The sequence below is a fragment of the Mycobacterium sp. IDUB_19 genome (assembly GCF_055419445.1).
On the sequence record NZ_JBVAXR010000001.1, the window covers coordinates 171305 to 283860 of the forward strand.

Sequence of the window (112556 nt, forward strand, 5' to 3'; positions counted from 1 at the left end):
ATGGATCGGGATATCCTCGCCGCGCGCGTTGAAGATGGATTCGTTGAGCGCGGCGTACCGGGTCGACTCGCTCATCCAGCCGTCGTTCGTCAGATGCTCGGGCATCAGCGTGGGCAGAATGCCGATCATCACGATGCGGGTGCCGCGCGAGCTGGCCTTGGTCTGCGCATCGTTGAGGCTGGTCCGTACCTCCTCTTCCAGATCCAGGCCGGTATGTCCCGGCAGCGGCCGGGGAGGCACATTGAATTCGATGTTGTAGGCGCCTAATTCCTTCTGGTACGCCGGATCAGCGATGGCATCCAGCACGTACCGGTTCGACATGGCGGGCTGATAGTCCGCATCGACGAGGTTGCATTCGATCTCCATGCCGGTCAGCGGCCGGTCGGAGTCGAAGCGCGACTCGGCGAGCATCGTCTCGAAGACGTCGAGACACAGCTGCACCTTGCGCCGGTATTCCCGCCGTTGTGCGCGGTCATACGTGGTGCGTTTGACCTCGTCGCCCACATCGCCGATGCAACAGGGTTGCCGCCGGGAACGCAAGAGCGACGCGACCGATTGCGCCGTCGGGTACGTGTTCGGTCGCAGTGGAATCGAGTCGGTTAGCTGCGGACCTGGTGGGCGGTGCACCATCATGGACGATGGCATGACGTGTCAGGAGTCCACGACGAAGGAGACAGGTGGCCGAGTTCGTCGCAGCTATCGATCAAGGCACCACCAGCACCCGCTGCATGATTTTCGATCATGACGGCGCCGAGGTCGCTCGTCACCAGCTCGAGCACGAGCAGATCCTGCCCCAGGCCGGCTGGGTCGAGCACAATCCGATCGAGATTTGGGAACGCACCTCATCGGTGCTGATGTCGGTGCTGAACACCGCGAAGTTTTCGACGAAAGATATTGCTGCGCTGGGCATTACGAACCAACGCGAGACCACACTGGTGTGGGATCGGCACACCGGGCGGCCCTACTACAACGCGATCGTTTGGCAGGACACCCGCACCGACCGGATCGCGTCGGCGCTGGACCGCGACGGGCGTGGCGACGTGATCCGCCACAAGGCGGGCCTGCCGCCGGCAACCTACTTTTCCGGTGGGAAGCTGCAATGGATCCTGGAGAATGTCGACGGGGTGCGTGCGGCCGCCGAACGCGGCGACGCGCTGTTCGGAACCCCGGACACCTGGGTGTTGTGGAATCTGACCGGCGGCCCGCGGGGCGGGGTGCACGTCACCGACGTGACCAATGCCAGCAGGACCATGCTGATGGACCTGGAAACGCTGGACTGGGATGACGAACTGTTGTCGTTCTTTTCCATCCCGCGCGCGATGCTGCCGGCGATCGCACCGTCGTCGCCCGAGCAGCCCTTTGGCGTCACGTTGAACGACGGGCCCGTGGGCGCCGAGGTGCCGATCACCGGGGTGCTGGGCGACCAGCACGCCGCGATGGTCGGGCAGGTGTGTCTGTCGGCGGGGGAGGCGAAAAACACTTACGGCACCGGCAATTTCCTGCTACTCAATACCGGCGAGACCATCGTGCGGTCCGAGAACGGCCTGCTGACTACGGTCTGTTACCAGTTCGCGGGCGCCAAACCGGTCTACGCGCTGGAGGGGTCGATCGCGGTGACCGGCTCGGCGGTGCAGTGGCTGCGCGATCAGCTGGGCATCATCAGTGGTGCCGCGCAAAGCGAGTCGCTGGCGCGCGAGGTTCCCGACAACGGTGGGGTGTATTTCGTCCCCGCGTTTTCCGGATTGTTCGCCCCCTACTGGCGATCCGATGCGCGTGGTGCGATCGTCGGACTGTCGCGGTACAACACCAATGCACATCTGGCCCGCGCGACGCTGGAGGCGATCTGCTACCAGAGCCGCGATGTGGTGGACGCCATGGAAGCGGATTCCGGTGTGCGCCTTGAGGTGCTGAAGGTCGACGGCGGGATTACCCAGAACGAGCTGTGTATGCAGATTCAGGCCGACGTGCTGGGGGTGGACGTGGTGCGGCCGGTGGTCGCCGAGACCACCGCGCTGGGCGCCGCCTACGCGGCCGGTTTAGCGGTCGGGTTCTGGGCCGATCCGTCCGACCTGCGGGCCAACTGGCAGGAAGACAAACGGTGGACGCCGACGTGGGACGAGGACAAGCGCGCGCAGGGATACGCGGGTTGGCGTAAGGCGGTCCAGCGCACGCTGGATTGGGTCGACGTCTCGTAGCGAAGTGCCCGCCGGTGTATTGCCGGCGGGCACTTCTGCGCAGAAACGGTCAGTCCTCGCCGAGGATGCCGTAGACCTCACGTCGCGCATTGTTCAGGATCTCGATGATGCGCTGCTGCTGCTCGGCGGTGCCGGTGTGCGCGGATTGCGCGACCGCGCCGAACAGCTGGCCGATGGCCGCCCGCAGGTTCATCTGAGCAGGGTCGGCGCCTTCGGCGATCTCGTCCCACGGTGGGGTTTCGACCTTCTCGGCCGCCGCGCGTCCTTCTTCGGTCAGCTCGAAAAGCTTCTTGCTGCCGTCGGTTTCGTTTGCCGTGATCAGACCTTCGTCGTCCAGCAGCTGTAGCGTCGGGTAGACCGACCCGGGGCTGGGCTTCCAGATTCCATTGCTGCGCTCGGCGATCTGCTGGATCATCTCGTAGCCGTGCATGGGCCGTTCGGCCAGTAGTGCCAGGATGGCCGCCCGCACGTCACCGCGCTTGCTGCGACCGGGGCCGCCGCGACGCCGTCCGCCGCGTCGTCCGCCCGGACCGAAGCCGAACCCGGGGCCGAAGCCCGGACCGAAGCCGGGGCCGAAGCCCGGGCCGAAGCGGGGGCCAAAGCCTTGATCGCCCGCCTGGTCGCGGAGGTTTTCGAAGAATTCCCGTCGAGCCTGCCGCTGGGCGCCATGCAGGGCGCGCCGTTGTCCGGGGCCGTGACCGTGGCCGAAGCCGAATCCGAGGCCAGGGTGACCGCCGAACGGTCCGTCGGGGGGAGTGAATGGGTTGCTCATTGTTTGTAGTCCTCAATGTTCTCGGGGTAGCGCACTGTCTGTACGCTTCGGAATATCACGATATATCGGAAACGATCGCGATGCAACGGCCAGTTTCGGCCGAGCGCATATCTCGACGGCCTGACCTGCGTGAACCGGATGCCACGGTGGCTCGTTTGTTTGCGGCGGGGTACGGGTACGGACTGCGTGATGAACGCAAAGAACCCCAACGTGACGTTCGACGGGCATCCCCACCGGGCCACCGAGCCGGCGCAACGCGATAGCGGCTCGGACCGGCCAGCATGGCCGTGGGTGAACTGGGGGCTGGCGCTGTCGACAGTGCCCGCCGCCGCAATCGTCATGCTCTTCGCGCTCGGGGCGGAGATGAGCACCGATGGGTGCACCGGCCGCGGCTGCACGACCCTGGGCCGCGAGGGGATCGATTTCGGCGTTGCGTTTTACGGAGCGCCGGTAGTCGCCTTCGTCGTCATCCTCATCTCGTTTTTCACGGCCAAGCGCCGCGGCGGCATTGCGGTGCCGTTGTTCGGATGGGCGCTGTTGGTCGCCGACGTGGCGTTGATGGCAGCTTCTGTCGCGAACTAGCGGGGTCGGTAACTAGCGTGGCGGCGAGAAGCCACCCGGTTGCTGTCCCTGCGGCATGGCTGGCGGCGGCGCGGGCCAGGCCGGCGGCCCGCCGGCCGCCCATGGGCCGGGCGGTGGTCCCGTCGGGCCCGGCGGCATAACGGGGCGCAGTCGCGCCAGCTCGCGACGGTGTCGTTCGGCCAGGACGGCGGCCAGCACCTGCTCCGGCGGGGCGCCGGGCGGAGGCGGCGGGGCGATCCGCGACACTACATCACCGGCGATTCGGTAAGCCATCTGCAGACGCAACTGGGGGTCGAGTTGTTGTGCCCGGGAGAGGAATTGGCGCGCGACTTCGGCTTGGCCGGCATCGAGGTTCGACAATTGCAGCGACGCCGCCCACCACGCCAGCGACGGTGGCATCGCCGGCGGCGGCCCCAATCGCGGTCCGCGCTCGCTGACGACGACTGTGCCGGCGAAGATATCGCCGACACGCTTGGCCTTGGGCGACAGAATGCTGCAGATGACGGCCGGGCTGCCCGCGAGCATCCAGATCTCCACCACCGACGCCAACGCGCGAAAAAGGGCCTGCCGGAAGCGTTCTGGGCCGCCATCGTCGGACACCACTCGCAGGCCCATGACGATCTTGCCGACCGACCGTCCGCGGGTGGCCGTTTCGAATGCCATCGGATACCCGACCATCACCAGCACGGTGAAGATGATCAGGACGGCCCCGCTCAGCGCGCCGTCGAATTGTGTCAGCGTCGCCGCCCACAGCATCAGCCCGACCAGGTACAAAAGGAAAATCACCGTGATGTCGATCAGCGCGCTCAGGGCGCGCACCGGCAACTGGGCGATCTGCACGTCCAGCACCACCGCATCCCCGGTGACCACCTCCGACATAACCCGAACGGTACAGGTTCGTCGGGTGTGCCCGGCTGCGGTCGGCGACCTCTGAATTGCGATTAGGCTGCGCACGTGGACGTCGACGCATTCGTGCTGACCCATCGCGGTACCTGGGACCGGCTTGACCAGTTGATCAAGAAGCGCAGGTCGTTGACGGGCGCGGAAGTCGACGAACTCGTCGAGCTCTACCAGCGAGTGTCCACGCATCTGTCGATGCTGCGGTCGGCGTCGTCGGATTCGCTGATGATCGGTCGGCTGTCGAGCCTGATCGCGCGGGCCCGGTCCGCGGTGACCGGCGCCCATGCGCCACTGAGCAACACGTTCACCCGGTTCTGGACGGTGTCCTTCCCGGTGACCGCCTACCGTGCGTGGCGGTGGTGGTTGGGCACAGCGGTGGTATTTTTCGCCGTCGTGGTGGTCATCGCCTTCTGGGTGGCGACCAACCCCGAGGTGCAGTCCGCGGTCGGAACACCCAGTGACATCGACCAATTGGTCAATCACGATGTGTCGTCGTACTACAGCGAACACCCCGCGGCGGCGTTCGCACTGCAGGTCTGGGTGAACAACTCCTGGGTCTCGGCCCAGTGCATCGCGTTTTCGGTGCTGCTGGGACTGCCGATTCCGTTCGTGCTGTTCCAAAACGCCGCCAACCTGGGGCTGATTGCGGGCCTGATGTTTCAGGCCGGCAAGGGCGACATCCTGCTGGGTCTGCTGCTTCCGCACGGACTGCTGGAGCTGACCGCGGTGTTCCTCTCCGGGGCAGCGGGAATGCGGCTGGGATGGTCGGTGATATCGCCCGGCGACCGGCCCCGCGGACAAGTGCTCGCCGAACAGGGTCGGGCCGTCGTGTCGGTCGCGGTGGGACTCGTCGGTGTGCTGCTGGTCTCCGGGTTGATCGAAGCATTGGTGACGCCGTCATCGTTGCCGACGTTTGTCCGCGTCGGCATCGGAATCATCGCCGAGGCGGCGTTCCTGTCTTATGTCATCTACTTCGGGCGCCGCGCCGTGAAGGCCGGGGAGACCGGCGATATCGACGATGCTCCCGACCTGATTCCCACTGGCTGAGCAGCGATCTCGACGACTAAAGGCGCCCACTCGCTTTCATCGCCAGATAGCGGTCTGCAAGAGCGGGTGCCAGGTCGGTGGGCGGCGCGTCGACGACTTCCACGCCGATTTGGCGCAGGCGCGTCGCGATCGCGCGGCGGTCGTTGCGGGATCGTTCGGCGGCCGCGGCGTCGTAGACCGCCGCCGCATCCGCACGCCCGGTGGCCATTTGGTCCACTCGCGGGTCAGAGACCGCGGCGACCATCAGATGGTGTTTGGACGACAACTGGGGTAACACCGGCAGCAGTCCCTCGTCCAGGGCGGTGGCGTTGAGGTCGGTCAGCAGCACCACCAGTGACCGCCGCCGGGTCCGCCGCGCTATGGCGGCAACCATTGCCCGCCAATCGGATTCGACAAGCGTCGGTTGCAGCGGGGCCATCGCATCCACAAACTGGGCGAGCAGCTCGGTGCGCGATGCGCCGAACACTGCAGCCCGGCTCACCCGGTCATGGGCGAGGAAGTCGACATGGTCGCCGGCCCGCGACGCGAGTGCGGCCAGCAGCAGAGCGGCATCCATGGACCAGTCCAGTCGGGGCCATCCCGCGGGGTCGGCGGCCGTCGGGTCCACGCCGACACGGCCCGCCGCCATGCGTCCGGTGTCGAGCACAATCACCACCCGCCGGTCGCGTTCGGGCCGCCAGGTGCGGACCATGACATCGGCGCGACGGGCGGAAGCGCGCCAGTCGATCGAGCGCACATCGTCGCCGTCGACATACTCACGCAGCGAGTCGAATTCGGTTCCCTGTCCGCGAATCAGCGTTGGCAGCAGTCCGTCGATCTCGCGTAACTTGGCAAGCCGCGACGGCAGGTGTTTGCGCGACAGGAACGGTGGCAACACCCGGACCTGACCGGTTACCGGCTGCGAGCCCTGCCGTCCCGCCAACCCGAGCGGCCCGATCGATCGGGCGGTGACCACCGCCGCACGCTGGTCGCCGCGGCGGACCGGTCGAAGATGAGTCTGGATCCCTTGACGTTGCCCGGCAGCGATTTTGACGGCATGAATGCGGGGCTCGGCGCGGGCGCTGGGCGGCCAAGCGTCGCGGATCTGACCGCGGAAGCGGCGGGTGCCGTCGTTGTGGATCTCCAGATTCACGTCGACCGGTTGGCCGAGCCGGACGGAGCTGTCCGGTGAACGGACATAACGCAGTCTGCGAGTGCTGGCTGCCAGCGCGATGTCGACAATGACCGCCGCCGCGAGTGCCGCCAGCAGCACCTCGAAAACCTTTGCCGGCCAGGGAGACAGCGCGATCGGCAGGATGCAGATCAGCGCTACCAGGCCGGTGCGTCCGGTCAGGATCACTAGCGGGGCACCGGAACCGACGCCAAAATGCCGTCGAGCACTCCGTCGGGCGTCGCGCCCTCGAGCTCGGCTTCGGGGCGAAGCATCACCCGGTGCCGCAGTGTCGGGCGGGCCATCGCCTTGACGTCGTCGGGAGTGACGTAGTTGCGGCCGGACAGCCACGCCCACGAACGCGCGGTGCCCAGCAGGGCCGTCGCGCCACGCGGTGACACGCCCAGCTGTAGGGCGGGGGAGGAGCGGGTGGCCCCGGCGATATCAACGATGTAACCCAATACCTCGTCGGCGATCAGAACCTGTTGCACCGCTTGGCGACCGGCCGCCAGCTCGGTGGGGCCGGCCACCGGTTTGATCGCGGATAGGTCGCGGGGATCGAAACCGTGTGCGTGCCGGCTGAGGATGGCGATTTCGGAATCACGCGGCGGCAGAGTGACATTCAGCTTGAGCAAGAAGCGGTCGAGTTGAGCTTCCGGCAGCTGGTAGGTGCCCTCGTATTCGATGGGGTTCTGGGTGGCGGCGACGATGAAGGGGTCCGGCAGCAGCCGGGGTTCGCCGTCGACGCTGACCTGACGCTCCTCCATGGCTTCGAGCAGCGCGGCCTGCGTTTTGGGTGGGGTGCGGTTGATTTCGTCTGCCAGTAGGAGATTGGTGAATACCGGACCCGGCCGGAACGCGAATGCGGCGGTGCGCGCGTCGTACACCAATGAACCGGTGACATCGCCGGGCATCAGGTCGGGCGTGAACTGCACCCGCTTGAATTCCAGTTGCAATGCCGCGGCCAGCGCCCGGATGAGCAGCGTCTTCGCCACTCCCGGAACACCTTCCAAAAGCACGTGCCCGCGACACAGCAGCGCGATCACCAGGCCGCTTATCACGCCTTCCTGTCCGACGACGGCCTTGGCGAGCTCCCCGCGCAACGCCAGCAGGGCATCTCGCGCCGAGTCGGCGAGCGGGGATTGTGCGGTAGGGGTTTGTGTCACGAGTTGGTGACCTGCCTTTCGATTTCGTCGAGCGCACGGGCGAGTTGCAGCAAGTCGCTGTCGGTGCCCGGCGGTGGGCCGAACAGTTGGTGGGAAACAAAACCGGCGTCGATCCCGGTGCGCTGGGCGACGGTCATGACCACCGCTTGCGCTTGCGCACCGGTGCCCAACCCGAGCCTGGGCAGTAGCCGCTGCAGTGTCGCGGTGCGCAGTGCCGCCGCGGCGCGATCGCGTGCCCGGCGGGATCGGTACAGCCGTCCACGGCCCTCCACGGTCTCCGACGCGCGTACCACAACGGGCAGGTCCTCGGCCACCAGTGGGCCGGGACGTCGACCCTTCCACAGGGCAACCAGCAGCACGACCACCCACAGCTGCCAGATGATCCAGTTCACGTTGTCGGGAATGAGATCGAAAAGCGATGTCGCGGACGTCTTTTCGCCTTCGATGTGGTGCGGCGCGTACCAGATGAGGCGGGGACGGTCACCCGCGAGGTTCATCGCCAGCGCGGCGTTGCCCGCCTGCGTCAGCGCCGCGTTGGTCATGAAGTCGCTACTGCCGACCGCCGTGATGGTCCGCCCGTTGTCCCGGAAGCGGATCAGCACCCCGTCGTAACAGCGGCTGATGACCCGGCTGTCTTTGACGTCGAAGGTGTCGCTTGGCCCGAATCGCACCGAGCCGGCTCGAGTGGCCTCGCGCAGCGTGCAGTTCGGGCTGCTGTCAAAACTGCTGGCGCCCGAGATGCGCACGCCGGGCAGCAGTGCCTCGCGGGTTCGCGCGGTCGGTTCGACCAGGAGCAAGTCGCCGGGTGCCTTGGCCAATCGCTCCAGCATTTCGTCGGTCAGGTACTGGCTTTCCGCCACCAGGATCAGTGTGTCCGGCCGGGCTGCCTGTTCGACGTCGGCGATGCTGTTGGCCGCGACAACGTCGACACCTCCGTCGCGCAGCAGCGTCGCCAGCGCGTGGGCGCCGTCGGGTCCGGTGGAGCCCGGATCCATGCGAGCACCCGGCCGCGGCGCGGTCAGGTAGGCGCTGATCCAGGCGATCATCCCGAGCGCAACCAGCGTGAGCACCAACCCCCGCCACGACCGCCATCGCCCGGTGGTCGCGAGTGCGGGAGGGGACGCGATCGTGGTCATCACCGCACCTGCGCCCATGAGTCGACCGGGGCGTGATGTCCGGCCGCGGATGCGGCGGCCGGCGCCCGCATCCGCAAGTGGTCGTCGAGGTCGACGATCATCTGGTAGGCAGACTGGGTGCCGGGCACCTCACCGTAGGTGACATCGTTGAACGCCGTTGCCGCCTGCGATAATTCGTCAGTCAAATGCGGCAACACCTCGCCGGCGTCGCGCGCCAGCTCGTTGGCGGTGCGGCCAGGTGCCGGTTTCAGTATGCCGGTCTCTTCGAGCTGGCGGGCGACGGCGCGCAACCGATGACGAATCGCCGCGGTCCAATTGCCTTCCGCCGCATAGCGTTCCGCGGTTTCACGGTGTTGGGCCGCGGTGAGCTGGGCTGTTTCGAATAACTGGTAGTCGCCGCGGCGCCGGCTGCGCATGGTGCGCCGAGCGATGTGAATGGCGACCACCACCGCGATGGCCAGCAGGGTAAGCAGCACCGCGGTGGTCAACCACCCCCCGGGTATCGATGCGGTCTTCTGCAGCAGCCGGTACAACATTTCGTTGATCCAATCGAGGATCTGTTGTGTCGCGGACGCCTTGGTGTACATCGGTTTGCCGAGCTCGATCTCCGCGGCCTGGTGTGCGGCATCGCGGTCGATGTCGATAGAAGGCACTGTCGTCCTCGCTCAGCCCTTGAAAGGCCGGGTCAGCCACAGGTTGTCGGTCGATGCGGCCGCGTACGGTCCGCTCGCCGCGCCGGACTGCAGCACCAGATCGAATGCCTCGGCGCGGATTCGGCGGTCGGTGTAGAGCAGCACGATGACGCCGGCGTTGAACGGCGCCGTGATGATCTGGCCGATCGCCGATCCGATCGACGTGATCGCGGTGCCCAACAACAGGATTCCGGTCGACGGCATTCCGGCCAGCATCACCTGGCCGACAATGCTGAACGGTGCACTGATCACGCCGGAGACAACTCCCGTCACGATGAACGTCAGAACCCGGATGCCCAGCACCCGCCAGAAGCCGTTGCGAAGCAGCGCAAAGGATCTGGTGATCGCGTCGAGGACTGGCAGCCGCTCCAGCACGATCAGCACGGGAGCGAAGAGCACGACCATGTACAGATACACCATCAACGCGATCACGGCGACGATGAGCGGGACACCCAACAGCACCGCTGCGGCCCCGTTACCGATCGCCGCGATCAAAGCGATGATCACCGCCGTCAGCCCGAACAGCCCCGCCACGACGGCAGCTTCCAGCAGCGCCAGGCCGAGCAGGGGAAGCAGCCGCCCACGGATCCTGGCCCATGTTTCGCCGATCGTGATCGGCGAGCCGAATACCGCGCGTCCGACGATGACGGTGAGCATTCCGGACAGCAGCATGCTGCCCAGCCAGGTGACCAGCACGCCGACACCCATCGACCCGAACCACGCGCCGACCACTCCCCAGTTCATTTCTTCTGATCGAGCGCTGGTGAGCCCGCCGAAGGCCGCGACCGGCCCCACTGTCGCGATCAACGAAATGATCTGCATGACCACAACGACGATTGCGGTCAACCCCAACGTGGCCTTCGGGTTGGTGCGGATGTAGCCGACCGCGCCGTTGAAGATGTCACTGAGGCTCAACGGCCGCAGCGGGATGATTCCGGGTTTGATCGCTCCTGGGGCCAGCTGGGGCGAGCCGTACTGCGGGCCGGGCGAGGCGCTGTACCCGGGCGGCGCTCCGTACCCAGGCGGCGGGCCGTAGCCGGGTGGCGGGCCGTACCCGCGCGGCGCTCCGTATCCAGGTGGTGGGCCGTACCCGGGCGGCGCTCCGTAGCCGGGTGGCGGCCCATAGCCAGGTGGGGGACCGTAGCCGGGCGGTGGACCGCCGTAGGCGGGCGGCGTGCCGTAGGCCGGTGGCAAATAGCCGTCGGGTGTCGGCCCTCCTGGTGGGGGGCCAACCGGATAGCCAGGTGGTAGTGCGCTCACCGTGTCCAGCAGCCGTCGTCGTTGGTCATGGGCTCCATCCTGTCGGCGGTCGGGGCTTTTCTCAATCTTCCCCAGTTTCCCGTCCCGCCCCGCTGGCCTGCGCAGTCTTTGCACCGTTCGGGCGCGTAGCGTCTCTGAGCATGGCGGAACTCAAAGCGCGGCTTCGGGCGGACCTGACCGGGGCGATGAAGTCCCAGGATAAGTTGCGGACCGCGACCCTGCGGATGTTGCTGGCTGCGGTCCAGACCGAGGAAGTTTCCGGCAAGCAGGCCAGGGAACTCTCCGATGAAGAAGTGCTGAAGGTGCTGGCCCGGGAAGCCCGCAAGCGCGGTGAGGCCGCCGAGATCTACACGCAGAACGGTCGCGGCGAGCTGGCCGCCACCGAGCACGCCGAGGCGCGGATCATCGACGAGTACCTGCCCACGCCGCTCACCGAAGCCGAGTTGGCTGATGTGGTCGACACGGCCATCGCCCAGGTTGCCGAGGCGATCGGCGAGCGCCCCGGCATGAAGCAGATGGGGCAGGTCATGAAGGCCGCGACCACGATCGCGGCCGGAAAGGCCGACGGCTCCCGGCTCTCGGCAGCGGTCAAAGAGCGGCTTTAGGCGCGCACCGCGGGCCGTTTGCGTCCGTCGGCACCGGGTATTCGGTCTGGTATGACCAAGTTCGGCTACACCTTGATGACCGAGCAGAGCGGTCCCAAAGATCTTGTGCGATATGCGGTTTCGGCTGAGCAGCGCGGGTTCGACTTCGAGGTCTGCAGCGACCACTTCTCCCCGTGGCTGACGTCGCAGGGGCATGCGCCCAACGCCTGGGCGGTGTTGGGCGCGGTGGCACACGCTACCGAGCAGGTGGATCTGTACACCTATGTGACGTGCCCGACGATGCGGTATCACCCTGCGGTCGTCGCCCAACAGGCGGCCACCGTGCAGATTCTCGCCGACGGGCGGTTCACGCTCGGGTTGGGCAGCGGGGAGAATCTCAACGAACACGTCGTCGGCAAGGGCTGGCCGACGATCGAACGGCGCCACGACATGCTGCGCGAAGCCATCAAGATCATCCGCGAACTGTTCGGCGGCCGGTTGGTGAACTGGCGCGGCGACTACTTTCAGGTGGACTCCGCGCGGCTGTGGGACGTGCCCGATGTTCCGGTCGGCCTCGGCGTTGCGATGAGCGGGGAGAAGAGCGTCGAGAAATTCGCGAAGCTCGCCGACCATCTGATTGCGGTGCAGCCCGACAAGGGCCTGGTGGACTCCTGGCATGTCGCCCGGCAGGCCGCCAACGGCGCCGAAGGCGGCCGAGTGATCGGTCAGATACCGGTGTGCTGGGACCCCGACCGTGACGCAGCCATCGAGCGCGCGCATGACCAGTTCCGATGGTTCGGCGGGGGTTGGGCGGTCAACGCCGACTTGCCGACGCCGGCCGGTTTCGCCGGGGCGACGCAGTTCGTGCGTCCCGAAGACGTGGCCGAGAGTATTCCGTGCGGCCCGGATCTTGACGCGATCGTGGCCGCGGTCCGGCCGTACTGGGAAGCCGGCTTCACCGACATCGCGCTGATTCAGATCGGCGGGCAGACGCAAGAACTGTTCCTCAAAGAAGCGGCGGAACCCTTGCTTACGGCGCTGCGGGCGGCATCGCCCTAGCCACGCCGTTCAACCGTGAAGGAGAACTAATGTCAAACGAATTGCAAGGCAAAGTAATCGCCATTCTGGCGGCCGACGGCGTCGAGAAGGTAGAGCTCGAGCAGCCGCGCGCGGCAGTGAAACGAGCCGGTGCCCGGGTCGAAGTCCTCTCGTTGAAGGCGGGCGAAATCCAGGCGCGTGAGCACGATCTCGAACCTGCCGGGCGATTCACGGTCGACCGTGCTGTGGCGGATGCTTCGGTGGAAGAGTTCGACGGCTTGGTACTGCCGGGCGGCACGGTGAATCCCGACAAGCTGAGGATGGACGCGACGGCTGTGGCGTTCGTTCGCGACTTCGTCGGATCGGGAAAGCCGGTCGCCGCCATCTGCCACGGGCCGTGGACGCTGGTGGAGGCCGGTGTGGCGGCCGGGCGGACGCTCACCTCCTATCCGAGCATTCGCACCGACCTGCGCAACGCGGGCGCACGCGTCCTCGACGAGGAAGTTGTCGTGGACGGCAATTTGATCACCAGTCGCTCTCCATCGGACTTACCGGCATTTTGCACCACCTTCATCAAGCAATTGGCACACGCTACAACGAGTTAAGTCGCCGGCGGGGTTGGCGTTTCAACGCGTGGTTTGTGGGAATTACCCACAACATGCTGCCGTGATCACCACGGCGACCACCCGAAAGGCCCACTGTTGACGAGCACGTTCCCGGTCACCGCCGACGTTCTGGCTGTGCCGACGGTGTACCAGCCACAAGACGATTCGCGATTGCTGGTTAGCGCGATGCAATACAGCGGCCTGATCCCAGGTCGTCGAGTCCTGGATCTGTGTACCGGAAGCGGGTACGTCGCGATTGCCGCTGCCGAAATGGGTTGTGCCAGTGTCACGGCATTCGACATCTGTCCGCACGCGGTGCATTCCAGCCGGGGCAACGCGGTCGTCGCGGGAGTCGACATCGACGTCCGGGAAGGCTCGTGGATCGCCGCCCTGAGGTGCGCGCCATTCGAGGTGGTGGTGGCCAACCCGCCCTACGTGCCGACTCCGCCGGAGGACGACATCGACATGGTCTCACCGGGAGTGGGCCCGTCGTGGGCGTGGAATGCCGGTTCCGACGGGCGCCGCGTGCTGGACCCGCTCTGCGCGTCGGCGTCAAATCTGCTGTGCGACGGCGGATCCCTGCTTTTAGTACAGTCGGCGCTGGCCGGCGTCCACCGTTCGCTGGACTGCTTGCGATCGACCGGATTGGACGCTGAAGTTGTTGCCTCCGAACGGGTTCCATTCGGCCCGATCCTGACGAAGCGGGCGGGCTGGCTGGAGGGGATCGGTCTGGTGCGACCCGGCTGCCGGGAAGAGGAGCTGGTCGTGATCCGGGCGGACAAGCCATGACGGGAACGCGGGTGCGTGTCGTACCCAAAGGCCCGATTCTGGTATCGGGCCCGGTGCGCATCGAAATCGACGGCGGCGGTGTCGTCGAGTCCGACCGGTTCATGGTGGCCATCTGCACCTGTGGGCGGAGCAAGGAATACCCGTTATGCGACACCAGCCACCGGCGCTGCCGGCACGTCGAAGGTGTTGGCCCAGAACCTAAATGAGCGGTCGTCGCAACGACGTCTGGTCCTGCTTCCAGGACGTCATGATTTTGTCCGCCAGGCGATCTTCGACCACGGTGAGCGCGCGCATCCCAAAAACGATGTCGCGGTCCAGCTTCGGTTCGCGGGCGACGAGATCGCCTACCACGTCGAGGCGCACCACCTGTTCGTGTACGGCGTCGGCCTCGACGTGTTCGCGGTAGAACGCGACACAGGCCGGGGGTGCGTCCATCCGCTCGAGCGCTTGGGCCATTCGCCGGGAGCCCGGCGACGACGTGATCTCCGTGGCGGCGAAATGCCCGACGGCAGCGCCACGCAGCCATCGGTGCAGGCCGAACAGCGACATCAGGTTGACCACGGCGAGCGCTTCGGCTGGGACGGCGTCGAGGTAGCCCAGATAGGTCGGGTCCAGATCGGCCGCTGTCAACAGATCGGCGAAGAGCTGGTGGTGTGCTCGGTGGCCAAGACCCGCGCCATACTCGTCGAATTCGATCGCCACGAATGCCGCCTTGGCGCCGCCCGTCAGCCGGGGAATAGCCCAGGCATGCGGGTCGCCCTCCTTGAGGTGATACATCGATCGATGCACGAAGTATTCGCGCATCTGCTGCCAGGTGCCGGTGTCGCGCAAGTAGTAGGACGGTCCAGTGCCGTCGACGGGTTCGACGGAAATCGCTTCCATCTCTGCCGTCGCGGTGCGGTCGGGTTGGATCGGGCCGACATCGCGGCGCACGCCCGCCAAAAAGGCACGCTCGAGTTCGGCGCGCAGATGCAGCAGGTCGGGGTTCCACTCCCAGGTGGGATCCACGCCCGCAAAACCCCGGTAGTGCAGCTCGTAACACATGCACAGGGCCAGCTGCAGGTCGAGGCCGTAGGGATCGGAATCTCCTACGGATGCTTTGATGCGCGCCAGGTGATCCCCGGACGGAGGCCCGGTCAACGCGCGATGTACAGCCGTCGACAGCGGTCCGTGTGCTGCCGGCAGGGCGGGTTCAATGCTGATCGACGCGCGGGTCACGTCGTTGGAGATACCACGAACACCGGCGCCGCAAACGGTGTTCGTGGCGTCGGCTTGGCGCTTTCTAGCGGCCGCCGGACCAGTCATCGACCCCGACGGGCGCTGTCGGTAGCCGGAAGGTGATGTCGACGATGGTTCCGGTTGAGCTGCTGTCGATCTCCATCGTGTCACTGATTGCGCGCATCAGGATGAGGCCCCGTCCGCTGTTGCCCGGGTTGATCGCCGGCGGCTTCCAGGAGCCGTGGTCGGTGACGCGGGCGCGGACCTCGCCGTCGACGGTTTTGACTTCGAGCAGTGTTGTCCCGAGGCCGTGCCCGCGGTAGGCGTGCTCGACGCAGTTGGTGCACGCTTCATTGGCGACCAGCACGATGTCGTCGATCAATTCGTGCGCGACGTCGGCGGCTCTGAGCCAATCGGCCAGCCGATGCCGGATGGTGGCCAATTCGTCTGCGATAGCATGGGTTTCGATACGCAGCGGTGCCAGCTGGTGCCGGTATATCACCATCGCCACATCGTCATCGTATCCTGCTGCCGGGGACAGCTCGCGAAGCATCACGTCGGCGACGGAGTCCAGCGGCGACGTCACCGTCTCCAGCAAAACATCTGCGGCGCGGGTTATTCCGTCATCAAGCGACTCATGTTTGCGTTCCACCAGTCCGTCGGTGAACACCATCAGCGTCGAGCCGGACGGCAGCCGCCGGGAGATTTGCGGGCGAGGCTCGTCGCGAAGCACCGCGAGCGGCACCGACCGGCCGTCGCTCAACACCGAGGTGCCCGCAGGTCCGGCGAGCACCGGGGGCATGTGACCGGCGTTGCTGTACTCCAAGACCCCAGTTTCGGTATCCAGGATCGCCAGAAAAACGGTGGTGCAGTAGGCATTCGGAATGAGCGACGCCGCCAGGTCGAGTTGCTCGAGCAACACTGCGGGTTGGGCGCCGTTGATCAACAGCGCGCGCGCCGAGCTGCGCAGCTGACCCATGATCGCGGCGGCCGGCAGACCCCGGCCTACGCAATCGCCGACAACGATGCCGATGCGGTGATCACCGATCGGCAGCACGTCATACCAGTCGCCGCCGATCTCCAGCGGCGGGACGGCGGGTTCGTAGCGTATCGCGAAGCCCGGCGGCGGCTCCATCGGCGGCAGCAACGCGCGCTGCAATGTCAGCGACGTCTCGCGGGCGCTCTCGAATTGGCGCACATGCTGCATGGCCAAACTGAGATGGCCGATCAGCACCGTCACCAAGAGCCGATCCTCAGCGCTGAGCCAGCGTGGTGCCGCAAGCTCCAACCACAGGGCGAGGTCTCCGCTGCCGGAGAGCACCGCGACCAATCCGTGCGCCTTGCCGGGCTTGTTCGGCCGCTCAACGGTTTTGGCCGTCAGCGGAAGCTGGTGGCGTGCGTCCTGAAATGTGTCGCGCAACCAGGGATCCAGTCCGCGCCAAGTCGTTTCGGCCGGCTCGCCAGCCATCTCAACGGTGGGCTCGCCGTCGCCGGCCGGCCAGGTCACGGCGATCACGCGCTGTACGCCGATTGCCGTCCGGCATTCGTCGAGGGTGATCGCCAGTAGCTCGGCGACGCTTTTGGCGACCGCCACGGCGGTGGCCAGACGCAGGACAGCACTCTCCCGGGCGGCGAATGCCCGTTCGGCGGTGACGTCGCGAATCGTCCCCACGTAGACGGCTTGGTCGGTGTCGGTTTCTTTGACGGCATTGATGCTCACCATCACCCAGGCAAGATGCCCGTCCCGATGCCGTATCGGTGTCTCGTACTGGGTGCCACCTTCGCTGCGGACCTTGGATTGGTGTTCTCGCGCAGTCTTCTTGTCGACCAGCCAGGGGTGTGGCCACCGGTAGGGCAAGCCCTCGGTCGGGTAGCCGAGGATCTCGATGAAGGCGTTGTTCATCTCGATGATCGAGCCTTCATGATCGGCGACGAAGAAGCCCTCCTGCAACGAATTCACCAGGGCGGTACGGAATTTGTGACGGTCGGCGAGCCCGTCGGCGCGGGCACGCTGCTCCGCGTAGCGTCTGGTGCCGTCGAGAAATCCGCGAGTCGCGACATCGAGCGGGGCCAGCGTCTGCAGCAGGAATTCCAGTGCGACCGGTGCGTCGATTTGAATGTCCTCGGACAGTTCCAGGATCAGCCGGACGTGGTTCTCGATGATGTCGAGCATGCTGATTTGTTCTTGCAATGCCCGGCGCCCGAGCTCGTGGGCGACGGCCAGGATGTTGTCGTCGCGCGCGTCCAAGTAGGTCCGCAGCGCGGCAATGTATTGAGCGTGAAATTCGTCTGTGTCGGTCATGTCGAGGCTCCCCGGTGTCGCGCGGCGAGCACCATGGCGTCGTCGGTTTCCTTCGCGTGTTTACCCAGAATGTCGTCGGCTATCACGGCGGCCGATGCGGCGAAGTCGATATGGTCCAGGTGATCCTCGGTGACCCCATCGCTGGCTAGGACGATCAAGTCGCCGACCCGCAGTGAAACCACCTGAGCGGGCCTGATTTCCGGGATGCGGTAGCCGACGATGCCGGCGGCAAGGCGGACACTCGATCGGATGTGGACGCCTGTCACATCCTTGGAGACGAGGTGGGCGCTGACATTTCCCACCCCGGTCCAGGTGAGCGTTTTGGCAGCGAAATCCACCCGCGCCAGGGTCATCGCGACTCCTCTGGTCCCGCCCAGCACACGGTGGCAGAGCTGAATCAGGACTTCGAGCCGCTCGCCGGCGGCCCGCGCAACCGCGTCGACGGCGCGCATGGCGGCGGTGGCGGCGGCGGGACCATGACCAAGCCCGTCGATCACACCGAACAGGGCGGCCTCGTCGTGGACGCCGATCGCAATTTTTCGGTCACCGCTGGTGTTCTCACCGGGCAGCGGGCGTCCCGCGTTCGCCCACTCGATCGGCCCTAGTCGCCCATGTTCACGCACGGCCGGGAACCCATTTCCACATTTCGATCACGGTTCCCCTGCCGAGCGCGGATTCCACGATCAGCCGGTCCATCAAGCGGCGCGCACCGGGCAACCCCAGGCCCAACCCGCGACCGGTCGAGTAACCGTCCTCCATCGCCCGCTCGATATCGATGATGCCCGGACCGTCGTCCTCGGCGCGAACCACCAGCGCCTGGCGATTCTCGCGCTCTGCCACCATGACGCGTACGGCGCCGCGACCTGCGTAGCTGGTGATGTTTCGTGCGATTTCGGAGATCGCCGTGGAGATCATGGTGACGTCGGTCAGCGAAAACCCGAGGTCTAGTGCGAGCTGGTGTCCGGCTTTGCGGGCTTCGACGATGTCGTCGGGATTATTGATAGCGACGACGATGTCACATGCCACCGTCGCGCCCGATCATTGGTTTGCCCAGTCCCCGTGAACGATTCAGCAGCGCGAGGCCTTCTTCGAGATCCAGCGCGGTGTTCATGTCGTCGAAGGTCAGTCCCAGTTGGACCATCGCGAACGCGACCTCCGGGGACAAGCCCACGATCACAGTATCGGCGCCGCGCAGCCGGGTCATGTGCGCGATCGTCCGCAGTGATCGGGCCGCGAATGAATCCATCACGTCGATGGCAGTGACGTCGACGATGATGCCCTGCGCACGAAACCTGCTGACCCGCTCCATCAGGTCGTACCGAAGGCGCTCGGTATCGGAGTCGGACAGGGCGGCCTGCACCGTGGCGATCAGGATCGAGCCCTGTTTCAGGATGGGTACTGGCATACGATGCCCGTGTTAGTTGTGCTCACCCCGGCTGCTCGCCGGTGCGCGTGACTTCGTAGCCGAGCAAGCGCTCGGCTTCTTCGATACCACCCTGCAGGTCACCGACGGCGTTCATCTTCGACAGGTCCAGGCCGATCGTCACCAGCGTCAGGGCGATCTCCGAGGACAGGCCGGTGATGATCACGCTCGCACCCATCAGGCCGGACGCGTCGACGGTCTGCACCAGGTGGTTGGCCACGGTCGAGTCGATGGTCGGCACACCGGTGATGTCGATGACGACGACTTTCGCGCGGTTGGCGCGAATGGCTCGCAACAGCTGCTCGGTGACCTGGCGGGCGCGCTGACTGTCCAGCACACCGATGATCGGCAGAATCAGCAGCTGCTCGCGCACCTGCAGCACCGGAGTCGACAGCTCGCGGATCGCCTCCTGCTGCTGGCGGATGATGCGCTCGCGTTCCTGGACGAAGGACACGCCCACGGTGTTGGCGATACGGTTGGCGGCCGGCTCGTAGGCGTCCAGAACGCGGTTGAGCATGTCGAACTCGGTCTGATACTTCTCGAACAGCGAGCGGGCCAGCACGTCGCGCAGCAGCAGCACGATGCCGAGCACCTCGTCGGTCTCCACGCCTCGCGGAATGATGCGCTCGGACAGGTCGCGCGCATAGGCCTGCAGCGCCTCGACGCTACCGGTCTCGAGCACCTCGACGTAGTTGTCGTAGACCGCGGTCGCTTCGGAAAAGAGCTCCTCCGGGGTCATCGCGGTGAGCAGTTGTGCTTCGGTGATGCGGCGCGCCCACTCCTCCCGCAGAACGGTGCGATTTTGCCGCAGATGCTGCACTAGCTGCGGAAGCAGACCTTCACTGGAGATACTTGCGGTGGTGACGGTGCTGCTGGAATCTGACATCTGGCCTCCCGTGTGCCGCGTCGCGCTCCGCAGTGCGCAGGTTCTATGGGGAGACTAGCCTGATTGGACGCGGGGCAGGTGTTGAGGTCTTCTTCTTCTCGCAGTTCGCATGGCAGGTTAGGCTTGCACCACATTTAAGGCCCGGACGAAGGATCGCCATTGTCAGCTCCTGATTCGATTACCACGTTGGTTGCGGACCACGATGGGGTGTCCGTGGTCAGTGTCAGCGGTGAAATCGATTTGGTCACCGCTCCGGCCCTGGAGCAAGCCATCGGTGCGGTCGTCGCGGAAGGGCCGACGGCGCTGGTCATCGACCTCTCCGCGGTGGAGTTTCTCGGCTCGGTTGGGCTGAAGATCCTGGCGGCGACCTTCGAGAAACTCGGCAAGTCCGCGGAGTTCGGCGTGGTCGCGCGTGGTCCGGCGACCCGACGTCCGATTCACCTGACCGGTCTGGACAAGACGTTCCCGTTGTACCCGACGCTCGACGACGCGTTGACCGCCGTGCGAGACGACAAACTCAACCGCTGAGGTCACCGCATCAGCGAAAAGTTGCGCCAGAAGCTCACCAGGCTGTCGGTGCCGCCGAACAGCGTCGTGAAGTTCGTCGAGTCGACCAGGACGATGTCGCCTGCGCGCCGGCCGGTGGGCGGCATCCAGATCAGCGCATTGAACTCGGTGTTGCCTGCGGCGGTGAACGGATGGGGCCGCGTCGGGTCGATGCGTTGACGGCCCAGCACACGTAGGCCCTCGCCTTCGGGCGCCGTCAGCTCGTAGTGCGGCAGGTGCGGGTGAAAGTTGAATGTTGTGACGTTGTTGAGCAGTCGGGGCGTGTCCAGATCCCGGAACCCGGTGAGCGGAGCGATCTGATCGGTGCCGTCGACGACGGCCGGCCTCAGCCCCCACGTGTTGCGGACGGGAACGTCCAGCGCCTTCATCAGGGAGCGGGTGTATTGGCTGAACCGCTGCTGGCGCGGCACCAGCGGGTCGCCGTGGTGCAGGTACTCGATTTGACGCTGCTTCGCATCGTCGGTGAAACCGACGTCGTGATGAGGCGCCAGCAGCAGGCAAGTGCCTTCCCGCTGTAGCCAGGCCGCGATCGCGGAGATCTCGTCCGGTTGGGCCTCTTCCTGTGCGAGTACGTGGTCGAGCCCGAACACCATCAAGGTGTCGGTGTCGGCCAGTACCCGTTCGTCGATGGGCAGGTGGTAGCCGGCCTGGTCGATGCGCTGGAAAACCGCGACCGGATGACCGGTCAGCTCGCCGGCCAGCTCCTGAAAGTGCAACGTCGAGCGGTGGAACAACTCCAGGGTTCCGGCGATGCCCTGCAGGAAGTGCGCCTCGTCCCACTCTGCGGTCTCGTAGTTCGGCCAAGCCACCCGCCGGACTTCGGTCATCGTGGAGAACCGGTTGTCCATCGCGGCGATATCTCGCTGGGCTTCCCACGGATAGCTCCAGGTCCAGTAGATGCTGATGCGACGGTGCCCCGGCGTGTGCTTGCGGGGAACCTGTGTCTGGTTATAGGTGCGTGCGGGCGTATTCATGGTGTCTCCACTAGGTGAGCGCGACCAGGTATCGAAGGCCGTTGAGACCCGGAAGGAAGAAGTAGGCGCCGCCGGTGAGGGTGGTGAAGGCGGGCAGGCCCTTGAGAACTTTGCGGATGGGACGCTTCGGAATCTTGAATTCCATTGTGCCGTCTTGTGTTCCGCAGATCGGGTCGTGTTCGTTGCCCAGCTCGTGGAAGTTGTGGTCGTTGATCCACACGTTTTGCGCGAACTCGAATTGGCGCACCAGGCTGGCGCAGATGATGAACGCCGCGATGCCCCGGTCCGCGCCGTCGTCGTCGGCGCCCTCGGGAAGTGCCTCGCCGTAGGTCGCGCCGCGCCGGATCATCCGGCGCCGGTTCATGTTGACGGCCGTGTCGCGGGGGTTCAGCCGACGCATGTGGCACCCCAAGGGCACGGCGTACCCGAATGGATCCATCTCTTTGTAGTTGAAGTCGTTGTTGCGCAAGGGGTCTGCGCCGAGCTCCGGGTCGTCATGCGTGGGCGCGAGGACCAGCGGCGCGCCACTTCGCCACCTGCCCATCAGCTTCGCGGCGAGAAGGTCTTGCTCGTCGGATGTGCCCGCCTGCTCGTCGAGGTAGCCGCGAAACGCGCCGACGTGCTCCTGCAGGCGGCGGTATGCCATGTAGCTGCCATTGCGCGATAACTCTTCTGGTTGAGGCGCATTCGCGACGACGCCTTCCTCGTCGGGATAGCCCAGGATGAATTCTCCCGCCTTCAGCGGCCCGCCCGAACCCGGTGTGGGTTCTTCGCCGCTTCCCTCGATCACCGGCTGGGACAATCGGTCCCGGAAACCGAAATGATCGTGGGCGTAGTCGAACGGCGGCGTCGCGTTCAAGTCGAGATGTGACAGCACTCGCACCCCGGGGCACCGCGCGACCAGTTCGGCGTGCACCGCAGTGCAGCGGTGATGCTCGGTGTCGTTGCGGGCGAACAGGATTGCGATCGCGTGCAGATCATCGCCGGCCAGGCCGCCAGCCCAATTATCGGGGTGGTTGGAGCCGGTGTCGCCCAAGATGTCGGCGCGCGCCGCCATGCCTTCCCGGAACGCGTCCGGGAAACTGGCCAGCGAATCCTCCGAAACGCCCAGTGCCCGCAGGCCATTCCAGGTAAAGGCAAGCGTGATCCAGCGATCTTGGCTGTCCATCGTCTTGCGGGCGTCCGATGCCGATTGGACTTTGTCCAGCAGTTCGGAAAGCCATGCCCGGCCCCCGGCGGCATCGCCGAACGACAAAAACTCGTAGCGCCCGGTCATCGCGGGCGTCCGTGTCACCAGGATGTGCTGGATATTGTCGAGGTCAAGCATCATTGCATTTGGTCGAGCATGTCGGAGAACGCGGCCTTGAGCCGGAGCGCCTTCTTGATCTCGTCGGCGGTGACGTACGGGTACTCCCCGTATTCGAGAAAGCTGGGGCATTGGTGCTCGCGCACAAACTTGATGAACGCCTCGGGGTTGGTCTGCCAATCATCTGGAAAGCCTTCGAGATTGGTGAAGACGGTGGTGACGCCCGATTGCGAGAACAGCTTGATCGCGTCTTCGGTGTACTTGTCGAAGTCGGTGTCGAAGATCCCCTGGTATTGGAAATGCAGCCCGCCGCCGACATCGAACAAGACCCAGCGCAGATAGTGCAGGCGCAGCGGGGCAAGCAGATCCGGATGTTCGGCGATGGCGGCCTCGATTACCTTGCCGTACTCGCGGATTGCGTCCTCGCGGCCGGGCTTGACCTTGGCGATGATCGAGAACCCATAGCAGGCAGGCGTTCTCGGGAAGACCGGGCCGTACCTGCCGCGCTGAAGTTCGAAATAGCCGTCGGCGGGAATGGCCATCGCCGCGGGTTTGCTCCACTCGTGCTCATTCGCCGGCATCTGACTCTCCCTTTGTTGGTCATTTCATGGGTCGGGTGTCAGCGCACCGCGAGTGTCGCCCACCTCCGTATCGTTGCACCGCCGGAGGGGTTTGGGTATCTATTTCGTGCTCACCGCGCGAACACCTCGCCCGCATTCGGTGCGATGATTACTGGCATGGATGTCGACCACCCGGAAGACGACCAGCGATGGGACCGTGATACCCGCGGCGAGACTGAAATCGAGCGGCTCGACCGCAACTGGAACAGCCTGCTGCAGGAACTGCGCGTGGTGCAGACCGGCGTGCAGCTGCTCACCGGGTTCCTGTTGACGCTCCCATTCCAGCAGCGGTTCGACGTTCTCGATCACGACATGCGGGTGGCGTATCTCGCGACGGTGGGATGTTCGGTGGGCGCAACGGTGCTGCTGATCGCACCGGTCGGTATTCACCGGCTGCTGTTTCGCCGGCACCGCCTGCAGGTGCTGGTGTCGGCCGCACACCGGTGCGCCTACGCCGGCCTGGCGCTGCTCGGGTTGGCGCTGACCGGGGTGACGGTCATCGTCTTTGTCGCGGTGGCCGGGACGACGGCGGGGCTGATCGCGGGGGCATGTGCGCTGGCGATGTTCGCAACCTTTTGGTGGCTCTTGCCGCTATCGCTGCGCACCCACGGCATGTAGTCAGCGGCCGGGCGCCAGCGCCGCGATGCGGGTGGAGCCCAGCTGTTCAAGGAGGTCCTGCGCATCGGCGAAGATCGGTGACGCGCCGGCTGCCGCCAACTCCTCGCGGGAGACGCCGCCGCTCAGCACCCCGATGCACGGGACCCCGGCGGCCTTGGCGGCGTGTGCATCCCAGACGGCGTCGCCGACGAACACCGCGTTCTCGGGCGTCGCCCCCGCCCGGCCCAGCGCCACTTCCACGATGCCCGGATCGGGTTTGGCGGTATCGACGTCGCGCGACGATGTCGTCGCTGCGATCACGTCGTCGCAGTCGAGCACCTTGCGCAGCATCTCGAGTTCGTCGTCGGGGGCCGAACTCGCTAGTACCACCTGCAGGCCCAGATCGGCCACGCGGCGCAACAACTCCCGCGCACCCGGCAGCGGCGCCAGCAGGTGCGAGATCTCGCGGTAATAGCGGCTGTGCGCATCGCTGAGCCGATCCTGCACATCCGCCGGAGCATCACCGGAAAGGGTGCGTACCAACTTCGAGCCGTCCATGCCGATGCAGCGGTGGATCTGCCAGCCTGCGACCGATACGCCCTGGGAGTCAAAGGCTCGCAGCCACGAGTAGACGTGCAGATAGTTGGAATCGACCAAGGTTCCGTCCACGTCGAACAGGACTGCGGGAGCACTCATCGCTGCGGCATACCCGCCAACAGGGCAGCTGACACGGGTCGCAAAAGCCGACTTTGAACCGGATGCACCCTCGCAACGTGAATCGTATTAGCACAGAGCACGTTTCGGGAGGAGCCTGAGATGGATTACCCGGTTGACCATTCACGTACCACGCGTCAGCATGCCGGCGAATCACTGAAAGACACCGCCAACATCCCCGGATTGGCCGCGGTAGCGGGCGCTGTGACCGCCCTGGCTTTTGGCCTGTATGAATCGGCTTCCGGGGACGTCCACATTGGTGCGCTAGCCGCCATTCTGGCGGTCGTCTTCGGTGTTGCGGGCTCAGCCTGGCTGATTGCCGCCCACCGCCGTGTTCGTGAGGCAGAACTGCAGCTTGTAGCGATGTGCTCGAACACCCCGGCGCCTCCGCCGAGCAGTTGATCGTGGTCGCTCGGCTCGGTGAGAGGGCGAATTGGCGGCTCGAATTGTCGGGTGCGCAATTTTCTTCTATTGGACCAGTGTGGGGGGCCCCGGAACGGGGTACCGCCTGTGCCACGGGGGAGTACATCGGACGTGCGTCAACCCGGCCGCTCACCAGGAAGGTATGCCCATGAAGACCGCAAGCGATTACGACGCGCGCCGGGTGACCGACGTCGAGAACCAGGAACCATCCGAACTGCGCCAGCTTGATCCCAATTTGTCGGGATCATCCAAGGCGGTCGTCGACGAGGACCCCGACGATGTGCACTTCTTCGAGCTGCCCGGCGCGGATTTGTCCGGTGAAGAACTGGTCGTGACGGTGATTCCGCAGCGGTCCGACGAGTTCACCTGCTCGAGCTGCTACCTGGTTCAGCACCGGCACCGGATGGTCCTGTCCAGCTCGGGGCTTCCCGTTTGCACCGATTGCGCGTAGCGCGTTTGGAATACAATCGAAGAATGCACGGCATTTTAGTTTTTGACGGCCGGTGTGGGGTGTGCACTCGGGCGGTCAACGCATTGGCTCGGTGGGATCGGTCGGGCATGCTGCGCATCGAACCGATGCAGACCCCCGGGATGGCCGACAGGCTCGGCGTCACCGACGACCGAATGCTGAAATCGGCGTGGTGGCTGGATTCCTCGGGCGCGATCTTGGACGGTGCGCACGCCATGAATGCCGCCCTGGCCGTGGCGCTGGGCACGCGCGTCCCGCTCTGGATCTACCGCATCCCCGGCGTTGGCGTGGTGCAGAACGCCATCTACCACTGGGTGTCGGCACACCGCTATCGTTTCCGCGGTGCGACGCCGCTCTGCGAGGCCGAGCCTGAGCGCTGCGCGTAGTCGCCACCCGAATGGCTTGAGCCGCCTACCCGGATTGCCCGCGCCGCGCGCGTTCCGTGCGGCCTTCGCCGCGGCGTACGCGCTTGCGTATCTGGTCGGCGGCGAGCGCCGGATGCTGCGATTGATACGCCGGTACGGACCGATCATGACGATGCCCATCCTCAGTTTGGGGAATGTGGCGATTGTGTCGGACCCCGAGCTGGTCAAGCAGGTTTTCACCGCCCCGCCCGAGGTCCTGCTCGGTGGGGAAGGCGTGGGACCTGCGGCGGCGATCTACGGGTCCGGATCGATGTTCGTCCAGGAGGAGCCCGAACATCTGCGGCGGCGGAAGCTTCTGACGCCGCCACTGCACGGCGCGGCGCTGAGCAGTTACGTGCCGATCATGGAGGAGTCAGCCCGCGCGGCTATGCGCAGCTGGCCCGTTGACCGTCCGTTCCAGATGCTGGAGGCGGCGCGGTCGCTGATGCTGGACGTGATCGTCAAGGTCATCTTCGGTGTCGACGATCCTGGTGAGGTGCGGCGACTGGGCCGCCCGTTCGAGCGATTGCTGAATCTCGGTGTCTCCGAGCAGTTGACGGTCCGCTACGCGCTGCGGCGGCTGGGCACCCTGCGGGTGTGGCCCGCGCGGGCGCAAGCCAACAGAGAGATCGATGACGTCGTCATGCCGTTGATCGCCCGACGGCGGGCCGATCCCCGTCTCAACGAGCAGCTCGACATTCTGGCATTGCTGATGTCCGCGCGTGGCGATGACGGAGAGCAGTTGTCGGACAACGAGATCCGTGACGATCTGATCACCTTGATGCTGGCCGGCCATGAAACCACCGCCACCACACTGGCCTGGGCCTTCGACCTTCTGCTGCACCATCCCGATGCGCTACGACGGGTGCGGGACGAAGCCATCGGCGGTGGGGAAGACTTCACCACCGCGGTGATCAACGAGACGTTGCGAATACGGCCACCGGCGCCGTTCACGGCACGCGTTGCCGCGCAACCCTTTCCCATCGGCGGCTACTGCGTCGACGCCGGAACGCGGATCGTCGTCCATATCATCGCGATCAACCGCAACCCGCAGACCTACGCGTATCCGAACGAGTTCCGCCCCGAGCGCTTTCTCGGCAACCGGCCGCAAACCTACGCCTGGGTTCCGTTCGGCGGCGGTGTGAAACGCTGTCTGGGCGCGAGCTTTTCGATGCGAGAGCTGGTCACCGTGTTGCACGCATTGCTGCGCGATGGCGAGTTCAGCGCCGTCGACGAGAAGGCGGAGCGGATAGTGCGGCGCTCGATAATGCTTGCGCCCCAGCATGGAACCCGGGTGCGGTATCGCCCCCGTGCACCGCGCGCCGTCTAACCCTGCGCCCATTCCCGTCCGCATACCCGGCAATGCCGGGTCACTGTCGACCACTGCGATTCGCCCTCGACGGGTTGGCGAACCAGGTGGGTGGATAGATCGCCGCAACCCGGACAGGTGCAGGTCGCCACATACGGCTCGACGGGTTGCCGGTTCATCAGGTGCAGGTTCTCCGCCCGTGAGAACGGCACGATCGCCAGACGCTCCGGGCGAGGGGCGGCTTTTGGGTTGTCGAACCACAAAAGACCACAGACCACCATCGCCACTGCCCCGAAAATAGCCCCGATGACCAGCGGGATGTTCCATGGCCAGTTCGGCGGGATAGGGCTCAGCGCGAGAAACAGCATCACGGCGGAGGCCAGGAAACTGATGATCGTGCCGGGCTTGGCGAATCCATAGCCGCCGACCTGCAGCGCCTCCCACACGTCGATCTCCTGCTGCCGTTGTGCGATCTGCAAAAGAGTTGGGTGGCAAGGGAAGTCGTTGTCAACCGAAGAATCGGGGGCTTTGGTCACGCGCTCGCGAGTCCCGCGTTGCCCGGTGTTCGGCCTGACCAATGCCATGCGGGCCAAGCATAATGTGGGGTGGTCATCCCGGCGAGGCGACGACGAGGACCGATGTGCGTCCTAGTTTGCGGTCCGGGCGTCGCGCATTTTCCCGGCGGCTGAGATACGACCTCCGCCGGATTTGCTGAGGCGACGGCGAATTTGGGCGGCTGAGCGCGACGGTCGGATCGGCTGCCGGGGCGAAGCGGGCGCGGGGTTGTCAGTCAGCGCAGCCCCGGCGGGCAGAATTTCGTCCACATCGCGGCGAGCATTGTGCACCGGGCCATGTTTGGCGCGCGGCTCAGCACTCTTAGCCGGACCGCCCGGGATTGCGTATACCGCTGAACTCTGACAGCAAATGTCGTCCTAAACCCGGAGGGCATGGCGAGGATCGGTGCGACGTCGTATAAACGCGGTCGCAGGCCACACTCCGATGATTTCTCAGCGGCCGCTCAGCTATGAATCTGTACCGTCGGGCGCTGTGAGCAACACCGGGCCCGGCACGGTTACTGAGGCGCGAAGTGCCTCGGTCGACGAGTTCTTATGCGCGACTGTCGAGAAGAGCCTCGCGGACTGGATCCGCGAGCTGTGAAGGTGCGGCGTACGGCCACGCAGGCGCCGCCGAGGTTGGCGGCTTTTCAGGGAGTTGAATAGTGACTGCAGTGTTGGATTTTGCATTGCTACCTCCGGAAATCAACTCGGCCCGGATGTATTCGGGTCCGGGTTCAGGACCTTTGCTGGTGGCGGCCTCGGCGTGGAAGTCGCTCGCGGCAGAGTTGCGGTCGACGGCGTTGTCGTACGAGGCGGTGCTCTCGGCGTTGACCGAGCAGGAGTGGCATGGGCCGGCCTCGGCGGCGATGGCGGCCGCGGCTGCCCACTATGTGGTGTGGATGAATACCACGGCAGCACAAGCCGAGCAGACCGCGACCCAGGCCGAGGCCGCGGCGGCGGCCTACGAGACGGCGTTCGCGGTCACGGTGCCCCCGCCGCAGATCGCGATCAATCGTGCGCAACTGGCCGAGCTGCTGGCTACCAATGTGATGGGGCAAAACATTCCGGCAATCGCGGCCACCGAGGCCCAGTACGGCGAGATGTGGGCCCAAGACGCCGCCGCGATGTATGGCTATGCGAGCACCTCGGCGGTGGTCACCGATTTGACCCAGTTCGACCCACCCCAGCAGATCACCGATATCGCCGGGCTGTCGGAGCAGGGCGCAGCGGTGGGCCAGGCCGCCGCTGCCGACGTGGGCACCGGGCAGTCCACGCTCTCGACGCTGATGGACACCGTGCCCGGCAATCTGCAAGACCTGGCCTCGCCGGCCCTGACGTCATCGGCGACGGGCTTTGAACTGAGCGGCTGGAATCCGTTCGCTCCAGGATCGGCAAGTGACACCACCGGGCTCAACGGCGTGCTCAACTCCGTGTTCGGCATGGATAGCGCGTTTGGGCAGTTCGTCAACGCCAACATCTGGAACACCATCTTTGGGTCGGGGTTCTACTTGCCGAGCAACTTCCTGGGCACCGCCTCTGACTTCATCGGCCTGAGCCAAGTCGGCGGAGCTGCCGCCGAAGTCACTACGGGTGTGGCCGACAGCGCGGCCGCAGCAGCCGCGACCGAAGCCGTGGCTGCGGCTGCGGGCAACTCCGTTTCCGCGGCCCTGGGCAACGCCGCCCCGGTCGGACCCCTGTCGGTCCCACCGAGCTGGGTGGACACACCGCAAGCCCGACCGTCCTCGGCGCTGGGCGCCACACCCATGTTTGCCTCACCAGCAGCAGTGGCCGCCGGCATGCCTGGCGTTCCCCTGGCCGGCATGACCGGCAGAGGCTACGGCCGCCAGGTCCCCCAATACGGCTTCAAACCCAGCTTCGTCGCACGCCCACCCGCCGCTGGCTAACACCGCACCGGTGGCACGTCACTTGCGGCCTTTGGAGCCGCCACGAGCGCAGCTACCGTGAGGGAGGAGGCAGCCGGTGATCCCGGCACTGGATTTCGCGCTGCTTCCACCCGAAGTCAACTCCGGTCGCATGTACGCGGGCCCGGGCCCGGGCCCGATGTTGGCCGCCGCGGCCGCCTGGAACAGACTGGCGGCCGAATTATGTTCCACGGCAAAGGGTTACAGTTCAACGCTGGCGGAGTTGAACGGCCACTGGCATGGCCCGACATCGGCCAAGATGACGGCCGCGGCGGTGCCGTACGTGGCATGGCTTAATGCCACCGGGGGCCACGCCGAGCACACCGCGGTACAGGCCGAGGCCGCGGCGGCTGCCTATGAAGCAGCGTTCGCGGCCACCGTGCCTCCAACAGTCGTCGCGGCCAACCGTGCTCGGCTGATGATGCTGATCGCAACGAACGTTCTGGGCCAGAACACTCCCGCGATCGCGGCCACCGAGGCCGAGTACGCCGAAATGTGGGCTCAAGACGCCTCCGCCATGTACGGCTACGCGGCCGCCTCGTCGGTTGCCACCGAACTGATCCCGTTCGACCTGCCCGGCCAGACCACCAGCCCCGGTGGGCTCATCGCCCAGTCCGCCGCGGTGACCCAGGCCGTCGGCACACCCGCCGGTACCCAGCAGGGCGCGCTGTCGCAGATGATGTCCGCGATGCCCAACGCGCCGGGTGGGTGGAACCCGTTTGCACCCGGCTCGGCGAGTGACACCATCGGACTCAACGGCGTCCTCAACGCCATTTTCGGCACTGACACCGCCTTCGGGCAGTTCGCCAACAGCAACATCTTGAACACCATCTTCATCTCGGCCTTCTACATGCCCTCTCGATACCTCGGCAAGTCGACCAGTCTCATGAGCCTCGGTCAACAAGGCGCACCCAGCGCGACCGCCAGCGTGGGGCAGGGTCCAGCGGGCACGACCGTCGCTCTGCCGGGTAGTGCTGGGGCACTGGGGAATTCGGTCTCGGCAGGCTTCGGCCAAGCCGCGGTCGTCGGTCCACTGTCGGTGCCGCCAAGCTGGACGTCGAACGCGCCGGCGCCCAGCTCGCTGGTCCCGCCGACGGGGAAGGCGCCGATCGTGGTGCCAGCGTCAGAGGTAGGGAATTCACCTCCGGTACCCCTGGCCGGCAAGATGGCCGCCGAAGGCGACGGCCGCGCCATTCCGCAGTACGGATTCAAGCCCTCCTTCGTCGCGCGCCCACCCGCCGCCGGATAGCGCGATCTCACCCATGACCCATCCAGCGGGCGGGTGCGTCGTGACGTTCTGGGTTGATCAGCTGCCACCCGGACGGTGACCGGGACCGGTATCGGGCGAGGCCTCGTCGACCGCCTCTGGCTCCGTCTCCGTCGCCTCGGCATCGCGCTCTGCACCGGGATGGCGGCCCGGGCGCTGCGGCAAGACGATCAGCAGCACGATGATGACGGCCGCGATTACCGCCGAGGCCAAAGGTCGGCTCAGGTTCAGGCCGCCGTGGTCGACGGGCTTATCAAGGAAATCGCCGACGGTCGCGCCGAGGGGCCGGGTCAGGATGAAAGCGACCCAGAACAGGGTGACGCGCGAGATGCTCGTCCAGTAATACATGGCAGCGACCCCGACTAACGCAACGCCGAAGACCAGCGCACCACCTTCGTAACCGAGCCCGCCGTCGTCGGCGAGCCAATCGCCGAGGGCGGTGCCCAGAGTCTGCGAAAAGGTGATCGTGGCCCAGTAGAACGCCTCGACCTTCGGCGTCGAGACGGTATTCACCGACACCGTTCCCTGCGACCAATGCCAGAGTCCAAGGGTGGCCAACAGGCAGAACAGCAGCAGAAGCGATCCGCCCGCGTAGCCGATCCCCAGCGAGCGGTCGGCGAAGTCGGCCAACACGGTGCCGAACGTCGTGGAGGCGACGATCGTCAGCCAATAGAGGCTCGCGTGGAAGCGCTTGGCAAGAATCTGCACAACGACAAGTGCGACCAGGGCGAAGCCGAAAAGTGCTACACCGGCCAGATATCCCCAATCCAGCGTCATCGTGACGGTATCGCCGCCGGTCTCGCCGAGCGTCGTGGCTAAGACCTTGATGACCCAAAAGCCAAGAGTGACCGCCGGCACCTTGCTCAACGCATGTTTCGTCATCTCGCTCATGGGTGATCACCTCTCGATAGGTCGGTTGGTGGCCAACTTTTGTGCGGGGGGCAGTCGCGCCGGTGTGTGCCGGTGCTGGCTCCATACTTCCTGAACCGAGTTGAGAGGAAGCTGAGAGCCGGGGACCTCAGTGTTTCCTCAGCGTTCCCGTGCCATGGTGGTCCGATGGGTGACGCGACGGTGTGCAAGGACCACAGCAGGTGAAGGTGCTGGTCGTCGAGGACGAGCCGCGGCTGGCGGCGACGCTGACGATGGGCTTGCGCGCCGAGGGATGTGTGGTGACGACCGCCGACAACGGTCGCGACGGGTTGTGGGAGGCCACTGAGAACCGTTTCGACGCAATCATTTTGGACATCATGCTGCCGGGGTTGAGCGGCTACGAGGTGCTGCGCCGCATGCGCACGGCCGAGGTGTGGACACCGGTGTTGATGCTCACCGCCAAGGACGGCGATTACGAGCAGGCGGACGCGTTCGATTTGGGCGCCGATGACTACCTGACCAAACCGTTCTCATTCATCGTGCTGCTCGCGCGTTTGCGGGCACTGGTTCGCCGCGGGGCGCCGCAGCGGCCGGTCGTGTTGACCGCCGGCACGTTGTCGCTGGATCCGGTGCGGCGCGTCGTGCGGCGCAACGACGACACGATCAGTTTGACGCCGCGCGAGTACGGTCTGCTGCAGTATCTGATCCGCAACAAGGGTGCGGTAGTGAGCAAGGCCGACATCCTGCAAAACGTGTGGGATGCACACTTCGACGGGGACGACAACGTCGTCGAGGTCTATGTCGGTTATCTGCGGCGCAAGATCGATATCCCGTTCGGCACCAACACCATTGAAACAGTCCGCGGCGTCGGCTACCGGCTGGATGCCGAGGACGACGCCGACGCGACCAGCGGAAGCTGAACGACGACGGCAGTGCCGCCGCCGGGACGGTCGTCGACGTGCACGCTGCCGCCGTGTGCGGCCACGATTTCGAACACGATCGCCAGTCCCAGCCCGGTGCCGCCACCGCCACGAGAGCGGTTGGTGTCGAGTCGAACGAACCGCTCGAACACCCTTGCCCGATCGGCGGGCGGGATCCCTGGGCCGTCGTCGGTCACGGTCAGGCACGCTTGACCGTGCTCCGATCGCACCACCACCTCCACCCGGGAATTGGCGTGTCGCGCCGCGTTGTCGAGGAGGTTGCGCAGCACCCGCGACAGCGCGCCGGCGTCAGCTACCAGCCGCGTCGGGGCAAGATCGGCATGCACATCCAGCACCGTCTCGCGCCGCAGTCGGGTCACCTCGGTGCCGGCCAAATCGTCGAGGTCCGTGTCGGCGCGGCGCAGCGCCAAGCCTCGCTCGTCGGCACGGGCCAACAGCAACAGGTCGTCCACCAACGCCTGCATCCGCCGCGCTTCCGGCAACAGCGTGTCTGCCGCAAGCCGATCGTCGAGCAGATCGGGGTGGGCGACACCGACTTCCAGGGCCGAGATCACCGTCGCCAGCGGGCTGCGCAATTCATGGGATGCGTCCGCGATGAATCGACGTTGAGCGGCTTGACCGGATTCGAGACGGGAAAGCATCTGGTTCATTGTGGTGGCCAGCGTGAAGATCTCATCGCGGTGCGAAGGTACGGGCACCCGTTCTGCAAGATCGGAGGCGCTTATATCGGCAACCCGGGTGCGAATCGCCTCTACTGAACGCAGTGACCGTCGCACCAGAAGATAGGTGGCCAGGGCGGCCGCCGCGATCACCAGTGGCGCGGCTGCCGACAGGCCGAGCGTCACCGTCAACACTGTGGTCTCCACATCCTCGGTGCCGGCGCCGACAAGTACGACATAACGCCCCGACGGCGTCTCGAGCGACTGCCCGGATACCCGCACATCGCGTATCCCGACCGCCGCGATCCCGGTCCGCGGGGTACTTCCGATCGTGTCGAGCGGCACCAGCGGCCGCCTGGGCGCGGAACTTGACTCGGACACCGGATGGCCGGCGCTATCGAGTATTTGAACAGCCACGATGCGCTGTCCGGTGGCCAACAGGGGCGGATCGAGATCGGGAGTGGTTTCTGACTGCAACGCCTTGGTGATGTCGTGCAGGCGGCTCACCGCCGCGTCGTCGACCGCCGAAAGCAAAGAGAAGTACAACACCGACAGCAGGATCAGGCCGGCCACCGTGAGCGCTACCAGCATGACCGTGGCCGACACCAATGCCGACCGGGCCGAGATGCTCCAAACGCGCGGGCGTAACAGCCTCAGTGTCCATCCTCCGTACCGCTCGATGTCAGGTCCATTCTGAGGGCTCGCGTCGGCGGCCCACTAGTGGAGCGCCGTCAACAGGTCCGTCAGCCGCTGTGTCTGGGTGGCCGGGTCCGGAGTGCGGGCGCGCAAAGCCGCCAGCGCGCTATCGATCTGCTTGTCCAGGGTGTGCCACGCGTTTTGGTCCAACGGTTTGAGTCGGGGCTCGTCGTCGTCCCAAGCGGTTTCCAGGTCTGTGATCCGGGTCTTGGCGCCGGCCTGGTCGCCGGCCCGCAACTTGGAAAGCGTGTCCTGGGTTATGGATTGGAATTTGGCCACCTCGGCGGGCGGGAAGGCCGAGACGAGTTGCCCGGGCCGGACCGGGGCGGTGATCGCCGGAGCGGCAATCGAATCCGCCTCCTCGTCGCTTTCCGCGGCACCGGAGTGATGGTGGCCGCCCCAGACCAGCAGTGCCCCGGTGACGACTGCGACCGCCGCGTAGTAACCCAGCATCAGCCGCTCGCGCGTGGCAGTCGTGGTGGCGCTCGCAGGGCGGGCTTGGCGGTCGTCGCCGATGACATCGCTGCGGCTGACCATCAGGTACGAGACGGTGGCCAGGATCGCGGCCAAGAAGATCGCGCTGGTGATGGCGGTCCCCCATCCCAAGCCGTGGTTGGTCGGATCGGAGACCAGCCAGTCGCCGAGGTTGGCGCCCAGCGGGCGGGTCAGAATGTAGGCCAGCCAGAAGGACAACACGGGGTTGGCGCCCGCCCGCCAGCCGATCGCAATCGATGCGATCAGGCCCGCCGGCAGCAGCACCGAGGTGCCCGGCCCCCAGCCGGTGAGCTGCAACGTCCAGTCGCCTACGGCAGTGCCCAAGGCGAAGGTGACCAGCACTGCCAGCCAGTAGAACAACTCCCGTGGCGTCGTGACGATGCTGTGGATCGACAGGGTCCGCTCCCGGGCGTACCAGACCGCGAAGACGACGGCCAACATCGCCGCGAACACGGCGGTGCTGAGCGCCAGCGGTAGCCGCAACTTGTCGGTCAGGATGTCGGTGTACAGCGTGCCCGTGATGCTCAGCACCACCACCGCGAGCCAGTACACCATCGGCACGTAGCGCTTGAGGAGCAACTGGAAGCTCAAAATTACGCCCAGGGCGACGGTGAAGATCAGCGCCGTCACGTTAAGGCCAAGGCCCACAGTGGTACTGATCCAGTCGGCGAAGCTCTCGCCGACGGTGGTGCACAGGATCTTGATGATCCAGAACCACAGGGTGACCTCAGGAACCTTGCTGAGCATCACGCGGGGAGTGCGAATGGCTGTGGAATGCGTTGTCTGACTCACAACGCCAGACCGTACGGATTCGTCGCTGAGGCAACGCTGAGAATTCGAGCCACGACAGCCAGCCGTTAATGATGGTCGGGGTGGCGGGATTTGAACCCACGGCCTCTTCGTCCCGAACGAAGCGCGCTACCAAGCTGCGCCACACCCCGCTTGAAGCCACGACAGCGTATCGCACCCGCCCGTCGACTCGCTAAACCGCTGGCTGCGGACTACGCCCAACTGCAGGTGCGCTCGAATTCGACCAGCGCCTCGGCAGGACCGGTGAGTTCGAGCCCCTGCGCACCGACCCACTCGTCGCTGAAATAGGTGTCGGCGTAGCGGTCGCCGCTGTCGGCGATCAGTGTCACCACCGATCCGCTGCGGCCCGCGGCGACCATCTCGGCGAGCAGGCCGAAGGCGCCCCACAGGTTGGTGCCCGTCGACGGCCCCACCCGTCGTCCCAGCACGACGCTGACATGGCGGGCGGCCGCGATCGACGCCGCGTCGGGCACCGCGACCATGCGGTCGACGACGTCGGGCAGAAACGACGGTTCGACGCGAGGCCGGCCGATCCCCTCGATACGGGATGACGCGGACATCACCAGGTCGTAGCGCTGTTCGGCGTAGGCGGGAAAGAATGCGGAGTTCTCCGGGTCGACGACGCACAGCCCGGTGGCGTGCCGCCGGTAGCGGATGTAGCGGCCGATCGTCGCGCTGGTTCCGCCGGTGCCCGCGCCGACCACGATCCACTCCGGGATCGGGTACTTCTCTTCGTCCATCTGCGCGAAGATCGACTCGGCGATGTTGTTGTTGCCGCGCCAGTCGGTGGCGCGTTCGGCGTTGGTGAACTGGTCCATATAGTGGCCGCCGGTCTCTCGGGCGACGCGCTGCGCCTCGGCGTACACCTCGCTGGAGTTCTGCACGAAATGGCAACGGCCGCCTTGTGATTCGATCAGCGCCACCTTGGAGGCGCTGGTGCTCGCCGGGACCACGGCGACGAACGGCAGCCCCAGCAGGGAAGCGAAGTAGGCCTCGGATATCGCCGTCGAACCCGACGACGCCTCGACGACTGTGGTGCCCTCGCCGATCCAGCTGTTACACAAGCCATACAGGAACAACGAGCGCGCCAGCCGGTGCTTGAGGCTGCCGGTGATGTGCGTCGACTCGTCCTTGAGATACAGCGCGATGTCGACGTCGGTGCCCCAGGCCGACGGCAGCGGGTAGCGCAACAGGTGGGTATCCGCGCTGCGACGGGCATCCGCCTCGATCAGCCGGATCGCATTGTCGGTCCAGCTGCGCGAGTGGCTGTGGACCGCGATCCGGGTCCGATCGTTCAACGCAACGATGCCGCGGGCTGCGAGCGGCCCCGGTTGCTGCTGGAGTCACGCCCACCAATCGGAGCGGCGATCAACGTCAGCATGGTCGCTTCGGGCCGGCAGCAGAAGCGCACCGGCGCAAACGGGGAGGTGCCCAGCCCCGCCGAGACATGCAACTGCATGTTGGCGCCCCAGCGTGACGGTCCCTTCGCCCGGGTCCGGTCCAGGCCGCAGTTGGTCACCAGGGCGCCGAAGAACGGCAGGCACAGTTGCCCGCCGTGCGTGTGTCCGGCCATCACCAGCTGGTAGCCGTCGGCGGCGAAGCGATCCAGCACGCGCGGCTCGGGGGAGTGAACCAATCCCAGCCGCAGATTCGCCGCGGGGCTGGCGGGGCCAGCGATCGTCTCGTAGCGGTCGCGGTCGATGTGCGGGTCGTCCACGCCCGCAGCGGCGACGTGCAGCCCGCTCACCTCGAACTCGCGGCGAGTGTGGGTGAGGTCGAGCCAGCCACGCTCGGTGAACGCCGCCCGCAGATCTTGCCAGGGCAGCGGTTCGCCCTGCACTCGGTGCGACGGGTTGGTCAGGTAGTTCAACGGGTTCTTCAGGCGCGGCCCGAAGTAGTCATTGCTGCCGAAGATGAAGACACCCGGCCGTGACAGCAGATCCCCGAGCGCCTGGACGACCGCGGGCACCGCTTTGGGGTGGGCCAGGTTATCGCCGGTGTTGACGACCAGGTCGGGCTCCCAGCCGGCCAGCTCGCGCAGCCAGGCCTGCTTGCGGCGCTGGTTGGGCATCATGTGCAGATCGCTGATATGCAGTACCCGCAGCGGCGTAGAACCCGGTGACAAGACGGGCATGGTTATCTCGCGCAGGACAAAGGCGTTGCGCTCGACGACCGCGGCGTAACCGAGGCCGGCGACGGTCGAACCGACCGCGACAGCGCCGGTGCGGATCAGGGTGGGCAAGACATCAGCCATGTACGCAGCCTAATACCGGTCGCGGACTCAGGAGCGTGTGTCGCGCCTTCGCGCGCCTAGGGAGGCGGCTGCCCGGGCGGCGGCGGAGGCGCCAGCAGCGGAATGGTGATCGGCGGCAGCCCGGGGATCTCCACCACCTGCGAACCGATCGGCAGCGGCGCGCCATCGGGCGGCGGAGGCGGCGGCGGCGGGATGCCGTTGCTGACCTGAATGGTGACGACCGAGCCGGGAATCGTATTGCCGGTGGGCGACGTCCCGACCACCTCGCCCAACTTCGCGCTGCTGTTGACCGAGTTGGTTTGATCGGCGACCTGGAAGCCCGCGTCCTTCAGTCGCGAGCGCGCCGCGTCCACGTCCATGCCGGCCACGCTCGGCACTCGTGAGCCGGGTGCCCCCTCGACGTAGCGGGGATCGGTGGGCGGCAGTTTGACGTCGCCGAAGCTCAGGGCGATCGGCTTCATCGCGGTGAACCAGGTACGCGCCGGCTCGTTACCGCCGTACAGATCGCCCTCGCCGCAGTGGCGCAGCGGGGACGAACACAGGTCCGTCGGCGTTGTGGAGTCGTCGTAGATGTAGTTGGCCGCGGCGTAGTGGCTGGTGAAGCCGATGAACCCGGAGGAGCGGTGGGCCTCGGTGGTGCCGGTCTTACCGGACACCGGCAGGTCCCATCCCGCCGCGCCGGCCGAACCGGCCGCGGTGCCGCCGCCCGTGGCGTCCTTACTCATCGCGTTGGCCAGCGTGTTGGCCAGGCCTTCGGGCACCACCTGATCGCAGGTCTGGGTGGTCACAGCGACTTCGTTGCCGTTGCGGTCGATCAGCTTGTCGATCGGGTTCGGCGGGCACCACACACCGCCGGAGGCCAGCGTGGCGACGACATTCGACAGCTCGAGCGCGTTCACCTCGATCGGCCCAAGGGTGAACGACCCGATGTTCTGCCGCTTGACGAAGTCGGCCAGGCTCTCGTTGCTGTCCGGGTTGTAGTCCCGGGCGGTGCCGGGATCGGCGTAGGACCGCAGCCCGAGCTTGACCGCCATGTCTACCGTGCGCGTCACCCCGACCTGCGAGATCAGCTTGGCGAATGCGGTGTTGGGCGAGGTGGCCAACGCCTCGGTCACATTCATCGACCCGCGGTAGTTGCCGGCGTTGACGACGCACCAGGTGTCCTTGGGGCAGCCCTTGGCCCCACCGCTACCCAGACCCTTGGACTGGAACCGCGGCGGAACGTCGAGGGTGGCGTTGATGCCCATACCCATGTCCAGCGCGGCGGCCGTGGTGAAGATCTTGAACACCGACCCGGCGCCGTCGCCGACGAGGGAGAACGGTTGCGGGCGCATGGTCTGGCCGGCGTCGACGTCGAGGCCGTAGGTGCGGTTGCTGGCCATCGCCATCACCTTGTGCGACGTCTTGCCGGGCTGGATCACGCTCATCACGCTGGAGATGCCGGGCAGGCTCGGACTGGCGAACCTGTCGATGGCCGTCTTGACCGGGATCTGCACGTCCGGGTCCAGGGTGGTGCGGATCAGGTAGCCACCCCGGGCCACCTGTTCCTTGTTGATCCCCGCACGGGACAGGTACTCCTGGACGTAGTCACAGAAGAAGGCGCGGTCGCCGGCCGCGATGCAGCCCCGGGGCAGCTCGTTGGGCTGCGGCAATATCCCCAGCGGCGTCGCCTTGGCGGCGCGCAACGCGTCGGTCTCCTGGGGCAGGTTGTCGATCATCGTGTCCAGGACCAGATTCCGCCGGGCCAGCGCACCGTCGGGGTTGGTGTACGGGTTGAGCGTGCTGGTCGACTGCACCATGCCCGCCAGCAGCGCCGCCTGCTGCCAGTTCAGGTCCGACGCGTTGATACCGAAGTAGGTCTGGGCGGCGTCCTGCACCCCGAACGAACCGTTACCAAAGGAGACAAGGTTGAGGTATCGGGTCAGGATCTCCGGCTTGGTGAAGGTCTTGTCGAGCGTGAGCGCCATCCGGATCTCGCGCAGCTTGCGTGCCGGGGTGGTTTCGACGGCAGCGCGCTTTTCGGCATCGGTCTTGGCGGTGACCAGGAGTTGGTAGTTCTTGATGTATTGCTGCTCGATCGTCGAACCGCCTCGGGTGCCGACGTCGCCGGACGCGTAGCCGGCCAGCCCGGTCAGCGTGCCCTTCCAGTCCACCCCGTTATGCTCGGCGAATCGTTTGTCCTCGATCGAGACGATCGCCAGCTTCATCGTGTTGGCGATCTTGTCGGTGGGCACCTCGAAACGGCGCTGTTCATATAGCCACGCGATGGTGTTGCCCTTCGCGTCGACCATCGTCGAGACGGCGGGCACCTGTCCCTCGAGAAGTTGGGCCGAGCCGTTGGCGACCACTTCGGAGGCGCGGTTGGACATCAGTCCCAGCCCGCCTGCCATGGGAAACATCAGCGCCGTGGCGACCACACTGGCCAACAAACAGCACCCAGCAAGCTTAAGAATCGTGAGAGCTGCCGGCGGACGGTCTGACATGCGTACTACATTAACCGCCCTCTGTCGCCCGACGCGCCGTCGATCCGTAGACCGGATCTAGATCACGTGACCAGCGGCTTTGCTGAGGATTGGGACGGGAAGTTCTCGATCGCGTTACATATCCGCCACCGAAATGGGGTACTCAATCCGATGGCTGCGCCTACGCTCAATGACAAGACGGCACGCCCGTCCCAAAAAAAGCGTTATCAGACTGTTGCGCAATTGGCCCCTGACCACCTAACTTATACAGACGGTGAGATTCAGGTAACACCGATCCGCACAGTGTGGCGTGGGTCGCAACAACGATCTGCCACCCGAGGAGGGCGGTCGTAATTTACGACCGGGAGGAAAGGGAACAGCTCGTGTCAGGAACACGACCGGCAGCACGCCGAACCAACATTGCGGCAGCACAGGGGGTGCTGCACAGTGTGGACGCTGAAGAACGAATTGCCTGGGTGTCGAGAGCGCTATGTAAGACCACTGACCCCGACGAACTCTTTGTTCGGGGCGCCGCCCAGCGTAAGGCAGCGGTGATTTGCCGCCATTGCCCTGTGATGCAGGAATGCGGAGCAGATGCGCTGGACAACAAGGTGGAGTTCGGCGTCTGGGGCGGCATGACCGAGCGGCAACGCCGGGCACTGCTCAAGCAGCACCCCGAGGTGGTGTCTTGGTCCGATTTCTTCGACAAGCGAAGGAACCGCGGCGTCAGCTGATGCTTTGACCGCTGGTGCGCCGGCTCGGCCCGGTGCACTGATAGGCCGAAGCTCACTATTACATTACTGTTACAACGCTGGCTGGATTTGGCGCACGTGCAATAGCGGCTCTGACGCGAACTGGCTTGTGCGCGATGGCAATTCGTTAAAGTAGCTGGGCCTGTGCGCAATCGTCGCGAACGGGCCCAATTTTTGGCGGGTGCTCAGCGGTCCGAAACGTGGGCGTCGCCGACGGCTGTGATCTGATCGGCGAGCGCACGCAAGGCTTCCAGGTCGGATACGTCGAACGGCAGCGATGGAACGCCCACGATCGGCACATTCGGGTTGGCTCCGGTGAATCGGGACAGCAGCCGGATCTCCCGCTTGGCGGTCTGGCCCCGGTCGGCGTGAATTGTGAGCACGGCCGTGGCCAATGAAGCGGCATCGGGGTCGGTGTCAGACTTCAGCGACTCGATACCGTCGATTGCCCGCTCCACCGGCAGCGAGCACAACAGCGGATGGGTGCGGTTCAAGATGAGTCCCGCCAGCGGCATGCTCTCTTGCGACAGCCGGTCGACGAAAAAGGAGGCCTCGCGCAGCGCGTCGGGTTCGGCCGCCGACACCACCACGAACTGGGTTCCCCGTCTTTTCAGCAGCGCGTAGGTGCGGTCCGCCTTCTCGCGGAAACCGCCGAAGGTGGCATCCAGCGATTGGACGAAGGCCGCCGCGTCGCCGAGCATCTGCGAACCCAGGACGGTCGATAGCGCCTTCATCGCCAAACCCATTGCGCCGGTGACCAATCGCCCGATGCCCCGGCCCGGCGCCAGCAGCAACCGCCACAGTCGGCTATCCATGAAGCTGCCCAGCCGCTTCGGCGCATCCAGGAAGTCCAGCGCATTGCGCGACGGGGGGGTGTCCACCACCACCAAGTCCCACCGATCCTGGGCCAGCAGCTGGCCCAGCTTCTCCATCGCCATGTACTCTTGCGTCCCGGCAAGAGAAGTGGCGACCGTCTGATAGAACTGGTTGTCCAAAATCGATTGCGCGCGAGCGGTTCCGGAGTACTGGACCACCATCTCATCGAAGGTGCGACGCATGTCGAGCATCATCGCGTGCAGCTCGCCGGAGACCTCGGGCGCCAGCGGCACCCGCTGCGGAGTATTGCCGAGGTCGTTGACTCCCAGCGCCTGCGCTAGCCGCTTCGCCGGGTCGATTGTCAAAACGCAAACGGTGCGGCCATATTCGGCCGCACGCAATGCCATCGCCGCCGCGGTGGTCGTCTTGCCCACGCCGCCGGCGCCGCAGCACACCACGACGCGGTTGGCCCGGTCGGTCAGGATTTCCGCCATGTCAAGGACTTTCGGTGTAGTACTCATCGAACTCCCTGCTGTGCAAGCGATTCCGACAGTTCATAGAGGCTGCCGAGGTCGACACCATCGGAGATCGCCGGCAACTCCAGCCGCGGCACCTGCAAGGCGCAGAGCTGTTGCGCGGTCTCGGCGCGAGCGGTGATCCGGGTCGCGTGCTGGATGGTCTCGGTCAACAAGCCGGCAAAGTCGTTGTCGCTGAGCTCGATTCCGGCCGCCTTCAAACCGGCACGCACCGAGTCGGCGTCGACGTCGCCCTCCGCGGCCTTCGCCAGGTCGCGGGGCTCCAGATACGCCGGAATGTTGCGGTTCACGATCACACTGCCGATCGGCAGCTGCATCTCGGCAAGCTCCTCGATGGCTTCCATCGTTTCCTGTACCGGCAGCGCTTCCAGCAACGTCACCAAGTGGATCGCGGTCTGGTCGGAGTGCAGCAACTTGACCACGCCCTCGCTCTGCGAGTGCACCGGGCCGCCCTTGGCCAGATCGGACACCGCCTTGGTGACATCCAGGAAGCGTGCGATGCGGCCGGTCGGTGGTGCGTCGACGACTATCGCGTCATACACCGGCAGCCGCTTCTTGTCCGTGCGCACCACCGTCTCCTTGATCTTGCCGGTGAGCAGCACGTCGCGCAGGCCGGGCGCGATCGTCGTAGCGAACTCGATGGCGCCGATGCGGCGCATCGCCCGTCCCGCGATCCCGAGGTTGTAGAACATGTCGAGGTATTCCAGAAACGCGGCCTCGATGTCGATTGCCAGGGCGTTGACCTGACCGCCGCGCTCGGCCGTGGCGATCTTGACCTCTTGATAAGGCAGCGGCGGAACGTCGAAGAGTTGCGCAATCCCTTGGCGACCTTCGACTTCGACGAGAAGGACTTTGCGCCCGCCTGCTGCCAGGGTCAGCGCCAACGCTGCCGCGATCGTCGATTTGCCGGTCCCGCCTTTGCCGGTGACGAAGTGCAAGCGGGCCTTCGACAGGCGGGCCGGCCAGCCGACGGCAGCGTTGCCGCTAGAAGTGGTTGCCACCATCGCATGCTAGCCCGAGCCCGTCGGGGTCCTCGCCAATCGGGTAGCAACATCGGATTGCGGTCTACCGGGCTGGCCATTGTGGCTCGAGCCCGACCGATAAGCTCGCGTCATGAGCCAACCGACCCCATGGGAATACGCCACGGTTCCGCTGCTGACGCACGCGACCAAACAGATCCTCGACCAATGGGGTGCCGACGGTTGGGAACTGGTGGCTGTGCTGCCCGGGCCCACCGGCGAGCAACACGTCGCCTACCTGAAGCGCCCCAAGTAAAAGAGGACTCGGGCGTATGAATGCTTCGGCCCGGCTCGGGCAACTCGGTGTCGCGCTTCCGGAGTTGGTCGCGCCGCTGGCCTCTTATGTCCCCGCGGTGCGGACCGGCAATCTGGTCTACACCTCGGGCCAGCTGCCGATAGCGGACGGCAAGCTGGCGGGCGCCGGCAAGGTGGGCGCCGAGGTGAGCCCCGAAGACGCCAAGGCGATGGCGCGGACCTGCGCGCTCAACGCGCTGGCGGCGGTGAACTCGCTGGTGGGTATCGACGCGGTGACCCGGGTGGTCAAGGTCGTCGGGTTCGTCGCGTCGGCTCCCGGCTTCAACGGCCAGCCCGGCGTCGTCAACGGGGCCTCTGAGCTGCTCGCTGAGGTGTTCGGTGACCAGGGCGCGCATGCGCGCTCGGCGGTAGGCGTTTTCGAGCTGCCCCTGGATGCACCCGTCGAAGTCGAGTTGATCGTGGAGGTCGGCTGACGGCCGTGACCGAGACCGCTGAGCCGTTGACCCATCCCGCATACGGCAGGTTGCGGGCGGTCACCGACACTGCCTCGGTTCTGCTGGCGGACAACCCCGGCTTGATGACGCTGGACGGCACCAACACCTGGGTGTTGCGCGGTCCACGCAGCGACGAGCTGGTCATCGTGGATCCGGGGCCCGACGACGATGAGCACATCGCCCGGATCGCCTCGCTGGGCCGGGTCGCCTTGGTCCTGATCAGTCACCGGCATGGCGACCACGCCGATGGCATCGACAAGCTGGTCGAGCTCACCGGCGCGACCGTGCGCTCGGCGGGCAGCGGGTTCCTGCGCGGCTTCGGCGGTGAGCTGGTCGACGGCGAGGTCATTGATGCCGCCGGCCTGACGATCAAGGTGATGGCGACGCCGGGCCACACCGCGGATTCGCTGTCGTTCCTGCTGGAAGACGCGGTCTTGACGGCTGACAGCGTCCTCGGCCGCGGTACCACCGTCATCGACAACGAGGACGGCAGCCTGACCGACTATCTCGAGTCGCTGCGACGGCTGCGGGGTTTGGGCCGGCGCACGGTGTTGCCCGGGCACGGGCCCGACCTGGCCGACCTGGAATCCGTCGCCGCGGGTTACTTGATGCACCGCCACGAGCGCTTAGAGCAGGTGCGCGCCGCGCTGCGCGATCTGGGCGGCGACGCGACCGCCCGCCAGGTCGTCGAACACGTCTATGTCGACGTCGACGAGAAGCTTTGGGACGCGGCCGAATGGTCCGTGCAGGCGCAATTGGACTATCTGGCGCAGGAGTGAACGCCCGCGCAATGCGCGCGCTTACCTCGCTCGGCGAGCCAGTCTCTCGGAGTCCGAGATCAGCACGCTCTTGCCCTCCAGGCGGATCCACCCGCGGTGGGCGAAATCGGCGAGTGCCTTGTTGACCGTTTCCCGGGAAGCGCCCACCAGCTGGGCGATCTCCTCCTGCGTCAGGTCGTGGGTGACCCGCATCGCGCCACCTTCCTGAGTGCCGAAACGCTGGGCCAGCTGCAGCAGCTGCTTGGCCACCCGGCCGGGCACGTCAGTGAAGATGAGGTCCGCCAGATTGTTGTTGGTGCGACGGAGCCGTCGGGCCAGCACTCGCAACAGTTGCTCGGCAATTTCGGGACGATCGGCGATCCACGCCCGCAGCGCGTCGCGGTCCATCGATACCGCGCGCACCTCGGTGATCGTGGTGGCGCTCGAAGTCCGGGGTCCCGGGTCGAAGATCGACAATTCGCCGAACATGTCCGACGGGCCCATGATCGTCAGCAGATTCTCCCGGCCATCGGGTGATCGGCGACCGATCTTGACCTTCCCCGAGACGATGATGTACAGCCGATCGCCTGGTTCCCCTTCCGCGAAAACGGTGTGTCCACGCGGGAAGTCGACGGGTTGTAATTGCTTGGTCAGTGCGGTGACTGCGCCGGGTTCAACCCCTTGGAAGATTCCTGCCCTTGCCAGGATCTCGTCCACTTTGCCCTTCAGCTTTCCAACGAAGTGATATGGGTGCGGGCCTAGCCCGTGTGACGAGTCTAGAGGTAGGCCAACGTGCCAACGCTACACACGATTGACGTGTCTAGTCCCCTCAAATTGCGGATTGGCGCGTGAATGCGCGTGTATTCGCATCGGGACTGCGCGCGCGGGGGGCTCGGTGAATGCGGTCGCGAGCAGCGATTCGGCGCGATGGCGACCGCTCGGCGGTGAGGCAAGCGCGAGCTGCTGGGCCTGGCGTCGATGCAGGTATTCCAGCGCCTCCGGCATCCCTTCGCGCGCCAGCGTGTGCATATCCATCGCCTGCGCCTGATGCAGAAATTCGTCGACATCGGTCGCCGTGATCGACTCACGGGCGAGCTCCTTTTCGAGCCGCCCGAGACCGAGCGCCGCGAGCATCAGGAGCCCCGGTATGCAGGCCACCAGCAACCACAACACAAGGAGAGTAAACATGCCCAAGGTCTCAGCGAGATCACGAAATCAGTACTCTGTCGTAGGTGACAGTGGCAAGGCCGTCCGGACGCTCGAAATCGACGCCCGCGGTGCCTGTTTCCAAGCCTGATTCCGGACTTGCCCGGCGCTGGTCTTCCGAAACTCGAGTCGGTTTGGTGCGTCGCGCGCGCCGGATGAATCGCACACTGTCACAAGCGTTTCCGGACGCACATTGCGAGCTCGACTTCAGATCACCGCTGGAACTGACGGTGGCCACCATTCTTTCGGCGCAGAGCACAGACAAACGGGTGAACCTGACAACGCCGGCATTATTCGCGCGATACAAATCGGCAGTGGATTATGCACAAGCCGATCGCGACGAGCTGGAAAACCTCATCCGTCCCACTGGCTTCTTCCGCAACAAGGCGAGTTCGCTGATCGGCTTGGGGCAGGCCCTGGTCGAGCGGTTCGGCGGCGAGGTGCCGTCGACCATGGACGAGCTGGTGACGCTGCCGGGGGTCGGGCGCAAAACCGCCAACGTCATCCTGGGGAACGCCTTCGACATCCCCGGGATCACCGTCGACACTCATTTCCAGCGGCTGGTGGCCAGATGGCGCTGGACCGCGGAAAAGGACCCGGTCAAGATCGAGCACGCCGTCGGCGAACTGGTCGAACGCAAGGAATGGACCCTGCTGAGCCATCGAGTGATCTTCCATGGCCGCCGGGTGTGCCACGCGCGTAAACCGGCGTGCGGCGTCTGCGTGCTGGCCAAAGACTGCCCATCGTTCGGCCTGGGCCCCACCGAACCGGCGCTGGCCGCGCCCTTGGTTCAGGGCCCCGAAACCGAGCACCTGCTCTCCCTGGTCGGGCTGTAACACGGCCGGGACGTTGACCCCGAGAATTCGCTGGACCGTCGCGATCTTGGCGGTCGTGGTGGCGCTGACGGCCGCGTTGGTCGCGCAACTGCGCGACGAGTCCCCGACGACCGCGCCGAGCCGGTCGTCGCCCGATCGCGAACACCGCGACGCGGACACGCCGGCCGCGCTGGCCGGGCCGCGGTCGCGGGCGAACCTGCCGCCGTGCCCCGCACCGGCCGATGGTCCGGGCCCCGCGGCCTTGCAGGGTGTGGTGGTCGACTGCGCCGGCGACGGATCGACCGTCGACGTCGCTCGGGCCCTGGCCGGACGTCGGGTGGTCATCAACCTGTGGGCGTATTGGTGCGCGCCGTGCGCGGCCGAATTGCCCGCGATGGCCGAATATCAGCGACGGGTCGGGTCCGACGTTGTAGTGGTGACCGTGCATCAAGACGAGAACGAGACCGCCGCGTTGCTGCGGTTGGCGGAGCTGGGTGTTCGCCTCCCGACCTTGCAGGATGGGCGGCGGCTGATCGCTGCGGCACTCAAGGTCGCAAATGTGGTGCCCGCGACGGTGGTGCTACGACCGGACGGTAGCGTTGCGCAGACGCTGCTGCGGGATTTCGTGAGTGCCGACGAGATCGCGGCCGCGGTCGGAAACGAGGCATGACCGAGCCCGGCGACCCGAAACAGGCTGGGCCGGTGGACCCGACAAGGAGGCGCCGGTGAGTGCTGGGGGTGCCGCCCGCGCACAGGGGACGGTTCCCCTCACGCCCGACGCCTGCCCATCCTGGTTACGTCCGTTGCTGGACAACGTGGGTCAGATGCCGGACGCCTACCGGCGCCGGTTGCCGGCCGACGTGCTGGCGATGGTGACCGCGGCCAGGACAGCATCCGCCCACCGCGACGACCGCGAGGCCGCTGTGCTGGTTCTGTTTTCGGGTTCCGAGTCCGGCGCGGCCGACGGCGGTGTGCCCGACGACGCCGACCTGTTGCTCACCGTGCGGGCCTCGTCGCTGCGGCACCATGCGGGCCAGGCGGCGTTTCCCGGCGGCGCATCCGACCCGGGCGATCGCGGGCCGGTCGCCACCGCGCTGCGAGAAGCCCACGAGGAGACCGGGATCGACGTCACCCGGCTGCACCCTCTTGTGACGATGGAAAAGACATTCATCGCACCGTCGCAGTTCCACGTCGTCCCGGTGCTGGCCTACTCGCCTGATCCCGGACCGGTCGCCGTGGTCAACGAGGCCGAAACGGCGCTAGTATCGCGGGTTCCGGTGCGCGCCTTCATCAATCCGGACAACCGGCTGATGGTCTACCGCGGCGACCTGGGCAACCGTTGGGCCGGCCCGGCGTTTCTGCTGAACCAGATGCTGGTTTGGGGATTCACTGGCCAGGTGATCTCTGCGGTACTCGATGTCGCCGGCTGGGCAGAGCCCTGGGACACCAACGACGTACGTGAACTCGACGACGCCATGGTGCTGGTCGGCGAGCAGGGCGGCGCACGATGAACTCGATGACCCCGTCCCAGTGGCTGGATATCGCCGTTCTCGCCGTCGCGTTCATCGCGGCCATCTCCGGCTGGCGTTCGGGCGCGGTGGGTTCCCTCTTCTCGTTTATCGGCGTGCTGCTGGGCGCGATCGCCGGTGTACTGCTGGCGCCCCACATCGTCAGCCATATCGCCGCGCCGCGCGCCAAGCTATTCGGTGCACTGTTCCTCATTCTCGCGCTCGTCGTCGTCGGTGAGGTCGCCGGCGTCGTGCTGGGCCGGGCCGTTCGCGGCGCAATCCACAGCCGCACAATCCGAACCGTCGACTCGGTCATCGGGGTGGGGGTGCAGCTCGTCGTGGTGCTCACGGCCGCGTGGCTGCTGGCCACGCCGCTCACCCAGTCCAAAGACCAACCCGAGCTGGCGGCCGCGGTACGGGGTTCGCGGGTGCTCGCCGAGGTCAACGACATCGCACCCCCCTGGCTGAAGACGGTCCCCAAACGGCTTTCGGCACTGCTGAACACCTCGGGGCTGCCCGCGGTGCTGGAGCCGTTCAGCCGTACCCCGGTGATCCCCGTCGAGTCACCGGATCCCGCGCTGGCCAGCAATCCGGTGGTGACAGCCGCCGCGCCCAGCGTCGTCAAGGTGCGCAGCCTGGCGCCCAGCTGTCAGAAAGTGTTGGAGGGCACCGGATTTGTCATCGCGCCCGATCGGGTGATGACCAACGCCCACGTGGTAGCCGGGTCCAGCAGCGTCCAGATCTACGCCAGCGGTAATCCGTTGGACGCCACCGTGGTGTCCTATGACCCGTCGGTCGACATCGCGATTCTTGCCATCCCGAACTTGCCGCCGCCGCCACTGGCTTTCAGCGAAGCCGAGGCGAAAACCGGTGCCGACGTTGTGGTTCTGGGCTATCCCGGCGGGGGAAACTTCACCGCCACCCCGGCCAGGATTCGTGAGGCCATCAAGCTCAGCGGCCCGGACATCTACCGGGACCCGGCGCCGGTTACCCGCGACGTCTACACGATCAGAGCCAATGTGGAGCAAGGTAATTCGGGTGGACCGTTGATCGATCTGAGCGGTCACGTGCTCGGCGTGGTGTTCGGCGCTGCCGTCGACGATCCCGACACCGGGTTCGTGTTGACGGCCGGTGAGGTGGCGAGTCAGATGGCCAAGATCGGTGACACCCAACAGGTGGCGACCGGGAACTGCGTCAGCTGATCCCGCGTCAGTGCACCTGCTCGAAAAATCTCATCAGGTGTTTGTTGATTTCTTCGGGAGCTTCTTCGTGGCTGTAATGTCCTGCGCCGGTAATGGATACGTAGCGGCCTTGCGTCGCGTAGCGCTGGCTGTGGTCGACCGGGTCGGCCAGCACGTAAGGATCGGCATCGCCGCGCAGGTGTAGCAGTGGCACGCCGAGCTGTCGGGACATCGATTTCATGAATCGCCGCCCTTCGCCGCGCACTTGGCTGCGTACCGCCCAGCGCTGATATTCCAAGGCGCAATGCGCCGCCCCGGGAATCTGGATCGCCGTGCGCAGGTAACCGATAGTCTGCGAGAAGTCCTCGGAGGCAACCCATTTGGCTGAGCTGCGACTGCTGACGAGGCGCTCGATCTCGGCTCCGTTGTCGCGGGTCAGCAGGCGCTCGGGCCAGAGCGGGACTTGATAGCGCAGCAAGGTCGGCAGCAGCGCTGAGCCCTGATCGCGGCGCGTCAACGTCGATCGGCGCAACGCGGCCGGGTGCGGCGAGCTGATCAGCGCGATGGCGCGCACCAGCCGTGAATGCAGCAGCGCGGTGGTCCAGCACGACAAACCGCCGTCGGCATGGCCGACCAGCGTTGCCGACGAATGGCCCAGCGCACGAATGAGTCCCGCCGTATCGCCGGCGAGCGTCCAGCCGTCGTAACCGCGGGGTGGCTTATCACTGCCGCCATAGCCGCGCAGGTCGACAGCGACCACTCGGGCATCGGTCAGCCCGCGTAGCTGATGACGCCAGGACCACCAAAACGAACCGAAACCGTGCAGCAGCATCACCAGCGGTCGTGCCGCGGCCGCGGCGGGTGCGCCGGGGCCGGTCGGAAGCGCCTCGACGACGTGAAATCGAATGCCGTTGGCGTGCACGTCCAAGTGGCGCCACGGCCCGTCGATGCGGACCACGGACGGATCTGGTGTTGCCATCTACCAACCTGAGGGGTCGGTGGGGTTGGCGTCCTCGGGCTTGGTGTCCTCGGGCTTGGCGTGCTTACCGGGCGCGTCGGTGAGCTGCTTGGTCGCGGCGGCAGCCTTGTCGTGGCCCGGGGTGAGCGCGCTACGCGTCTCCTTGACCGATTCGATGGTCTCGCGCGGTCCGCGGATGCGCCGCACCTTCAAATAGCCGAACAGCGCCAGCACGGCCCCGACCACGACCATGATCGCGAAGACGATCAGGAAGGCCACCCAGCGCCACAGCCAATTGTCGAGCAGCTCGGCAAGGAAGAAGAAGAAAAAGAATGTGGAGTAGAACAGCACCACCAGAGCGGCGATGAAAAAGACGCTGCCGGTGAGGCCCTTCTTGACGTCGCGGACGATTTCGGCCCGGGCCAGCGCCACCTCGGCACGCACCAGGGTCGACGCCTGAGTCGTCGCGTCTTTGATCAGGTCACCGATCGACGGCTCGCCGTGGCTGGCATGCGGGTCGGCCAACGGAATCGTGGTCAGCGTGCTCGGCACACCATTTTTGCGATCCACTTTGCTCACAGACCGGTCCTCTCGGTTCGCTGTCGTCGCGGTTTATGTTGCCATGCGCTGCGATGCCAGACGAGGCCAGCCGAGGTCCGCGAGGCCCGGCAACCAACGGTTCCGGCCCATCGCCGGGCAACCGCTATTCGCACAGCAAGAGGTGTACACGGGTGATCATCTAGACTGGCGCAGCTGTTCTCCGACATCCGGCCCCCGATGGGAGTTACGCATTGCAGACGGCACAGCGGTGCTTTTTGGCGGTGCTGGTGGCCTTGCTCGTGGCTCAGCCGGGTTTGCCTGCAAACGTCGCGGCCGCCGACGACCGGGTCCCGATGGGCGGCGGTGCGGGCATCGTCATCAACGGAGACACGATGTGCACCCTGACGACCATCGGCGGCGATGCCGCCGGTGAGCTGATCGGGTTCACTTCCGCGCACTGCGGTGGCCCGGGCGCTCAGATCGCCGCCGAGGCCGCCGAAGGCAGGGGTGTGCTGGGAACGATGGTTGCCGGCAACGACGCCCTGGACTACGCGGTGATCAAATTCGATCAGGCCAAGGTGGTGCCGGTGGCCAACTACAACGGCTTCGTGATCAACGGCGTCGGTCCGGAACCGGTATTCGGTCAGATCGCGTGCAAGCAGGGCCGTACGACGGGCAATTCGTGCGGCGTCACCTGGGGGCCCGGCCAGGACCCGGGCACGATCGTCATGCAGGTCTGCGGCCGGCCCGGTGACTCCGGGGGGCCGGTGACCGTCGACAACCTGCTGGTCGGGATGATCCACGGCGCGTTCAGCGACAACCTGCCGACCTGCGTGGTCAAGTACATTCCGCTGCACACCCCGGCGGTGGTGGTGTCGTTCAATGCGGTGCTGGCCGACATCAACGCCAAGCACCGGCCCGGCGCGGGCTTCGTCCCGATACCGGCCTGAGTTATTCGGCGTAGCCGGCCTTACTTGGCCGCTCTGATCGCGTCGAACACGCTGGGATCGAGCAGCGTCGATGTATCACCGAGGTCGCGCTTCTCGGCGACATCGCGCAGCAGCCTGCGCATGATCTTGCCGCTGCGGGTCTTGGGCAGCTCCGGCACCACATGGATCTCGCGTGGCTTGGCGATCGGCGAGATCTCCTGTGCGACGTGAGCACGCAGCTCCTCGAGGGTCCCTTGGTGCGCGTCGTCGCTGTCGCACAGGACGACAAATGCGCAAATCGCCTGGCCGGTGGTCTCATCGGTGACTCCGACCACCGCCGCCTCGGCGACACCGTCATGGCCGACGACCGCCGACTCCACCTCGGCGGTGGAGATCCGGTGCCCGGATACGTTCATCACGTCGTCGATGCGGCCCAGCACCCAGATCGCGCCGTCGGCATCGAAACGGGCGCCGTCACCGGCGAAGTAGAAGCCTTGGTCGGCGAATTTAGACCAGTAGGTTTCCCGGTACCGTTCGGGGTCACCCCAAATGCCGCGCAGCATCGATGGCCACGGCTGGTCCAATACCAGGTATCCGCTGACGTTTTTGGCATTGTCGCTGTCGGGCTGCAGCGGATCGCCGTGGTCGTCGACGATCTTGGCCGAGATTCCCGGCAGCGGTGTCATGGCCGAACCGGGTTTGGCCGCGGCGACTCCCGGCAGCGGCGAGATCATCGCGGAACCGGTCTCGGTCTGCCACCACGTGTCTATCACCGGGACGCGATCCGCGCCGAAGACCTCGCGGTACCAGCGCCAGGCTTCCGGATTGATCGGTTCGCCGACCGATCCCAGTAGCCGCAAGCTGGACAGGTCGTGGGCGTCGGGAATCTCGCGGCCCCACTTCATGAACGTCCGGATGAGGGTGGGAGCGGAGTAATAGATTGTGACGCCGTATTTTTCGATGATCTGGAAATGACGGTGCTGGTCCGGGCTAGCGGGTGTGCCCTCGTAGAGAACCTCGGTGACACCGTTGGACAGCGGTCCGTAGACGCCGTAGGTGTGCCCGGTGACCCAACCGATATCGGCGGTGCACCAGAACACGTCGCGTTCGGGCTTGATGTCGAAGGCGTAGTAGTGCGTGTAGGAGCTCTGAGTGAGATAGCCGCCGCTGGTGTGCACGATGCCCTTGGGCTTGCCGGTGGTGCCCGACGTGTAGAGCAGGAACAGCGGCTGCTCGGCATCGAAGGGTTGCGGGCTGTGTTCGGGCGACGCGGAATCCACGACGTCGTGCCACCACACATCGCGGTCGTCGTCCCAGGACACGTCAATTCCGGTGCGGCGCACCACCAGAACCTTCTCGATGGGGCTGTCCCCGTCCGGCCCGGGCGCCACGGCCTCGTCGGCCGCGTCCTTCAGTGGCGCGGGCTTGCCGCGCCGGAACTGCCCGTCGCTGGTGATCAGCACCTTGGCTTGGGCATCGGAGATGCGGGCGCGCAGCGCCTTCGCGGTGAACCCGCCGAATACGACGCTGTGCATGAGGCCCAGCCGCGCGCAGGCCAGCATCGAGATCACGGCTTCCGGGATCAGCGGCATGTAGATGGCGACGCGGTCACCGGCAACCAGGCCGAGATCGGTCAACGCATTGGCCGCTTTGCAGACCTCGGCCTGCAGATCGGAGTAGGTCAGGCTGCGGCTGTCGCCGACCGGCTCGCCCTCCCAGTGAATCGCGACTCGATCGCCGAGGCCGGCCTCGACGTGGCGGTCCACGCAGTTGTAGGCGACGTTGAGCTTGCCGTCGGAAAACCACTTGGCGAACGGCGGCTGCCAGTCCAGCACCTCGGTGAACGGCGTCGCCCACGACAGTCGGTTGGCCTGCTTGGCCCAGAACGCCAGCCGGTCCTGCTCGGCTTCGCGGTAGAGGTCCTCGCGGGCGTTGGCCTGCTCGGCGAATTCCGCCGGCGGCGGGTACGACGATGTGCCTTCGGTGTGTGTGGCGGTCACTTGCTTGTCTCCTGTGTCGAGGGCCGCGGTTCGAGCTCGTCAACCGTCTGAGAGCCTAGCGTCGCCAGTTGAACCTGCGCGCTTCAATCGGGGGTAAACCGAGTCGTCATGCCGCATAATCACGGTTGTGCCGGAACCTCGCGGACAGCGCGCCCGCCGTCTGCTTCTCAGCTTTGCTGCCGCCGCAACGAGTTACGCGGTCGCCGCCGTGCTGGGGCCGCCGGCGGGGGCCGTGCCGGTAGAGAGCGGCGACCAGGCGACACCGTGTTGGGCGGAGCAGGTCGCCGTGACCGCATCCCCGGCGGAAGGCGCCGTCGGCCACCGGGCGCTGACCCTGATGTTCAGCCTTGCCGGCGGCGCGGAGCCGTGCACGCTCACCGGTTACCCCGCGGTCGAGACCAGCGCGGGCGGGCCGGACATTCATGCCAAGCCGACGTTGCGCGGTTACCTGGGCGGGTTGCCGAGCGAGGTCACTGTGCCGCCGACCGTCATCCTGTCCATTTCCACGCAGGGGCAGGCCATCGTGGAGGGCATGGCGATCGACGGCAACGGCAACCCGTGCCCCGGCTACACCGAGCTGCGCGTCAGTCCCCCCGACACCACCATGGTGTTCACTGTGCCCGCGACCATCGATGCGTGCGAATTGCAGGTGCATCCGGTCACGGTCGTTCAGTAGGGCCTGGCTAGGGCCTGGCCCTCTCCAGGCAATAAACGACTGGGGGAGTGGGATAGCTGATTCCCTTGACGTCCGGCGGGCAGTCAGACGTGTCCGTGCTGCCGTCGATGCGCTGCACGACCCGGATTTGTCTGGTCGCGGTGTCACTGCAGCTGCCCGCGCTCATCGTCGGATGGTTGGGGTCGGGACCGACCTGGTAACACAGGCCCTGTTTGAGGTTCAGGGCGAAACACAGGATGGTGGAGTCGTCGGTGTACCGATCGTAGATGGAACCCTCGCGTTTTCCGTCGGGGCACGTCGCCGACGAGCCGCCTTTGGCGGCGAGCTGGTAAGTATTGTCTGGATAGGCGCAGTCGTTGTTCGGAGTTGAACTGAATGACTCTGAGCGATAAGACGTTTGGGTAATACACTCGCCAACCCGAATTGGCGTCTGCTGTTGGCGTGTGGCTAGCCGCGAAACCCCGGCGGCGAGGTTTCCAAAGATCCCGAACGCGAGCACGACCCCGCCGATCGTGATGAGTGCGGTGGACGATTTACTCGCGCGGCGCGGCGGCGCGACCGGGGGCGGATATCCGGGATAGGGCGGGCCCGGATAGTTCATTGGCGGCGGACCCGGATATCGCATCGGCGGCGGCACCGGCGGGTAAGGGTAGGCGGGCGTTCGGGCGCGACTGCGTCTGCGCTCCCATAGGCCGATCAGCAGACAGATCAATCCGATCAAGGGAATGCCCAACGCCACCGTCAGCTCGCCCGCGACATAGGCGGCGCCGCCCGAGGCGAGAACCGTAACCCCCATGGCGAAATCCTAGGTTGTCGACGTCGGACGACGCACTTCACCGGCGGTCCTTTTACGGTTGACGCGGTCGCAGGCCCTAGGGTCGCTGTCATGCGTTGGATGCGGGGCAGGCCGGTTTGGCCGGCTTTTGCTGTCGTCATCGTGCTGACTGTCGCGTCGTTGGCCGGTTGCGGTGGCGGCGCGCTGAGCCCCGATCCGGTCGTGGTGAACGGCGGTGAACCGCCCAACCCGCTGATCCCGACCGGCACCAACGACAGCCTTGGTGGGCGGATCCTGGATCGGCTGTTTGCCGGCCTGGTGTCCTACGACGCCGACGGCAAACCGTCGCCGGAGGTGGCGCAGTCGATCGCGACCACCGACAACATCAACTACCGGATCATTCTCAAACCTGGCTGGAAGTTCACCGACGGGTCGGCGGTGACCGCACATTCATTCGTCGACGCATGGAATTACGGCGCCTTGAGCACCAATGCCCAACTGCAGCAGGACTTCTTCCGCCCGATCGATGGATTCGATGACGTCGCCGGCCCGCCCGCCGACGGAAAGCCGACCACGATGTCCGGGCTGCAGGTGGTCAACGATCTCGAATTCACCGTGCGCCTGCGGGCGCCGACCGTCGACTTTACGTTGCGGCTCGGCCATGGGGCGTTCTATCCGTTGCCGGACAGAGCGTTTCGGGACATGGCGGCATTCGGGCGCAATCCGATCGGCAACGGCCCCTACCGGCTGGCCGACGGCCCCGATGGGCCAGCCTGGGAGCACAACGTGAAGATCGACTTGAAACCGAACCCCGAATATCGCGGCAATCGCAAACCCCACAACAAGGGCCTGAGGTTCGAGTTCTACGGCAACCTGGATACCGCATATGCCGATCTGCTGTCCGGCAATCTCGATGTCCTGGACACGATTCCGTCCAGCGCGTTGACGATTTATCAGCGCGACCTGGGCGGCAACGCCGCCAGCGGGCCCGTCGCGGTGAGCCAATCGCTCGACACGCCATTGCGGCTGCCACATTTCGGCGGTGCGGAGGGCCGGCTGCGCCGGTTGGCATTGTCGGCGGCGATCAATCGCCCGCAGATCTGTCAGCAGATCTTCAACGGCACCCGCAGTCCGGCCCGCGATTTCACCGCCCGATCTTTGCCGGGTTTCGATGCGAATATCCCGGGTAACGACGCATTGGACTTCAATCCCGAACGGGCGCGGCAACTCTGGGCACAAGCCAATGCGATCTCATCATGGAGCGGGCGCTACGCCATCGCCTACAACGCCGACAGCGGCCACCAGGAGTGGGTGGACGCGGTGGCCAACAGCATCAAGAACGTGCTGGGCATCGATGCCGTCGGCGCGCCGCAGCCGACTTTCGCGGGGTTTCGCACCCAGATCACCAACCGCACCATCGACAGCGCGTTCCGCGCCGGCTGGATCGGCGACTACCCGTCGATGATCGAGTTTCTTGCCCCGCTGTATGCCACCGGAGCGGGATCCAATGACGTCGGATATTCCAGCGTTGGGTTCGACGCCGGGCTGGCGGCCGCCGAGGCCGCGCCCAGCCTGCAGCAGGCGGACGTGCTCGTCAACGTTGCACAACGAATCCTGTTGCGCGACATGCCCGCTGTGCCGCTGTGGTATTACATCGCCGTGATCGGGTGGTCGCCGGAGGTCAGCGACGTCAAGGTCACGTGGAACGGGCTGCCCGACTACGAGAACATCGTCAAGGCCTGAGTCATGGGGTGGTACATCGCGCGAAGGATCGCCGTCATGGTGCCCGTCTTCCTGGGCGCCACGTTGCTGATCTACGGCATGGTGTTCCTGCTCCCCGGTGACCCGCTGGCCGCGATCGCCGGGGACCGCCCGCTGACCCCGGCAGTGGCCGCGCAGCTGCGGGCGCGCTACCACCTCGACGATCCCTTCCTGCTGCAGTATCTGCACTACCTGGGTGGCGTCCTGCACGGCGACCTCGGCCGCGCCTATTCCGGGCTGCCGGTCAGTGCCGTTCTGGCACATGCGTTTCCGGTCACGATCCGGCTGGCGCTGATCGCGCTGGTCGTCGAGGCCGTGTTCGGGATCGGGTTCGGCGTGATATCCGGACTGCGCCAGGGTGGGCTATTCGATTCCACGGTGCTGATCACCGGCCTGATCATCATCGCGATCCCGATCTTCGTGCTCGGGTTTCTGGCCCAATTCGTGTTCGGGGTCCGGCTGGGCATCGCGCCGGTCACGGTCGGCGAACGGGCGACGTTCGCGCGCCTGCTGCTGCCCGGAATCGTCTTGGGTTCAGTGTCATTCGCCTACGTGGTGCGGTTGACACGCTCGGCGGTGGCCGCTAATGCGCACGCCGACTATGTCCGTACCGCGACGGCCAAAGGTTTGTCGAGGCCGCGGGTCGTGACCGTGCACATTCTGCGCAACTCGCTGATCCCGGTGGTGACGTTCCTGGGCGCCGACCTGGGTGCGCTGATGGGCGGGGCCATCGTGACCGAAGGCATCTTCAACATTCACGGCGTCGGCGGCGTGCTCTACCAAGCCGTCACCCGGCAGGAGGCGCCGACCGTGGTGTCGATCGTGACGGTGCTGGTGCTGATCTATCTGATCACCAACCTGCTGGTCGACCTGCTCTATGCGGCCCTGGACCCGAGGATCCGCTATGGCTGAACACTCTGGCTTTTGGGGCGAGGCCTGGCGCAGGCTGCACCGCCGTCCGAAGTTCATCGTCGCCGCTGCGCTGATCCTGCTTATCGTTCTCGTCGCGCTGTTTCCGGCGATGTTCACTCATGTCGATCCCAGCTACGCCGATCCCAGCCAAAGCCTGCTCGGCCCCTCGGGGGCGCACTGGTTCGGCACCGACCTGCAGGGCCACGACATCTACGCGCGCACCGTCTATGGGGCGCGGGCCTCGGTGACAGTCGGGTTGGGCGCCACGCTGCTGGTGTTCGTCGTCGGTGGGGCGCTGGGGGCGCTGGCCGGCTTCTACGGGGGCTGGCTCGACGCGGTGGTCTCGCGGACCACCGACGTGTTCTTCGGGCTGCCGCTGCTGCTGGCCGCGATCGTGCTGATGCAGGTTCTGCACCATCGCACGGTCTGGACCGTAATCGCCATCCTGGCCTTGTTCGGTTGGCCACAGGTGGCCAGGATCGCTCGCGGCGCGGTGCTGGAGGTCCGAGCCAGCGACTATGTGCTCGCGGCTAAAGCCTTGGGGTTGAGCCGGTTTCAGACCCTGCTCCGGCACGCACTGCCCAACGCGGTGGGTCCGGTGATCGCGATGTCCACGATCGCGCTGGGGGCATTCATCGTCACCGAGGCCACGCTGTCCTACCTCGGCGTCGGGCTGCCGACCTCGGTGGTGTCCTGGGGCGGTGACATCAACGTCGCGCAGACGCGGCTGCGGGCCGGTTCGCCGATCTTGTTCTATCCCGCCGGCGCACTGGCGATTACGGTGCTGGCATTCATGATGATGGGCGACGCCCTGCGCGATGCCCTGGATCCGGCCTCGCGAGCGTGGCGGGCATGAGCACCATGGAATCGCCGCTGCTGAAAGTCGAGGGCCTGGAAGTCAGGTTCGGCAACCACGCCCCCGTGGTGAGTGGAGTCGATCTGAGCGTCATGCGCGGCCAGACCGTGGCCGTGGTCGGCGAATCAGGATCGGGGAAATCCACCACGGCCGCCGCGATCCTTGGGCTGCTTGCCCCCGGTGGCCGGATCACGGCCGGCCGCATCGCTTTTGACGGGCTCGACATCACCCGCGCTGACCGCCGGCTGTTGCGGTCGATCAGAGGCCGTCGCATCGGCTACGTACCCCAAGACCCGATGACCAACCTCAACCCCGTCTGGAAGGTCGGCTTCCAGATATCAGAAGCGTTGCGGGCCAACACCGAAGGTCGGCCGGCGCGTCAGCGGGCCGTGGAGCTGCTCGCCCAGGCCGGCATGCCGGATCCGGCGAAACAGGCAGCCAAGTACCCGCACCAGTTGTCCGGCGGTATGTGTCAACGTGCGCTGATCGCGATCGGACTGGCGGGACACCCGCAGCTGCTGATCGCCGATGAGCCGACGTCCGCGCTGGACGTCACGGTGCAGCGGCAGGTACTCGACCATTTGCAGCGCCTCACCCACGAACTGGGCACCGCGCTGTTGCTGATCACTCACGATCTGGCGCTCGCCGCCGAACGCGCAGCGGCAGTGGTCGTCATCCACCGGGGAATGGTGGTGGAATTCGGTGCTGCACAATCGATCCTGCGTGACCCGCAACACGAGTACACCCGGCGGCTGGTGGCCGCGGCTCCGTCGCTGGCGGTCCGGAGTTCGGCACCCACACGTCCGCAGGCCACCACAGGCACCGACGACATTCTCGTGGCCTGCCAGCTGACCAAGGTTTACCGGGAGTCACGCGGGGCGCCGTGGCGGCGGGCACAGTTGCGCGCCGTCGACGCCGTGTCATTTCGGCTGCGCCGGTCCAGCACGCTGGCCATCGTCGGGGAGTCGGGTTCGGGCAAATCTACGGTAGCCCGCATGGCATTGGGTCTGCTCCAACCTGCTTCGGGCACAGTCGTTTTCGATGGCACCCAGATCTCCGACGGCTTGAGCCGGGACGCAATGATGGCCTTTCGCCGCCGGGTACAGCCGGTGTTCCAGAACCCGTACAGCAGCCTGGATCCCATGTACTCGGTGTTTCGCGCCATCGAGGAACCGTTGCGGATCCACCGGGTCGGTGACCGGAAGCAACGCGAGCAGGCGGTGCGCGAGCTCGTCGACCAGGTGGCGTTGCCGTCGTCGGTGCTCGGCAGGTTGCCACGCGAGCTTTCGGGCGGCCAACGCCAACGGGTCGCGATCGCGCGGGCGTTGGCACTGCGCCCCGAGGTGCTGGTGTGCGATGAGGCGGTATCGGCGCTCGACGTACTTGTGCAGGCACAGATCCTGGAGCTGCTGGCCACGCTGCAGGCCGAGCTGGGCCTGGCCTACCTGTTCATCAGCCACGACCTGGCGGTGATCCGGCAGATCGCCGACGACGTCCTGGTGATGCGCGCCGGGCGGATCGTGGAAGAGGCGGCCACCGAGGAGCTGTTCACCAGGCCCGGCCACGAGTACACGCGTCAATTGCTGGAGGCCATTCCCGGCGCGTCCCCGCCTCCGAGATAGGTTGGCAACCTGTGACGGCAGACCCGCTGGCCCCGCTGATGGAGCTCCCCGGCGTCGCCGAGGCCAGTGACCGGGCCCGCGACGCGTTGGGCCGCGCGCATCGGCATCGGGCCAATCTTCGGGGCTGGCCGGTAACCGCCGCCGAAGCCTCGTTGCGCGCGGCGCGCGCCTCATCGGTGCTCGATGGCGGCCCGGTGCGGTTCGAGGACTTAGCGGACAGCTCAGGGGTCAACGATCCGGTGTTCGGCGGAGCGCTGCGAGTGGCCCAGGCGCTGGAGGGCGGCGGGGGAGCGCTGGTCGGCATCTGGCAGCGGGCGCCGTTGCAGGCGCTGGCCCGGCTGCACATGCTGGCCGCTGCCGACCAGGTCGATGACGACCAATTGGGCCGACCGCGGGCCGACCCCGAGATCGGGCCGCGTCTCGAGTTGCTCGCCGAGTTGGTGTCCGGCCGCACGCAGGTGCCGGCGCCGGTGGTCGCCGCGGTCGCGCACGGAGAACTGCTGACGCTCAAGCCCTTTGGCAGCGCGGACGGTGTGGTGGCACGCGCGGTGTCTCGCCTGGTGACCATCGCCAGCGGGCTGGATCCGCACGGGCTGGGTGTGCCCGAAGTGAGCTGGATGCGCAAACCCGGCGACTATCGTGCTGCCGCAAGCGGATTCGCCGAAGGCACGCCGCGCGGCGTCGGCACGTGGCTGGTGCTGTGTTGCCGGGCGATGCAGGCCGGCGCGCAAGAAGCGCTGTCGATCGCCGAGTCGTTGCCGGGTAAGAGTTGAGCGACAGCCGGGAAACGGGTCCGGACATGTAGAGCGGGCGGCGTTCCGAAACATTCGGTCCGCCGCCCGCTAGCACGGAACTCGGTTACCAAGCGTGCATCTCTGGGGCTGCGTGGGTGGCCTCGGCGATCTTGCGACGCTTCAAGTCACAACCCCACCCAAAGGGCTGCTCATACTTTCTGCTTTTCGCAATTACGCAGGCCCGCAACACTTCTGCCATTATCGCGGCTATGACTCCGCGTGGGTGCCGGGTACCGTGCTGGGCGCCCGGGTCGGGAGAACGAACCTTCTCTTCCGGATCGATCTTGGCCTTACCGGGCTTCCGTGGTTCCTTTGTACTACTCGAGCCTTAACACAGCAAGGGCCAATTGTGCGAATGTTGCGAAGCGGTATCGGATCGGACCCTTAACAGGTTTGCTGGCGCGGGCGGCGCGGCGCTAGAACGCGAAGCGGCGTAACAGCGAGTAGGTCACCGCGCCGGCGGCCAGCGCGGTGATACTCACCGCGGCCGTGGTGGCGATCGCGGCTCCCGACGGCGCCGGAATGCGGTCTCGCAGAGACACCGGTCGGGAGAAGCTCAGCACGGGCCAACCGCGTTCGCTCGCTTCCTTGCGCAGACCTCGGTCCGGGTTGACCACGCTCGGATGCCCGACGGACTCCAGCATCGGCAGGTCGGTGATCGAGTCCGAGTAGGCGTAGCAGTGTTCCAGCGGGTAGCCCTCGCGGGCGGCCAGCTCGCGGATCGCCTGGACCTTGCCTTCGCCGTAGCAGTAGAAGGCGACCTCGCCGGTGTACTTGCCGTCCTCGACGACCATCCGGGTCGCCATCGCGTGTGTTGCGCCGAGCGCGCGGGCGATCGGGGCGACGATTTCCTCTCCGGAGGCGGAGACCACGACGACGTCGCGGCCGCACAGTTTGTGCGCGGCGATCAGGTCCGCGGCTTCCGCGAACACCAGCGGAGTCACGATGTCGTGCAGCGTTTCGTTGACGATCGACTTGACCTGAGCGGCGTCCCAGCCGGTGCACATATTGGTCATGTGGGTCCGCATGCGGTCCATCTGGTCATGATCGGCACCAGAGAGCAGGAAGATGAATTGGGCGTAGCTGGACTTCAGCACGGCCCGGCGGTTGAGCAGTCCCTGGTCGAAGAACGGTTTGCTGAACGCCAGGGTGCTGGACTTGGCGATGATCGTCTTGTCCAGGTCGAAGAAGGCCGCGGTGCGGGCGTGTGGAGTGCCGGGTGCGGCAGTCTGCGCCGAGGTTTGCTGATGCGCGTCCGGGTCGGAGACGGTCACCGACACAGCATAGGGCGGTCGGACGGCGAGTCCGCCAGGCTGCCCGCGAAATGGGGGTTGAGCAGGGCGTAACAGACGAGGCCAACGGTATTTTTGCGGCTCAACGTGTTCTTCTGAAAAAAACCGCCACTTGCGGCACTCCCCACTGTCGTGTGTATAGTAAGCATTACTCGGCCTGAGCCGAGGGTGTATCAGCCCGACCCCCCGGGGCTGATGCACGACGACCTCCGCCTCCTCCCCCCCTGGCGGGGGTCGTCCCTTTTCTGGGGTAATTCACCCGGCATTCAGGTCATTTCGCACAGCTTCCAATGCGTTGCGGGCACGGTGTTATCTATCGCGCAGGACCGCGCCCATTCGATCGTTTTGTGCACACTTGCGTCTCTCTCCACAAATCCGGCTTTGGGACTGGTGTCCCATCCTGAGCTGCCCGCACGGTGGTGGGGTGACTACCACCACCGGCAGCGAGGCGAGAGGTTCCGCGGGTGTGTTGGCGGTGCTGACCGACGCCAACTTGCGTGACGAGCTGGACCGGGTGGCCGCGGCCGTCGGCGTTCGAGTGGTGCACGCCGGGAGTTCGGCGGTGGGGAGGAAAACCTGGTCGGCGGCCGCGGCGGTGGTGCTCGATGAGGCGGCCGCGGAGCGCTGTGGGCGTGCGGGGATGCCGCGCCGCGCTCACGTCAGCGTGCTGAGCGCCGCCGAACCCGCGGCGGGCACATGGGCGGCCGCCATTGCCGTCGGCGCACAACACGTGCTGAGCCTGCCCGGGCAGGAACACGAACTGGTCCGCGAGCTCGCCGAATCCGCTGAATCGATTCGAGACGCCGGATTGAGCGGCGACGTCGTCGCGGTGATCGGGGGGTGCGGCGGGGCGGGCGCGTCGTTGTTCGCCGCCGCGCTGGCGCGGGCCGCCACCGAGGTGCTGTTGGTGGACCTCGATCCCTGGGGCGGCGGCGCCGATCTGCTGCTCGGCGGTGAGACCACCCCCGGTTTACGCTGGCCCGACTTGGCATTACAGGGCGGACGCCTGCACTGGTCGGCCGTGCGCGACGCGCTGCCGCGTCTGGGCGGCATCAGCTTGCTGTCCGGCACGCGGCGCGGCTACGAGCTGGACGCCAAACCCGTGGACGCCGTCATCGATGCGGGCCGGCGCGGGGGAGTTACCGTCGTATGCGATCTGCCCCGCCGTCTGACCAACGCCACCCAGGCCGCGCTGGACGCCGCGGACCTCGTCGTCGTCGTGAGCCCCTGTGATGTGCGGGCGTGCGCGGCGACCGCGGCGATGACCCCGGTGCTGGCCACGATCAATCCCAACCTCGGCTTGGTCGTTCGGGGCCCATCGCCGGGTGGATTGCGGGCTGTCGACGTCGCCGACATCACCGGCCTACCGCTGCTCGCGTCGATGCGAGCTCAGCCGCAGCTTGCCGAGCAGTTGCAACACGGTGGCCTGCGGCTGGGACGGCGATCGGCGCTTACGGCGGCGGCCCGCCGGGTGCTGGCGGTCCTGCCCCGCGCTGGATCCGGACCGAAAGCCAGGGCGGCGTGAACGGTTCGCTTATTGAGCGGGTGCGCGAGCGGCTCGCCACCGAATCGGCTCCGCTGGGTTCTTCTTTGCGGCCCAACGTGGTTGCTGCCGCGATTCGCGCCGAATCCGGCGGGGTGCTCGGCGACACCGAGGTCCTCGCGAGTCTTCGGGTGCTGCAGACCGAACTGACCGGCGCCGGCGTCCTCGAACCGCTACTGCGCGCGGACGGCACCACCGATGTCCTGGTCACCGCGCCCGACGCCGTGTGGGTCGACGATGGAAACGGTTTGCGACGCAGCCACATCCGGTTTGCCGACGAGGCGGCCGTGCGGCGGTTGGCGCAACGGCTGGCGTTGGCCGCCGGCCGACGCCTCGATGACGCCCAGCCGTGGGTCGACGGCGAGCTGACCGGTTTCGGCGACGGCGGGTTCGCGGTCCGGCTAGACGCGGTGCTACCTCCCGTGGCGGCCGGCGGCACCTGTTTGTCGCTGCGGGTATTGCGGCCGGCCACGCAGGATCTGGCGGCCCTGACCGCGGCGGGCGCGATCGAGCCCCGGGTTGCGGCGTTGGTCGCCGACATCGTCGCGGCCCGGTTGGCCTTCCTGGTCTGTGGCGGCACCGGCGCCGGTAAGACGACTTTGCTGGCGGCCATGCTGGGCGCGGTATCCCCGGCCGAGCGGATCGTATGCGTCGAAGATGCCGCCGAATTGGCGCCCCGCCATCCGCACCTGGTCAAGCTGGTCGCGAGGTGCGCCAATGTCGAAGGCGTGGGCGAGGTTCCGGTGCGCCAACTCGTCCGGCAGGCGTTGCGAATGCGGCCCGACCGAATCGTGGTCGGAGAGGTCAGGGGCGCCGAAGTGGTCGACCTGCTGGCAGCGCTGAACACCGGGCACGACGGTGGGGCGGGCACGGTGCATGCGAACAACCCGGGCGAGGTCCCGGCCCGGCTGGAGGCGCTGGGCGCCCTCGGCGGCCTGGATCGGTCCGCCCTGCACAGCCAGCTCGCCGCGGCGGTGCAGGTGCTGCTGCACGTCGCCCGGGATCGACAGGGTCGGCGCCGACTCGCCGAGATCGCGGTGCTGCGCCTCTTCGACGGGCTAGTCCGGGCGGTGACGGTGTGGCACGCGGAGCAGGGCATGACCGACGACGCGGACGAACTACATCGCTTGCTGCGAAGCCGGTTGCCGGCATGAACGGCCTGACGGTCGCCGCGTTGCTATTAGCGTTGGCGCTCTTGGTCTTTCCCGCCTCGCCGCGGCCGCGACTCGTCCCGGCGACGCGCGCACGCCGACGGGTCGTGGTCGGCACACGCGGGGGCGGCGGCCTCACCGCGTGCGCGGCTGTTATGGCCGCGGCGTTGCTGCCGCTGACGACGGGTCTGGCCGCCGCGATGGTGGCTGGTACGGCGATCGTGCGCTACCGCCGCCGACGGCACACCCGGTGCGCCATCCGGGAGGGCCGGACGCTGGAAGCCGCGCTCGATGTGTTGGTCGGCGAACTGCGCGTGGGCTCGCATCCGGTGCAGGCGTTCGGCGTGGCCGCCGACGAAACGGTTGGCGCGGTTGCCCTGTCGCTGCGTGCCGTCGCGGCGCGGGCGCGATTGGGCGCCGACGTCACAGCCGGCCTGCGCGCCGCGGCACAATCGTCCGCTCAGCCGGCGCATTGGCATCGACTGGCGGTGTGCTGGCAGCTGGCCAGCGATCACGGCCTTGCGATCGCCACGCTGATGCGTACCGCACAACGCGATATCGTTGAGTGTCAACGGTTCTCGGCGCAGGTCAGCTCGGGCATGGCCGGGGCCCGTGCCACCGCGGCGATACTGGGGGGCCTGCCGGTGCTGGGAGTCTTGCTGGGTCAACTGATCGGGGCCCGCCCACTGGGCTTCTTGCTGGGCGGGCAGGCCGGGGGCTGGCTGCTGGTCGTCGGGTCGATGCTGGCCTGCGGCGGGCTGCTGTGGTCGGACCGGATCATCGAGCGTGCGGGAGCCGGGGCGTGAGCATCGCGGCGGTATTGCTGGCCGTGGCATTGCTCATCGGTCCCGGCCCGACGGTAGTGCGGGCGCGCGCCGGGACAACTGTTCGCGCGCACCGGCTGCGGCTGGGGTTGGCCGAAGCGCCGGCTCATCGATCCGACCCGCTGGCCGTCGCGTCCAGCCTGGACGTGCTGGCCGTGTGCCTGGAGGCCGGTATGGCCGTGTCGACCGCGGCGACCGCTACCGCCGCGTCCGCGCCACCGAAGCTGGCGCGGGTGTTGCGGCGGGCCGCTGATCTGCTAGCTCTGGGCGCCGAACCCGCTGTCGCATGGTCGATCTCGCCAGAGGCTGCGGTCGACGTGCAGACCGATGCGCTACTGCGCCTCGCGCGGCGGTCGGCATCCTCGGGCGCGGCGCTGGCCGGCGGCATTGCCGAACTGGCCGACTCTTCTCGTCACGATGCCGCGCACACCGCCGCGGCGGCCGCCGAGCGGGCCGGGGTGCTGATCGCCGGACCACTCGGACTGTGCTTTCTCCCGGCGTTTGTCTGCCTGGGTATTGTCCCGCTGGTGGCGGGGCTGGCCGGAGATGTTCTGCAGTCGGGCTTGCTGTGAAACCGCTACAGAGGGGATGCGTTGATGATCAACATGTTTCGCGTACTGATGGCGCGGATGGCGCTCTTGGCCACCGACGAGTCCGGGATGTCGACGGTCGAATACGCTATCGGCACTATTGCCGCGGCCGCCTTCGGCGCGATCCTCTACACGGTCGTCACCGGCGACTCAATCGTCTCGGCGTTGACCAACATCATCGGTCGCGCACTCAACACCAAGGTCTAGCCGGCTGTGCCGGTTCGAGCACCGTGGAAGCGGCATTGGCGATCGCCACGCTGGCCGTCGTGCTGGTGTTGTGCCTGGCCGGTATCTCGGCGGTGTCGATGCAGGTTCGCTGTGTCGATGCCGCCCGCGAGGCCGCCCGACTGGCCGCGCGCGGTGACGAACGTGCAGCGGTCGACGCGGCGCGTCGCATCGCACCCCGCGGAGCGCGGGTCCAGGTGCACCGTGACGGCGACTTCCTCGTGGCGACCGTCGTCGCGCACTCAAACATCTTGCCAACGTTGGATATTCGGGCCAGGGCGGTATCGGCGGCGGAGCCGTCGGGATGATCGCGGCTCGGCGACCGTGCTCGCGGCGGCGATGCTCGCGGTGCTGCTGTGCGTCACGGGTGCCGGCGCATACCTCGGATCGGTGGTGGTGGTACGCCATCGCGCGCAGGCGGCTGCCGATCTGGCCGCGTTGGCCGCCGCGGCGCGGCTACCGTCTGGAGCGGGCGCGGCCTGCGCCGGGGCGAGGGCGGTAGCCCGCGCGATGCGGGCCGACGACATCGGCTGCCGGGTGGACGATCTCGACGTCGTCGTCACCGTTCGCGTGGCGGTGCCGTTCGCCGGGGTGGCCCAGGCCGCCGCGCGGGCCGGGCCGGTCGACGGGACGTGATCAGCCGTTGTCGCCCGGGTCTTTTGGCAGTCCGGCGCCGGCCAGCTCCTCGTCGCTGGGCAATCGCAGCGAGACCAGCCCGACGAAGGTGTCCGGCTCGAGTTCCACTCGGTTGGCCGTCACGTGCACCGGCACCCAATTGCCGTCGACGCCGCGCATCCGCAGCACCCGGCTAGTCGTTCCCTTGCCGAATTCCGCTGTCATGGCTGACATCTGGGGCACATCGTCCGGATGGACCTTCGGCCTGTCCTTATCGGAGCCCCGCCAGTCATAGAAGGTGCAAGGCTCGTCGAGCCATTTCAACAGTGTCCAGTTGTTGAGGTCGACGAGTGCCCGGTGAACTCCGGCCTGCCGCAACCCGTCGAGGATTCGCAGGGCCAGGTCATCGGTGGAGACCACCGGGCCCTTGAGTTCGGCGCGCCAGTTCATCGCTCGGGCGACCAGGTGGTCCTTGCCGTTCGGCCCGGGCTCCAGCCCACTGCGGCCAATGAAACCTATTCGGATGGGATTTCCCTGCCAGTCGGTGAGATCCCAAGTGCTGCAAATTGTTTGACCAGGCTCGGCCTTGACCGCCATCGCAAGCACTTTGGTTTCGTTCGGATTGAGCTCGCGCGAAGGAAGATCTTCAGCAAACGCTCGGCCAAAGGTGACTTCGACGTCGGGGTTCTTGCCGCTGATGGCCAGTGACTCCCGGGTGTCGGTGGCCACCCCGAGGGTCAGGTCCCACTTCAGTGGGCCCGCGGTCGGCCGCTCGGGCGGTTCGATGTCGGCAGGGCCGGTCCACACATGCACACCGTGGATACAGCCGTCGGACATCACCACCGGTTCCGTGCGGATCACGCGATCGTGCTTGGGCGTGATGCTGGTCAGGCTCTGGCCGCTGCGCATCGACTCAGCGATCGCGGTCCGGACCGCGGCGAGATGGGGACTGCGGCGGAGGAAGGTCGTGATGGGGACCAGGTTCTTGAGTTGCCGCCCCTGAGCTACCACGGCGGGTTCGTCCCCCAGTGTCTCCACGAGCAACCAGTCGTGGGCCATGCCGTCGATTTTAGGGCGCCGACGCGGATCCGGGGTTGCCCGGGCGGGCCCCCGGCGCTCCAGCAAATCCGTCATGACACCAGTTCGGATAGCGGTAATTCGCCTCCAGGGGCGGCTAAGTTACTGATAAGTTTGCAAACGCCATCACAGCCTTGATAGTTTTCTGCTCCGGCCGTTTGGTCGCGCTTTGAGACAACACGCTGGCGTTTCTTCAGTCAAAAGGAAACGCACTCGGCGGTTGTTGTATGCAGATCCGTGGAGGTCGACCGTCGAGGGGTCGGTCGCCGTCCGTCGGAACGCTCAGCGCGATCCTCACGGCAACTCCGCAAGCACCAATCGCAGCACCTGCACGGCACCCGCCTTGTCCAACGGGTCGTTGCCGTTGCCGCACTTGGGGGACTGCACGCACGACGGACAACCCGTTGGGCATTCACACGCCTCGATAGCCGCTGCCGTCGCACTCAACCAGGTGCGTGCCTGGCGGAAGCCGCGGTCGGCGAATCCCGCCCCGCCCGGATACCCGTCGTAGACGAAAACGCTGGGCTCACCCAACGGGCCGAGCGCGGTGGACATCCCGCCGATGTCACCGCGGTCGCAGCTGGCCACCAACGGCAGCAGCCCAATGGCGGCGTGTTCGGCGGCGTGCAACGAGCCAGGAATCCGCGCCGCGTCGACCCCGTTGCGCGCCAACGCCTCCGGCGTGACGGTGTACATGACCGCGGTGGTGTCGAGGACGTGTTCGGGCATGTCCAGCTCGATGAAATCGATGACCTCCCCGGAAAGACGCCGACGCAGGTAACCCACGACCTGGTGGGTGACCCGGACCGGCAGCACGCCCAGGGTGACCGGGCCGAAAGTCGATTGCTCGCCGTTGCCGGTGACCTTGATGTCGGTGATTTCGCGGGCAAATGTCGCATAGCCGGGGTCCTCGGCGTGGACGAAGGCCATTCCGCCCTCGAGATCCAGCGAATCGACGACGTACGTGTCGCCCTGGTGCAGATATACCGCCCCCGGGTGGACCGAGGCGGGGGCCTGGCCCACCCCGGTGCTGCCCAGCAGTCGCCCGGTATCAGCCTCCACGATGACGATCTGGCCACCCGCCGAGCCACGGATGTCCACCGCGCCATGCGGTTCCAGACCGGGCACGGGAAAGTACTTGCCGTTGCGCCGGCGCAACAGCCCGTCGTCGACCAGTCCGTCGGCCACTGGCACGGCGCCGAGCTCTCGGACCTCCGCCTCCTCGAGAGGCAATTCTGTTGCGGCGCAAAGCAGTTGGGGACCGAGAATGTAGGGGTTGGCCGGGTCGATCACCACCCGCTCGACCGGCTTGTCCAACAGCGCCGCGGGATTGTGCACCAGATACGTGTCCAGCGGATCGTCGCGGGCGATCAGCACCACCAGCGCACCCTGCCCGCGCCGGCCCGACCGGCCGGCTTGTTGCCAGAAGGACGCAACCGTCCCGGGAAAACCGGCGAGCACCACCGCATCCAGCCCCGCGATGTCCACGCCCAACTCCAGCGCGTTGGTGGTGGCCAGGCCCCGCAATCGGCCCTCGGCCAGCGCGCGTTCCAGCGCGTTGCGGTCCTCGGCGAGATAACCGGCCCGGTAAGACGCCACTGTGTGCGACAGCTCCGCGGCGACGTCGTCCAGCCGCGCTCGGGCGCCCAGCGCGGTCAATTCCGCCGCGCGCCGGGAACGAACGAAGGTCAGGGTCTGGGCCCCCTCGGCGATCAGATCGGCCATCACCCGCGCCGCCTCGGCACCGGCGGAGCGCCGCACCGGGGCACCGTGCTCGCCGGTGATGTCGGTGCGCAGGGCGGGTTCCCATAACGCCACGGTGCGAGCGCCTTGCGGGGAGCCGTCTTCGGTGACCTCGTCGACCGGCAGGCCGATGAGTTCGGAGGCCGTCGTGCCAGGCGAATCCGTCGTGGCGCTGGCGAAGATCACCGTCGGCGCGGCGGAATAGCGCGCACACAGCCGCAGCAGGCGGCGCAGCACCATCGCCACGTTCGAGCCGAAGACGCCACGGTAGTAATGACATTCGTCGACGATCACGTAGCGCAGGCCGCGCAGCAAGACGGCCCAGCGCGGATGGTTTCGCAAAATAGACAAATGGATCATGTCGGGGTTGGAAAACAGCCATCGGGAACGCTCGCGCGCGAAGCGGCGAACCTCGGCGGGGCTGTCGCCGTCATAGGCGGTGGGCGCGACCTCGAAACCCGGATGGCCCAGTCGCGGGATGGCCGCCGTCAGTGCGTGCGCGGTGCGCAACTGGTCGTGACCCAGGGCCTTCGTCGGCGACAGGTACAGCACCCGGGCCAAGGGGTCCGTCGCCAGCGCATTGAGAACGGGCAGTTGATAGGCCAGCGACTTGCCCGACGCCGTACCGGTGCTGACCACGACATGACGGCCGGCATGGGCCAATTCGGCGGCCTGCGCCTGATGTGACCACGGTGCACTGATACCGCGCTCGGTCAAGGCTCGCACGACGTCGGGTTCGGCCCATTCCGGCCAACTACGGGGCCTGCCGGCGCGGGCCGGCAGCTCCGCGACGTGGCGCAGCGGATGCTCGTCCGGCGCGGTACCGGCAAGCGCGACAGCCAGCAGGTCGCTGCCGAAACTCGCCACGTCACACCTTCCAAGAATCAGTCAGGGACACAAGTCTGTCGCCGACGCGATGAACATGATTGACTGTTTGCGGTCGTAGCTTCTGTGTTCGTGTCAAAACTTCGCAGGATCGACGTTGCGACCCGCGGTTCCTGCGAGGTTAACGGTCGGGTGAAGTTCCGACGACTCCGTGAGGTATGGCGGTGACAACGGGCCCGGAGCACCGAAAAGCGGTGCTCCGCACCTTGAAGAAAAGGAAAGATCGAGAAATGCCACAGGGAACTGTGAAGTGGTTCAACGCGGAGAAGGGGTTCGGTTTCATCGCTCCTGAAGATGGTTCCGCGGACGTTTTTGTCCACTACACGGAGATCCAGGGTTCGGGCTTCCGCACCCTCGAAGAGAATCAGAAGGTCGAGTTCGAGATCGGCCACAGCCCTAAGGGCCCCCAGGCCACCGGAGTCCGCTCCGTCTAAATCGAGCAGATTCTGACGAAAACCCCCCGTGCAATCCGCTCAGCGGGTTCTGCCGGGGGGTTTTCACTATCTATTCACGCGTCCGTCACCTGCACCCGGGAGCGGCCGACCCGCCACGCCGGACGCCGCGCCGAATACCTCGAAGCGGGGACGGACGACCTGGCTTACTGTCGGTGTGGTGAGTCAGCTTTCCTTCTTCACAGCGGAGGCGGTGCCGCCCGCGGTCGCCGATCTGTGTGGAGTGCTGGCGGCTTCTGGCCAGATCGTGACGGTGGGCGTCGCCGAGGCCCGTGGCGCCCGGCTTTCGGTGGTCGTGGATCAGCTCTGGCGCGCCACGGCTCTGGCCGACATGATCGACGAGGCCGGCTTGGTCCCCGAGATCGGCCGCACGGACGAGGACACACCGCTGGTGCGGACGGCGATCGACCCGTCGTTGACCGCGATCGCCGCCGAATGGACCCGCGGCGCGGTCAAGACGGTGCCACCGCGCTGGCTACCCGGCCCGCGCGAGCTGCGGGCGTGGACCATCGTGGCGGGCACACCCGAAGGCGATCACTATCAACTGGGTCTGGATCCACACGCTCCCGACACGCATTCACCGCTGGCGTCGGCCCTGATGCGGGTCGGGATCGCACCCACCCTGATCGGTACCCGCGGCGGGCGCCCGGCGCTGCGGATCAGCGGCCGTCGCAGGCTATCGCGGCTGGTAGAGAACGTGGGGGAACATCCTGACGGCGCCGAGGCGTTGGCGTTGTGGCCCCGGGTTTAGCCGAGCGACCCGGGATCCGCGAGCGGACCGGATCCAGGATCCGCAGGTGCGCGGGGCAGCACCCGCCACTGGGGTTTGGCAGTCGCTAGGACCTGTGTTTTCGGAGAGTCGGTTTGCGTCGGCCCGCCTCTGGGTGCGAAATTGTCAGGTGCCCGAACGGGAAGGAACGCCGGCGTATCTGAAGTTCAGCGGAATTTCACACGTCTGCCTGTCATTCTTCCTGCAGGGCGGTCTCGAACCGAGGCCGGTAGAGAGATGGAGCGTAAGCGCAGGTGGCTGACCCAACAGTAGGCCGCGACAACGGCGGCAATGGCAGCCGGAGGCGACTTGTCATCGTCGAGTCGCCGACGAAAGCGCGCAAACTCGCGGGCTACCTGGGCTCCACGTACATCGTCGAGTCGTCGCGAGGGCACATCCGTGACCTGCCCAGAGCCGCCGCCGACGTGCCCGCCAAGTTCAAGTCGGAGCCCTGGGCCCGGCTCGGAGTGAACGTCGACGCCGACTTCGAACCGCTCTACATCATCAGCCCGGAGAAGAAGAGCACGGTCAGCGAGCTCAAGGGCCTGCTCAAGGACGTCGACGAGCTCTACCTCGCCACGGATGGTGACCGCGAGGGCGAGGCCATCGCCTGGCATCTGATGGAAACGCTGAAGCCACGCATCCCGGTCAAGCGGATGGTGTTCCACGAGATCACCGAGCCGGCCATTCTCGAGGCCGCGCAAAACCCCCGCGACCTCGACATCGACCTGGTCGACGCGCAGGAAACCCGTCGCATCCTGGACCGGCTGTACGGCTATGAAGTCAGTCCGGTGCTGTGGAAGAAGGTCGCGCCCCGGCTGTCGGCGGGCCGGGTGCAGTCCGTGGCCACCCGCATCATCGTGCAGCGCGAACGCGACCGCATGGCGTTCCGCAGCGCGTCGTACTGGGACATCGTCGCTCAGCTGGACGCCAGCGTGTCCGATTCGAATGCTCAGCCGCCCACCTTCACCGCCCGGCTGAGCGCCGTCGACGGATTGCGGGTCGCCACCGGGCGTGATTTCGACTCGCTGGGCACGCTGCGCAAGGCCGACGAAGTCGTGGTGCTCGATGAAGCACGGGCCACGGAACTAGCCACCGGATTACGCGGCGCACAGCTGTCCGTGGCCTCGGTCGAAGAGAAGCCGTACACCCGGCGCCCGTACGCGCCGTTCATGACGTCGACGCTGCAGCAGGAGGCGGGCCGCAAGCTGCGCTTCTCGTCCGAGCGGACGATGAGCATCGCCCAGCGGCTCTACGAAAACGGCTACATCACCTATATGCGTACCGACTCGACGACGCTGTCGCAGTCGGCGATCAGCGCGGCTCGCACTCAGGCCAGTCAGCTCTACGGCGACGAATACGTGTCCCCGTCGCCGCGTCAGTACACCCGGAAGGTCAAGAACGCCCAGGAGGCCCACGAGGCGATCCGCCCGGCGGGTGAGACTTTCGCAACTCCGGATGCGGTGCGCCGTGAACTCGACGGCGACGAGTTCCGCCTCTACGAGCTGATCTGGCAGCGCACGGTGGCCTCGCAGATGGCCGACGCGCGCGGCACCACGCTGAGCTTGCGGATCGCCGGTGCATCGAACGACCAGCAGGTGGTGTTCTCCGCGAGCGGCCGCACCATCACCTTCGCCGGCTTCCTCAAGGCGTACGTGGAAACCGTGGACGAGCTGGCCGGCGGCGAGGCCGACGACGCCGAGCGCCGGCTGCCCCAGCTCACCGAGGGCCAGCGCCTGGATGCCCTCGAGCTCACCCCCGACGGCCATGCCACCAACCCGCCGGCGCGCTACACCGAGGCCTCGCTGATCAAGGCGCTCGAGGAGCTGGGGATCGGCCGCCCGTCGACGTACTCGTCGATCATCAAGACCATCCAGGACCGCGGCTACGTGCACAAGAAGGGCAGCGCGCTGGTGCCCTCGTGGGTCGCGTTCGCCGTCACGGGTCTGCTGGAGCAGCATTTCGGCCGGCTCGTCGACTACGACTTCACCGCGGCGATGGAAGACGAGCTCGATGCGATCGCGTCGGGTAACGAGCAACGCACCAACTGGCTCAACAACTTCTACTTCGGCGGTGACCACGGCGTACCCGACTCGGTGGCTCGCTCAGGTGGGCTCAAGAAGCTCGTCGGCGTCAACCTCGAAGGCATCGATGCCCGAGAAGTCAACTCGATCAAGCTGTTTGACGATGCGCAGGGCCGCCCGGTCTATGTCCGGGTGGGCAAGAACGGTCCCTATCTGGAGCGCACGATCACCGGCGACGATGGTGAGTCAAAGCCGCAGCGCGCCAACCTGAATGACTCCCTGACTCCCGACGAGCTGACGCTCGAGGTAGCCGAAGAGCTTTTCGCCACACCGCAAGAGGGCCGCTCGCTGGGCGTGGATCCCGAAACCGGCCACGAAATCCTGGCCAGGGACGGTCGTTACGGACCGTATGTGACTGAGGTCTTGCCGGAGCCGCCCCCGGACGACGGTGATGCAACCCCGGCGAAGAAGGGCAAGAAGCCGACCGGTCCCAAGCCCCGCACCGGCTCGCTGCTGCGCACCATGGATCTGCAGACCGTCACGCTCGAAGACGCGTTGAGACTGCTGTCACTGCCCAGGGTGGTCGGTGTCGATCCCCAGTCGGGCGAGGAGATCACCGCGCAGAACGGGCGCTATGGCCCATACCTGAAGCGCGGCACAGATTCTCGTTCGCTGGCGACCGAGGAGCAGATGTTCACGATCACGCTCGACGAGGCGCTGAAGATTTACGCCGAGCCGAAACGCCGTGGCAGGCAAGCCGCGTCGGCCCCGCCACTGCGCGAGCTGGGCAATGACCCCGCATCGGGCAAGCCAATGGTGGTGAAGGACGGTCGATTTGGGCCGTATGTCACCGACGGCGAGACCAACGCCAGCCTGCGCAAGGGCGACGACGTGCTGTCGATCACCGACGAGCGGGCCGCCGAGCTGCTGGCCGACCGGCGAGCGCGGGGTCCGGTGAAACGGACCGCGAAGAAGACCACCCGCAAAGCCCCGGCGAAAAAGGCCGCCAAGCGCAGCTAGCGCCCGCGCTGATCACATAATTTCGCTGGATACTTCTTCGACGATGGGCCGCGGGGTCGAAACCGCCGGGGGGACAGCCAGATTCAGCGGCCGGGCCAGCTGAGTGGGCGCGGTGCGACCGCGTAGCTCGACCACCTCGCCGACATCCCAGCACAACGCCTCGGCGTCTAACGCGCCGCTGACCGCGATCGCCGACGCAAGCACGTGGCCGGACTCGAGTTTGGCCAGCTCGGTCAGCCGCGCCGCCTCGTTGACCGGGTCGCCGATCACGGTGTACTCGAAGCGAGCCAGTGCGCCGATATGGCCCGCGATGGCCCGGCCGGAGGACACCCCGATGCCGAACTCGGCCACGCCGATCACCGGCAAGAGTTCATCGTGCAACTCACGGGCGGCCGCCAGTGCGCCACCGGCGGCGTCCGGATGCTCGATGGGTGCACCGAAGATGGCCAGCGCGGCATCGCCCTGGAACTTGTTGACGAAGCCGCCGTGGCGGCCGACGGTGTCGACCACCACGCGGAAGAATTCGTTGAGCAGATGGACCACCTCGGCGGGCGGTCGCGTCGCGGCCAGCTGGGTCGACCCGACCAGGTCGACGAACAGCACCGCGACGTCGCGTTCCTGGCCACCCAGCTCGGTACCGCGCTCGATCGCCCGGCGGGCCACGTCTTCGCCGACGTAGCGACCGAAGAGGTCGCGCAGCCGCTGCCGCTCGGACAGGTCGCGCACCATGTCGTTGAACCCGGCCTGCAGCAGGCCCAGCTCGCTGGCGTCGTAGATCTGCATGTGCGCGTTGTAGTTACCGCGCTGCACCTCCGAGAGCGCCCAGCGCAGCTGGCGAAGCGGGTCGGCGATCGACATGGCCACCAGCAGGGTGCTGATCAGCCCGACGCCCAGCGCCGTCAGGGCCAGCAACAGGATGGGATTGAACAGGCTCTCGGGCGCGGTGTGGAGCAGCGAGACCTTGTCGGCCACCACGGCGAGCACGATCGCCAGCAGCGGCACCGCGGTGGACAGCATCCAGGTCAGGATCTGGCGCAGGATGACGCCGGGCGCCTTGACGTTCTCCGGCACCCCGCTGCGCAGGGCGGCGACCGCCACCGGCCGCAACACCCGTTCGGATTGCAGGTAGCCGATGATCGCGGTGGCCGCGGCCCCCAATGCGGTCGCGACGGTGACGACGGGCGCGGCGAACCTGGCCACCGACCAGCTGGCGACGATGAACACCACACCGCCGATGCACCAGTACACGACGGTGCTCAATGTGCGGTAGTACGGCATGCGCAAGGCGCGACTACGGGCCAGTTCGGTGGCGGCCGGATCGGTCTCGGCGAGCATGTTGTCGCGGCGTTGCCAGCGGAAAACCGGCATCAGCAGTTTGAGGTTGACCACGACACCGACGAGGAACAAGACGACCAACGAGCCGGCGAAGATCGCCAGGTTGAGCGTTGGCAGATCCTGCAGTTGAATACGGTCCTGGGGTGGCAGGCCGTAACGCAGGAAGCCGAGCACGAACAGGGCGCCGATGATGTCGGCCTGCAGCATGCTCAGCGAGAACAGCGGCCACGGGGTGCGCACCACCCACCGGACGAACGCACCGATTCGCCCGGGCAGCGCACCCGGTGTTGCCACCAACCCACCGTATCGGTCGGCAGGGACTAGCCGGTAACCCTAAATCCCTTCGGCAAGTCGCCCGATCCTGGCGAAATGTCGGAAAAGATCACGGAATTGTCGCGATACGGTAGCCAGGCGGTAGACGTCGCTCTGTCTCACTAGTGTTGCCAGTGATGTCCGGAGTGTTTACGCGGCTGGTAGGCCAGGAAGCGGTGGAGGCCGAGCTGCTCGCTGCCGCCCGAGCCACCCGCAGTGATCCCGGTCACAGCACTGGGGACCACGGGACTATGACACATGCGTGGCTCATCACCGGTCCGCCGGGATCGGGGCGCTCAATTGCGGCGCTGTGCTTCGCGGCCGCACTGCAGTGCACCTCCTCTCCTGAAGACGGGGGCCCTGGCTGCGGGCAGTGCCGGGCCTGCACGACGACGATGGCCGGCACCCACGCCGACGTCCGGCGGGTAATCCCCGAGGGCCTGTCCATCGGGGTCGACGAGATGCGCGGCATCGTGCAGATCGCGTCGCGCCGCCCGAGCACCGGACACCGGCAGATCGTGGTGGTCGAGGACGCCGATCGGCTGACCGAAGGTGCCGCCAACGCGCTGCTGAAGGTGGTCGAGGAACCACCGCCGTCGACGGTGTTCCTGCTGTGTGCGCCGTCGGTGGATCCCGAGGACATCGCGGTCACGCTGCGGTCCCGGTGCCGGCACGTCGCACTGGTGACCCCGTCGACCGATTCGATCGCGCAGGTGCTGATCGACAGCGACGGGCTGACCGCCGACACGGCGAGCTGGGCGGCGTCGGTCAGCGGCGGTCACGTGGGGCGGGCGCGCCGGCTCGCGACCGACCCGGAGGCCAGGGAGCGGCGGGAGCGGGCGCTGGGACTGGTCCGTGACGCCGCCACCCCGGCGCGCGCCTATGCCGCCGCCGAGGAATTGGTGGCCGCGGCCGAAACCGAGGCGGTCGTATTGACCGCCGACCGTGCCGAGGCCGAGACCGAGGAGCTGCGGACGGCGCTGGGGGCCGGCGGCACCGGGAAGGGCACCGCCGGGGCGATGCGCGGCGCCACGGGGGCGATCAAGGATCTCGAGCGACGGCAGAAGTCACGCCACACCAGGGCATCGCGCGATGCGCTGGACCGGGCGCTGATCGACCTGGCGACCTACTTCCGGGACGCGCTGGTGGTCTCGGCGCAGGCGGGCGGGGTGCGGGCCAACCATCCGGACATGGCCGAGCGGGTGGCGGCGCTGGCCGCTCATGCCGCGCCCGAGCGGCTGCTGCGCTGCATCGAGGCCGTGCTGGAGTGCCGCGAAGCGCTGGCGGCCAACGTCAAGCCCAAGTTCGCCGTCGACGCGATGGTGGCCACCATCGGCCAAGAACTGCGGGACTGAACGGGTTTGAAATTGAGCACGCGCGCCCGCCTGCCGTAGACTCGTGCCGCCCAGCTAGAGGGCGCGCCGCCTTAGCTCAGTCGGTAGAGCGATTCACTCGTAATGAATAGGTCGGGGGTTCGACTCCCCCAGGCGGCTCCATCAACCGGTGGATTCCACAGTGAGTTCAGTCACCGCGGCCCCGGATCGGGCAGCCTTCCCGTCGCTCCCGCGTTGCAGCTGGCAGTCGCCAGATATCAAGGTGACTTCACACTTCGAGCGAGGTTGACATGGATTCCCATTACCCCATCAGTGAGGCGGTCTGGATCGCGGCGGGCATCATCATGTTGCTGGCCTTCGGAGACGCTTTGGTCCTGTTGGCTCTCGGACTGGCGATCGCGATTATGGCCACGGCCTGGTGGACGTACCGCAGGGCTCAGCAGAGCGCCCAGCGAACTACTGACCTGGCCCCCGTGACGACGCTGCGCCCGGCGTTCACGGTCCAACGCGACCCTAAAAGCACGTTGGCACAAGCGCCGTGGCGCGGGCCGAGCGCCGCTTAAAAGCCAGACGGTTATAAATTCCTCGCCAGGCGGCTCCCTAGGATGGCATCGTCAAGGTATGTGGGCGTCCATGCTTCGCGTGCTGGTGGCGATGGTTGCCGTCTTAGTTGGAAGTGCTTCTGCGACAAGCAATATCGCGTGGGCCGACACGGCGCCTGCCAAAATCGACAACAGTTTCTCGTTTGTGACCTATGACTGCGGAAGTCAATCGCCGATCAGGGTTGTGGGTGAGGACTCAACTATCACGCTGAACGGGTCGTGCGGCGAGGTCGACGTCAGCGGTGTCGCCAACACGGTGAACCTGCAAACCGTCGCCGCCATCGAGGCCACCGGCACGGGCAACCACATCACCTGGGAGAAAGGGCCCGGAGGTGGCGTCCCCCAAATCAGTAACCCGGGGCGCAGCAACGACATCCGGGGACCCGGCGGCATACAAATTGGCTAGCCGGGTTGGGCGCGCGGCTTAGGCCGGCGCGAGGAAGCCCACCGGCCCCGACGCTACGCACAGGGCCAGCGCGGTGGTGTTGGCCCGAACCATGATCGCGTCGCCGGCGCCCGGCAGCCGGGCGTAGACCCGGTTGAGTCCCGGATGCACCGGAACCTTGACACCGGGCCCCTCCGACAGCGAGACGGTCATCGAGCCGTCACTGTTGGCCAGATAGTTGAATTCGACGGTCCAATCGGCGGGCAGCAGCGGCCCGTCGAGCACCATCCGCGCCGGCTTGTCCGGCTGGGCGAAATAGCCACACTGCGGCATCGGCCCGGGTTTGATCTTCCGAATCCAGGTGACTCTCGCGGGGACCAGTCGCCCGGAGCTGTCGAACATTCGCAATTGCGTTGTCGCCGTGGAAAATTCCGGTCTGTCCCGGAGCAGGGCGAACATATGGCTGGCCAGATTCTCCGGGTAGGCCACGCGCTGCAGGATCATCGGGTCGACCTCCTGATCCAGCAGCGGAGCATTCGAATTCGCTTGTGCTGCGGCTAAACTAGCCCGGGCATTGCGCAGATAGGCCTGAGTCGGGTTGTCGCGCCAGCTGGTCAGAAAGGTAGCCGTCGAGTACAGGCTGCTGGCCACGAAAGACACCGCCAAACCTGTTGCCACTACTGCGCGTTGCGGTGACGCATCCAGCCAACGCGCGCCAAGCGACCGATTCGGTGCGCAGAGCCCGACGGCGGCCAACAGCGCCAGCACGACGACGAGATCCGGCAGATAGCGCAGGGTTTGGGCGAGTTCCAGCGCGGTCAGCTTCGACGAGCGCATCAGATAGATCGGCACCTGGCATGCCACGGCGTAACCGGCCGCGGTCAGCCACACCGGGCCGATGCGCTGCTTGCGGACCAGCGTCAGCGCCAGCACCGCGACCAGCACCAGCCAGCCCACTGCCATCGCCAGTGGTGGGGGAGTGGCCCACGGCGAGGCCGGCACCCAGCGGTCCCAGTGCCACGGCCCGCCGGCCAGCCCCGGCACGATGCCGTGGGTGATGGACCGCGACAGCAGATCCCCGGTCATCGCGAGGTCGGAACTCCACCGCTGCTGATTGACCACCGCGAGGTAGATCGCCACCCACGCGACCGTCAGGATCAGCGACGCGACCCACAATCTCGAAGCCCCACGCCAGGCCGTCAGCAGCGCGGATCTCTCACCGCGCACATGGCAGAGCAGGGCGACCACCGCGAACGCGACGAACGGGATCACTGCCGCCTTCTCGAAGAACAGCAACCCGCCCAGGTAGACCAGCAGGCCGGTCAGCGCGTAGCGCTGGTTGCCGGTGCGCACCAGCAGCACCGCGTCGGCGCACACCCAGGCCAGCGCCGCCAGCATCGGCAGCGAGTTCAGCGCCGCCGCCCACCACGCGAACCCCGGTACCCCCAGCGGCGTGAATAGCGCGAACGTCAGCGGGATCAGTAGCACGCGACGCCAGCCGAGGATCACATACAGCGCGCGTAACAGCGCCAGCGAGGCGAGCAGCTGCAGCACCACCAGGCTGATCGCGGGCCCGGTCCAATCCAGCGGAGCCAGCCGGATCAGCACGCCCGCGATCAGGAAGGCCGCCGGCATCACGTGGCCGTCGTGGTCGTCGAACAGGTACGACGACGACAGCAACCCCTCGGTTCCGGCCTTCCCGATCAGGATCAGGTCGTCCCAGTAGAAGTAGCCGCCGAATGCCAGCACCGCGCGTACTACCAGCTGGACCACGATCAGCGCGGCCGCCGCGAGGGCGATCCGCGGCATCCGGGTCATGGCGGCGGGCATGGTTATTGTTTACCGGTCGGTATGGTGGGCCGGTGCACGCACTGGTTACGGGGGCAGCCGGATTCATCGGGTCTACGCTGGTCGACCGCCTGCTGGCGGACGGCCATTCGGTGGTGAGCCTGGACAATTTCGCGTCGGGCAAGGCGAGAAACCTCGAGCACCTGGCCGACGATTCCGCTCACGTCTTTCTCGAGGCGGACATCGTGACCGCGGATCTCAACGCGATCCTCGACGAGCACCGCCCCGAGGTGGTGTTCCACCTGGCGGCGCAGATCGACGTTCGTCACTCGGTGACCGACCCGCAGTTCGATGCCTCGGTCAACGTCATCGGGACGGTGCGGCTGGCCGAGGCCGCGCGCCGCGCCGGTGTTCGCAAAGTCGTGCACACCTCGTCGGGAGGATCCATCTACGGCACCCCTTCGCAGTACCCGACTCCCGAGACCGTGCCGTCCGACCCGGCGTCGCCGTATGCCGCGGGCAAGGTGGCCGGCGAGATCTACCTGAACACCTTCCGGCATCTGTACGGCCTGGACTGCTCGCACATCGCGCCGGCCAACGTCTACGGCCCGCGCCAAGACCCGCACGGCGAAGCGGGCGTGGTGGCGATCTTCGCGCAGGCGCTGCTGTCGGGTAAGCCGACGAAGGTCTTCGGGGACGGCGGCAAGACGCGCGACTACGTGTTCGTCGACGACGTCGTGGACGCCTTCGTCAAGGCGTCCGGGACAGCCGGCAGTGGGCAGCGTTTCAATATCGGCACCGGAATAGAGACCTCCGACCGGCAACTGCACACGGCGGTGGCCGAAGCCGTCGGGGGCCCCGACGACCCGGATTTTCACCCGGACCGGCTCGGCGATCTGAAACGTTCCTGCCTCGATATCAGCTCAGCGGCAAGGGTTTTGGGCTGGCGGCCGCAAGTCGACCTCAAAGATGGCGTGTTTCGCACGGTCGAGTTCTTCCGGCACGCCCAGGCCTACTAGCGCGGCTGGGGCGCCTGTGCGCCGTCGAGCGCGACGGCGCGGGCAAGGCGCGCGTAACGCAACTCCAAGTCCTTGAACCGCATATAGGTGCTAAGCGTGGTGAAGCTGAACGCCATGATCAGCGCATAGAGCATCAGGTCGGTGCCGCGGCGCACGCCGAACCAGTGCGCGACCACGGTGGTGTCGTCGGGCCGCAGCACGGCGTAGATGCCGGCGAGCACGAAGAAGACGTAGCCGACCTTGACCCAGGCCTTCGACCGTGAGCTGCGGCGCGACCGCAGCAGATATATCAGCAGCGCGATGATCGCCCCGATCAGCAGCACCTGGATCCAGTTCATCTTTCAGTCCTTCTCATCTCGGAATCCTCCCGCGGAGGAACCCGTCGAAAATGATGTTGACTCCGTTGAGCAGGGGCTGGCCTTTCGACCTCGAGTATTCGGTGTACAGCACCTCAACCGGCTGTTCGACCACGCGCCAATGGTTTTCGGCGACCAGCATGATGAATTCGTTGGCATGACTCATGCCGCTCATCGTGATGTTCAGCCCGTCGGCGACCGTCTTGTTGAACACCCGCAGCCCATTGTTGGTGTCGGTCAGGCCAAGCCGGCGACCGCGTGGGCTCAATCGCGCGGCGGTCTGCAGCACGATCCGCTTCAGAAATGGCGGCCGGCTGCTCTCCGGCCCGCCGAACCGCGTTCCGATGACGATGTCGACGTCTTCGGCGACGAGCCGGTCGATCATCGCGGCGAGGTCTTTGACGCGATGCTGCCCGTCGGCGTCGAAGGTCGCGAACACCCGCGCCCCGGGCTGCTTGCGGGCGTACTCGACGCCGGTCTGAATGGCCGCGCCCTGACCCAGGTTGACCGGATGGCGGACCAGATGAGCCCCGGCCCGCCTGGCGATCTCGCCGGTGCCGTCCGTGCTGCCGTCGTCGACGCACACGACGTGGTCGAAGACCGAACGCACATCCGCGATCACCTCACCGATGACCGTGGCTTCGTTGTAGGCGGGAATGACGATCCAGGCGCCGGGATAATCCGTTTCGATGTTCACAGGGTAGCCAGGATCAGCCGGTTTAGCGCCCGGCGCGCGCCAGGGCCAGCAGGTGGACGCCGATTCCCACCAGCGGACCGCACAGCAGCGCGACCACGGTGCGGGTCTCCAGCGGCAGCGGCAGCAGCAACAACAGTCCAGACGCCGCGGTGGCCCCGACCCACCCCAGCGCGTACGACCGATGCAGCGCGGAGGCCACCGCGGCCGCGCCGGTGAGCGTCAGCACGGCGATCGACAACGCCGCGCCCGTCAGCCATGCCAACAGCGCGCCGCTGGCGTCGTACTGCGACCCGAAGGCGACCCGCAGCAGCCACGGGCCCACCAGGCCGGCCGCCAGCACCCCGATAGCGCCGATGCCGCCGATGATCGCCGCCGGCGCGAGCAGCGCCCGCAGCCGGTTGCTGCGCTCGTCGACGAAGTGTGCGATCAGGTTGCCCTGCATGGCGGTCAACGGCACCAGCAGCGGCGCGCGGGTCAACGTCACGGCCAGGATGATCACACCGCCTTGTGCCCCAAGCTCATTCGACGTCAGCTTGAGCAGCACCGGGAATCCCATCACCAGAATCGCGCTGGCGCCGGCCGCGGTGATCGAATGCGCGGTGCCCCGCAAGAACGTCGCGGTGTTGCCGGGCGTCAGCAGCCGGGCCGTCGCGCGGACCGTGGGTGAGGCCGCCAGGATGATCAGCCAGGCCACCGCGCCGGCCACCGTCGCCCACAAGAATCCGGTCAACCCCCAGCCGAGCACGAACGTGGCCGCGGCGATCGCCACCCGCATGACCGCGTCGGTCACCATCAGAGCCCCGTACTGGGTCCATTGATCGGTGCCGGCCAACATGCCGAGCAGGGTGGCGTGCAGACAGAACCCGGCCAGGCCGACGGCCAGCAGCGCTACCGACAGCCAGCGTTGTTCCACGAACACCCGCGCGCCCCACAGCGGTGAGCTGCCCGCGATCACGACGGCCGCCGCGACGCCGACCATCGCGGCGACGCGCAGCGGGTGGTTGCGCGATTCGGGAGTGGGCAACGCGTCGATGTAACGCGTGGCACGGACCTCCCGGGTGGTTTCCTGCAGCAGGCCGAAGGCGGCGCCGGTGACCAAGCCGAACGCGCCCCAGAAGACCCCGAACACCGAGAAGCCGCTCGGAGCCAGGTCACGAGCCGCCAGATAGATCACCGCGTAGCCGCACAGCGCGGTCAGCGCGGTCGCGGCGCCGACCCGGGCCATGCTGCTGCGCGCGACCGGCCCCTGGGACGCTCCCGCGGCCCCGGCAGCGCCCAACGGGGACGCCGCGCCGCCGACTTCGGTCACCGGGGCGGCGCATTCGGCCGACAGACCCCAACTACCGCCAGTTTCGCCACAATTTGAAAATAGTAAGTGCGCCGCTTCCATGGCTGGCGGCCGCGACCGGCTTCGCCCTAGTGTGGGCGGCTGTCAGGAAGGACTCATGGCCGCCGCTCGCATCTTCGGGATTTCGCTGCTGCTCACCTTGGCGGCCCTGGCGCTCGGTTACGCCCACGGTGGGCTCAATGCCCTGTTTCTCTTGGTAGCCCTGGCCATTCTCGAGGTGTCGTTGTCCTTCGACAACGCGATCATCAACGCCGGCGTGCTGAAGCGGATGAGCCCGTTTTGGCGGCAGATGTTCCTGACCATCGGGATTCTGATCGCCGTGTTCGGTATGCGTCTTGTGTTCCCGTTGCTGATCGTGTGGGCCACCGCGGGACTACACCCGATCCGCGCGCTGGACTTGGCGCGCAATCCGCCGCCGCACGGCGCACTGGAATTCCCGGACGGCTCGCCCAGCTACGAAAAGCTGGTGCTGGCGGCCCATCCGCAGATCGCGGCATTCGGCGGGATATTTCTGCTGATGCTGTTTCTGGACTTCGTCGTCTACGACCGAGACATCAAGTGGCTCAGGTGGATAGAGGTCCCTTTCGCGCGTATTGGTCGTCTTGCCGAGGTGTCGGTGGTGGTCACCGGCGCCGTGCTGGTTCTGGTCGGCACGCAGTTGACCCACTCGCGCGACGAGTGTGCGACGGTGCTGACGGCCGGGCTGCTGGGCCTGGTGACGTATCTGATCGTCAACGGTCTGAGCCAGGCATTCAGGCCAGCCGCAGTTGACGGCGCCGCATCGTCCTCCGCGGCGGTCCTGGCGACGGGCAAGGCCGGCCTGACGCTGTTCCTGTACCTCGAGGTGCTGGACGCGGCGTTCTCGTTCGACGGGGTCACCGGCGCCTTCGCGATCACGTCGGATCCCATCATCATCGCCCTGGGCCTCGGGCTGGTCGGCTCGATGTTCGTCCGGTCGATCACGATCTACCTGGTCCAGCAGCAGACGCTGGACCGCTATGTGTATCTGGAACATGGCGCGCACTGGGCGATCGGCGCGTTGGCGGTGATCATGCTGCTGTCCATCGAGGAGCGGTATCGGATTCCCGAGGCCGCCACCGCTTCGGTGGGCGTGGTCTTCGTCGGGGCGGCGTTCGGGTGGAGCGTCCTGCGCAACAGGCGCGATGCCAGGGCCGCCTGACCCGTTGGCTATGCCTCGATCTGTCCGGCGATACGCCGTTCGATGCTGGCCCGCGCGGGAGCGGGCAGCACGATCAGGCCGTCGAGCTCCTTGCCGGCCCGCGCGTAGGCGTTCTGCCGCTCCTCGCGGGTGGCTCCCTCGTCCTGCGCCAGGTGCAGCAGGTGCTGGGCCCGGGCCAGTCGTTGCTGCTCGTCCTCGGAGAAGTCGCTGCGGCGCCGGCGAATTGCCTCGGCCTGCGCGATCTCGAACGCGCTGATGTACTCGTGGACCGCATCGCGGTAGTCCAGTTGTGCGGCGCGGTCGCCGGCGAAGTCCTGGGGCCGGTCCGGCCGCAACAGGTCCGCGTGCCGCTTCGCCTTGTGGAAGGCGATGGTCAGCGGATCGCGCATATTCGTCATCAGCGGGAAGTCCAGCAATTTGGCGATATCGACCTCGTACTCCAGCCACTGCGCATCCGTACGATCATGTGCCGCAATCAGTTTCGTGAGATCCCGCCGGGCGCCTTCGTCGTCGTCGCGCACCCGCCCCTTCGCCTGAGCGACGGCGATCTTGGTCTGCTGCTTCAGCCGGTACCGTTCCAGCCGTCGTTGCGCCCGGCGCTCATTGGCGGCGGCCACCGCCCTGACGCCGGTTCCGATCGCACCCGCGAACGGGAAGATCAGCCACCAGAAGTTCGAGGCGAAATGAAACACCGGGGTCACACCGCCAGGATGCCACCGAGAATCCCCGAGCGGGGTGGGCGCGGTTACGCCAGAAGCGTTAGTGCCCGCCTTCTTTGAACCGCGCGATGGAGCGCTCCACCTCCGCCTCGGCTTCGGCGCGACCGACCCAGTCCGCCGCCTTGACGTACTTGCCCGGTTCCAGCGCCTTGTATTGCGAGAAGAAGTGCTTGATGACGTCCAGCTCGTAGGACGGAACGTCGCCGATGTCCTGGATGTGGTCCCAGCGGTGGTCGCCGGCCGGAACGCACAACACCTTGTCGTCACCGCCGGCCTCGTCGACCATCTTGAACATCCCCACCGGCCGCGCCTCGACCAGGACGCCGGGGAACACCGACTCGGGAAGCAGCAGCAGCACGTCCAGGGGGTCGCCGTCCTCGCCGAGGGTGTTCTCGATGAACCCGTAGTCGGTGGGGTAGGCCATCGACGTGTACAGGTAGCGGTCCAGCTTCACTCGCCCCGTCTCGTGATCGACCTCGTACTTGTTCCGCTGGCCCTTCGGGATCTCAATGACCACGTCGAATTGCACTGTCTCGGCTCCTTTGAAGGGAAGTGAATCTGGGTGGACCCGGGTAGGTCGGTTGCGTCGCGGATCACCCTAGTCGAGCGAGTTGCGGCAGATTCGGCAGAATAGGACCAAACAGTCAGGAGAGTGATGGGTCGTACTCGCTGGCGGAAATCCACCCAGGTGTTCATCGGATTGGCCGTGCTCGCGTTCGTCGCAGCCGTGGTGGCCGCGGCCACCTTCTTCACCACGGGTGGGCACGGCAGCAGCAACGCGCACGTCCCCGTACCGCCGCCGCGCGCACCGGTGGTGAAGCCGGGAATGGTGCCCGTCGCCGACACCGCCGATACGCCGTCGGCTGCTGGCCTGGCGGCCGTGCTGGCGCCGGTGGCGGCCGACCCCAATCTGGGCAGGCTCGGGGGCCGGGTCACCGATGCCGTCACCGGAAAAGAGCTGTGGCAGGTGGCCGACGACCTGCCGTTGGTGCCGGCGTCGACCAACAAGGTTCTGACCGCGGCCGCGGCATTGCTGACGCTGGATCGTCAGGCCCGCATCAGCACCCGCGTCGTGGCCGGGAGCCAGAACGCCCAGGGGCCGATCGTGTTAGTGGGTGCGGGTGATCCGACGCTGTCGGCCGCGCCACCCGACGTCCCGACCTGGTACCGGGGTGCGCCACGGATCAGCGACCTAGTGGAGCAGATTCATCGCAGCGGCATGACGCCGACGGCCGTGCAAGTGGACACCTCGGCGTTCACCGGGCCGACGATGGCGCAGGGCTGGGATCCGACTGACATCGACAACGGCGACATCGCGCCGATCGAGTCGGTGATGGTCGACGCCGGACGCATCCAGCCGAGCACCGTCAACTCAAGGCGATCCAAGACTCCGGCGCTGGACGCCGGGCGGGAGCTGGCCAAGGCCCTCGGAATGGATCCCGCCGCGGTGACCGTCGCCTCCGCCCCGTCCGGGGCGCGGCAGCTGGCGGTGGTGCAATCGGCGCCGCTGGTCCAGCGGCTCGGCGAGATGATGGACCACTCCGACAACGTGCTGGCCGAATGCATCGCCCGTGAGGTGGCGGCGGCGATCAATCGGCCGCGCAGTTTCGCGGGTGCGGTCGACGCGGTGACCAACCGGTTGAGCACCGCGCACATCGACACCACCGGCGCCGCGCTGCTGGACTCCAGCGGACTCTCGGTCGACGACCGCCTGACGGCCAAGACGCTCGACGGCACCGTGCAGGCGGCCGCGGGGCCGGACCAGCCGTCGTTGCGGGCGCTGCTCGATCTGCTTCCGATCGCCGGCGGCAGCGGGACGCTGGCAGAGCGCTTTCTCGACCAGGCCACCAATCAGGGTCCGGCCGGCTGGTTGCGCGCCAAGACCGGCTCGTTGACCGCGACCAACTCGCTTGTCGGGGTCGTCACCGACCGCAGCGGACGCGTGCTGACGTTCGCGTTCATCTCCAACGCGGCCGGCCCCAACGGACGCAACGTGATGGACGCCCTGGCCACCCGGCTGTGGACTTGCGGGTGCACATGACCGCGCCATCCGACCTGACCCTGGGGACCGCCGTCGACTGGCGGTTCGCGGCGACGGTCGGCGCTCGGCTGGCCCGGCCCGGACCGCCGGCCAGCGACTACACCCGCGGTCAGGCGATCGACGAGCTGGCCGGTTCGGCGACCAAAGCCGAACCGCTGGTACGCGACGTCACGGGCCTGGCCACCAGCGGCGAGGTGCCGGCGGCGCGCATCGTCGACCGCGGCGAGTGGGTTCGCGCCGCGGCGGACTCGATGCGGGTGATGACGCGCGGCACCGAGAAGCCACACGGGTTTCTCACCGGCCGGCTCACGGGCGCGCAGACGGGCGCCGTGCTGGCGTTTGTGGCTTCCGGGATCCTCGGCCAGTACGACCCGTTCGCCACCGACAAACAGGGCTGCCTGCTGCTGGTGTATCCGAACGTCATCGCCGTCGAGCGTCAGCTGCGGGTCGAGCCGGCCGACTTCCGGCTGTGGGTGTGCCTGCACGAGGTGACGCACCGGGTGCAGTTCACCGCCAACCCCTGGTTGCCCGACTACATGTCGGACGCCCTGGCGTTGTTGACCCGCGACGCCGGCGACGACATCGGGGAAGTGGCCGGCCGGCTGGCCGAGTACGTGCGCAACCGCGGTCGCGGAACGTCCGGAGCCGACGATTCCACGTCGGGGATCGTCGGCCTGGTCCGCGCCGTGCAGTCCGAGCCACAGCGCAAGGCCCTGGATCAGCTGCTGGTGCTGGGCACCTTGCTGGAGGGGCACGCAGACCACGTCATGGATGCCGTCGGGCCGAAGGCGGTGCCATCGGTGGCCACCATTCGCGGTCGATTCGACGACCGTCGTCATCGCAAGCCCCCGCCGCTGCAGCGCCTGATGCGCGCCCTGCTCGGCCTGGACGCCAAGCTCAGCCAGTACACCCGCGGCAAGGCATTCGTCGACCACGTGGTCGGCCGGGTCGGAATGGAGCGGTTCAACACCGTCTGGACCAGCCCCGAAACCCTGCCGCTGCCCCCCGAGATCGAAGACCCCCAGCGATGGATCGACAGGATTCTGTAGCGCAGCTGCGCGCGGCTGTCGAGACGTTCGCCAAGTCCTATCTGGTCAGCGGGGACCCATGGTGTGTGGCGCTATCGGGCGGGCCGGACTCGCTGGCGCTCACCGCCGTCGCGGCCCCGCTGCGGCCCACCACCGCGCTGATCGTGGACCACGGCCTGCAGCCCGAATCGGCCGCTGTCGCCGAAACCGCACGCACCCAGGCTGTCGCATTGGGATGTGTTGACGCACAAGTGGTTTGCGTACAGGTCGGCAGCCCGGTTGGTCCCAACGGCGGTCCCGAGGCCGCGGCGCGTGCGGCCCGTTACGCCGCGTTGAGCGCCTGCCGTCACGGGCCGGTGCTGCTGGCCCACACGCTCGACGATCAAGCCGAGACGGTGCTGCTCGGGCTGGGCCGCGGGTCCGGAGCGCGCTCGATGGCCGGGATGCGCCCGCATGACCCGCCGTGGTGCCGGCCGTTGCTGGGTGTGCGGCGTGCCACGACGCACGCCGCGTGCCGTGAGCTGGGCCTGACCGCGTGGCAGGACCCGCACAACAGCGACCGGCGCTTCACCCGGACCCGGCTGCGGCACGAGGTGCTGCCCCTGCTCGAGGACGTGCTGGGCGGCGGGGTGGCCGAGGCGCTGGCCCGGACGGCGACGGCGCTGCGGGAGGACACCGAGTTCATCGACACGCTCGCGGCGCAGGCACTGCCCGGCGTGCAGGCGGACTCCGGGCTGCGGACCCAGGCTCTGGCCACGTTGCCCGACGCGATGCGGCGTCGGGTGATCCGCGGCTGGTTGCTGGCCGGCGGTGCGACCGGGCTGACCGACAAGCAGATCCGCGGGGTGGATGCGCTGGTCACCGCGTGGCGCGGGCAGGGCGGGGTGGCCGTCGCGTCAGATTCGCGCGGGGAGCGGCTGATCGCGGGGCGGCGCGACGGCGTCCTGACCCTGTGGCGCGAGCCTGTGTGAAACTCCGCAAATTGTCGCCGCCGTTGGTTGTTCAGCCGCTGACGTGGCACGCTGTGGGCGTGGCCCAGATCTCCTCGGCGATAACTCCCGAGCAGCCCGTGGACCTGTACCCGGGGGATATCAAGTCCGTGCTGCTCACCACGGAGCAGATCCAGGTGCGCATCGGCGAGCTCGGCGAGCAAATCCGCGACGACTACCGGGACTCCGTCAGCGAGACCGGGCAGGATCTCCTGCTGATCACCGTGCTCAAGGGTGCCGTGATCTTTGTCACCGACCTGGCGCGCGCGATTCCGGTGCCGACGCAGTTCGAATTCATGGCCGTCAGCTCCTACGGCTCCTCGACGTCGTCGTCGGGCGTGGTGCGCATTCTCAAGGACCTGGACCGCGACATCAACGATCGCGACGTGCTGATCGTCGAGGACGTCGTCGACTCGGGCCTGACGCTGTCGTGGCTGCTGCGGAACCTGAAAAGCCGCCATCCCCGCTCGCTGCGGGTGTGCACGCTGCTGCGCAAGCCCGACGCGGTGCGCGCCAACGTCGAGATCTCCTACGTGGGCTTCGACATTCCCAACGACTTCGTCGTGGGCTACGGCCTGGACTACGACGAGCGCTACCGCGACCTGTCCTACATCGGCACCCTTGACCCCAGGGTCTACGAACAGTAGTGAGCTAGTCCAGCTCCCACACCGCGGTCACCGAGAAGCTCACCGTCTGCTGGCCCGGCTCCAGCGGCACCGGGGTGGCCATGGCTTTCGGCGGCGCCGCGGGTGCCCCGGCCATAAGCGAGCCGCCGGTCGCCTCCGAGATGGACAACACATTGCCCAGCCGCAGCCCGGACAGCTGGGCGTACTGGTCGGCGCGGTTCTTGGCGTCGTTGAATGCCCGTGCCCGCGCGTCCTTGACCAACTGCGAGTCGTCGGCGATCGAGTAGCTGACCGACGTGATCCGGGTGGCGTCGCCGCCGGTACTGACGATCAGCGCGAGCATTCGTGATGCGGCGTCGGTCGGGTGGATCCTGACCCGGATGGCGTTGCTGGCGCGGTAGCCGGTGATGGTGGCGGTGCCGCCCTGCTCGGGATTGGTGTACTGCGGCTGCAGCGTCACCTCGGTGGTGCTGATGTCCTTGCGGTCCAGGCCGGCGCCGACGAGCGCATTGATGACCGCTTGCTGGCGGTCGTTGGTCTGGTTCATCGCCGCGGTGACGTCGGCGGCGCCGAATTCGATACCGACGTCGGCGGTCAACGTGTCCGGCACACCTTGCACTTGCCCCGATCCCAGCACGGTGACCTGACGCGGATTTGCCCCCGGCGCGGGGGCATTGTGGGAATCACACGCCGTTACCGTGGTCAGGGCCAGACTGGCCGCGGCCGCAGCGACCGACCAGCGGACAAACCTCGGGGCGCTTCGTGCGATCGGCATGCCTGGCACCCTAGCCGTTTGATGGCTCGACGCTCTAGGGGTTGCTCAAAGTCTGATCGTCGCCGGCGCCGCCAGTCGGCTCGTAGTTGCGAATCATTTTGCGCGAAAGCCAGTTTGAAATCGATGACTGCGGTGACCGTTCATCGGAACTCGTGGAGGCGAACGGGAAGCGCGGTCAGTGCGCGCAGCCGTCACGACGACCTGAGCGGCCGGCTCGCCGGAGCCCAGTCGGGCGGAGGGTTCTCCTTGGTGCCCGAGATCCGTTGCCATGCGCGTATTGGACCGCGGCGCTTTCCGAAGCGATCACCATCGGCAGTGGGGTTCGGCAATTGGGTCCAGTAGGCGACGCGATTTTCGCGGGCGAAGCATAATGGCTGTCTAGGCAATCACGTGCGAATTCATGCGAATCTCCAATCATATTGGTTTGCAAAATCTTTCATGCTAAAAGCAAATGTTGCAGCATGTCAGATCGGCAATATGAACAGTTATCGACTCGGTAATGAATTGGCCAGTCCGGGACTGTCATCTCCGGGCATATCGCATCTAACGTGGCCAGTCGTCGGATTCGGCAGCCCGCCCCTGTCTGCTGAAAGTTGGTGTGATAAACCATTTTTGAGGAGGAGACATGTCTTTCCTGAAGGCGCGTCCAGAAGTGCTGTATGCGGTCAGTGGTGAGCTACACAGCGTCAATACGGTTGTGCGGGAGGGAAGTTCGGCTGCGGCAACACCGACGATGGGGTTGGTGTCCGCCGCTGCTGACGCGGTGTCGATATTGACTGCGGCACAGTTTGTTTCGCACGCGCAGCTCTTTCAGGAGATCAGCGCCGAGGCTGCCACGGTCCGAGAGCAGTTGGCGACAACGCTTGGCGTCAGTGCCGGTTCGTATGCCGCCACTGAGATCGCCAACGCCGCCGCGGCCGGCTAGGCGAGGAAACCGATGCTGGATTTCGCGCAGATGCCACCGGAGATCAACTCCACGCTGATGTACGCCGGGCCCGGCTCCGGGCCCCTGCTGGCCGCCGCGGCGGCCTGGGACGGGCTGGCCGCCGAGTTGTATTCCGCGGCAGCCACTTATCGGGCGCTGATTACCGGCCTCACCGACGGGCCATGGGAGGGGCCGTCCGCCTCGGCCATGCTGAGCGCGGCCGTGCCTCAAGTGGCGTGGCTGAGTCAGACGGCCGGGCAGGCGGAACAGGTCGGTGCCACTTCGGCCAGCCGACGGCGTCTTAGGTGCGCGGCTCCTCGGCCGTCGGATTCGGCATCAGCACTCGCTGTTGTGTCGTGTTCTGGAAAGGGTCCAGAGATTGCGGCTCGCCCAAGGCCTCGCGCACATCATCCGGTGTTATCAGGCCAAGTTCGACTTGTACCCAGGTCGCGCTGAGGCCGAATGCATGAGCCGCGCGCCGGGCCTCTTCGGCGTCGGGGAAGTCGTCGGCGCTTGCGCGCCCGCCGGCTCCGTACCAGCGGCCCTTGGTGACACCACAGGCATCCCGCAATTGCTCCACGGTGATGTCACGGTTCAGGGTCGCCTCAAGCAGGCGCCTCAATTCCCACCCGGCAGCGTTGGTTCGTGGCACCCGACCAGAGTATCCCGATGCCAAAACACGGTCAAAGCGTCCTGATCCGCGAGTTCACCACATAAAAAAGGAATTCAGTACTCAGTACTAGACATATATTCCTAATTCATGACATAGTGTCTGCAAGCGTGACAACGCTAACCAAGAAGCGTCCTACCTGTGCCGGTTCCCGGCATGACGGTTCGTAGCTAGAGGAGAAGACACATGTCGTTCGTGACCACAGTGCCGGAGCTGCTGTTGGCGGCGGCTGGCCAGCTGCAAGCGATTGGCTCGGCCGCAAGTGCGGCCAACGGGATTGCCGCATTCCCGACGACCGGGGTGATTCCGGCAGCGGCCGATGAGGTCTCGGTGGTGACGGCGGCCGCCTTCTCTGCTTACGGCCAGCAGTACCAGGCGATCAGCGCCGAGGCCAGCATGATCCACGAACGGTTCGTCGACGCCCTGAGGGTTAGTGCCGACTCTTATGCGACCACCGAGGCCGCCAATGCGACCCAGGCCGCGGGCGGCCACGTGGCGCCGACCAGCCCGCTATGGCACGGGGGCAACTATGGCAGCCAGGTGACGCCGTATGGACGTGGCAACTATGGCAGCCAGGTGACGCCGTATGGACGCGGCAACTATGGCGCGCATGCGGCGCCCGCCGCCCCTGCCCAGCGCGTCGCACCTGCGCACCCGGCACCCGCCAGGCCGGCCCAGCACGTTGCGCCCGCGCGCCCAGCGCCTGCCCCGCACGTCGCTCCTGCGCAGCAGGCCGCGCAGGCGGACTTGGCGCCCACCGCGGCCGTCCAGCATGTCTCGCCGGGACAGTTATTGCCTTTCGCGCCGCCCGAACACCGGGTGGCCCTGCCCGTGCACCCGGCACCCGTACCTGTCGGCCCCACGCCCGCCGTCTCGGCAGTGGCTTAGAAACCGACCGGCCAAAGAAGGGATGAAGTGATGGATTTCGGTGCACTACCTCCGGAAATTACCTCCGGCTTGATGTACGCGGGCCCGGGATCAGCGCCGATGCTGGCCGCGGCGACGTCCTGGCAGGGGCTGGCCGCCGAGCTGCAATCGGCTGCGACCGGCTACGGGTCGGTGATATTGGAGCTGGCTGACGCCGGCTGGCAGGGCCCGTCGTCAGCAGCGATGGCCGCCGCCGCCGCACCCTATGTGGCCTGGATGCACCGCACCGCCGCGCAGGCCGAGCAGGCGTGTGCCGCTGCGGCCGCGGCCGCAGCGGCACACGAGGCGGCTTTTGCCGCTGTCGTGCCTCCGCCGATCATCGCCGCCAACCGGTCTTTGCTGATGATGCTGATCGCAACGAACTTCCTTGGTCAAAACACCCCGGCGATCGCGGCCACCGAGGCGCATTACGGCGAGATGTGGGCCCAAGACGCCGCCGCGATGTACGCCTATGCCGCAGCTTCGATGACGGCGAGCATGTTGACGCCGATGGCGGTGGCGCCGCCCACCACCAATCCGGGCGGGGTGGCCGGCACCACCGTTGCGGGCGCCGAGGCGGCCGCCGCCAACGTGGAGGGTGCTGCGCAGGGGATGGCCACTCAAGCGTCCATGGGGCTTCCCTCGGCGCTCAACTCCTCGGGATCGTCGTTGCTGAACAGCTTCCAATCCGGTGTCAGCGGGTTTTCCAGCCTGCTCGGCACGCCCCTCAGTCAGGGTGCTGGCACGAGCGCGCCAGGGCTGGGCTCGATGGCGGCATCCAACGCGGGTCTGGCGACACCGATGCGCGCACCGGGGGCTGTCCCTCGATTGGCGATGCCCGGGATGGAACGTCTGGTTCCCGCCCACCCGATAATGCGCGAGCCCGAGATGCTGGCGCCGGCCCGGCTGATGCCGGCGGCGGCCATGGGCCAGGCACCTTCCGTCGGCAGTCTGTCGGTTCCGGCGAGCTGGACCGGTGCGACCCCGGAGGCTGCCGCGCCGGCCGCCGCGCCATTGACGAGTGCCGGCGCGCCAATGCTGGCTCCGCGGAGTATCCCCGCCAGTCAGGTTGGGGGTCTGGAGATGCGCGGCTTCGGCGCTGCCATGCCATCTCGCGCAAGCGTATTGCCGCGGGTGGTCGGATGACGGGAGGAGGAGCTCTGTCGACTCAGCGCTAACCAATCATCAGAACTGACAACTCGTTTCGAAGGAGACATGTAGTGACCACACGTTTTATGACCGATCCGCACGCGATGCGGGACATGGCGGGCCGCTTCGAGGTGCACGCCCAGACCGTCGAGGACGAGGCCCGCAAGATGTGGGCGTCCTCGCAAAACATCGCCGGCGCCGGTTGGAGCGGACAGGCCCAGGCGACCTCGTACGACACCATGGGCCAGACGGATCAGGCATTTCGCAACATTGTGAACATGCTGCACGGAGTGCGCGACGGGCTAGTTCGCGACGCCAACAACTACGAGCAGCAAGAGCAAGCCTCCCAGCAGATCCTCGGGAATTAGCCCACAAATCAACCCTCTATACATAGGAGTCTTTTAGCGATGACGATCAACTATCAATTCGGCGATGTCGACGCCCACGGCGCCACGATCCGCGCGCAGGCTGCGTCCCTGGAAGCCGAACATCAGGCCATCATTCGCGATGTGCTTGCCGCGGGCGACTTTTGGGGCGGCGCCGGGTCGGCTGCGTGCCAGGAGTTCATCATCCAGTTGGGCCGCAACTTCCAGGTGATCTACGAACAGGCCAACACCCACGGGCAAAAAGTGCAAACCGCCGGCAGCAATATGGCCACCACCGACAGCGCGGTCGGGTCTGGTTGGGCCTAAACCGCCTAGGGCGTGACGAGAATCTTGCAGTGCCGCTCGGGGTCGGCGAGGTCGTCGAAGGCCGCTCCGACCCCGTCCAGGCCTACCTCGCCCGTGATCAGCGGGCTGACGTCGATCTCGCCCTCGGCCAGTGAGCGCAGCGCTTCGGAGAACTCCTCGGGGCCGTAGGCCAGCGAGAACTGCACATTGATCTCTTTGGCAATCGCGAAGAACGGATGGAAGGTGTCGGATTCCATGCATACTCCGGCGACGACCAGACGGGTGCCCGACCGTGCCCGCAACAACACGTCGTCGATGATGCCGGGCACTCCGATCGCCTCGAATACCACCGCGGGTTTGACGGTGTCGAACGGCGAACCAAGGGCTGCGTCCAGCGCTTGGTGGGCGCCCATCGCGGTGGCCAGCTCGCGTCGCTTCGGCGAGAAATCGGATGCCACAATGCTTTCCACGCCGCGCGCACGAAGGGACGCGATGATCGCAATACCGATCGGGCCGCATCCCAGCACCAGGGCAGTCTCGCCCGGCTCGATGTTCGACTTGTTGACTGCGTGCAGCCCCACCGCCATCGGCTCGGTCAGGGCGGCGTGTTTGTGGTCAAGCCCGTTGGGGATGGGCAGCAGCAGCGGCGCCGAGAGCAGCATCCGCTCCGCATAGCCGCCGATCGTGTTGTTGCTGTAGACGATCGGCTCCACGCCCTTGGCGGACAACAGCACCGGAATAGACGTGACGATGGAACCGGGCGGATAGGTGTCGGTGTCGGGACCGGCTTCGAGCACCTCGGCACTGAATTCGTGGCCCATGAAGATGTCGTGCTCGAGGTCGACGTCCATGCCGCCCGAGCCGCGCGCCACCCGCTCGGTCATCTCCAGCACCTGCTGACCGTGCGAGGCGAAATGCAAGTCGGAGCCGCAGATTCCGCAGGCCCGAATGGCGACCAGCACCTGGCCGGATTCGGGTACCGGGTCGGGGACGTCGTCGCGGTAGACCATCCGGCCGTCGCGCAGCACCGAGGCGCGCATCACTTCACCGCGCCTTCCTGCTCGCCGACATGCTCGGTGATGGCTTTCACGACCGCCTCGCCGGCGCGGCCGATCAGTTGGTCGCGATGGGCTTTGGCCCAGTCGTGCGAAGACCGCGGTGCCGCCAGCTGCCCTTTGAAGTGAGGAATCACCTTGCGGGCCATCAGGTCATAAGAGTGATACGTCGCTTCGGGCGACGCCCAGTCGTGACCGAGCATCAGCAGCGTTCCGAAGCCGCCCGAACGTTCCAGCAGGTCTTCGATGTGCGCGATCGCGTCGGCCGGAGTGCCGATGCAGCAATTCCCTTTAGCCGCATAGTCTTCGACGAACTCGTACGGTGTCTGCGTGCCCTCGACGGTGTTGGCCAGTGGGACGAATCCCGCCGCGCCGAAGTAGTTCGCGAAATCCTGGAGCCCGTAGGTGCAGTCGTTGATCGCCTGCTCGCGGCTATCGGCGATGTGCATGATGGACAGCACCCGCCAGCCGGCCCGGTCCGGTTCGGCCCGGCCGGCTTTGGCGGCTTGTTCGCGCACCACCTGCCAGGTGGTTTCCAGCGCGGCGTAACCGCCGGGCACCGACATGGACAGCGACAGCAATGACGTGCCCAGCGCGCCCGCCAGTCGTGGCCCGGACGGCGAAATCATTGCCGCCGTGGAGATTTCCGGATGGGGCCAGGTGTATGGGCGGATATGCAGTTGTGCGTCGCGCAAGGTGAACCAGTCGGTGTGGCGGTCGATTCGCTCGGTGGGCCCGGCGCGGAACAACGCGAGGATCGCTTCCAGCGACTCCTGCATCATGGGCCGCTGGTCGACCGGGTCGATGCCCATCATGTAGGCGTCCGACGGCAGCGCCCCGGGGCCGGTGCCGAACATCACCCGGCCGCGGGTCAGGTGGTCCAGCAGCACCCAGCGGTCGGCCACCATCAGCGGGTGATGGTAGGGCAGCGAGACCACGCCGGTGCCCAGCCGGATGTGCTTGGTCCGTTCCGCGGCGGCCGCGATGAACACCTCCGGGCAGGCGATCAACTCGTAGCCACCGGAGTGGTGTTCGCCGAACCAGGCTTCGTCGAACCCCAGGCGGTCCAGGGCAACGACGCGTTCCATGTCGTATTCCAGTGCAACCGTGGGGGATTGGCCGATCGGGTGAAATGGTGTGATGAAGACGCCGAAACCAAGCGGTGCGTTCACCGCAGCTCCAATCCGTTGAGAAATTCCAGCAATAACGCGTTGACCTCGTCGGGTCGTTCCTGTTGTAGCCAGTGCCCCGCGCCCTCGATCAGTACCTGGCGGTAGGGGCCGGAGATGATCTCCGCAGCGCGGTCGGCGGGGGTGAATGCCAGCACGGGATCGGCTGTGCCGCCGATGAATAGGCAGGGCACCGAAATCTTCGTGCCGACGTGGGCGGCGGTGATCTCCCAGTTGCGGTCGAAATTGCGGTACCAGTTCAGCCCGCCGGTGAACCCGGTGCGGGAGAACTCGACGATGTAGTGGTCGAGCTCTTCGGCAGTGATCCAGTCGGGTAGCACGTCGGCGTCGGGCAGCCGATTGATGAAGCCCTCGGGGCCCGGGGCGATCATGCGCATCGCGGCGTCGTGATCTCCGGGGGCGGCCAGCCCGCCCATGATGCGGCGGATGAACCGGGCGGGTTCGGCGTTGAGTTCGGCGTCGGCGACGCCGGGCGCCTGGAAGTACAGGATGTAGAAGAAATTCTCGCCGAATCTGCCGCGCCACACCTGGGTCGGCGGCGCCTTCGAGCGCGGCGTGGGCGGAACACTCAACCCCACGACCGCGGCGACCCGGTCGGGGTGCAGCAGTGGCGCGGTCCAGGCCACCGGGGCACCCCAGTCGTGGCCGACCCAGACGGCTCGCTCGGCGCCGACGTCGTCGAGCAGGCCGACGATGTCGGTCGTCAGCTCGCGGATGTTGTAGGCGTCGATCGCCTCAGGGCGGGAGGAACCGCCATAACCGCGCTGGTCGGGAGCCAGCACGTGGTAGCCGGCCTCGACGAGCGCCGGGATCTGGTGTCGCCATGAGTAGGACAATTCGGGAAAGCCGTGGGCCAAGACCACCACCGGCGCACCGCGATCACCGGCTTCGACCACCCGCAGCCGGACGCCGTTGGTCTCGACTAACCGTTCGGTTGATGTGGGCACCAACACACCAAAGCACAACCCCTGTGGCGTGAGAAGTGTTCAGTGGAGTTGAAAATCGCCGTTCACGCCGCGGCGGATCTGGTAGATATCGCGGATACGACAGCCAAGGAAAGCGGGTGGACTCGGCGTGAGGCGGCTGGACCACATCGTGTTGTGGACGAAGGATCCGCGGGCATCGATGGACTTCTACACGAAGGTGATCGGACTGACGCCGGTGCGGTTCGAGGAGTTCGAGGCCGGCGAAGCGCCGTTTCCGAGTGTGCGGGTGAGCGAGGACTCGATCATCGACCTGTCGCCGGTGGCCACCAGTGGCGCCACCGAGTTGCTGACAATGGCCGGGGGCAGCGCCGGGCATCCGGTCAATCACGTCTGCCTGGCAATGTCGAAGTCTGAATACGAGGCGCTGGATCGGCGTCTGCAGGAGGCGGGTGTGGACACCAGCGCCCGGTTGGACCGCAGCTACGGGGCCCGGGGATGGGCACCGCACATCTATTACTTCTCCGATCCGGACGGCAATGTGCTCGAAGCTCGCTATTACGACGAGTAAGGCGCCCGCCAACATGATCGTGGCTGCGCGGTGTCATCGCAGTGTGACCTCTCCCGATCCGAGGCGTCCCCGAACTCAATTTGCGGTGCTCTAGGTCGCATCGGGAACCGCCCCTCGTTGGTATAGCGGTAGCCTGAACTTTTCCAGCTGCGTGTATCGGAAGGACCTGGCCGAAACGGCCGATGATTGATGAACCGGAAAAACGTGATTCGCATCGTCACGGCGATCGCTGTCGTTGTGGTGCTCGGCTGGTCGTTCTTCTATTTCAGCGATGACACCCGCGGTTACAAGCCCGTCGACACCTCGGTGGCGATGTCCCAGATCAGCGGGGACAACGTCAAGAGCGCGCAGATCGACGACCGCGAGCAGCAATTGCGGCTGACCCTGAAGAAGGGCAACAGCGACACCGACAACTCCGACAAGGTCATCACCAAATTCCCCAACGGCTACGCCGTCGACCTGTTCAACGCGCTCAACGCGAAGAACGCCAAGGTTGCCACCGTCGTCAACGAGGGCAGCATCCTGGGCGAGCTGCTGGTTTACGTGCTGCCGCTGCTGTTGCTGGTCGGCCTGTTCGTGATGTTCTCCCGCATGCAGGGCGGCGCCCGCATGGGCTTCGGATTCGGCAAATCGCGCGCCAAGCAACTCTCCAAGGACATGCCCAAGACCACATTCGCCGACGTCGCCGGCGTCGACGAGGCGGTCGAGGAGCTCTACGAGATCAAGGACTTCCTGCAGAATCCGGCGCGATACCAGGCGCTGGGCGCCAAGATCCCGAGGGGCGTGCTGCTCTACGGGCCGCCGGGAACCGGTAAGACGCTGCTGGCCCGAGCGGTCGCCGGTGAGGCCGGGGTGCCGTTCTTCACCATCTCCGGTTCCGACTTCGTCGAGATGTTCGTCGGTGTCGGTGCCTCGCGGGTACGCGACCTATTCGACCAGGCCAAGCAGAACAGTCCGTGCATCATTTTCGTCGACGAGATCGACGCGGTCGGGCGCCAGCGCGGCGCGGGTCTCGGCGGCGGTCATGACGAGCGCGAGCAGACGCTCAACCAGTTGCTGGTCGAGATGGACGGCTTCGATCCACGGGGCGGGGTCATCCTGATCGCCGCGACCAACCGGCCCGACATTTTGGACCCGGCTCTGTTGCGGCCAGGACGCTTCGACCGGCAGATCCCGGTGTCCAATCCCGATCTGGCGGGCCGGCGCGCGGTGCTCGAAGTGCACTCGAAGGGCAAGCCGATCGGCCCGGACGCCGATCTCGCGGGGTTGGCCAAGCGCACCGTCGGGATGACCGGTGCCGACCTGGCGAACGTCATCAACGAAGCGGCGCTGCTGACCGCGCGCGAGAACGGCACGGTGATCACCGGGCCCGCCCTGGAAGAGGCGGTGGACCGGGTGATCGGCGGCCCGCGCCGCAAGGGCCGGATCATCAGCGAACACGAGAAGAAGATCACCGCCTACCACGAGGGCGGCCACACCCTGGCGGCCTGGGCGATGCCGGATATCGACCCGGTCTACAAGGTGACGATCCTGGCCCGCGGCCGCACCGGCGGGCACGCCGTCGCGGTGCCCGAGGAAGACAAGGGCCTGCGCACCCGCTCGGAGATGATCGCCCAGCTGGTGTTCGCGATGGGCGGGCGCGCGGCCGAGGAACTGGTATTCCGCGAGCCGACCACCGGCGCGGTGTCCGACATCGAGCAGGCCACCAAAACCGCGCGCGCGATGGTCACCGAATTCGGCATGAGTTCCAAGCTCGGCGCTGTCAAATACGGCTCCGAGCACGGCGATCCCTTCCTGGGCCGCACCATGGGCAACCAGGCGGACTACTCCCACGAGGTTGCCCGCGACATCGACGACGAGGTCCGCAAGCTCATCGAGGCGGCGCACACCGAGGCCTGGGAGATCCTCACCGACTACCGCGATGTACTCGACATCTTGGCCGGCGAGCTGCTGGAGAAAGAAACCCTGCACCGGCCCGAGCTGGAGCAGATCTTCGCCAACGTCGAAAAGCGGCCCCGGCTAACGATGTTCGACGATTTCGGCGGCCGCATCCCGTCGGACAAGCCGCCGATCAAGACGCCCGGCGAGCTGGCGATCGAGCGCGGCGAGCCGTGGCCCCAGCCGGTCCCCGAGCCGGCGTTCAAGGCGGCCATCGCGGCGGCCAGCCAGGCCGCCGAGGCAGCGCAAGCCGACGCCGATAGAAAAGCCCACGGCCCCAACGGTTCTCACGATGGTCGGGGCGCCGGCGATCGCACAGGGGCACGCCGTCCCACCCAGCCGGACTACGGTGCTCCGGCCGGCTGGTATGCGCCCGGCTGGCCCCCACCGCCACCGCAGCAGCACCAACCGCAGGGGCACTGGTATCCGCCTCCGCCGCAGCCGCATTGGCCCGCGCCGGCCCCGAGTTATCCGGGCCAGCCGAGCCGGGGCCAGGGTCAGCCGTCGTACCCGCCCTATGCGCCCTACCCCCCGCCCGGTCATCCCAGCCCGGATCCGGAAAAATCCGCTGATCAACCGGATGAGGATGTAAGCCGGTCCAACCCGCCGGCCCGCGGCTGACGAACGGAGATTTCGATGGTGCTGCCGGATACCCGCACCGCGTCCAACGGCGCACGGGCGTTCGACCAGCCACGTGCAGAGGCGGCGGTCCGGGAGTTGTTGTACGCGATCGGCGAAGACCCGGAGCGAGATGGGTTGCGCGACACCCCGGCCCGCGTCGCGCGCGCGTACCGGGAGATGTTTTCGGGTCTCTACACCGAGCCCGACGCGGTGCTCAACACCATGTTCGACGAAGAGCACGACGAGTTGGTGATCGTCAAGGAGATCCCGCTGTACTCCACCTGCGAGCATCACCTGGTGGCGTTCCACGGGGTGGCCCATGTCGGCTACATCCCCGGTGCGGAAGGCAGGGTGACCGGGCTGTCGAAAATCGCTCGGCTGGTTGACCTTTACGCCAAGCGGCCGCAGGTGCAAGAGCGGCTGACCAGCCAGATCGCCGACGCCCTGGTGAAGCGGCTCGACCCCCGCGGGGCGATCGTCGTGGTCGAGGCCGAGCACCTGTGCATGGCGATGCGCGGTGTCCGCAAGCCCGGTGCCATCACCACCACCTCGGCGGTGCGCGGCCAATTCAAGACCGATGCTGCCTCCCGAGCCGAAGCGCTCGACCTCATCCTGCGTAGGTGAGTTTGCTGCCTGTGCAGGTTGTCGGGGTTGTGAACGTCACTGACGACTCATTCTCAGATGGCGGGCGCTACCTCTGCGCCGACACAGCCGTCGCGCACGGCCTGGCCTTGGCTGCGGAAGGCGCGGGCATCATCGACGTCGGCGGTGAGTCGACCCGGCCCGGTGCCACCCGGATCGACCCTCGGGTCGAGAGCTCCCGCGTCGCGCCTGTCGTCAAAGAGCTTGCGGCCCAGGGTATTACCGTGAGCATTGACACCATGCACGCGGATGTCGCTCGCACCGCCTTAGAGAACGGCGCGCGGATCGTCAACGACGTGTCCGGCGGGCGGGCCGATCCGGCGATGGCACCACTGGTGGCCGAGGCCGGTGTGCTGTGGGTGTTGATGCATTGGCGATCGGTGTCGTCCGACCGCCCGCACGAGGCCCCGCAGTACCTAGACGTGGTGGCCGAGGTGCGGTCGGATCTGCTGGCCGGCATCGACGACGCGGTGGCCGCCGGCGTCGACCCGGCCAAGCTGATCATCGATCCCGGCCTTGGATTCGCCAAGACGGGACAACACAATTGGGCGCTGCTGCATGCCTTGCCCGAATTGGTGGCCACCGGGGTCCCGGTACTCCTGGGTGCCTCGCGGAAGCGCTTCCTCGGTACGCTGTTGGCCGGACCGGACGGGTCGCCCCGACCGCCCGATGGGCGCGAGACGGCGACCGCGGTGATTTCCGCCCTGGCCGCCCTTCACGGGGCCTGGGGTGTGCGAGTGCACGATGTGCGGGCCTCGGTCGACGCCCTCAAGGTCGTCGGTGCCTGGACGCAGACAGAGCGGACTGATAGCGATGGCTGACCGAATCGAGTTGCGCGGCTTGACAGTCCATGGCCGGCACGGGGTCTTCGAGGCCGAGCGGACCAACGGGCAGGAATTCGTCGTCGACATCGTCGTCTGGATCGACCTGGTCGATGCCGCCGCCAGCGACGACCTGGCCGACACCCACGACTACGCCGCCCTGGCCCAGCGGGCCGCCGACATCGTCGCGGGCCCGCCGCACAATCTGATCGAGACGGTGGGAGCCGAGATCGCCGATCACGTGATGGACGACGAACGCGTACACGCCGTCGAGGTGACGGTGCACAAGCCCCAGGCCCCGATACCGCAGAAGTTCGCCGATGTCGCGGTGGTGATCCGGCGGTCGCGGCGCGGCGGGCGCGGTTCGGTGATCCCCGCGGGCGGAGTGTGATGACGCGCGTCGTACTGTCCATCGGCTCCAACCTGGGGGACCGGCTGGCGCGACTGCAGTCGGTCGTCGACGGGCTCGGTGACGCGCTGCTGGCGGTCTCGCCCGTCTACGAGACCGCCCCCTGGGGGCGCGTGGAGCAGGGCCCGTTCCTCAACGCGGTGCTAATCGCCGACGACCCGGCCCGCGATGGCCAGGCTTGGCTGCGCCGGGCGCAGGAGTTCGAACGGGAAGCCGGCCGGATTCGCGGCGAGCGCTGGGGCCCGCGCACGCTGGATGTCGACCTGATCGCCTGCTACTCCGCGGACGCCGAGGTGATCAGTCTGGACAACAACCTGACGCTGCCGCACCCGCTGGCCCATCTGCGGGCCTTCGTGATGGTGCCCTGGCTGGCCGTCGACCCGGATGCTCAGCTGACCTTGGCCGGAGGGCCCCAACCCGTCGTCCAGCTGCTGGCCGAACTCGACCCCGCCGACCAAGAGGCCGTCCGGCTGTCCGCGCAGACGCTCGAACACCCGGCGAAGTCCCCAGCCGATCCGGAGACGAAGAGCTGATGGGGCCGACCAGGAAACGTGACCTGACGGCCGCGGTGGTCGGCGCTGCGGTACTGAGTTACCTGCTGATCAATGTGCTGTTCCGGTGGTTTCCGCCGATCACGGTGTGGACCGGTCTGTCACTGCTCGCAGTGGCCATCGGCGAGGCGCTGTGGGCGCGCTACGTGCGGGCCAGGATCGCCGAAGGGGAGATCGGTGACGGGCCCGGTTGGCTGCACCCGCTCGCGGTGGCACGCACCGTGGTGATCGCCAAGGCGTCGGCCTGGGTGGGCGCCCTGGTGCTGGGCTGGTGGGTCGGAGTTCTGGTGTATTTCCTGCCGCGCCGGTCCTGGCTGCGGGTCGCCGCGGAGGACACCACCGGAACCGTGGTGGCAGCCGTCAGCGCGCTGGCGCTAGTGGTCGCCGCGCTGTGGTTACAGCACTGCTGCAAATCCCCGCAGGATCCGACCGAGCACGGCGAGAGCGCCGAGGGGGCGAAGGGAGCCGAAGGCTAGGGCGAGGTTGCGGACCACCCGGCGGGGCGGACGCGAACGGCCGGACAGTTAACGGCCATTAATCAACGAATTAACCCAGGTGAGAATCGCCGGAGTCGCGCGACACGCTGGATGACGTCGCACAGGTACAGTCAGGCCATGACCGTTCTGTCCCGCGGCGCCCGGGGTCGGCGCGGCGGCCGCAGGCCGGGGTGGGTGCTCTTGACGGCGTTGCTGGTCCTCGCAATGGGGGCCAGTTCCGCACTGGTTTTCACCAATCGGGTGGAACTTCTCAAGCTCGCTGTGATCCTGGCGCTGTGGGCCGCAGTCGCCGGTGCTTTCGTGTCGGTGCTCTACCGCCGGCAAAGCGACGCCGATCAGTCGCGGGTGCGTGACCTGAAGCTGGTCTACGACCTGCAGCTGGATCGGGAAATCTCGGCACGCCGCGAGTACGAGCTGACCGTCGAGTCCCAGTTGCGGCGCGAGCTGGCCTCCGAGATACGCGCTCAGGCCGACGACGATCTGGCCGCGCTGCGCGCGGAGGTGGCCTCGCTGCGGACCAGCCTGGAAATTTTGTTCGACACCGACCTCGAGCAGCGGCCGGCACTGGGAAGCATGGAGACCGATACGCCGCCCGCGCGCGCGTACAGCGACTGGGACCGCAACGGCGAAGGCGGGGGAGTCGATTGGGTCACCAGCGATCGGGTCACCTCCGTCCGCGAGGGCAACCCGGTGGACTCCGCTGAGCCCCGCACCGACGAATCCGCGATCATCGACGTGCCCGAAGAACCGCTGCTGCCGCCCCGCTCACGGGAGCAGGCCCGGTTCCACTACGAAGGCCAGCAAGAGGCTGCCTACCCGCCGCCGCAGGCCCGGTATCCGGAGGCCCGGTATCCGGAGACGCCGCCGTACGTGGCCCCGCAAAAGGTCCCGTATCCGCCCCCGCCGATGCCCGCCCCGGCGGCGGCCGAGCAGCGATTCGAGCCCCAGCACTGGCAGCCCCACTCGCAGCAGGTACCGCCACCCGGGCCACCGCCATCACCGGAGCCGCAGCCCGGATCGGTGCGGCCCGACTGGCAGCCGGTTCTCTCCGACGGCCTCTGGCTGCCTCCGGGAGCACCCCGCAGCAACTGGGAACGCGGCGACTCACCCGATCCACCCGCCGAATCGTCAGGCCGGCGTCGGCGCTCCCGGCATTCCAACCCCGAGGAGTCGTTCGAGGGCCCGTCGGTCGAGCCCGAGCCCCCAGCGCCAGCCGGCGAATCCGGCCGTCGGGCACGCTCCCGCCATTCCGCGGAGTATCGCGACTATTCCGTCGCGAACTTCGCCGAACCGGACGAGCCCGGCGCAGCGCCGCCCCCCGCAGCTGCGACCGCGCCACCACCGCCGCCGCACGCCAAGCAGGAACTTCACGACGCGGAGCCGCCGCCACCCCGACTCGCCCCCGCGCCGCACCCGGAGCCCGCACCCCGCCACCTCGGCGCGGACTCCGGGCCCGACGGGCGAGACAACCCGGGCGAGGGCCCGCAAACCGGCGGTCAGTCGGTTGCCGACCTGCTGGCGCGGTTGCAGGTGCAGCCATCCGGCGGTGGCCGCCGCCGTCGCCGGGAAGGCTGAGCTGGGACCTTCCTCACATTGGGGCAGCGTCACCGATCGACTAAAGTCTTAGTGACCGTCCGGTACCCAGCACCTGGGACTGGAACGAACGAATAAGCATTGTGAGGCCGTCTGCGATGGAGCAGTTCGACGGTTTGCGCCCGGCCAGGCTCAAGGTGGGGATCATTTCGGCAGGCCGGGTGGGTACCGCCCTGGGTGTCGCGCTGGAGTGCGCCGAGCACGTCGTGGTGGCGTGCAGCGCCATCTCCCATGCTTCGCGGCAGCGGGCGGCCCGCCGGCTGCCGGACACCTCGGTGGCCGCACCCACGGATGTGGCCGCCGCCGCCGAACTGCTGCTGTTGTCGGTTCCCGACAGCGAACTTGCCGGCCTGGTGTCCGGGCTGGCCGCCACTTCGGCGGTGCGACCCGGCACGATCGTGGTCCACACGTCGGGCGCCAACGGGGTCGGCGTCCTCGCGCCGCTGACCCAGCACGGCTGCATACCGCTGGCGATCCACCCGGCGATGACGTTCACCGGCTCCGACGAGGACATCAGCCGGCTGCCGGACACCTGCTTCGGCATCACCGCGGCCGACGATGTCGGCTACGCGATCGGGCAGTCGCTGGTTTTGGAGATGGGCGGCGAGCCGTTCTGCGTCCGCGAGGACGCCCGCATCCTCTACCACGCCGCTCTGGCGCATGCGGGCAACCACATCGTGGCGGTGCTCGCCGATGCGCTCGACGCCTTGCGGGCGGCGCTGCGGGGTAGCGAACTGCTCGGGCAACAAGCCGTCGACGAACAGCCCGGCGGCCTTGCCGAGCGCATCGTCGGGCCGCTGGCCCGGGCGGCGCTGGAGAACACGCTGCAGCGCGGGCAGGCCGCGCTCACCGGTCCGGTCGCCCGCGGCGACGCGGCCGCGGTGGCCGACCATCTGCGCGCGCTGACGCAGGTCGATCCGGAACTGGCCCAGGCCTACCGGGTGAACGCCCTGCGGACCGCGCAGCGCGCGCACGCTCCCTCCGACGTCGTCGAGGTGTTGGCGCGATGAACGCGATGACGGCCCGGCCACCGGCCTTCCGGCCGGGCGAACTGAATGTCTACTCGGCGCCGCGCGACGTGTCCGACGTCAGCCGTGCGCTGCGGCACACCGGCCGCCGGGTGATGTTGGTGCCGACGATGGGCGCGCTGCACGACGGGCATCTGGCCCTGGTGCGCGCGGCCAAACGTGTGCCCGGCTCCGTGGTAACGGTTTCGATCTTCGTGAATCCGTTGCAGTTTGGTGCTGGGGAAGACCTCGACGCCTATCCCCGCACCCTCGACGACGACCTGGCGCTGCTGCGCGGCGAAGGTGTCGAGATGGTGTTCGCCCCGACCGCCGCCGCGATGTACCCCGACGGCCTGCGCACCACCGTGCAGCCCGGTCCGCTGGCCGCCGAACTCGAAGGCGCTGCTCGGCCAACCCATTTCGCCGGCGTGCTGACGGTCGTGTGCAAGCTGCTGCAGATCGTGCGTCCCGACCGGATCTTCTTCGGCGAGAAGGACTATCAGCAGCTGGTCGTGATCCGGCAGATGACCGCGGACCTGAACATCGACGTCGAGGTGATCGGCGTGCCGACCGTGCGGGAATCCGACGGGCTGGCGATGTCGTCGCGCAACCGCTACCTGGACCCGGCGCAGCGCGAGTTGGCCGGAACGCTGTCGGCGGCGCTGCTGGCCGCCGTGCACCACTCGCCGGCGGGCGCAGAAGCCGCGCTGGACGCGGCGCGCGCCGTGCTGGCCGCGGTGCCCGCCATCGAGGTCGACTACCTGCAGTTGCGCGACGCCGGGCTGGGCCCACTGCAGCCCAACCGGCCCGGACGCGTCCTGGTCGCCGCCCGGCTGGGCAACACCAGACTGCTGGACAACATCGCCATCGAAATCGGGAACGCCGGCACCGAAGGGCTGACAAGCATGCAGCCCACCGGGCCGGACGGACATGTTGAATCACCTTGGAGGAACTGATGTTACGGACGATGCTCAAGTCGAAGATCCACCGCGCCACCGTGACGCAGGCCGATCTGCACTACGTCGGCTCGGTGACCATCGACGCTGACCTGATGGAGGCGGCCGACCTGCTGGAGGGCGAGCAGGTGACCATCGTGGACATCGACAACGGCGCCCGGCTCGTCACCTACGCGATCACCGGCGAGCGTGGCACCGGCATCATCGGAATCAACGGTGCCGCAGCGCATCTCGTGCACCCTGGCGATCTGGTGATCCTGATCGCCTACGGCGCGATGGAGGACGCGGAGGCGCGCGCCTACCAGCCGCGCATCGTCTTCGTCGACGCCGACAACAAGCAGATCGACCTGGGGAGCGATCCGGCATTCGTGCCCGACGATGCGGCCGAGTTGCTCCCCGCACGCGGGCGGTACCCCCACAACCCCCGGATCGGCGTGCGGTAATCGTGCTGCTGGCGATCGACGTCCGCAACACGCACACCGTCGTCGGGCTGCTGTCCGGCGCCAAAGAGCACGCAAAAGTCTTGCAGCAGTGGCGGATCCGCACCGAGTCCGAGGTCACCGCGGACGAATTGGCGTTGACCATCGACGGCCTGATCGGCGACGACTCCGAGCACCTCAGCGGAGCCGCGGCCCTGTCCACCGTTCCGTCGGTGCTGCACGAGGTTCGGGTGATGCTCGACCAGTACTGGCCGTCGGTGCCCCACGTGCTGATCGAGCCCGGCGTGCGAACCGGTGTCCCGCTGCTGGTCGACAACCCGAAAGAAGTGGGCGCCGACCGGATCGTCAACTGTCTGGCGGCGTTTCACAAATTCGGGAAGGCCTGCATCGTCGTCGACTTCGGATCGTCGATCTGCGTCGACGTGGTATCGGCCAAGGGTGAGTTCCTCGGCGGCGCGATCGCGCCTGGCGTGCAGGTCTCGTCGGATGCCGCCGCGGCCCGCTCGGCCGCGCTGCGCCGCGTCGAGCTGTCCCGGCCCCGGTCGGTGATCGGCAAGAACACCGTCGAGTGCATGCAGGCGGGCGCGGTGTTCGGCTTCGCCGGGCTGGTGGACGGCCTGGTGGGGCGCATCCGTGAGGACGTGGACGGCTTTTCCGGCGACGACGTGGTGGTGGTGGCCACCGGACATACCGCGCCGCTGTTGCTGTCCGAGCTGCACACCGTCGCCCATTACGACCAGCACCTGACGCTGGACGGGCTGCGGCTGGTCTTCGAACGCAACCGGGACACCCAGCGCGGCCGGCTGAAGACCGCACGCTGAGGTTCTCCCCACGCTGAGCGTGCGCACAAGGCGGTAGTACGTCTGGTTTCGCGCCCTGCCCGCACACTCGAAGCCACCAGCGCACACTCGACGCCTGCGGCGGACGCGGCGCCAAGTCCTTTAAGCTGGCACGTCGTGAGTTCCGCCGCAGACACCGACCTCCCCGAGCAGTTCCGGATACGCCGGGATAAGCGCGCTCGGCTGTTGGCCGAGGGGCTTGACCCTTACCCGGTGGCCATCGAACGCACCCACACGCTGGCGCAGGTCCGCGCCGCCTACCCCGACCTGGGCGTCGACACCGCGACGGACGACATCGTCGGCGTGGCGGGCCGGGTCATATTCGCGCGCAATTCCGGCAAATTGTGTTTCGCCACGCTGCAAGACGGTGACGGCGCCACGCTGCAGGTAATGATCAGCCTGGACAAGGTCGGCCAGGATTCGCTGGATGCCTGGAAGGCCGACGTCGACCTCGGGGACATCGTCTACGTGCACGGCAACGTGATCAGCTCGCGGCGCGGCGAATTGTCGGTCCTGGCCGATTCCTGGCGGATCGCAGCCAAGTCGCTGCGGCCGCTGCCGGTCGCGCATAAGGACATGAGCGAAGAATCGCGGGTGCGGCAGCGTTATGTCGACCTGATCGTCCGCCCGCAAGCGCGCGCCGTGGCACGCCAGCGAATCGCCGTTGTCCGCGCGATACGCAACGCACTGGAACGGCGCGGGTTTCTAGAAGTCGAAACGCCAATCTTGCAGACGTTGGCCGGTGGTGCGGCAGCTCGGCCGTTCGTCACACATTCCAATGCGCTTGACATCGATCTCTACCTGAGGATCGCACCGGAACTGTTCCTCAAGCGATGCATCGTCGGTGGATTCGACAAGGTCTTCGAGCTAAATCGGGTGTTCAGAAACGAAGGTTCTGATTCGACACATTCTCCGGAATTCTCGATGTTGGAGACCTACCAGACGTACGGAACGTATGACGATTCGGCAGTCGTCACACGAGAGCTTATTCAAGAGGTGGCCGACGAGGCGATCGGTACCAGACAACTGTCGTTGCCAGATGGCAGTGTCTACGACATAGACGGAGAATGGGCGTCGATACAAATGTATCCGTCGTTGTCTGCCGCGCTCGGTGAAGAGATCACACCCCAGACGTCGGTCGATCGGTTACGCGCCATCGCGGACCGGCTCGGTGTCGAGATTCCCGGCGATCGTGGCTACGGGCACGGAAAGCTCGTCGAGGAACTGTGGGAGCACGCGGTGGGCAACACGCTGACGGCGCCGACGTTCGTCAAGGATTTCCCTGTCGAGACAACACCTTTGACTCGACAGCACCGCAGTATCCCGGGTGTGACCGAGAAGTGGGACCTCTACGTGCGCGGCGTTGAACTCGCCACCGGGTACTCGGAATTGAACGATCCCGTGGTGCAGCGCGAACGATTCGCCGAACAAGCGCTCGCCGCGGCGGCCGGCGACGACGAGGCTATGCTGCTTGATGAAGACTTTCTCGCCGCACTCGAGTATGGGATGCCGCCTTGCACCGGAACGGGAATGGGTATCGACCGGTTGTTGATGACTTTGACCGGACTGTCAATTAGAGAGACAGTTTTGTTCCCGATTGTTCGACCGCACTCCAGCTGAAAGCCGAACACTCTGTGTTGCTCAGATTGAGTATGCTGCGTTCATATGGCAGATTAGTGACCGGGGAGTGGGTCCAAACTGCCCAGCAACTGCTCAGGAAGAACGCGAGGGTAAGCTAATGGCGAAAAAAGTCACCGTCACCTTGGTCGATGATTTCGACGGTGCAGGCGCCGCCGACGAAACTGTCGAATTCGGGCTTGACGGGGTGACCTATGAGATTGATCTTTCAACGAAGAATGCCGCGAAACTCCGCGGTGATCTGAAGCAGTGGGTCGCTGCCGGCCGTCGTGTCGGGGGTCGCCGTCGGGGGCGTTCCGGAACTGGGCGCGGGCGTGGGGCGATCGACCGCGAGCAGAGCGCAGCGATCCGCGAATGGGCCCGCCGAAACGGGCACAACGTGTCGACGCGCGGCCGCATCCCGGCAGACGTCATCGACGCATTCCACGCCGCCACTTAACAAAGCGTTAACCGGCGCCCGGCCGTAATTTCTGGGCGCCGGTTCTGTTTTCGCTGGCGGCGTAATAATCGCCGGCGCCCGGGGGAAACGATTTGGTGGTTCGTCTCGTTTCTTCAGCTATGGCTCGTCATCACCGG

General features: G+C 66.7%; 116 protein-coding genes, 2 tRNA genes and 3 pseudogenes (1 of these 121 cut by a window edge). 72 read left to right on the top strand and 49 right to left on the bottom strand.

What is annotated here, in order from left to right:
* Positions 1-504, bottom strand: partial view of a glutamate-cysteine ligase family protein gene (locus tag ACZY0B_RS00710; RefSeq protein WP_463762015.1) — the beginning only. Its footprint begins 972 nt before the window's first position; only the first 504 of its 1476 coding nucleotides appear in the window; it begins with the start codon at positions 502-504; its stop codon lies off the left edge, out of view.
* Between the two features lie 173 nt (positions 505-677).
* Between ACZY0B_RS00710 and glpK the strand changes: the two genes are divergently transcribed.
* Positions 678-2195: a glycerol kinase GlpK gene (gene glpK / locus ACZY0B_RS00715; RefSeq protein WP_463762016.1), complete on the top strand. Its 1518-nt coding sequence runs from the start codon at positions 678-680 to the stop codon at positions 2193-2195.
* A gap of 49 nt (positions 2196-2244) precedes the next feature.
* On the opposite strand, the gene ACZY0B_RS00720 is transcribed toward glpK, so the two are convergent.
* Entirely contained in the window at positions 2245-2967 is a 723-nt protein-coding gene (locus ACZY0B_RS00720) for a PadR family transcriptional regulator (RefSeq protein WP_463762017.1), read from the bottom strand.
* A gap of 189 nt (positions 2968-3156) precedes the next feature.
* On the opposite strand from ACZY0B_RS00720, the gene ACZY0B_RS00725 reads away from it, so the two are divergent.
* Entirely contained in the window at positions 3157-3549 is a 393-nt protein-coding gene (locus ACZY0B_RS00725; RefSeq protein WP_463762018.1) for a hypothetical protein, read from the top strand.
* A gap of 12 nt (positions 3550-3561) precedes the next feature.
* Here the strand turns inward: ACZY0B_RS00725 and ACZY0B_RS00730 are convergent, their stop codons facing one another.
* Positions 3562-4428: an RDD family protein gene (locus ACZY0B_RS00730; protein WP_463762019.1), complete on the bottom strand. Its 867-nt coding sequence runs from the start codon at positions 4426-4428 to the stop codon at positions 3562-3564.
* 75 nt (positions 4429-4503) lie between these two features.
* On the opposite strand from ACZY0B_RS00730, the gene ACZY0B_RS00735 reads away from it, so the two are divergent.
* Positions 4504-5496 carry a stage II sporulation protein M gene (locus ACZY0B_RS00735; protein ID WP_463762020.1) on the top strand — a complete coding sequence of 331 codons (993 nt, stop codon included), beginning with the start codon at positions 4504-4506 and terminating at the stop codon, positions 5494-5496.
* 16 nt (positions 5497-5512) lie between these two features.
* On the opposite strand, the gene ACZY0B_RS00740 is transcribed toward ACZY0B_RS00735, so the two are convergent.
* The 5 genes from ACZY0B_RS00740 to ACZY0B_RS00760 are packed head-to-tail and all read right to left on the bottom strand — an operon-like array spanning position 5513 to position 10900.
* Positions 5513-6835, bottom strand: coding sequence for a DUF58 domain-containing protein (locus tag ACZY0B_RS00740; protein WP_463762021.1), 1323 nt, complete (start codon positions 6833-6835; stop codon positions 5513-5515).
* Positions 6835-7812, bottom strand: a complete 978-nt coding sequence (locus ACZY0B_RS00745; protein ID WP_463762022.1) for an AAA family ATPase — start codon at positions 7810-7812, stop codon at positions 6835-6837. The genes ACZY0B_RS00740 and ACZY0B_RS00745 overlap by 1 nt, the downstream gene beginning before the upstream one ends.
* Positions 7809-8966, bottom strand: coding sequence for a DUF4350 domain-containing protein (locus tag ACZY0B_RS00750; protein WP_463762023.1), 1158 nt, complete (start codon positions 8964-8966; stop codon positions 7809-7811). The genes ACZY0B_RS00745 and ACZY0B_RS00750 overlap by 4 nt, the downstream gene beginning before the upstream one ends.
* Positions 8948-9601: a DUF4129 domain-containing protein gene (locus ACZY0B_RS00755; RefSeq protein ID WP_463762024.1), complete on the bottom strand. Its 654-nt coding sequence runs from the start codon at positions 9599-9601 to the stop codon at positions 8948-8950. The genes ACZY0B_RS00750 and ACZY0B_RS00755 overlap by 19 nt, the downstream gene beginning before the upstream one ends.
* Positions 9602-9613: 12 nt before the next feature.
* Entirely contained in the window at positions 9614-10900 is a 1287-nt protein-coding gene (locus tag ACZY0B_RS00760) for a DUF7847 domain-containing protein (RefSeq protein WP_463762026.1), read from the bottom strand.
* 140 nt (positions 10901-11040) lie between these two features.
* On the opposite strand from ACZY0B_RS00760, the gene ACZY0B_RS00765 reads away from it, so the two are divergent.
* The 5 genes from ACZY0B_RS00765 (at position 11041) to ACZY0B_RS00785 (ending at position 14122) form a co-directional block, all read left to right on the top strand.
* Positions 11041-11505, top strand: coding sequence for a GatB/YqeY domain-containing protein (locus tag ACZY0B_RS00765; RefSeq protein WP_463762027.1), 465 nt, complete (start codon positions 11041-11043; stop codon positions 11503-11505).
* A gap of 51 nt (positions 11506-11556) precedes the next feature.
* Positions 11557-12543: an LLM class F420-dependent oxidoreductase gene (locus ACZY0B_RS00770; RefSeq protein WP_463762028.1), complete on the top strand. Its 987-nt coding sequence runs from the start codon at positions 11557-11559 to the stop codon at positions 12541-12543.
* Between the two features lie 29 nt (positions 12544-12572).
* Entirely contained in the window at positions 12573-13127 is a 555-nt protein-coding gene (locus tag ACZY0B_RS00775; RefSeq protein ID WP_463762029.1) for a type 1 glutamine amidotransferase domain-containing protein, read from the top strand.
* Positions 13128-13223: 96 nt separating this feature from the next.
* The gene (locus tag ACZY0B_RS00780; protein ID WP_463762030.1) at positions 13224-13916 is read left to right on the top strand and encodes a HemK2/MTQ2 family protein methyltransferase; all 693 of its coding nucleotides are present in this window, start codon (positions 13224-13226) and stop codon (positions 13914-13916) included.
* Entirely contained in the window at positions 13913-14122 is a 210-nt protein-coding gene (locus ACZY0B_RS00785) for a CDGSH iron-sulfur domain-containing protein (RefSeq protein WP_463762031.1), read from the top strand. Before ACZY0B_RS00780 ends, ACZY0B_RS00785 begins: the two co-directional genes overlap by 4 nt.
* Here ACZY0B_RS00785 and ACZY0B_RS00790 read toward each other — a convergent pair.
* The 6 genes from ACZY0B_RS00790 to ACZY0B_RS00815 all read right to left on the bottom strand — a co-directional run bounded on the left by ACZY0B_RS00790 (position 14115) and on the right by ACZY0B_RS00815 (position 19745).
* Complete coding sequence (locus tag ACZY0B_RS00790) at positions 14115-15134, bottom strand: iron-containing redox enzyme family protein (protein WP_463762032.1); 1020 nt, start codon at positions 15132-15134, stop codon at positions 14115-14117. The genes ACZY0B_RS00785 and ACZY0B_RS00790 overlap by 8 nt on opposite strands.
* A 64-nt stretch (positions 15135-15198) precedes the next feature.
* A complete protein-coding gene (locus ACZY0B_RS00795) occupies positions 15199-17436 on the bottom strand; it encodes a SpoIIE family protein phosphatase (RefSeq protein ID WP_463762033.1) in 2238 nt (745 codons plus the stop codon).
* Positions 17433-18059: a SpoIIE family protein phosphatase gene (locus tag ACZY0B_RS00800; RefSeq protein ID WP_463762034.1), complete on the bottom strand. Its 627-nt coding sequence runs from the start codon at positions 18057-18059 to the stop codon at positions 17433-17435. The genes ACZY0B_RS00795 and ACZY0B_RS00800 overlap by 4 nt, the downstream gene beginning before the upstream one ends.
* Entirely contained in the window at positions 18052-18462 is a 411-nt protein-coding gene (locus ACZY0B_RS00805; protein ID WP_463762035.1) for an ATP-binding protein, read from the bottom strand. The genes ACZY0B_RS00800 and ACZY0B_RS00805 overlap by 8 nt, the downstream gene beginning before the upstream one ends.
* Positions 18452-18841, bottom strand: a complete 390-nt coding sequence (locus tag ACZY0B_RS00810) for an STAS domain-containing protein (RefSeq protein ID WP_463762036.1) — start codon at positions 18839-18841, stop codon at positions 18452-18454. The genes ACZY0B_RS00805 and ACZY0B_RS00810 overlap by 11 nt, the downstream gene beginning before the upstream one ends.
* A 22-nt stretch (positions 18842-18863) precedes the next feature.
* Positions 18864-19745 carry an STAS domain-containing protein gene (locus tag ACZY0B_RS00815; protein ID WP_463762037.1) on the bottom strand — a complete coding sequence of 294 codons (882 nt, stop codon included), beginning with the start codon at positions 19743-19745 and terminating at the stop codon, positions 18864-18866.
* A 159-nt stretch (positions 19746-19904) separates the two neighbouring features.
* Here ACZY0B_RS00815 and ACZY0B_RS00820 point away from each other — a divergent pair, with 159 nt between their 5' ends.
* Positions 19905-20273 (top strand): STAS domain-containing protein, encoded by a 369-nt coding sequence (locus ACZY0B_RS00820; protein WP_463762038.1) that lies wholly within the window; start codon positions 19905-19907, stop codon positions 20271-20273.
* 2 nt (positions 20274-20275) lie between these two features.
* On the opposite strand, the gene ACZY0B_RS00825 is transcribed toward ACZY0B_RS00820, so the two are convergent.
* Genes ACZY0B_RS00825 through ACZY0B_RS00835 form a run of 3 tightly spaced genes read right to left on the bottom strand, consistent with a single transcriptional unit; the run spans position 20276 to position 23173 of the window.
* Positions 20276-21286, bottom strand: a complete 1011-nt coding sequence (locus ACZY0B_RS00825) for a hypothetical protein (RefSeq protein ID WP_463762040.1) — start codon at positions 21284-21286, stop codon at positions 20276-20278.
* 10 nt (positions 21287-21296) lie between these two features.
* The gene (locus tag ACZY0B_RS00830; RefSeq protein ID WP_463762041.1) at positions 21297-22613 is read right to left on the bottom strand and encodes a Dyp-type peroxidase; all 1317 of its coding nucleotides are present in this window, start codon (positions 22611-22613) and stop codon (positions 21297-21299) included.
* Positions 22613-23173 carry a hypothetical protein gene (locus ACZY0B_RS00835; RefSeq protein ID WP_463762042.1) on the bottom strand — a complete coding sequence of 187 codons (561 nt, stop codon included), beginning with the start codon at positions 23171-23173 and terminating at the stop codon, positions 22613-22615. Before ACZY0B_RS00835 ends, ACZY0B_RS00830 begins: the two co-directional genes overlap by 1 nt.
* A gap of 156 nt (positions 23174-23329) precedes the next feature.
* On the opposite strand from ACZY0B_RS00835, the gene ACZY0B_RS00840 reads away from it, so the two are divergent.
* Positions 23330-23830: a DUF6328 family protein gene (locus ACZY0B_RS00840; protein WP_463762043.1), complete on the top strand. Its 501-nt coding sequence runs from the start codon at positions 23330-23332 to the stop codon at positions 23828-23830.
* Here the strand turns inward: ACZY0B_RS00840 and ACZY0B_RS00845 are convergent, their stop codons facing one another.
* Positions 23831-24505 (bottom strand): HAD family hydrolase, encoded by a 675-nt coding sequence (locus ACZY0B_RS00845; RefSeq protein ID WP_463762044.1) that lies wholly within the window; start codon positions 24503-24505, stop codon positions 23831-23833. It lies immediately after the preceding gene.
* Between the two features lie 120 nt (positions 24506-24625).
* Between ACZY0B_RS00845 and ACZY0B_RS00850 the strand changes: the two genes are divergently transcribed.
* The 4 genes from ACZY0B_RS00850 to ACZY0B_RS00865 all read left to right on the top strand — a co-directional run bounded on the left by ACZY0B_RS00850 (position 24626) and on the right by ACZY0B_RS00865 (position 27149).
* Positions 24626-24925, top strand: coding sequence for a hypothetical protein (locus ACZY0B_RS00850; RefSeq protein ID WP_463762045.1), 300 nt, complete (start codon positions 24626-24628; stop codon positions 24923-24925).
* Between the two features lie 169 nt (positions 24926-25094).
* Positions 25095-25397, top strand: a complete 303-nt coding sequence (locus ACZY0B_RS00855) for a DUF4193 domain-containing protein (protein WP_463762046.1) — start codon at positions 25095-25097, stop codon at positions 25395-25397.
* 23 nt (positions 25398-25420) lie between these two features.
* Positions 25421-25801 (top strand): thiol-disulfide oxidoreductase DCC family protein, encoded by a 381-nt coding sequence (locus tag ACZY0B_RS00860; RefSeq protein WP_463762047.1) that lies wholly within the window; start codon positions 25421-25423, stop codon positions 25799-25801.
* Positions 25785-27149 (top strand): cytochrome P450, encoded by a 1365-nt coding sequence (locus ACZY0B_RS00865; protein ID WP_463762363.1) that lies wholly within the window; start codon positions 25785-25787, stop codon positions 27147-27149. The genes ACZY0B_RS00860 and ACZY0B_RS00865 overlap by 17 nt, the downstream gene beginning before the upstream one ends.
* Here the strand turns inward: ACZY0B_RS00865 and ACZY0B_RS00870 are convergent.
* A complete protein-coding gene (locus tag ACZY0B_RS00870) occupies positions 27146-27712 on the bottom strand; it encodes a hypothetical protein (RefSeq protein WP_463762048.1) in 567 nt (188 codons plus the stop codon). The two genes, ACZY0B_RS00865 and ACZY0B_RS00870, sit on opposite strands and share 4 nt — an antisense overlap.
* 635 nt (positions 27713-28347) lie before the next feature.
* Between ACZY0B_RS00870 and ACZY0B_RS00875 the strand changes: the two genes are divergently transcribed.
* Together ACZY0B_RS00875 and ACZY0B_RS00880 are read left to right on the top strand one after the other, a co-directional pair.
* Positions 28348-29589 (top strand): PPE family protein, encoded by a 1242-nt coding sequence (locus ACZY0B_RS00875; protein WP_463762049.1) that lies wholly within the window; start codon positions 28348-28350, stop codon positions 29587-29589.
* Between the two features lie 76 nt (positions 29590-29665).
* Positions 29666-30856, top strand: coding sequence for a PPE family protein (locus ACZY0B_RS00880; protein ID WP_463762050.1), 1191 nt, complete (start codon positions 29666-29668; stop codon positions 30854-30856).
* Between the two features lie 57 nt (positions 30857-30913).
* Here the strand turns inward: ACZY0B_RS00880 and ACZY0B_RS00885 are convergent, their stop codons facing one another.
* Entirely contained in the window at positions 30914-31765 is an 852-nt protein-coding gene (locus tag ACZY0B_RS00885; RefSeq protein ID WP_463762051.1) for a COG4705 family protein, read from the bottom strand.
* A 200-nt stretch (positions 31766-31965) separates the two neighbouring features.
* Between ACZY0B_RS00885 and ACZY0B_RS00890 the strand changes: the two genes are divergently transcribed.
* Entirely contained in the window at positions 31966-32664 is a 699-nt protein-coding gene (locus ACZY0B_RS00890) for a response regulator transcription factor (RefSeq protein WP_463762052.1), read from the top strand.
* Here ACZY0B_RS00890 and ACZY0B_RS00895 read toward each other — a convergent pair.
* The 6 genes from ACZY0B_RS00895 to ponA2 all read right to left on the bottom strand — a co-directional run bounded on the left by ACZY0B_RS00895 (position 32616) and on the right by ponA2 (position 40082).
* Complete coding sequence (locus ACZY0B_RS00895; protein WP_463762364.1) at positions 32616-33935, bottom strand: HAMP domain-containing sensor histidine kinase; 1320 nt, start codon at positions 33933-33935, stop codon at positions 32616-32618. The two genes, ACZY0B_RS00890 and ACZY0B_RS00895, sit on opposite strands and share 49 nt — an antisense overlap.
* A gap of 126 nt (positions 33936-34061) precedes the next feature.
* Entirely contained in the window at positions 34062-35327 is a 1266-nt protein-coding gene (locus ACZY0B_RS00900; protein ID WP_463762053.1) for a COG4705 family protein, read from the bottom strand.
* Between the two features lie 72 nt (positions 35328-35399).
* Positions 35400-35476, bottom strand: a tRNA-Pro gene (locus ACZY0B_RS00905).
* Positions 35477-35536: 60 nt separating this feature from the next.
* The gene (gene cds1 / locus ACZY0B_RS00910) at positions 35537-36643 is read right to left on the bottom strand and encodes an L-cysteine desulfhydrase Cds1 (RefSeq protein ID WP_463762054.1); all 1107 of its coding nucleotides are present in this window, start codon (positions 36641-36643) and stop codon (positions 35537-35539) included.
* Positions 36640-37599, bottom strand: coding sequence for a metallophosphoesterase (locus tag ACZY0B_RS00915; RefSeq protein WP_463762055.1), 960 nt, complete (start codon positions 37597-37599; stop codon positions 36640-36642). Before ACZY0B_RS00915 ends, cds1 begins: the two co-directional genes overlap by 4 nt.
* 56 nt (positions 37600-37655) lie before the next feature.
* A complete protein-coding gene (ponA2, locus tag ACZY0B_RS00920) occupies positions 37656-40082 on the bottom strand; it encodes a transglycosylase/D,D-transpeptidase PonA2 (protein WP_463762056.1) in 2427 nt (808 codons plus the stop codon).
* A gap of 362 nt (positions 40083-40444) precedes the next feature.
* Between ponA2 and ACZY0B_RS00925 the strand changes: the two genes are divergently transcribed.
* Entirely contained in the window at positions 40445-40795 is a 351-nt protein-coding gene (locus ACZY0B_RS00925) for a WhiB family transcriptional regulator (RefSeq protein ID WP_463762057.1), read from the top strand.
* A gap of 203 nt (positions 40796-40998) precedes the next feature.
* Here the strand turns inward: ACZY0B_RS00925 and bagB are convergent, their stop codons facing one another.
* Positions 40999-42150 (bottom strand): ATPase BagB, encoded by a 1152-nt coding sequence (bagB, locus tag ACZY0B_RS00930; protein WP_463762059.1) that lies wholly within the window; start codon positions 42148-42150, stop codon positions 40999-41001.
* On the bottom strand, positions 42147-43169 hold the full coding sequence (gene bagA, locus ACZY0B_RS00935; RefSeq protein WP_463762061.1) for an ATPase BagA: 1023 nt from the start codon (positions 43167-43169) through the stop codon (positions 42147-42149). The genes bagB and bagA overlap by 4 nt, the downstream gene beginning before the upstream one ends.
* 109 nt (positions 43170-43278) lie before the next feature.
* Between bagA and ACZY0B_RS00940 the strand changes: the two genes are divergently transcribed.
* The 3 genes from ACZY0B_RS00940 to ACZY0B_RS00950 are packed head-to-tail and all read left to right on the top strand — an operon-like array spanning position 43279 to position 44712.
* On the top strand, positions 43279-43440 hold the full coding sequence (locus tag ACZY0B_RS00940; RefSeq protein WP_090607515.1) for a DUF4177 domain-containing protein: 162 nt from the start codon (positions 43279-43281) through the stop codon (positions 43438-43440).
* A gap of 16 nt (positions 43441-43456) precedes the next feature.
* The gene (locus tag ACZY0B_RS00945) at positions 43457-43912 is read left to right on the top strand and encodes a RidA family protein (RefSeq protein ID WP_463762062.1); all 456 of its coding nucleotides are present in this window, start codon (positions 43457-43459) and stop codon (positions 43910-43912) included.
* 5 nt (positions 43913-43917) lie between these two features.
* Positions 43918-44712, top strand: coding sequence for an MBL fold metallo-hydrolase (locus tag ACZY0B_RS00950; RefSeq protein WP_463762063.1), 795 nt, complete (start codon positions 43918-43920; stop codon positions 44710-44712).
* A 21-nt stretch (positions 44713-44733) separates the two neighbouring features.
* On the opposite strand, the gene crp is transcribed toward ACZY0B_RS00950, so the two are convergent.
* Together crp and ACZY0B_RS00960 are read right to left on the bottom strand one after the other, a co-directional pair.
* The gene (gene crp / locus ACZY0B_RS00955) at positions 44734-45408 is read right to left on the bottom strand and encodes a cAMP-activated global transcriptional regulator CRP (protein ID WP_036465140.1); all 675 of its coding nucleotides are present in this window, start codon (positions 45406-45408) and stop codon (positions 44734-44736) included.
* Positions 45409-45492: 84 nt separating this feature from the next.
* A complete protein-coding gene (locus tag ACZY0B_RS00960; RefSeq protein WP_463762365.1) occupies positions 45493-45879 on the bottom strand; it encodes a hypothetical protein in 387 nt (128 codons plus the stop codon).
* 173 nt (positions 45880-46052) lie between these two features.
* On the opposite strand from ACZY0B_RS00960, the gene nth reads away from it, so the two are divergent.
* The 4 genes from nth to marP are packed head-to-tail and all read left to right on the top strand — an operon-like array spanning position 46053 to position 49422.
* Positions 46053-46733, top strand: a complete 681-nt coding sequence (gene nth / locus ACZY0B_RS00965; protein ID WP_463762064.1) for an endonuclease III — start codon at positions 46053-46055, stop codon at positions 46731-46733.
* 13 nt (positions 46734-46746) lie between these two features.
* Entirely contained in the window at positions 46747-47382 is a 636-nt protein-coding gene (locus ACZY0B_RS00970; RefSeq protein WP_463762065.1) for a TlpA family protein disulfide reductase, read from the top strand.
* A 55-nt stretch (positions 47383-47437) separates the two neighbouring features.
* A complete protein-coding gene (locus ACZY0B_RS00975; protein ID WP_463762066.1) occupies positions 47438-48223 on the top strand; it encodes an NUDIX hydrolase in 786 nt (261 codons plus the stop codon).
* 5 nt (positions 48224-48228) lie between these two features.
* Positions 48229-49422 carry an acid resistance serine protease MarP gene (gene marP, locus ACZY0B_RS00980; RefSeq protein ID WP_463762067.1) on the top strand — a complete coding sequence of 398 codons (1194 nt, stop codon included), beginning with the start codon at positions 48229-48231 and terminating at the stop codon, positions 49420-49422.
* 7 nt (positions 49423-49429) lie between these two features.
* Here marP and ACZY0B_RS00985 read toward each other — a convergent pair whose 3' ends face one another.
* On the bottom strand, positions 49430-50380 hold the full coding sequence (locus ACZY0B_RS00985) for an alpha/beta fold hydrolase (protein WP_463762068.1): 951 nt from the start codon (positions 50378-50380) through the stop codon (positions 49430-49432).
* Positions 50381-50938: a phage holin family protein gene (locus tag ACZY0B_RS00990; protein WP_463762069.1), complete on the bottom strand. Its 558-nt coding sequence runs from the start codon at positions 50936-50938 to the stop codon at positions 50381-50383. It lies immediately after the preceding gene.
* Positions 50939-51150: 212 nt separating this feature from the next.
* On the opposite strand from ACZY0B_RS00990, the gene ACZY0B_RS00995 reads away from it, so the two are divergent.
* Entirely contained in the window at positions 51151-51849 is a 699-nt protein-coding gene (locus ACZY0B_RS00995) for a chymotrypsin family serine protease (protein ID WP_463762070.1), read from the top strand.
* Between the two features lie 20 nt (positions 51850-51869).
* Here ACZY0B_RS00995 and acs read toward each other — a convergent pair whose 3' ends face one another.
* Positions 51870-53828: an acetate--CoA ligase gene (gene acs / locus ACZY0B_RS01000; protein ID WP_463762071.1), complete on the bottom strand. Its 1959-nt coding sequence runs from the start codon at positions 53826-53828 to the stop codon at positions 51870-51872.
* A 208-nt stretch (positions 53829-54036) separates the two neighbouring features.
* Between acs and ACZY0B_RS01005 the strand changes: the two genes are divergently transcribed.
* The gene (locus ACZY0B_RS01005; protein ID WP_463762366.1) at positions 54037-54504 is read left to right on the top strand and encodes a DUF4232 domain-containing protein; all 468 of its coding nucleotides are present in this window, start codon (positions 54037-54039) and stop codon (positions 54502-54504) included.
* Positions 54505-54511: 7 nt separating this feature from the next.
* Here ACZY0B_RS01005 and ACZY0B_RS01010 read toward each other — a convergent pair whose 3' ends face one another.
* A complete protein-coding gene (locus tag ACZY0B_RS01010; RefSeq protein ID WP_463762072.1) occupies positions 54512-55300 on the bottom strand; it encodes an LppU/SCO3897 family protein in 789 nt (262 codons plus the stop codon).
* 99 nt (positions 55301-55399) lie between these two features.
* Here ACZY0B_RS01010 and ACZY0B_RS01015 point away from each other — a divergent pair, with 99 nt between their 5' ends.
* From ACZY0B_RS01015 to ACZY0B_RS01035, 5 genes are read left to right on the top strand one after another with little or no spacing between them, the layout of a single operon-like run.
* Positions 55400-57022 carry a peptide ABC transporter substrate-binding protein gene (locus ACZY0B_RS01015; protein ID WP_463762367.1) on the top strand — a complete coding sequence of 541 codons (1623 nt, stop codon included), beginning with the start codon at positions 55400-55402 and terminating at the stop codon, positions 57020-57022.
* A 3-nt stretch (positions 57023-57025) separates the two neighbouring features.
* Entirely contained in the window at positions 57026-57952 is a 927-nt protein-coding gene (locus ACZY0B_RS01020) for an ABC transporter permease (protein WP_463762074.1), read from the top strand.
* Complete coding sequence (locus ACZY0B_RS01025) at positions 57945-58808, top strand: ABC transporter permease (RefSeq protein ID WP_463762075.1); 864 nt, start codon at positions 57945-57947, stop codon at positions 58806-58808. The genes ACZY0B_RS01020 and ACZY0B_RS01025 overlap by 8 nt, the downstream gene beginning before the upstream one ends.
* Entirely contained in the window at positions 58805-60430 is a 1626-nt protein-coding gene (locus ACZY0B_RS01030) for a dipeptide ABC transporter ATP-binding protein (RefSeq protein WP_463762076.1), read from the top strand. Before ACZY0B_RS01025 ends, ACZY0B_RS01030 begins: the two co-directional genes overlap by 4 nt.
* Before the next feature lie 11 nt (positions 60431-60441).
* Entirely contained in the window at positions 60442-61203 is a 762-nt protein-coding gene (locus tag ACZY0B_RS01035) for an oxidoreductase (protein ID WP_463762077.1), read from the top strand.
* 437 nt (positions 61204-61640) lie between these two features.
* Here ACZY0B_RS01035 and ACZY0B_RS01040 read toward each other — a convergent pair whose 3' ends face one another.
* Positions 61641-62498, bottom strand: a complete 858-nt coding sequence (locus ACZY0B_RS01040) for an HAD-IB family hydrolase (protein WP_463762078.1) — start codon at positions 62496-62498, stop codon at positions 61641-61643.
* Between the two features lie 493 nt (positions 62499-62991).
* Between ACZY0B_RS01040 and ssd the strand changes: the two genes are divergently transcribed.
* The 7 genes and pseudogenes from ssd to ACZY0B_RS01075 all read left to right on the top strand — a co-directional run bounded on the left by ssd (position 62992) and on the right by ACZY0B_RS01075 (position 67485).
* Positions 62992-64041, top strand: a complete 1050-nt coding sequence (gene ssd, locus ACZY0B_RS01045) for a septum site-determining protein Ssd (protein ID WP_463762368.1) — start codon at positions 62992-62994, stop codon at positions 64039-64041.
* Complete coding sequence (locus ACZY0B_RS01050) at positions 64038-65213, top strand: TadA family conjugal transfer-associated ATPase (protein ID WP_463762079.1); 1176 nt, start codon at positions 64038-64040, stop codon at positions 65211-65213. The genes ssd and ACZY0B_RS01050 overlap by 4 nt, the downstream gene beginning before the upstream one ends.
* A complete protein-coding gene (locus tag ACZY0B_RS01055; protein ID WP_463762080.1) occupies positions 65210-66016 on the top strand; it encodes a type II secretion system F family protein in 807 nt (268 codons plus the stop codon). The genes ACZY0B_RS01050 and ACZY0B_RS01055 overlap by 4 nt, the downstream gene beginning before the upstream one ends.
* Positions 66013-66606 carry a type II secretion system F family protein gene (locus ACZY0B_RS01060; protein WP_463762081.1) on the top strand — a complete coding sequence of 198 codons (594 nt, stop codon included), beginning with the start codon at positions 66013-66015 and terminating at the stop codon, positions 66604-66606. Before ACZY0B_RS01055 ends, ACZY0B_RS01060 begins: the two co-directional genes overlap by 4 nt.
* A gap of 24 nt (positions 66607-66630) precedes the next feature.
* Positions 66631-66831, top strand: a complete 201-nt coding sequence (locus ACZY0B_RS01065; protein WP_463762082.1) for a DUF4244 domain-containing protein — start codon at positions 66631-66633, stop codon at positions 66829-66831.
* Positions 66832-66854: 23 nt separating this feature from the next.
* Positions 66855-67228 (top strand): annotated as a pseudogene (locus ACZY0B_RS01070) (TadE family type IV pilus minor pilin); the annotation flags it as partial.
* The gene (locus ACZY0B_RS01075) at positions 67174-67485 is read left to right on the top strand and encodes an Rv3654c family TadE-like protein (protein ID WP_463762083.1); all 312 of its coding nucleotides are present in this window, start codon (positions 67174-67176) and stop codon (positions 67483-67485) included. The pseudogene ACZY0B_RS01070 and the gene ACZY0B_RS01075, both read left to right, overlap by 55 nt.
* Here ACZY0B_RS01075 and ACZY0B_RS01080 read toward each other — a convergent pair whose 3' ends face one another.
* Both ACZY0B_RS01080 and ACZY0B_RS01085 read right to left on the bottom strand, forming a co-directional pair.
* A complete protein-coding gene (locus ACZY0B_RS01080; RefSeq protein ID WP_463762084.1) occupies positions 67486-68523 on the bottom strand; it encodes a PAS domain-containing protein in 1038 nt (345 codons plus the stop codon).
* Positions 68524-68835: 312 nt separating this feature from the next.
* Complete coding sequence (locus tag ACZY0B_RS01085) at positions 68836-71151, bottom strand: DEAD/DEAH box helicase (protein ID WP_463762085.1); 2316 nt, start codon at positions 71149-71151, stop codon at positions 68836-68838.
* Between the two features lie 248 nt (positions 71152-71399).
* On the opposite strand from ACZY0B_RS01085, the gene cspA reads away from it, so the two are divergent.
* The 3 genes from cspA to topA all read left to right on the top strand — a co-directional run bounded on the left by cspA (position 71400) and on the right by topA (position 75434).
* Positions 71400-71603, top strand: coding sequence for a cold shock protein CspA (cspA, locus tag ACZY0B_RS01090; RefSeq protein WP_007166602.1), 204 nt, complete (start codon positions 71400-71402; stop codon positions 71601-71603).
* 178 nt (positions 71604-71781) lie between these two features.
* A complete protein-coding gene (locus ACZY0B_RS01095) occupies positions 71782-72372 on the top strand; it encodes a hypothetical protein (protein WP_463762086.1) in 591 nt (196 codons plus the stop codon).
* 272 nt (positions 72373-72644) lie between these two features.
* Positions 72645-75434 (top strand): type I DNA topoisomerase, encoded by a 2790-nt coding sequence (topA, locus tag ACZY0B_RS01100; protein WP_463762087.1) that lies wholly within the window; start codon positions 72645-72647, stop codon positions 75432-75434.
* A gap of 12 nt (positions 75435-75446) precedes the next feature.
* On the opposite strand, the gene ACZY0B_RS01105 is transcribed toward topA, so the two are convergent.
* Positions 75447-77063: an adenylate/guanylate cyclase domain-containing protein gene (locus ACZY0B_RS01105; protein ID WP_463762088.1), complete on the bottom strand. Its 1617-nt coding sequence runs from the start codon at positions 77061-77063 to the stop codon at positions 75447-75449.
* Between the two features lie 155 nt (positions 77064-77218).
* On the opposite strand from ACZY0B_RS01105, the gene ACZY0B_RS01110 reads away from it, so the two are divergent.
* From ACZY0B_RS01110 to ACZY0B_RS01125, 4 genes are all read left to right on the top strand, one after another.
* Positions 77219-78436 (top strand): DNA polymerase III subunit delta', encoded by a 1218-nt coding sequence (locus ACZY0B_RS01110; RefSeq protein ID WP_463762089.1) that lies wholly within the window; start codon positions 77219-77221, stop codon positions 78434-78436.
* 65 nt (positions 78437-78501) lie between these two features.
* Positions 78502-78577 (top strand) — tRNA-Thr (locus ACZY0B_RS01115).
* 128 nt (positions 78578-78705) lie between these two features.
* Positions 78706-78978 (top strand): hypothetical protein, encoded by a 273-nt coding sequence (locus ACZY0B_RS01120; RefSeq protein ID WP_463762090.1) that lies wholly within the window; start codon positions 78706-78708, stop codon positions 78976-78978.
* 70 nt (positions 78979-79048) lie between these two features.
* Entirely contained in the window at positions 79049-79423 is a 375-nt protein-coding gene (locus ACZY0B_RS01125) for a DUF3060 domain-containing protein (RefSeq protein WP_463762091.1), read from the top strand.
* A gap of 18 nt (positions 79424-79441) precedes the next feature.
* Here the strand turns inward: ACZY0B_RS01125 and ACZY0B_RS01130 are convergent, their stop codons facing one another.
* Entirely contained in the window at positions 79442-81232 is a 1791-nt protein-coding gene (locus ACZY0B_RS01130; protein WP_463762092.1) for a hypothetical protein, read from the bottom strand.
* Between the two features lie 32 nt (positions 81233-81264).
* Here ACZY0B_RS01130 and ACZY0B_RS01135 point away from each other — a divergent pair, with 32 nt between their 5' ends.
* Entirely contained in the window at positions 81265-82209 is a 945-nt protein-coding gene (locus ACZY0B_RS01135) for an NAD-dependent epimerase/dehydratase family protein (RefSeq protein WP_463762094.1), read from the top strand.
* On the opposite strand, the gene ACZY0B_RS01140 is transcribed toward ACZY0B_RS01135, so the two are convergent.
* From ACZY0B_RS01140 to ACZY0B_RS01150, 3 genes are read right to left on the bottom strand one after another with little or no spacing between them, the layout of a single operon-like run.
* Positions 82206-82547, bottom strand: coding sequence for a DUF2304 domain-containing protein (locus ACZY0B_RS01140; RefSeq protein ID WP_463762095.1), 342 nt, complete (start codon positions 82545-82547; stop codon positions 82206-82208). The two genes, ACZY0B_RS01135 and ACZY0B_RS01140, sit on opposite strands and share 4 nt — an antisense overlap.
* A gap of 13 nt (positions 82548-82560) precedes the next feature.
* The gene (locus tag ACZY0B_RS01145; protein WP_463762096.1) at positions 82561-83262 is read right to left on the bottom strand and encodes a glycosyltransferase family 2 protein; all 702 of its coding nucleotides are present in this window, start codon (positions 83260-83262) and stop codon (positions 82561-82563) included.
* Between the two features lie 22 nt (positions 83263-83284).
* Positions 83285-84487 carry a hypothetical protein gene (locus ACZY0B_RS01150; protein ID WP_463762369.1) on the bottom strand — a complete coding sequence of 401 codons (1203 nt, stop codon included), beginning with the start codon at positions 84485-84487 and terminating at the stop codon, positions 83285-83287.
* A gap of 220 nt (positions 84488-84707) precedes the next feature.
* Here ACZY0B_RS01150 and ACZY0B_RS01155 point away from each other — a divergent pair, with 220 nt between their 5' ends.
* The gene (locus ACZY0B_RS01155) at positions 84708-85790 is read left to right on the top strand and encodes a DUF475 domain-containing protein (RefSeq protein WP_463762097.1); all 1083 of its coding nucleotides are present in this window, start codon (positions 84708-84710) and stop codon (positions 85788-85790) included.
* Positions 85791-85798: 8 nt separating this feature from the next.
* Here the strand turns inward: ACZY0B_RS01155 and ACZY0B_RS01160 are convergent, their stop codons facing one another.
* Both ACZY0B_RS01160 and ACZY0B_RS01165 read right to left on the bottom strand, forming a co-directional pair.
* Positions 85799-86491, bottom strand: a complete 693-nt coding sequence (locus tag ACZY0B_RS01160; RefSeq protein WP_463762098.1) for a hypothetical protein — start codon at positions 86489-86491, stop codon at positions 85799-85801.
* A 58-nt stretch (positions 86492-86549) separates the two neighbouring features.
* Positions 86550-87038, bottom strand: a complete 489-nt coding sequence (locus ACZY0B_RS01165; protein ID WP_342927312.1) for an inorganic diphosphatase — start codon at positions 87036-87038, stop codon at positions 86550-86552.
* Positions 87039-87164: 126 nt separating this feature from the next.
* On the opposite strand from ACZY0B_RS01165, the gene dacB reads away from it, so the two are divergent.
* The 4 genes from dacB to hpt are packed head-to-tail and all read left to right on the top strand — an operon-like array spanning position 87165 to position 91214.
* Positions 87165-88550 (top strand): D-alanyl-D-alanine carboxypeptidase/D-alanyl-D-alanine endopeptidase, encoded by a 1386-nt coding sequence (dacB, locus tag ACZY0B_RS01170; protein ID WP_463762099.1) that lies wholly within the window; start codon positions 87165-87167, stop codon positions 88548-88550.
* The gene (locus tag ACZY0B_RS01175) at positions 88547-89599 is read left to right on the top strand and encodes a zinc-dependent metalloprotease (protein ID WP_463762100.1); all 1053 of its coding nucleotides are present in this window, start codon (positions 88547-88549) and stop codon (positions 89597-89599) included. Before dacB ends, ACZY0B_RS01175 begins: the two co-directional genes overlap by 4 nt.
* Positions 89578-90549 (top strand): tRNA lysidine(34) synthetase TilS, encoded by a 972-nt coding sequence (gene tilS / locus ACZY0B_RS01180; RefSeq protein WP_463762101.1) that lies wholly within the window; start codon positions 89578-89580, stop codon positions 90547-90549. The genes ACZY0B_RS01175 and tilS overlap by 22 nt, the downstream gene beginning before the upstream one ends.
* Positions 90550-90560: 11 nt before the next feature.
* Positions 90561-91214 (top strand): hypoxanthine phosphoribosyltransferase, encoded by a 654-nt coding sequence (gene hpt / locus ACZY0B_RS01185; protein WP_463762102.1) that lies wholly within the window; start codon positions 90561-90563, stop codon positions 91212-91214.
* Between the two features lie 4 nt (positions 91215-91218).
* Here hpt and ACZY0B_RS01190 read toward each other — a convergent pair whose 3' ends face one another.
* Entirely contained in the window at positions 91219-91968 is a 750-nt protein-coding gene (locus ACZY0B_RS01190) for an SIMPL domain-containing protein (protein ID WP_463762103.1), read from the bottom strand.
* 625 nt (positions 91969-92593) lie between these two features.
* Here ACZY0B_RS01190 and ACZY0B_RS01195 point away from each other — a divergent pair.
* Both ACZY0B_RS01195 and ACZY0B_RS01200 read left to right on the top strand, forming a co-directional pair.
* Positions 92594-92893 carry a PE family protein gene (locus ACZY0B_RS01195; RefSeq protein WP_463762104.1) on the top strand — a complete coding sequence of 100 codons (300 nt, stop codon included), beginning with the start codon at positions 92594-92596 and terminating at the stop codon, positions 92891-92893.
* A 12-nt stretch (positions 92894-92905) separates the two neighbouring features.
* Positions 92906-93169: pseudogene (locus ACZY0B_RS01200) on the top strand (PPE family protein); the annotation flags it as partial.
* Positions 93170-93194: 25 nt separating this feature from the next.
* Here ACZY0B_RS01200 and ACZY0B_RS01205 read toward each other — a convergent pair.
* Entirely contained in the window at positions 93195-93545 is a 351-nt protein-coding gene (locus ACZY0B_RS01205; protein WP_463762391.1) for a hypothetical protein, read from the bottom strand.
* 204 nt (positions 93546-93749) lie between these two features.
* Between ACZY0B_RS01205 and ACZY0B_RS01210 the strand changes: the two are divergent.
* The 4 genes and pseudogenes from ACZY0B_RS01210 to ACZY0B_RS01225 form a co-directional block, all read left to right on the top strand.
* A pseudogene (locus ACZY0B_RS01210) lies at positions 93750-94043 on the top strand (PE family protein); the annotation flags it as partial.
* A 438-nt stretch (positions 94044-94481) separates the two neighbouring features.
* The gene (locus ACZY0B_RS01215) at positions 94482-95615 is read left to right on the top strand and encodes a PPE family protein (RefSeq protein ID WP_463762105.1); all 1134 of its coding nucleotides are present in this window, start codon (positions 94482-94484) and stop codon (positions 95613-95615) included.
* A gap of 74 nt (positions 95616-95689) precedes the next feature.
* Positions 95690-95986, top strand: a complete 297-nt coding sequence (locus tag ACZY0B_RS01220; RefSeq protein ID WP_463762106.1) for a WXG100 family type VII secretion target — start codon at positions 95690-95692, stop codon at positions 95984-95986.
* 39 nt (positions 95987-96025) lie between these two features.
* Positions 96026-96310, top strand: a complete 285-nt coding sequence (locus ACZY0B_RS01225; RefSeq protein ID WP_463762107.1) for a WXG100 family type VII secretion target — start codon at positions 96026-96028, stop codon at positions 96308-96310.
* A 5-nt stretch (positions 96311-96315) separates the two neighbouring features.
* Here the strand turns inward: ACZY0B_RS01225 and ACZY0B_RS01230 are convergent, their stop codons facing one another.
* Genes ACZY0B_RS01230 through ACZY0B_RS01240 form a run of 3 tightly spaced genes read right to left on the bottom strand, consistent with a single transcriptional unit; the run spans position 96316 to position 99481 of the window.
* Positions 96316-97329 carry a zinc-binding dehydrogenase gene (locus ACZY0B_RS01230; protein WP_463762370.1) on the bottom strand — a complete coding sequence of 338 codons (1014 nt, stop codon included), beginning with the start codon at positions 97327-97329 and terminating at the stop codon, positions 96316-96318.
* Positions 97329-98516: an LLM class flavin-dependent oxidoreductase gene (locus ACZY0B_RS01235; protein WP_463762108.1), complete on the bottom strand. Its 1188-nt coding sequence runs from the start codon at positions 98514-98516 to the stop codon at positions 97329-97331. The genes ACZY0B_RS01230 and ACZY0B_RS01235 overlap by 1 nt, the downstream gene beginning before the upstream one ends.
* A complete protein-coding gene (locus tag ACZY0B_RS01240; RefSeq protein WP_463762109.1) occupies positions 98513-99481 on the bottom strand; it encodes an alpha/beta fold hydrolase in 969 nt (322 codons plus the stop codon). Before ACZY0B_RS01240 ends, ACZY0B_RS01235 begins: the two co-directional genes overlap by 4 nt.
* Positions 99482-99608: 127 nt before the next feature.
* Here ACZY0B_RS01240 and ACZY0B_RS01245 point away from each other — a divergent pair, with 127 nt between their 5' ends.
* The 14 genes from ACZY0B_RS01245 (at position 99609) to lsr2 (ending at position 112419) form a co-directional block, all read left to right on the top strand.
* Complete coding sequence (locus ACZY0B_RS01245; protein WP_463762110.1) at positions 99609-100028, top strand: VOC family protein; 420 nt, start codon at positions 99609-99611, stop codon at positions 100026-100028.
* A 189-nt stretch (positions 100029-100217) separates the two neighbouring features.
* Entirely contained in the window at positions 100218-102587 is a 2370-nt protein-coding gene (gene ftsH, locus ACZY0B_RS01250; protein WP_463762111.1) for an ATP-dependent zinc metalloprotease FtsH, read from the top strand.
* A 15-nt stretch (positions 102588-102602) separates the two neighbouring features.
* Positions 102603-103211: a GTP cyclohydrolase I FolE gene (folE, locus tag ACZY0B_RS01255; protein ID WP_463762113.1), complete on the top strand. Its 609-nt coding sequence runs from the start codon at positions 102603-102605 to the stop codon at positions 103209-103211.
* Positions 103208-104050 carry a dihydropteroate synthase gene (gene folP, locus ACZY0B_RS01260; protein WP_463762114.1) on the top strand — a complete coding sequence of 281 codons (843 nt, stop codon included), beginning with the start codon at positions 103208-103210 and terminating at the stop codon, positions 104048-104050. The genes folE and folP overlap by 4 nt, the downstream gene beginning before the upstream one ends.
* Positions 104043-104441, top strand: coding sequence for a dihydroneopterin aldolase (folB, locus tag ACZY0B_RS01265; protein WP_463762115.1), 399 nt, complete (start codon positions 104043-104045; stop codon positions 104439-104441). The genes folP and folB overlap by 8 nt, the downstream gene beginning before the upstream one ends.
* A complete protein-coding gene (gene folK, locus ACZY0B_RS01270) occupies positions 104441-104992 on the top strand; it encodes a 2-amino-4-hydroxy-6-hydroxymethyldihydropteridine diphosphokinase (protein ID WP_463762116.1) in 552 nt (183 codons plus the stop codon). Before folB ends, folK begins: the two co-directional genes overlap by 1 nt.
* Positions 104992-105486 carry a DUF3180 domain-containing protein gene (locus tag ACZY0B_RS01275; protein WP_463762117.1) on the top strand — a complete coding sequence of 165 codons (495 nt, stop codon included), beginning with the start codon at positions 104992-104994 and terminating at the stop codon, positions 105484-105486. The genes folK and ACZY0B_RS01275 overlap by 1 nt, the downstream gene beginning before the upstream one ends.
* A 138-nt stretch (positions 105487-105624) precedes the next feature.
* The gene (locus ACZY0B_RS01280) at positions 105625-107082 is read left to right on the top strand and encodes a DUF6779 domain-containing protein (protein ID WP_463762118.1); all 1458 of its coding nucleotides are present in this window, start codon (positions 105625-105627) and stop codon (positions 107080-107082) included.
* A 116-nt stretch (positions 107083-107198) separates the two neighbouring features.
* The gene (locus ACZY0B_RS01285) at positions 107199-108110 is read left to right on the top strand and encodes a Rossmann-like and DUF2520 domain-containing protein (RefSeq protein WP_463762119.1); all 912 of its coding nucleotides are present in this window, start codon (positions 107199-107201) and stop codon (positions 108108-108110) included.
* 5 nt (positions 108111-108115) lie between these two features.
* On the top strand, positions 108116-109063 hold the full coding sequence (gene panC, locus ACZY0B_RS01290; protein WP_463762371.1) for a pantoate--beta-alanine ligase: 948 nt from the start codon (positions 108116-108118) through the stop codon (positions 109061-109063).
* The gene (gene panD, locus ACZY0B_RS01295) at positions 109063-109506 is read left to right on the top strand and encodes an aspartate 1-decarboxylase (protein ID WP_463762121.1); all 444 of its coding nucleotides are present in this window, start codon (positions 109063-109065) and stop codon (positions 109504-109506) included. Before panC ends, panD begins: the two co-directional genes overlap by 1 nt.
* A gap of 2 nt (positions 109507-109508) precedes the next feature.
* Positions 109509-110324, top strand: a complete 816-nt coding sequence (locus ACZY0B_RS01300; protein ID WP_463762122.1) for a type III pantothenate kinase — start codon at positions 109509-109511, stop codon at positions 110322-110324.
* 135 nt (positions 110325-110459) lie between these two features.
* Positions 110460-111962: a lysine--tRNA ligase gene (gene lysS / locus ACZY0B_RS01305; RefSeq protein ID WP_463762123.1), complete on the top strand. Its 1503-nt coding sequence runs from the start codon at positions 110460-110462 to the stop codon at positions 111960-111962.
* 118 nt (positions 111963-112080) lie between these two features.
* Positions 112081-112419 carry a histone-like nucleoid-structuring protein Lsr2 gene (gene lsr2, locus ACZY0B_RS01310; protein ID WP_085223269.1) on the top strand — a complete coding sequence of 113 codons (339 nt, stop codon included), beginning with the start codon at positions 112081-112083 and terminating at the stop codon, positions 112417-112419.
* Positions 112420-112556: the final 137 nt, after the last annotated feature.

Coding starts and splice junctions, on each gene's coding strand:
- ACZY0B_RS00770 (WP_463762028.1), top strand. CDS start 11,557: ATGACCAAGTTCGGCTACACCTTGATGACCGAGCAGAGCGGTCCCAAA.
- ACZY0B_RS01280 (WP_463762118.1), top strand. CDS start 105,625: ATGACCGTTCTGTCCCGCGGCGCCCGGGGTCGGCGCGGCGGCCGCAGG.
- ACZY0B_RS00725 (WP_463762018.1), top strand. CDS start 3,157: ATGAACGCAAAGAACCCCAACGTGACGTTCGACGGGCATCCCCACCGG.
- ACZY0B_RS00940 (WP_090607515.1), top strand. CDS start 43,279: ATGAGCCAACCGACCCCATGGGAATACGCCACGGTTCCGCTGCTGACG.
- ACZY0B_RS01230 (WP_463762370.1), bottom strand. CDS start 97,329: ATGCGCGCCTCGGTGCTGCGCGACGGCCGGATGGTCTACCGCGACGAC.
- ACZY0B_RS01140 (WP_463762095.1), bottom strand. CDS start 82,547: ATGAACTGGATCCAGGTGCTGCTGATCGGGGCGATCATCGCGCTGCTG.
- cspA (WP_007166602.1), top strand. CDS start 71,400: ATGCCACAGGGAACTGTGAAGTGGTTCAACGCGGAGAAGGGGTTCGGT.
- ACZY0B_RS01010 (WP_463762072.1), bottom strand. CDS start 55,300: ATGGGGGTTACGGTTCTCGCCTCGGGCGGCGCCGCCTATGTCGCGGGC.
- ACZY0B_RS00860 (WP_463762047.1), top strand. CDS start 25,421: ATGCACGGCATTTTAGTTTTTGACGGCCGGTGTGGGGTGTGCACTCGG.
- ACZY0B_RS01130 (WP_463762092.1), bottom strand. CDS start 81,232: ATGCCCGCCGCCATGACCCGGATGCCGCGGATCGCCCTCGCGGCGGCC.
- ACZY0B_RS01110 (WP_463762089.1), top strand. CDS start 77,219: ATGTCCGGAGTGTTTACGCGGCTGGTAGGCCAGGAAGCGGTGGAGGCC.
- ACZY0B_RS01020 (WP_463762074.1), top strand. CDS start 57,026: ATGGGGTGGTACATCGCGCGAAGGATCGCCGTCATGGTGCCCGTCTTC.
- ACZY0B_RS00750 (WP_463762023.1), bottom strand. CDS start 8,966: ATGGGCGCAGGTGCGGTGATGACCACGATCGCGTCCCCTCCCGCACTC.
- ACZY0B_RS00855 (WP_463762046.1), top strand. CDS start 25,095: ATGAAGACCGCAAGCGATTACGACGCGCGCCGGGTGACCGACGTCGAG.
- lsr2 (WP_085223269.1), top strand. CDS start 112,081: ATGGCGAAAAAAGTCACCGTCACCTTGGTCGATGATTTCGACGGTGCA.
- ACZY0B_RS00825 (WP_463762040.1), bottom strand. CDS start 21,286: ATGAATACGCCCGCACGCACCTATAACCAGACACAGGTTCCCCGCAAG.
- ACZY0B_RS01215 (WP_463762105.1), top strand. CDS start 94,482: ATGGATTTCGGTGCACTACCTCCGGAAATTACCTCCGGCTTGATGTAC.
- ACZY0B_RS00785 (WP_463762031.1), top strand. CDS start 13,913: ATGACGGGAACGCGGGTGCGTGTCGTACCCAAAGGCCCGATTCTGGTA.
- ACZY0B_RS01225 (WP_463762107.1), top strand. CDS start 96,026: ATGACGATCAACTATCAATTCGGCGATGTCGACGCCCACGGCGCCACG.
- ACZY0B_RS00720 (WP_463762017.1), bottom strand. CDS start 2,967: ATGAGCAACCCATTCACTCCCCCCGACGGACCGTTCGGCGGTCACCCT.
- ACZY0B_RS00835 (WP_463762042.1), bottom strand. CDS start 23,173: ATGCCGGCGAATGAGCACGAGTGGAGCAAACCCGCGGCGATGGCCATT.
- ACZY0B_RS00960 (WP_463762365.1), bottom strand. CDS start 45,879: ATGTTTACTCTCCTTGTGTTGTGGTTGCTGGTGGCCTGCATACCGGGG.
- ACZY0B_RS01285 (WP_463762119.1), top strand. CDS start 107,199: ATGGAGCAGTTCGACGGTTTGCGCCCGGCCAGGCTCAAGGTGGGGATC.
- dacB (WP_463762099.1), top strand. CDS start 87,165: ATGGGTCGTACTCGCTGGCGGAAATCCACCCAGGTGTTCATCGGATTG.
- bagA (WP_463762061.1), bottom strand. CDS start 43,169: ATGGTGGCAACCACTTCTAGCGGCAACGCTGCCGTCGGCTGGCCGGCC.
- ACZY0B_RS00840 (WP_463762043.1), top strand. CDS start 23,330: ATGGATGTCGACCACCCGGAAGACGACCAGCGATGGGACCGTGATACC.
- ACZY0B_RS00775 (WP_463762029.1), top strand. CDS start 12,573: ATGTCAAACGAATTGCAAGGCAAAGTAATCGCCATTCTGGCGGCCGAC.
- ACZY0B_RS01025 (WP_463762075.1), top strand. CDS start 57,945: ATGGCTGAACACTCTGGCTTTTGGGGCGAGGCCTGGCGCAGGCTGCAC.
- ACZY0B_RS01175 (WP_463762100.1), top strand. CDS start 88,547: ATGACCGCGCCATCCGACCTGACCCTGGGGACCGCCGTCGACTGGCGG.
- ACZY0B_RS00915 (WP_463762055.1), bottom strand. CDS start 37,599: ATGGCTGATGTCTTGCCCACCCTGATCCGCACCGGCGCTGTCGCGGTC.
- ACZY0B_RS01055 (WP_463762080.1), top strand. CDS start 65,210: ATGAACGGCCTGACGGTCGCCGCGTTGCTATTAGCGTTGGCGCTCTTG.
- folB (WP_463762115.1), top strand. CDS start 104,043: ATGGCTGACCGAATCGAGTTGCGCGGCTTGACAGTCCATGGCCGGCAC.
- nth (WP_463762064.1), top strand. CDS start 46,053: ATGAATCGCACACTGTCACAAGCGTTTCCGGACGCACATTGCGAGCTC.
- panC (WP_463762371.1), top strand. CDS start 108,116: ATGACGGCCCGGCCACCGGCCTTCCGGCCGGGCGAACTGAATGTCTAC.
- ftsH (WP_463762111.1), top strand. CDS start 100,218: ATGAACCGGAAAAACGTGATTCGCATCGTCACGGCGATCGCTGTCGTT.
- ACZY0B_RS00765 (WP_463762027.1), top strand. CDS start 11,041: ATGGCGGAACTCAAAGCGCGGCTTCGGGCGGACCTGACCGGGGCGATG.
- ACZY0B_RS01155 (WP_463762097.1), top strand. CDS start 84,708: ATGGCCGCCGCTCGCATCTTCGGGATTTCGCTGCTGCTCACCTTGGCG.
- ACZY0B_RS00885 (WP_463762051.1), bottom strand. CDS start 31,765: ATGAGCGAGATGACGAAACATGCGTTGAGCAAGGTGCCGGCGGTCACT.
- panD (WP_463762121.1), top strand. CDS start 109,063: ATGTTACGGACGATGCTCAAGTCGAAGATCCACCGCGCCACCGTGACG.
- ACZY0B_RS00945 (WP_463762062.1), top strand. CDS start 43,457: ATGAATGCTTCGGCCCGGCTCGGGCAACTCGGTGTCGCGCTTCCGGAG.
- ponA2 (WP_463762056.1), bottom strand. CDS start 40,082: ATGTCAGACCGTCCGCCGGCAGCTCTCACGATTCTTAAGCTTGCTGGG.
- ACZY0B_RS00810 (WP_463762036.1), bottom strand. CDS start 18,841: ATGCCAGTACCCATCCTGAAACAGGGCTCGATCCTGATCGCCACGGTG.
- ACZY0B_RS01080 (WP_463762084.1), bottom strand. CDS start 68,523: ATGGCCCACGACTGGTTGCTCGTGGAGACACTGGGGGACGAACCCGCC.
- ACZY0B_RS01120 (WP_463762090.1), top strand. CDS start 78,706: ATGGATTCCCATTACCCCATCAGTGAGGCGGTCTGGATCGCGGCGGGC.
- tilS (WP_463762101.1), top strand. CDS start 89,578: ATGGATCGACAGGATTCTGTAGCGCAGCTGCGCGCGGCTGTCGAGACG.
- folK (WP_463762116.1), top strand. CDS start 104,441: ATGACGCGCGTCGTACTGTCCATCGGCTCCAACCTGGGGGACCGGCTG.
- bagB (WP_463762059.1), bottom strand. CDS start 42,150: ATGAGTACTACACCGAAAGTCCTTGACATGGCGGAAATCCTGACCGAC.
- ACZY0B_RS00985 (WP_463762068.1), bottom strand. CDS start 50,380: ATGGCAACACCAGATCCGTCCGTGGTCCGCATCGACGGGCCGTGGCGC.
- ACZY0B_RS01275 (WP_463762117.1), top strand. CDS start 104,992: ATGGGGCCGACCAGGAAACGTGACCTGACGGCCGCGGTGGTCGGCGCT.
- ACZY0B_RS01030 (WP_463762076.1), top strand. CDS start 58,805: ATGAGCACCATGGAATCGCCGCTGCTGAAAGTCGAGGGCCTGGAAGTC.
- ACZY0B_RS00795 (WP_463762033.1), bottom strand. CDS start 17,436: ATGACCGACACAGACGAATTTCACGCTCAATACATTGCCGCGCTGCGG.
- ACZY0B_RS01150 (WP_463762369.1), bottom strand. CDS start 84,487: ATGGCCCGGGTCGGCGCCGCGACCGCGCTGACCGCGCTGTGCGGCTAC.
- ACZY0B_RS01015 (WP_463762367.1), top strand. CDS start 55,400: ATGCGGGGCAGGCCGGTTTGGCCGGCTTTTGCTGTCGTCATCGTGCTG.
- ACZY0B_RS01190 (WP_463762103.1), bottom strand. CDS start 91,968: ATGCCGATCGCACGAAGCGCCCCGAGGTTTGTCCGCTGGTCGGTCGCT.
- ACZY0B_RS00845 (WP_463762044.1), bottom strand. CDS start 24,505: ATGAGTGCTCCCGCAGTCCTGTTCGACGTGGACGGAACCTTGGTCGAT.
- ACZY0B_RS01195 (WP_463762104.1), top strand. CDS start 92,594: ATGTCTTTCCTGAAGGCGCGTCCAGAAGTGCTGTATGCGGTCAGTGGT.
- marP (WP_463762067.1), top strand. CDS start 48,229: ATGACCCCGTCCCAGTGGCTGGATATCGCCGTTCTCGCCGTCGCGTTC.
- ACZY0B_RS01125 (WP_463762091.1), top strand. CDS start 79,049: ATGCTTCGCGTGCTGGTGGCGATGGTTGCCGTCTTAGTTGGAAGTGCT.
- ACZY0B_RS00830 (WP_463762041.1), bottom strand. CDS start 22,613: ATGCTTGACCTCGACAATATCCAGCACATCCTGGTGACACGGACGCCC.
- folE (WP_463762113.1), top strand. CDS start 102,603: ATGGTGCTGCCGGATACCCGCACCGCGTCCAACGGCGCACGGGCGTTC.
- ACZY0B_RS00850 (WP_463762045.1), top strand. CDS start 24,626: ATGGATTACCCGGTTGACCATTCACGTACCACGCGTCAGCATGCCGGC.
- ACZY0B_RS01065 (WP_463762082.1), top strand. CDS start 66,631: ATGATCAACATGTTTCGCGTACTGATGGCGCGGATGGCGCTCTTGGCC.
- ACZY0B_RS00815 (WP_463762037.1), bottom strand. CDS start 19,745: ATGTCAGATTCCAGCAGCACCGTCACCACCGCAAGTATCTCCAGTGAA.
- ACZY0B_RS00730 (WP_463762019.1), bottom strand. CDS start 4,428: ATGTCGGAGGTGGTCACCGGGGATGCGGTGGTGCTGGACGTGCAGATC.
- ACZY0B_RS00895 (WP_463762364.1), bottom strand. CDS start 33,935: ATGCTGGTAGCGCTCACGGTGGCCGGCCTGATCCTGCTGTCGGTGTTG.
- ACZY0B_RS00870 (WP_463762048.1), bottom strand. CDS start 27,712: ATGGCATTGGTCAGGCCGAACACCGGGCAACGCGGGACTCGCGAGCGC.